This window comes from Nitrospira sp. CR1.1 (assembly GCA_014055465.1).
In the GTDB taxonomy this organism is placed as follows: domain Bacteria; phylum Nitrospirota; class Nitrospiria; order Nitrospirales; family Nitrospiraceae; genus Nitrospira_A.
This window is the reverse complement of the sequence record WIAF01000007.1, coordinates 1-115,343: the sequence shown is the minus strand read 5'-3', so window position 1 is coordinate 115,343 and position 115,343 is coordinate 1. Positions and strand designations below refer to the sequence as shown.

Sequence of the window (115,343 nt, the reverse complement as noted above, 5' to 3'; positions counted from 1 at the left end):
ATCAGGATCGCCGGTTGAAGCCGGAAATGTTTGCCCGACTCACGGTGGCAGGCCACACCATGCGCCCGAAGATTGTGATTCCCAAACAGGCGGTGTTGGAACGATCCGGGAGGCAATGGATTGTAGTGGAACTCGAACCAGGCCGATTTGAGGAACGCCCCGTGACCATCGACAGCGTGACGGACAATCAGGTGACGATTCGGGAGGGAGTCACGACGGGAGAACGCATCGTCCTCAGCCCAGCATCTCTCAACCACCTCGCTGCCAGCGACACCTCAGCCGGTGGGGCCTAGGACGAACAAGAGGCTGACGAGGAAGCCCTGCCTCTCCTATAACGCCGCGACGAGAATCCGCACCAAGCCCGACAAATCTTCGGTATCCACTCCCGCCACTGCCCGATTTGTCGTGTTGGTATACGAAGCTTCCAGTGAAAGGGTGGTCGGGTGTCCGTAAATCGGATTGAGATGGAACGCAAACATCCCCCGGCCCACAATACTCTCCGTTTCAATCAACCCGTCGCTCGACTTCGTGCTGGTGTATCCGCCTATCGCGCTCACCAGTAATCGCTGGCTTTGTTTGTACAGCAGGGACACGGACGCCATCGGCGTCTGAATCTTCGCGCCGGACCAGCTCTGCGTTTCCGAACGGTAGCTGAGCGTCGGAGCAAGGGTCAGGGTATTGAGCGGACGATAGGCCGCGACTAGGGTCTGGGCGAAGGCGGTGGATTGGGCGCCCCCCCGCATTTCATCATTCGTCAGGATATAACTCGATGAGAGCCTGGCATTCCAGGTCAGGCCCGTATAGGTCAAAGCCGCTTCCATGCTGTTACTCTGACTACGCTGAGGGGTCATTCCTGCAGGAATGAAACTGCTCGCCAGGGCGCTCCGAGCATAGGTCAGGCTGAGCTCAGGCCAAGCCGGCTTCGCCAACGCGATGCCGATACGGTTGACGTTCTGTTGAATGCGCGGCCGGTTCGGCTCCAGATCCACATTGTTCCAGGTCTGGCCAGAGGAACTGCGCAGCTTGGCAATTCCCAGCCCCCATTCAGCCCACATTTCCCGAACGGTCTGATCCGGCGAGTTGAAGAAGGCTTTGCCCGCCGATCGATAATTGATGCCGTATCGTACCGTACCGTTGGTGCCGGTCAGCGCCATGCGGACCATGCGTTTGGCGCCATCATCGCGTTGATCGATGCGTGAGGTGAGGCCGGCATCATTCGTCGCGTTGTTCGCCACTTCTCCTTCTGCCGTCAGCTGCCCCTTGATCCAGGTGGAACTGGCGCCAACGCCCTTTGTTTGAGGCCGTTCGGAATCAGGAACCAGATCCTTCAACCGGGTGGACGTCGACGGCGGCGCAAACGACGTCGCCTGAAAAGACGTATGCAAGACCGGAGAGGCGATCGAAAAAGGAATGGCGGCGCTACCCGATTCGCGCGCGGTGTCGCTGAATTGGATGCGTTGCAGCAGCAGGTCCGACTCGTGTGGGTCTGCAGCGAGCACCGTCAACGGGAGGGTCAGAACCAGGAGCAGCGCCCAGACCATCCGACCGGATATCATGACAGGCGGCTCGCCGGAGCTATCGCGTAACACAGCATGAAATCAAGTCTAGCACTCGAATTTCAGCTTCCGGCGCGATCTTGGCCCTGCACAAAAAACGTCGGCGCACTGTTCCAGCGTGAACACGTGCAGGACGCGGCCCATGAACGGAAATCAGCGGTAAGGACAAGCAGTTCTACGTGGAGGTGGGAAAACTCTCGGTCGTCTCGCGAATCGCCCTGTGCAAAATTGCCACCATCTTGGTGAGCTCACGAGGCGAGATGGAAAGGGGAGGGACGAGCGTCATGACGTTGCCGAGCGGCCGCAGCAACAATCCGCGGAGCCGGCACGCCTGCGCCACACGATGCCCGATGCGATCTTCGAGCGGATAGGGAGTTTTCGTCTCACGATCTTGCACCAATTCAATACCGACCATGAACCCGCATTGGCGAATGTCGCCCACATGCATCACATCGGCTATGGGCTTTAGGAGCCGGGCCAGCAGGCGAGACTTCTTCCGCACCTGCGCGAGGGTCTGTTCGCGCCGGAAGATGTCGAGATTGGCCAGGGCGACTGCGCAGCCTAAGGGATTTCCGGTGTAGCTATGGCCGTGAAAGAACGTCTTCCATTCCTCATACCGTCCCAGGAAGGCGCGATAGATGTCTTCCGTCGCCAGTGTCGCGGCGAGCGGCATATACCCGCCGGTCAACCCCTTGCTAATCGCCATCAGATCCGGAGTCACCCCCTCGTGCTGACAGGCGAACATCTTCCCGGTCCGTCCGAATCCGGTCGCCACTTCGTCGACGATGAGCAGTACGTTGTAGGCAGTGCAGATCTCGCGTATACGTGCTAGGTACCCTGGCGGGGCCACCATCATCCCGGCTGCCGCCTGTACCAACGGTTCAAGGATCACCCCGGCCAATTCGCGATGCCGGGTCTTCAGGAGAGTCTCGAGCGGATCGATGCAGGCCATGCCACAAGCCGGGTAGGTCAGGCCGAGCGGGCAACGGTAACAGTAGGGCGGCTCGACCTGATGCGTGGGAAAGAGGAGTGGCTTGAACCGCCCGTGGAAGAGTTCAATGTTGCCCACACTCACGGCGCCCACCGTGTCGCCGTGATAGGCCATCTTCAAATGGGCAAAGGACTGCTTCGGTCCCGCCGTTGGCTGGATTTGTTGCCAATATTGCACCGCCATCTTGAGCGCCACTTCGACCGCCGTCGAGCCGTTGTCGGAATAAAACACGCGGCGAAGGCCCTTCGGCGCAATCCGGATCAGTTCCCTCGCCAGGCGAATGGCCGGAGGATTGGAGAGCCCCAGGAATGTCGAGTGTGCGATCCGTCGGAGCTGCGCCGTGAGCGCGCGATCAAGATGCGGATGCCGATGCCCGTGCAGGTTGACCCAGATTGAGGAGGTGCCGTCGAGATACTTCCGACCCTCCGTATCGATAAGATAGGAGCCCTGGCCCTTCTCGATGATCAGCGGAGTTTCGGCTTCCCACTCCTGCATCTGCGTGAAGGGGTGCCAGAGATACGTGTGATCCCAGGCGGCCAGCGGAAGACGGGTGGATGTTCGTGTCATGGGATGACGGGGCGTGATACAACAACTGCGCGGCAGGAGCGCGTCTGATGCATGACTCGCGGCGCCGCGCGCGGATTATACCGGGAGGCGATTTCTTTGACAACGTTGGAGGGGGTCACTATAATGAGCCGATTTTGGGGAACATGAGCCAGGATTTGCAAAGTCTCATCCGAAATTTCTCGATCATCGCCCATATCGATCACGGTAAATCGACCCTCGCCGACCGGCTCCTCGACGCGACTGGCGCAGTCACCGCCCGGGAAGCGAAAGAGCAGATCCTCGATGCGATGGACCTGGAGCGTGAGCGTGGTATCACCATCAAAGCTCACGCCGTGGCCATCCGGTACAAGGCTCTGGACGGGAAGACCTATTTACTGCATTTGATCGATACGCCGGGGCACGTCGATTTCACGTACGAAGTGTCGCGCAGCCTTGCGGCCTGCGAGGGCTCGCTCCTGCTGGTTGACGCCACGCAGGGCGTGCAGGCGCAGACGATCGCCAACGTGAACCTGGCCATGGGCAGCCATCACACCATCATCCCGGTCATCAATAAGATCGACCTCGCCAGCGCCGACGTCGAAGGCACCAAGCAACAGATTTCCGACGTGCTGACATTGGATGCCACCGATGCCATGCTCGTGAGCGCGAAGGAGGGACTCGGCGTTCCGGAGGTGCTCGAAGCCATCGTCAAACGCATTCCCCCTCCGTCCGGCGATCCGGCTCGCCCGCTCAAGGCGCTCATTTTTGATTCCTGGTTCGACAACTACCAGGGAGTGATCGTGTTGACCCGCATCATCGACGGGTCCGTGCGCCCGGGTATGAAGATCAAGGTCATGTCGAACGACCGGTTGTTCGAAGTGACGGAAGTCGGGCAATTCACCCCGAAACGAACAAAGGGCACGCAGCTCCTGACGGGAGAGGTCGGGTATCTCTGCGCCAACATGAAGGAAGTGGCTGACGTCAAGATCGGCGATACGCTGACCGATGCCGCCCGCCCAACCGACCAGCCGTTCCCGGGCTACAAGGAAGTGAAGCCGCTGGTCTTTTGCGGCCTCTACTCGACGGACACCGCCCGCTACGAAGACCTGCGGGATGCCTTGCTGAAATTGCGGCTGAACGACTCGTCCTTCATTTACGAACCGGAAACCTCGCTGGCGCTCGGATTCGGATTCCGTTGCGGGTTCCTCGGCCTGCTCCATATGGAAATCATTCAGGAGCGGCTGGAGCGAGAATATGGGCTGACCCTGATCACGACGGCGCCGACCGTCATCTACCGGATCCTCACCACCAAAGGGGATGTCCTGGAACTAAATAACCCGGCGGAATTGCCCGAGCCGAGTTCAATCGCCTCATTCGAAGAACCATTCATTCTGGCCACACTGATTGCACCGGAACGGTACCTCGGGACGTTGTTGCAACTGTGCCAGGAACGGCGCGGCATTCAGCGGAGCATCCACTATTTGGACCCAACCCGCGTCGTCATCGCGTACGAATTGCCGCTCAATGAAGTGATTCTGGATTTTTACGACAAGCTCAAATCCAAGACCCAGGGCTATGCGTCGCTCGATTACGAACTGCTTGGGTATCGGGAATCCGAACTCGTGCGCCTGGACATTCTACTCAACGGCGAGCCGGTGGATGCGCTCTCGTTCATCACGCATAAAGAACGGGCCTATCAGCGCGGGCGCCAGGTCGCCGAAAAAATGAAAGAGCTCATTCCCAAACAGATGTTCGAAATCGCCATTCAAGCGGCCATCGGGAACAAGATCATTGCCCGCGAGACCATCGGCGCCATTAAGAAAAATGTCACGGCCAAGTGTTACGGCGGCGACATTTCCCGCAAGCGCAAACTGTGGGAGAAGCAGAAGGAAGGCAAAAAACGCATGAAGGCGGTGGGACGCGTGGAAGTGCCGCAAGAAGCATTTCTGGCCATCTTGAAGGTGGGCGAGGAATGAGCGTCGATCCCAATGCTCGTCCCGATGAGGTTCCCGCGACGAACGGCCCGACGACGCCGCCCACGCCCTCCGAACAGACGACCAGCGAACCACGCCTCGTCGTGGCCGACCAACCGGCCCACAAGTCGATTCTGCGCGAGTATGCGGAAGCCATCATCATTGCGATGTTGCTCGCATTCGCGATCCGCGTCTTCGTGGTCCAGGCCTTCAAGATTCCCTCCGGCTCGATGATTCCCACGCTGCTGGTCGGTGACCATATTCTGGTCAGCAAGTTATCCTACGGGCTGCAGTGGCCGACCGACTGCAAAATTCAGCCAGGCTTTCCACCAGTCACCTGCTATTCCTCGCGGACCGTGATCCCGTTCAGTTCGATCCAGCGTGGCGACATCATCGTGTTTCGATTTCCCGAGGATGAAGACAAGGACTTCATCAAACGTGTGATCGGACTGCCGGGCGACACCATACACGTGCGCAACAAGGTGGTACATATCAACGGGACGCCGTTCGAGGATCAGGCCTTTACTCAGCACACCGATCCGCCCGTCCATGACGGGCACATCAGTCCGCGGGACAACTTCGGCCCCGTCACGGTGCCGGAAGACGCGTACTTCGTCATGGGAGACAACCGGGATCACAGTCTCGACAGTCGGTTCTGGGGGTATGTGCGCACGGAGAAGGTGCGCGGCAAAGCCTTTCGCATTTACTGGTCGTGGAGCGGCCAAGGATCGTGGACAGAATGGGTACGATGGGAAAGGTTAGGAAAAGCCATCCAGTAGGGCGATTCGGGCATGCCGGACCGTCGAACGGACACGCGGGCGAGGATGCGTCGGTGGATCAGGCCGCCCTCAGCACGTACATCCAGCGCTTCCCGCAGGCCAGTGTGCTGGTCATCGGGGACTTGATCCTGGATCACTATGTGTGGGGACGGGTCAGCAGGATTTCTCCGGAGGCCCCCGTGCCGGTGGTCCACGTCGAATCGGAATCACTCAAGCTCGGCGGCGCGGCCAACGTCTTCAACAACATTCTGGCGCTGGGCGGTCAGGCGGACATCTGCGGGGTCATCGGGGCGGACGAAAGCGGGCGGCTGCTGTTGAAAGAATTGGGCGGACGGCGTCAAGGGCGCGGCGGGGTGATCATCGATCAGAGCCGGCCAACCACAAGGAAGTCGCGCGTCGTCGCGCATAACCAGCAAATCGTCCGCTACGACGTGGAGCGCCGCAACGAACTCTCCAGCCTCCTGCAGCGTCGTATCCTCCGATACGTCGAATCACGCCTGAAGGAACTCTCCTGCCTGGTGGTCTCCGACTATGCCAAGGGCGTGGTCACCGCGTCACTGATGACGGAGTTGACTCGTTTGGCAGGACAGCGCAAGATCCCCATTGTCGTCGATCCCAAGGTGGAACATTTCAGCTATTACAAGGGCGTGACCGTCGTCACCCCCAACCATCTCGAAGCCACCCAAGCGGCCGGCGTGCAAGGGGAGGACGACAAGACGATCAATAAAGCCGGCATGATCCTTCGCCAGCGACTGGGGTGCCAGACCGTGCTGGTGACCAGAGGCGAGCGGGGGATGAGTGTCTACCAGGGCCATGGCGACCACTGGCATATCCCCACGCGAGCCAGGCAGGTCTATGACGTCACAGGAGCCGGCGACACGGTAGTCGGCACCCTGGCGCTGGCGCTCTCGACCGGAGCCAGCATGCGCGAGGCGGCCGTGCTGGCCAATCAAGCGGCCGGGGTTGTGGTCGGCATGATCGGCACCGCCACGGTCACCGCCGCTCAATTGACGGATGCCTTGGGGCAAAGCTGAGGTGAAACGCTCGGTTACGGTGGTCATTCCAGCCCGGTACGGATCTTCGCGGTTTCCGGGCAAGCCCCTCGTCGAACTGATGGGCAAGCCGATGATCCAACATGTGTATGAGCAGGCGAAGGCCTGCCGCGTGGTGGATGATGTGGTGGTTGCCACGGACGACGACCGTATCAAGAGGGCAGTCGAGGGATTCGGAGGCCAGGTCCTCATGATGACCGAACCCTATCGCACCGGCACCGACCGCGTGGCGGCCGTCGCCGGCACCCGTGGCGGCGATTGTTACGTGGACCTGCAGGGGGATGAAGTTCTACTCCATCCCGATCTGATCACGGACCTGGTCGAACCGTTCCTGGGTAGCGACGCGCCAATGGGCACCCTCAAACGGCGGATCGACTCCGACCAGGACTTGCAGAATCCCGGAGTGGTCAAGGTCACGACCGACCGGGAGGGTAATGCCCTGTATTTTTCTCGAGCACCAATCCCGCTGGTTCGGGACGATCCAAAACGGTCGGCCGTGCCGGGATTACACTTCATTCATCTGGGTCTGTATATCTATACGCGCGAGACCCTCGCGCGCCTGGCGGCGTTACCGACCGGGATCCTGGAAGAGTCGGAAAAACTCGAACAGCTACGCGCACTGGAGAACGGGATCCGGATTCGCGTCTGGGAAACCGCGCAGAGGTCTTTGCGTATCGATAGCCCCGAGGACGTGCCCGTAGCCTTGGCACAACTTCGCGCCCATACGAACGGACCGGGGAGAACTCAACCATGACCACAAGCCGCATTCACAAAAAGGTGTCACGATGAGCAAGTTGATCTTTGTGACCGGGGGGGTCGTCTCGTCGCTCGGAAAAGGACTCGCTTCCGCGTCCATCGGCAATCTTCTGGAAAGCCGCGGGTTGAAGATCACCTTTCTGAAGCTCGATCCGTACATCAACGTCGACCCAGGCACCATGAATCCGTACCAGCATGGCGAAGTCTACGTCACGGAAGACGGGGCCGAGACCGATCTCGATCTGGGGCATTACGAACGCTACACTTCTCTCACGCTGACGCGCGAGAACAACTACACGACCGGCCGCATTTACCATTCCGTGATTTCGAAGGAGCGGCGCGGGGATTATCTCGGCGGAACGGTACAGGTCGTGCCGCATGTCACCGATGAGATCAAGCAGTGCATCATGCGGATCTCACAAGGCATGGACGTCACGATCGTCGAGATCGGCGGCACGGTCGGCGACATCGAAAGCCTGCCGTTTCTGGAAGCCATCCGGCAGATTCCCTACGATGTGGGCCGCGACAACGTCCTCTACGTGCATCTGACGCTGGTGCCGTATATCGGCGCCGCCGGTGAGCTCAAGACCAAACCGACCCAGCATTCCGTCAACAAGCTGCGCGAAATCGGTATTCAGCCGAACATTCTCTTGTGCCGCACTGATCGCTACCTTCCGCCGGAGCTCAAGGCCAAGATTGCCATGTTCTGCAACGTGGAGAAGGATGCGGTGATCACCGCCAAAGACGTCGAGACCATTTACGAAGTTCCCATCGTCTTTCGCAAGGAAGGGCTGGATGAACTCATCGTCCGCCAGCTCAAGTTGGAGACCGGTCCGCCCAACCTGCGCGAGTGGGACGCGATGGTGCAGAAGATCAAGCATCCCAAGCACGAAGTGTCCATCGCGCTGGTTGGTAAATATGCCGGGCTGAAGGAATGTTACAAGAGCCTGGCGGAAGCCCTGGTGCATGGCGGAATCGACCATGAAACCCGGGTCAACGTGACCTGGATCGAGTCCGAAGACGTGGAACGGCAGGGGACCGAGCGTATTCTGCGTGAGGCCGATGGCATCCTCATCCCGGGAGGATTCGGATCGCGAGGCATTGAGGGAAAGATCGTCACAATTCAGTATGCGCGAGAACATCAAATTCCGTTTCTCGGCCTCTGTCTGGGTATGCAATGCGCCACGATCGAGTTTGCGCGCAATGTCGCCGGGCTCACCGGCGCGAACAGTGCGGAGTTCGATGCGCAGTCGCCGCACCCGGTCATCCATCTCATGTCCGATCAGCAATCCGTCAACGACAAGGGCGGCACGATGCGCCTCGGCGCGTATGCCTGCACATTGGGAGAAGGCACCCTGGCGCAAAAAATGTACGGCCTCAGCGAAGTGCGCGAACGGCATCGCCATCGGTATGAATTCAACAACGCCTATCGCGAGCTATTGACGGCGAAAGGACTGATTCTGAGCGGCCTATCGCCTGACGGCCGGTTGGTCGAAATCGTTGAACTGCAGAACCATCCCTGGTTCCTGGCGACGCAGTTTCATCCGGAATACAAGTCACGGCCGCATCATCCGCATCCCTTGTTCAGCGGGTTTGTCGGGGCGGCACTACGCCGCAAATGCGGCCACTAAATGGGATGCTGAAACTGCCTTTCTGCGGCGTTCTCGACCCGACACAATCTTCGACGTAGCTCCGCTACGACTGCGGTTCTGTCTCGTCTGCGGCCTTGCTGAAAGATCAGTTTGAGCATCTCGGGAACAGCGGACACTCAACAGGCTTGAGAAACGCTTGATTCACTACCCTACGGCGAGAACAGCCTAGGTAGCGGGTTGGTAGCAACCTAACGCGCAGGATGCGTAAAATGGCCGTCCAGCAAGGCCGCAGCGAGCGAAACGGCGAATCGTACCCGTGCGGTACGGTGAGCCGCTGAGCGATGCGAGAACGCAGCTGGCGGGCTTTTTCCGCATTCTGCTAGGAGACTATGGCGCACGAAGTGAATTTAGGACAGTTTAAGATCGGGGCGGGGCATCGGCCGTTTTTGATCGCCGGACCGTGCGTGATTGAAAGCGAGCAACTCGCCATGGACACGGCGGGACGCATCGCGGAAATCACCAAGACGCTCGGCATGCCCTACGTATTTAAATCATCCTTCGATAAGGCCAATCGCACCTCCATCTCGTCTTTTCGCGGACCAGGGCTGGAGAAGGGTTTGGCCGTCCTTGCGAAGGTCAAGCACCAGATCGGCGTGCCGATTCTGACCGATGTCCATTCGGAGGAGCAGGCCACAGAGGCCGGCCGCGTGGTGGATATTCTCCAGATTCCCGCGTTTCTTTGTCGTCAGACCGACCTCCTGATTGCTGCGGCCAACACCGGCAAGGTCGTGAACATCAAGAAGGGGCAGTTCCTGTCGCCGCCGGAAATGGGCAACGCCATCAAGAAAGTGGAAGACGCCGGCAACCGCCGGATTATCCTGACGGAACGTGGCTCCTCGTTCGGCTACAACAATCTGGTCGTCGACATGCGCTCGTTTCCGATCATGCGCCGCTTCGGGTATCCAGTGGTCTTCGACGCGACCCATAGCGTGCAACTACCGGGTGGAGGCGGCACAAAATCCAGCGGCCAGCGTGAATTCGTCGAACCCCTCGCTTGCGCGGCGGCGGGAGCCGGCTGCGACGGATTCTTCATGGAGGTGCACCCCGATCCCGATTCCGCCCTGTCCGATGGACCAAACATGGTCCCGCTTCACGCGCTTCACTCACTCCTTGAACGGGTACTACGCATATGCGACGCAGCCGCCACACAGCCGGTCCGGTAACAGGCAAGACCAGACCATCCGCCGTGCATTCCGCCAAAGTCGATGCGAGCGTGCGCGAGGGGATTCGCGTACTCGATATCGAGGCGCGCGCGGTGCTCGATCTCAAGGCCCGTCTGGATGAGCGATTCGCCCGGGCCGTGACGCTGCTCTACGAGTGCCAGGGAAAAGTCGTCATTTCGGGCATGGGCAAATCCGGCCTCATCGGCCAGAAAATCGCGGCGACGCTAGCCAGCACCGGCACGCCCTCCTTCTTTTTACATCCGGCTGAAGGAGTCCATGGCGACCTGGGCATGCTCGCGCGGCGTGATGTGCTCATCGCCATTTCCAACAGCGGGGAGACGCAGGAAGTGCTCCAATTGCTGCCATTCGTCAAGCGGCTGAATGTGCCGGTCGTCGGTATGACGGGGAAGATGACCTCGACACTCGCGAAAAACAGCGATGTCACGCTGGATGTGTCCGTCGATGAAGAAGCCTGCCCGCTGGGCCTGGCCCCGACCGCCAGCACGACCGCCACCCTCGCGATGGGTGATGCCCTGGCCGTAGCCTTGCTGCAACAGCGCGGGTTTAAACACGACGATTTCGCGCAATTTCATCCCGGCGGCAGCCTCGGGCGGCGCCTGCTCGTGAAGGTGCGCGATCTCATGCAGCACGGCGACCATTTGCCGCGCGTGCGCGCCGACGTGTCGGGAGCGGATACGATCCTGGAGATGACCTCGAAGAAACTCGGTCTGACGACGGTGGTCAATGCGAAGGGGGCGCTGTACGGAATTGTGACCGATGGCGACTTACGGCGATTCATTCAAGCCGGGGGGGATTTCAGCCGCATCACGGCCGGTGACCTGGCCAGCCGCCATCCGAAGACCATCGGCCCGGACGAACTGGCCACGACCGCCGTCGCGCTGATGGAGCGTTTCTCCATCACGGCGCTGGTGGTCATCGAACCCCCGAATCGCCTGGCCGGGGTGGTGCACTTGCATGACCTGCTCAAACACGGCATTGTATAGGAGAGTCCTCAAGGATAACAGGCGGAAGAGACCATGGGAGAGAGCTGGAAAGAAGCTGGGCTAGTCCTGATGCGGTCGGCGGGGCGGGAAAGTAACGTCAATCTGCCGAATGTGCTGACGCTTGTCCGGATTCTGTTGATTCCGGTGTTCGTCATGTTGCTCATCGATCCCACGCCGGACCGTGCCTTGAGCGCGGCCATCGTGTTCGTCGTGGCTGCCGTGACGGATCTGCTGGACGGCTACGTGGCCAGGAAAACCGGCCAGATCACGAAGCTTGGACGCCTCCTGGATCCCATTGCCGACAAGCTGCTGGTGTTGTCTGCCTTAATTCTCCTGGTGCAAGTCGATCGCGTCAGCGCGCTGGCGGCCATTCTGATCATCGCGCGGGAAGTGGCCGTGACAGGATTGCGGGCGATCGCCGCGTCCGAAGGACTGATCATGTCAGCCGAAGTCACCGGCAAATACAAAATGGCGTTGCAGGTCATCGCTATCGTCCTTCTGGTGCTTGAGGGCACCGTCGTGGAGACCATCGGCAACCTGCATCTGGCTGGTATCGTCACCCTGTACCTCTCTCTGATCCTTGGCTATGTATCGGGCGCACAATATGTCTGGAGCTTCTGGCGTCAGGTGGGAGCAAAAGGCCTCTAGGTGGACAACCCGGCGGCAGTCACCCGGTAATGGACAGTCTCTGGCTCATCGGTCTCCTCATCCTCTTCGCCTATCTCCTCGGGTCGGTTCCGTTCGGGGTCGTCGTGTCACGACTGTTGGGCGCCGTTGATCCGCGAACCGCCGGTAGCAAGAATGTCGGCTTCACCAACGTCCTGCGGGTGAGCGGAAAAAAAGCGGGTGTCCTGACACTCCTCGGGGACATCGGAAAAGGCTGGCTGGCAGGGTGGGTGGGGACGATGGTCCTGCATGGGGAAACCGCCATTCTGTGGGTTGCCCTGGCTTCGATCATCGGCCATTTGCACTCGGTCTTTCTCGGGTTCAAGGGCGGAAAAGGCGTGGCCACGGCCTTGGGCGCAGCCTTGGGTGTTGCCCCTTGGATCGGACTGACACTGATGGCCCTGTGGATCGGCGCCGTCTTTCTGTGGAAGTATTCATCCGGAGGCGCGCTGTTCGCCTTCGGGATGTTTCCGGTCGTCGCGCTGTTCTTCCATCGGTCATGGACGTTTATCGGATTTGCCTGTGTCGTGAGTCTCTTGATCTGGATGAGACACAAGGACAATTTGATTCGTTTGTGGAGTGGCACGGAATCTCGAATCGGACAGACAAGTTAACATAATATATCTTATCAGACATTAACACGATGCTGTCTTTTGAGCTCTTAGCTCGCATCCGCAAAGAACTCTCACTGACCGGCAGCGCACTCTACGAGACGATTGTCGCGATAGCGGAACGCGTCAACCGCAAAGTCCATGTCTTACGCCTCCATGGCCAGGCCGCGACGATCCTGAGCCAGAGGCACGTTATTCATTGCCACATCGGACAACGCATCGCCGCCTTCGCGGCCAAACCAGTTGCCGGAGCGCATCCGGTGGCGCCGTCCGAATTGGCATCGTTGCAGGACGCGATCCGCTCCGCCTCCGACCGCATCAAGGGACAACAAGCCGCTTTGCAGCTGGTTGAACGTCAGATTCGCGAGCTCAAGGTCGAACTGGCTCATGAAGACCTACTGACCATGCAGCGTGACTTGGGTTTACGCGACGCGGGCATCGAACGCGTGGTGGTCGCCAGAGGCGCCCCGGTGATCGGCCATCCGATCGGCGAATTCGACTTGCCGGCCACAACTCACATCGTCGCGGTTTTTCGCGGACCGTTTCTCCTGCCTCTCTCCCATTCCATGACCCTGCGTCCCGATGACATCGTGATCCTTGTCGGACTTCGCCATGACTTGGCCCACTGGGTCCCGCATTTCCAACACCCGGCCGCATCCAAAACAGCCTGAGCCGTCCTGCCTTTCGCCGTTACGAGAAAATCTGGTATCCTGAGGCGTTGTCAGACTGTATAGGTATGGCCTTCGGAGCTTGCCTCACCATGAAAACACCGAACTCCATCTCGGCACTACTGCTTGTCGGACTTTGCCTTGCTGAATCGTTCGTTGGAATGCCCTTCACCACCGTTGCCGCCGCTGAGATCGCGTCCACTCCGCGAGCCGTGTCTCCCGGATTGCGCCTCCTCGAAGAACTGCAGACCGTCATTACAGACCTGGCAGAACAGGCCAAGCCGTCGGTCGTCAGCATCTTTCCGATCCCCGCCACCGGACGGTCGCGAGACGGGTCAGGAGAGCGCGTTCCCAGTTCGACCGGCTCCGGGTCCGGCGTCATCGTCGATGCCATGGGTCATATCATTACGAACAATCATGTGGTGGGCGAGGCCGCGGAGGTGGAGGTCCGCCTCTCAGATAAAACCAAATTATTTGCGCAGGTGATCGGCAAGGATCCCGATACCGATCTGGCGGTGCTGAAAGTCACGACCGACCATCCCCTCCCCGCGGCCCATTTCGGTGACTCGTCCGGCGTGAAAGTCGGCCAATGGGTGCTGGCCGTCGGGAATCCGTTCGGCCTAGACCGCACCGTGACGCTGGGCGTGGTCAGCGGCATCGGACGGGAAAATATCAATCTCTCCCGCTACGAAAATTTTATTCAGACTGATGCTTCGATCAACCCCGGCAACTCCGGCGGCCCGCTCTTCGATCTCAGAGGGGACATCATCGGCATCAATACCGCGATCATCAATTTTGCACAGGGTATCGGGTTCGCCATCCCGTCCAACATGGCCAAGCAGGTGATGACCCAGTTGATCGCCAAAGGCAAAGTCGTGCGAGCCTGGTTGGGCGTCGGGTTACAACCGCTGACGCCGGATCTGGCCAGTAAGTTCGGCGTGGAGGAGAACGAGGGCGTGCTGGTCAATGAAGTGTTCGAGCGGGATCCGGCGGCACTGGCCGGCATCAAGCCCGGCGATGTGATTACGAAGGTTGATGGCGCGCTCGTAGACACGCCGAATAAACTGTCTCGCCTGGTGGCCGCCTTGGACCCCGGTTCCACCACCCGCGTCGAAGTGGTGCGCGACGGGAAACGCATCAATCTCCAGGTGGCGCTGAGCGAGCGCCGGGATACGGTTGTTATGGCCTCGCTGCCCCAAAGCCGTACCGACTTGAAGTTGGGCATCGATGTGCAGGACTTAACGGCTGGTCTGGCCGAAAAGTTTCGACTGAATGAAAGCCGTGGCGTGCTGATCTCGAAAGTGGACGCAGGAAGTCTTGCCCAGGCCGAAGGGTTGCGGGAAGGCGATTTGATCAAAGAGGTCAACCGCGTCGACACCGGCACGGTCGGAGAATTTACCATCGCTGTCGCCAAGGTCAAACGCGGCGACACCATTCTCTTGCGCGTCTTACGCGAAGGACGGGCCTTTTACGTTGTGCTGAAACCAGCCGATCACTAGCCGCTCCGCGGAGTCGCAGCGGGGCATCGCGGAAGGCCGCTCGTCAATGGGCAACCACCCCATGACGCTCCGCTTTGCGCTCTTCGACGATGCGCGTAGCCAGCTCTCGGGGGACCTCTTCGTAGTGGGCAAATTCCATCACATAACTGCCTTGTCCTCCAGTCATCGAGTTTAACGAAGTGGCATAACTGACCAACTCTGCCTGGGGCACGAGCGCCTTCACGGTTTCCATATGGCCGCTGGCCTCCACCAGGACGATCCGTCCGCGCCTCGCGTTGAGATCGCCGAGTACCGTGCCGACGCCTTCAGCCGGAACCTCAACCTCCACGCTCATGAGCGGCTCCAGCAGAACCGGGTGTGCCGCTTCCATCGCCTTTTTGACGCCCATCGATCCGGCGATCTTAAAGGCCATTTCGGATGAATCGACCACATGGTATGAACCATCGTACACGGTCACCCGCACGTCAACGGCGGGATATCCTGCCAACGGGCCTTCATGGAGTGCCTCTACGACCCCCTTTTCGACGGCCGGCACGAAATTGCGCGGAATGGCGCCACCGACAATTTTATTCTGGAACTCAAATCCCTGGCCGCGGGGGAGCGGTCCGACTTCCACCCAGCAATCCCCATATTGCCCGTGTCCGCCGGTCTGTTTTTTATACTTCCCCTGCGCCTGCGCCACACTGCGAATCGTTTCGCGGTAGGGAATTTTCGGCGCATGCAGCGTCACTGCCGCGCCGTACTTACGGTGTAGTTTTTCCAGGGCGACGTCGATATGCAGTTGACCCATTCCGCTCAGCACCATTTCCTTGGTCTCCATGTGGCGATTGAATTCAAGGCTCGGATCTTCCTCGATCAACTTGTGCAACCCCACACTGACCTTTTCGATTTCAGAGTTGGACTTCGGCTCGATGGCGAAGGACATTACCGGTCGCCCGAGGTGAATCCCCGGCAATAGGATCGGTGCCTGCTCATCACACAGCGTATCGCCGGTCAGGCTGTCTTTCAGCTTCCCGATCGCCACGATATCGCCGGCCACCGCGCGAGACACAGGGGTGTACTTTTTCCCGAATATCGAAAACAGATGACCACCGCGTTCCCGTACCTGCCTAGTCGCATTGTACAGGCTGCTATCCGCCTGCAAGGTGCCTGAATAGAGCCGTACGTAGGACAGGCGCCCGACGAATGGATCAATGATGGTCTTGAACACCAGTCCCGAGAAGGGCGCCGTCGCCAGCGGCTCCCTCGCGACGGGCTGGGAGCCCTCAGTGAGACCGATCCCCTGCACCGGCGCGATGTGCGCCCGATCGACCGGTGACGGCATGAGCTGGAGCAGGCCCTGTAACAGTGTCTGCACGCCCAGGTTGCGCAGCGCCGATCCTCCAACCACCGGCACCAGGGCTCCTCGTTGGACACCGGCCCGTAATCCCTCCCGCAAGGCTGCTTCCGTCAATGTCCCGTCGGTGAGGTACCGTTCAAGCAAGACTTCGTCGCGTTCGGCCACCATTTCGATCAGGCGGCGCCGGGCCTGATCGATGCGGTCGCGCCACTCGGACGGAACCGGAGACGGATCTGCCTGCGGACGGTCCTGCCGTGCTGTCAGGACGCAGTCCTGAAGGAGATCCACAATGTCCCTCAACTCCGCGCCTTCTCCATTCGTGAGGATTAAGGGGACCGCTGGCATTTCCAGTTCTTTCGTCACCTGTTCGAGCATCGTCGCAAATATCGTCCCCTCCTTATCCAGATCATTTACGAAGACCATGCATGGAAGGCCGGCCGCCCGGATGAGCGACCAGAGGCGCTGCAGTTCGCTACGGACGCCTGTTGCCGCGTTCACCACCAGCACCACACCATCAGCGACGCGCAATGCCGACCGCACCTCGGCAATGAAACTGGGCGATCCCGGGGTATCGAGGAGATTGAGCACGGTGTCGTGGCACAGGCAGCGAACCACGCCGGTATGGACGGATGTTCGGTGCTGGATTTCTTCCGGTTCAAAATCGGAGACGGTAGTTCCGGCCTGGATAGAACCGGGAGAGGAAAGACTGCCTGCGCAGCAGGCTAACGCTTCGACTAATGAGGTTTTACCCGATCCCGCATTCGATACCACAGCCACATTCCTGATGGATTCGGCGAGGGGAACATTCATCATGACCTCCTCCGGTAGTCGGCGGCCGCTGGGGGCCTGGTTAGAGAAAGACTTGCGAGCGACACCTTCCTTTCTCGATCTGTGCCGTCTCCTCCTGCGGTGACAGGCGATGCGCGCACTGGGTCCAGCCGGTCATGTTTTCGGCGCCTCTGCGCCGAGCCATCCCTGGTCGGCGAAACTCACATACCGACCGTCGCCCACAATGAGGTGATCCAGCACCTGAATTCCCAGAAGCGCTCCCGCTGACACGAGCCTGGCCGTCAGCACACGATCTTCCTGGCTTGGCGTGGGGTCTCCGCTGGGATGGTTGTGAAGAAAAATCACTCCGGCGGCCGAGGCGCGCATGGCGGGGATAAACACTTCCCGCGGATGCACGATACTCAGCGTCAGGCTGCCTTCCGAAATCGTCACGTCGCGAATGACCTGATTCTTGGCATCCAGCAAGACCACAGCGAAAATCTCATGACGCAGATCCCGCAAGCCTGCGTGGTAATGCTTAAACAAATCCGCGCTCGAATTGATGCGCGTCCCGGTCGTCAATGGCGCAGAGACGGCCCGTTTGCCGACCTCCACCGCCGCCTTCAATTGCGCAGCTTTGGCCGGTCCTACCCCGGGAATGGCGCAGAGCTCTTCGGTGCTGCAATGCAAGAGCCCGAAAATACCCCCGACACGGCCGAGCACCTCCATGCCGACCTTGACGGCCGATGCGTCCTGCCGGCCCACGCGTAAAAGAATCGCCAGCAATTGCGCATCGGACAGGCTTTCTGCCCCCTCGCTGAGCAATCGTTCACGCGGCCGCTCAGTTTCCGGCCAATCCCCGATTCCACCCCCTGCTTTTTTGAAGGTCATGGCAGCTTTCTACGACAAAAAAATGTCAGCCTGCACTTTTTTGTGCCGGAGACTTGACGCCTGGCGCGTGTCATGTATGGCACTTTCCTCGTGTAACCTATTGAAATATAAACACTTGACATTTTGGTGCAGCTCTTGCTTGAGAGCAGACACAGCTGTAAACGTCAATACCCAGGAGGAAACAATGGAATGTCCGAAATGCAAAGGCATGATGATGTTGGAACGGTTCTCAGACTTCTTCCTCATTTTTTACGCCTGGAAATGCATCAACTGCGGAGCCATCATCGATAGAACCATTTCGGCCAATCGTAGAAAGAGCCTCGCGGCTCGCGACGCTCAGCCGGTGGCGACCCGCTAAACGCGGATCCCTCGCTCTGTTCTCCGTGTGATGTGGTGGTGTGACGGCCCGGGATGTGGCCACCTCCTCAGCCCGCTTGAACCGAGTCTTGGTGTCGCCCGATTATAGCGAGCCTCCTGTCACGCGTCAAAGCGCACGAACGCCTCCTCGACGTCTACAGCGCTCCCCGCCCCGCGGCGGGGAGAAGACCTTTCCGGCTTCCCGCCCCTCTCATCGCGTCCCATCACCTTGACCCCTTCAAAAACGCTGTGTTACATTCTCTCACTGCTTAGCCAGTGACGAATGGCTCTCACCTGAATACGATCATGCGTGTCATCGCTGGGCTTCATCGGGGCCGACGGTTGCTGGGTCCCAGGGGACAGGCTATCCGCCCGACCTCCGATCGAGTCAAAGAAGCGCTCTTTTCCATCCTTGGCGAACGCATCATGGGGGCGCGCGTGCTCGACCTCTATGCGGGGACCGGTTCGATCGGCATTGAGGCCTTGAGCCGCGGGGCGACGCATGTGACCTTTGTGGAAGCCAATCGCGACGCGTTACGCCTGGTCCAGTCCAACCTCCGGCAATGCGGGTTGGAACAGTCCTCCAACATCTGCGCCTGTCAGGTGAGTCAGTTTTTTCGCCGCGGCACCCAATGGTCAGGCCCCTACGACATTGTCTTCTGCGATCCACCCTATCAACTCACGCCTGAATTGATTGCCCTGGCAACAGAATGGCAATGGCACGCGGGCTGGCTGTCGGATGACGCCGTGGTCATCCTGGAACATGGACGGAAAGCGGACATTCCCTCCGTTCTGGGTCCGCTCTCGCAGGTGAAGCGCTACGACTACGGCGACACCGCACTGACCCGATTTCACGTCGCGCCGAAAGAAGTCCAACCGGCATGAAAACCGCCGTCTACCCCGGCACATTCGATCCGATCACGCATGGTCACAGTGATATCATCCGGCGCGGATTTCGGATGTTTTCGCGTGTCATCGTGGCCATCGCCCCCAATCCGGGCAAACATCCGCTGTTCAGCACGACAGAACGATTGGACATGGTGCGCCTCGTCACCAAGGATCTGCCAAACCTGGAGGTCACGACCTTCGAGGGACTGTTGGTGGATTTTGTGCGCGCCAGCGGCGCTCATGCTATTCTGCGGGGACTGCGCGCGATTTCTGATTTCGAACACGAATTTCAAATGGCACTGGTCAATCGAAAACTGGCGGAAACCGTCGAGACGGTGTTTCTCATGCCCAGTGAAGAATATTCCTATCTCTCTTCCACCATCATCAAGGATGTCGCCAGCCACGGCGGGTCGCTTCAAGACTTTCTGCACCCGGAAGTGGCGCGGAGGCTCCAAGAACGAATTCGGAGTTTCAAAGGATGAAACTGGCAGCCCGTGTCGGACGTATTGTGCCCTCTCCTACCCTGAGTATCACCGCCACCGCGAAAGCCATGGCGGCACAAGGCATCGATGTGATCGATTTTGCCTCCGGAGAACCGGACTTCGATACGCCGGAACCGGTGAAAGCCGCGGCCGAAGCCGCCATCCGCGCGGGCTTTACGAAGTATACGCCGTCGTCAGGTATCGACGAACTGCGTACCGCGATTGTCGAGAAGTTAAAAGACGAACAGGGACTTCAGTATGACAAGTCCCAGATTTTGGTGTCTTGCGGCGCTAAACATTCCCTCTACAACGTCGCGGAAGCGCTGTTGGAGGCGGGCGATGAACTGATTATCCCGGTCCCCTTCTGGGTGTCCTACCAAGATCAAACCCTGCTGAACGATGCCACGCCGGTGCTGCTTCAGACGCAGGAGCGGGATGGGTACACGATTTCGCAAGAGGCCCTGGAAGCCGTCATCACCCCGCGCACCAAAGCGATTATCGTCAACAGCCCGTGTAATCCTACCGGCGCCACGTACGACCGGGACACTCTGGAACGCATCGCTGCCGTCGCCTTGCGCCATGACCTCGTCATCATTTCAGACGAGATTTACGAGAAGGTGTTGTACGACGGTGTGCAGCACATCAGCATCGCCAGCCTGAGCCCCGAAGTTGCAGCACGCACGGTGGTGATTAACGGTGTCTCCAAGGCCTATGCCATGACCGGCTGGCGCATCGGCTATGCCGCTGGACCGAAGTCGTTATTGACGGCCATGGCCAATATCCAAAGTCAAAGCACCTCGAACCCCTGCTCCATTTCGCAAAAGGCTGCGGTGGCGGCGCTCCGTCTCGGGAACCCTTTCACGACCGTGATGGTGGCGGAATTCGATCGGCGGCGACGCCTCATGGTCGAGCGCCTCAACAAAATACCCGGCGTCACCTGTCGCATGCCAACCGGGGCATTCTATGCATTTCCGAATGTGAGCGGTCTGCTGGCCAAGAGCTGGAAGGATCAACCTATCGGCTCGGCGGCGAATCTGGCGACCTATTTACTGAATGAGGCGCAAGTGGCGTTGGTACCGGGCGAACCGTTTGGAAGCGATGTCCATATCCGGCTGTCGTATGCGACCTCTATGGAAGCCATCGAACGCGGATTGACGCGCATCGAAGCAGCCCTCCGCCGGCTGTCTTGATCACGCAAATCTCGGCACCGCAGCCACTTGACTGTGCATCACATGAGGTTATCAGGGAAAGGTTCCGTAGAGACCGCATCGAGCCATAGAACACCGAGCAACGCTGTACGACCAGAGGAGGAAGACCCGTGCCCATCTATGAGTATCAATGTGCCAGCTGCGCTCACCGGTTCGAGGTGAAGCAAAGCATCAAGGATGACCCCATCAAGGAATGTGTGCGGTGCGGGAAGGAAGTCACGAAACTGATTTCGCCCCCGGCAATTATGTTCAAGGGCAGTGGATGGTATATTACCGACTATTCGGACAAAATGAAGCCGGGAGGAAGCGATACGTCCGACAAGCCGGCGGCAACCGGCACGGAGAAAGCGGCCGCTCCAGCTTCGTCGGAAGGAGCAAGCTCCAGTCCTGCCGCGACCTCGACCCCTGCCGCGCCCACGCCTTCGGCCACAGCCAGTTCACCCTCATCACCCAGCACGAGCACATCCGGCGCCGGCGCATCCGGTTCTCAATCTTCCGCTTCATCCGCTAGTAAACCCTGACCGGGAACCCCGTTCCATCAGACAGGAGACCCACAACCGCCGGAGTCTTCGGACGGAGGCATGCGAAACGAGCCTGCCGGTATCGACCACTGCCTGCCGCAGGCTTATCGAACCTGGGCGGGTTTCGATTTCTTGATGGTCGAGGATTTCGCCGAGGATTTCGAGGTCGCCTTGGAGGTCGATTTGACCGGCTTCTTCGCGCTGGGTTTCGCGTTCGGCTTGACGACAGGAGGCTTTGCTTTCACGGCTCGTTCCCTGGCCGCAGTGATCGTACGCTCCAAATTCGCAATCATCGCCGACTTTTCTTTATTCACTCGTGTCAAATCCTCCACGCGAATTTGCAGTTCTTCCTTAGCTTTATTCGCTGCGTTGAGCTGATTCTGCAAGAGCGCCTTATCCGCCGCAGCTTGTTGGGCTTCGGAATGCAGTTGTTCGATTTGAGCCTGGAGAGCCGGCGGCCAAAAATCACACCCAGCCAGCACCATCAGACTGCTGAACCCGAGCATCGACAATCCCATCACCGCGCGGCGTGAACGAATGAGCATAAGTGGTCCTCCCGTGTGGGTGAATTATACCCACAACGAATTGCCAAATCATGATGAAAGTGTGTACCCCAGTGGCTCCAGGGCTGCGCGGATCCGGTCCGTCGACAGCACCCCCGCTCGCAGCACGCGCGGCTGGTCGCGCGCATCGACGATCGTCGACGCGGTGCCGCCCGGCGTGCGCCCGCCATCAAGAATCAGATCAAGGAGCGGCCCGAGCGTCTGCTGCACCGAGTCTGCATCGGCGAGAGCGGGTTCGGATGACCGGTTGGCACTGGTCCCGGTCAGAGGACCAGTCTGCATCAACAAGCGTTGCAGGATCGCCAGCGGCGACCATCGAACCCCAATCGTGCCGGTTCCCGCCGTCAGCAACGGGGACAAGCCGGTTGCGGCGGGCAACACGATGGTCAAGGGCCCCGGCCAAAACCGATCCATCAGCGCGGCCGCGGCCGGAGGAACCGATTCCACCAATGAAGACAATTGATCGCGCCCGCCGATGAGCACAAGAATGGGCTTGTCGTCGGGCCGGCCTTTGACGTCAATCAGTCGGCGCAACGCCCTTTCGTTGGTGGGTCGAACGGCTAAGCCATAATAGGTTTCGGTCGGCAGGGCGAGGAGCCCCTGCGCGGCCAACACACGGCGCACTTCCGGCAGGATGGTGTCGAAGGTTTTGTCGATGAAGGGAAGAACCAGAGCCATGTCACGGCCTGTCGCAATCGGGTTAAGACTGGCGCGGAAGGGCTCGGTGGGCGATGTCGGTGCGATAGTGGCGCCCCTGGAAGGTGATCGTCGGCACAGCCTGATAGACCTGCGCCCGCGCTTGAAGCAAGGACGGGGCCCAGGCCGCTACGGCCAACACGCGACCGCCCGCCGTCACGACCTGCCCGGCCTCCCGCTTGGTGCCGGCGTGAAATACTGCAATGGCTGACGTGCCGGACGGCGCAGGCAACCCCTGAATCGGAAACCCGGTTTGATAAGACCCGGGATATCCGGGCGAGGTCATGACCACACAGACGGCAGTGTCCTGCCGCCATTCAACCGGAAGCTGATCGAGGCGATGTTCAACGACGGCCTCCATCACGTCCACCAGGTCGGTCTTCAGCAATGGCAGCACCACTTCCGTTTCCGGATCCCCCATCCGCGCATTGAATTCCAACACGTAGGGCGTCCCGTTTACGATCATCAGGCCGGCGTACAGTACCCCTTGAAACGGGCACCCGAGACGGGCCATCGCATCAACCGTCGGTTGCAGCACCTCTCGCATGACCTGATCGCGAATCGCCGCCGTCGCAATGGGAGCCGGAGCATAGGCGCCCATGCCGCCGGTATTGGGTCCGGCATCACCGTCCCCGATACGTTTGTGATCCTGTGCGGGGATCATCGGCACGACAGTTTTCCCATCGGTGAACGCCATGATGGTCAGTTCTTCACCGTCGAGAAACTCTTCGATCAACACTCGTTGGCCGGCCTGGCCGAAGATAGACTTTTCCATGGCGTCACGCACCGCCTGCCTGGCTTCCTCGCGGGTCGTCGCCACGACCACCCCTTTGCCCTGCGCAAGGCCGTCCGCCTTCACCACAATAGGCACAGGCTGAGCATCCAGATAGGCCAGCGCCTGGTCCATCCGCTCGAAGCTGCTCGACACAGCCGTGGGAATCCCGCTGGCCGCCATGATGTCTTTCGAGAAACTTTTGCTGGATTCCAAGCGCGCCGCGGCCTTCGTTGGACCAAAGATTTTCAGCCGCGACTTCCTGAATTCATCGGCGATCCCGAGTGCAAGCGGCGCTTCCGGACCGACCACGGTGAGATCGATCTGCTCCTTCAGCGCAAAGGCCTTGATCCCGGCAATGTCGTCCGCCTTGATCGGGACGCAGGTCGCCAGGCCTTCGATTCCCGCATTTCCCGGCGCGCAAAAGATCTGCGGCTTCCGCGGACTCTGGGCAATCTTCCAGACCAGCGCATGTTCACGTCCACCACTGCCGACGACAAGAATCTTCACAGATCAACCGTTACTTGAATGAAGTACGCACACGGTTCGAATAGACTCGAGGAACCCGCCGGGAAGCTTCGAACTGGACCCACTCAGCCTGAACCATCGACGTTCCTGAGGGCGTTCAAACGGGCCTGCCAACAAGGCCGCAAACGAGAAAAAACCGCAGGCGTAGCCTCAGGGCTACGTTGAGGATTTTTTCGAATCGAGAACGTAGTCGGAAGCCCGTTTCAACGTCCCTCAATGGCGGAAGTGGCGCATACCCGTGAGAATCATCGCCATCCCATGCTCGTCCACTGCCTTGGTCACTTCCGCATCACGGATCGACCCGCCGGGCTGAATCACACAGGTAATACCGGCTTCCGCCGCCGCATCGATGCCGTCCCGGAACGGAAAAAATGCATCCGAGGCCATGATGCAGCCCTTCATGGACGACTGGGCTTTCATGGCCGCGAGCTTCACCGAATCCACCCGACTCATTTGCCCGGCGCCGATGCCGACGATTTCACCGGGACGGCCGTAAATGATGGCATTCGACTTCACATGTTTGCAGACTACCCAGGCAAATGCGCAGGCCGCATATTCCTGCTCGGTCGGTTTGCGCGAGGTCGGCACCGCCAAGGCTTTGATGTCCTTGATGACGCCCAGATCACGATCCTGCACGATTAATCCGCCGACCAATTTCTTGAGGTCATACCCTTCCGCCGTCGCCTTGCTAAGCGGGCCGACATCCAGAAGGCGAATGTCTTTCTTCCGCTTCAGTTCCGCCAGCGCATCGTCCGCAAAACCCGGCGCGATGACCACTTCGACAAACGTCGAGGTAATCTCCTTCGCCGCCGCCAGATCCACGGGACGATTAAACGCAATCACCCCGCCGAACGCCGACACAGGATCCGTCGCGCGCGCCTTGACGTAGGCCTCGACCGGCGTTGCACCCAACGCACAGCCGCAGGGATTGTTGTGTTTGATGATGGCCACCGCCGTCTGATCGAATTCCTTCACGAGCTCGAGCGCTGAGTTCGAATCGAGGAAATTGTTATAGGACATGGCCTTGCCGTGCAGAATTTTTCCGCGCGACACCGCCGGCTCCTTCGCGTGCATTTCCCGATAGAACGCGCCCTGTTGGTGCGGATTCTCCCCATAGCGAAGCGTCTCCACCCGCTCGAACTGCAGCGAGAGCACGGCGGGAAACTTCACCTCGCTCCCCTGCACCTGCTTTTCGAGATAGCCGGCGATCAGGCTGTCATAGCGCGCGGTGTGCTGAAACACTTTCATGGCCAGTTCACGGCGCAAGGCGGGCGTGACAGAACCGGCCTTGACGGCCTCCAACACGCGGGCATAATCGGTCGGATCGACGACGACGAGCACGTCTTCATGGTTCTTCGCGGCTGAGCGCAGCATCGACGGGCCGCCGATATCGATATTTTCGATGGCCTCTTCGAACGGACAATCGGGTTTGGCGATCGTTGCTTCGAACGGATAGAGATTCACCACAACCACATCGATGTTGCCGATGCCGTGTTGCTGCATCTGCTTGACGTGGCCGGGAACGCCCCGTCTCCCCAATAAGCCGCCGTGAATTTTCGGATGCAAGGTTTTCACGCGGCCATCGAGAATCTCCGGAGACCCCGTGTATGCGGCGACATCCGTCACGGCCACGCCCGCGTCACGCAAGGCTTTGGCTGTTCCGCCCGTGGATAGAATTTCCGCGCCGAGGGCTGCTAGCCCTTTGGCCATCTCGACCACTCCGGTCTTGTCAGAAACACTGATCAGTGCCCGCGCAATGCTGGCCATGATGAACTCCTTCAACTATGGATATCGTGTGGGTGGGATCACATTGGACGAAAAAACGCCGTGACAATAGCAGATGCCTCGACGCCACTGCAAGTTGATCGAGATCCACACCCGATTCATCGCAGCCTCCTCGCGCTCCGGTCAGTGATTCACACGCGGCTCGTCCTGGAGAATCCGGGCTAGCATGCGCCCTGGCGATGTGATACCCTTCGAAGATTGGCGATTGGGCACCCTGGCGTTGCGCAATCAAGGAAATCAAGTATCACTCGAAGTCTGTAACCAACACCATTCCTGTGGCGTAGGACGCCGCAGCGAAGCCCCGTCCCCGGGGCGATAAGGGCTGGCGCATGTCGCGCGGAATTATTTTTGGCGTAGGGCTATTTGCACTCACCTTGTTGGCGTTCATCTGTATCCCTCGACACCTGCCGGTCACGTCGTCGGCGACCGGCCACTCATCGTTCAGCGCTCATATTGAAAACGGGCACCTCACGCTCTCGGGCGCCATGGGAAGCGAAGAGGCAAAACTCGCGGCCGTCGCCCGCGCGCAGGAGCTCGCCAAACACCTCAAGTTGCGCGTCACGGACAATCTCGACATCCTTGAAGACGGCGGAGCCTCTGCGTGGGAAAGCGCCGTCCCGGCGCTGCTGACACAGGTCGCGGCGCTCCATCAACACCAGGCCACCCTCTCCGTTTCCGGCCAGACGGCGACGGTCACGGGCGCGGCCGCCAACGGCGACACCAAAACCAAACTCGTGCAGGAGATGACCTCGCTGCTCGGCGCCTCGATGCACGTCCAGGATCACGTCACTGTCGCCTCGTCAGGCCCCGTCTCCCCGTCATCCGCGCCGGCCCCTCCGCCTGCGCACGCCTCCCGTGCCAAGATCCAGGCAGGGTTGGATGACATCCTGCGCGGAGAACATATCGCCTTTGAAAGCAACAGCGCCGGGCTCACCTCCAAGGGACGAGCCGTTATCGATAAAGTCATTCCATCCCTCAAGCGCTCGCCCGAAGCGGTCATCGAAATCGGCGGTCATACCGATTCGTATGGCGACCCGGAGTATAACCTCCAACTCAGCCGAACACGAGCGGAGTCGGTTCGGCAATACCTGATTGATCATGGGGTCACCAATCGATTGACCGCCGTGGGATATGGAGCATCCCGCCCGTTGAGCCAGGACCGGACGCGCGCCGCGTCGAAAAAGAACCGGCGGATTGAATTTCGCGTGAAAGAGGAACGGTGATCGTATGGGAGCCTTAATTCTGCAAATGATCGGCTGCTTACTGGTGGCAACGACCATCGGTCTCATGATGGGGTGGCTGCTGCGCAGTTTCGCCACGTCGGAGAAACGTCAGCAGTTGTCCGAAATTGCCACCAGGCTCCGCGGCCGCGAACATGAATTGGACACGCTGAACCATGAATTAAAAGTGCGCACCTCGGCCGTCCAGATGTTGGAAGGGAAGATGATCGCCTCCGAAGCGGCGCTCAAAGACCTGACCGCCGATCTCGCGACGAAGGTCGACCAACTCTCCACGCTGCAGACCGAAGTCCGGGAGAAAGGGGTACACCTCCATGCGGCCGAACGTGAACGGGATACCCTCAGACGGGAACTCGAGGAAGCTGAAGCCAGGCTTGTGGCGCAGTCGGCGGGGTTCACCGAAATGCAGACGCAGATGGAAAATGCGGAAGACGTGTTGATCAGCCGGGACCAGGAGATCGCCACACTCAAGACCTGGGTCGAGCAACTGGCGCCGAAAGACGCCGAGATCGCCCGCCTACGGGCGCGCGCCGAAGAGCTGGAGCCATTCCGGGAGCACACCCGCCAGTTGGAGCGGGAACTCGAACAGGATCGCGCCCGGGCTTCCGCCGTCATCCAAGGGAAGGACCAGGAACTCGCCCGGCGCCAGACACAGCTCGATGAGAAAGAATCGGAACTCGCTCGCCTGCGGACACAGAATCAGGAGGACCTCGCGCGCTTCACCGAAACGGTGCACCAGCGGGATCAGGATATTCAACGCCTCCGCGCCACGATGGAAGAACTGGAGGTGTTCCGGGGTGAGGTAGAAAAAAAGGAGATCGCCCTCCGCGAGGCTGAAGAACGCCGGGTGATGGAGGTCAGTGAACGGGAGGAAGAAATCGCCGCGCTGCGCAAGCGGCTCGTCGAATACCGGGTCGCCCAGCGGCACCATGCGCAAGCCAAAGGGACCAGCCCCGCCGAACCTGTGTCGCACAGTTCCGCTACCGTCGCGCGCACCGCCGGAAAATCACGCGCCGCGCAGAAAGACGACCTCAAACAGATTCACGGGATCGGGCCGGTGATGGAGCGCGTCTTGAATCGCATGGGCATGTTTACCTTCCGGCAGATCGCCGAATGGAAGGATCAAGACGTCGAACATATGGCTTCGGAACTCGACACGTTCCCGGATCGCATCCGCCACGACAATTGGATCGCCGGCGCCAAGGAACAACATTTTCTGAAATACGGCGAAGAACTGTAGGACGATGCCCCTCAACGCCTCGCCGTTCCTTCTCGAGAATCCAGCCCGCTCGCCGGCGCATCGCCAAAACTCCTCCGCCTGAACAACGAGTCGTCTCTCGCCCCCCCTCGTCACCTTCCGCAGTTCGACCTGCCGATCATCGTTTACGTGACCGCGATGGCCGACGCCACGGCATAGGCGACTGACTTGTTGGCCACGTCTCCATGACTGGTGATGAGTCGATCCGTCGCAAGGTTATGCAGCATGCCGTTGGTCAGCTGATAGGAGCCAGTCGCCTCAAGCAGAGTCAGATCCACGGTGCGAGGGGTCTTCTGGGCCCCGTTGCGGCCGATGCCGCCGTACTTGTCATTCTTATCCCCGATCCCGGCGGCCACCTGGCCAGCCAGCAGGGACGCAATGGGATAGGCGAGACCGACGGCCTTGTCGTTTGCCGTGCAGGTGATAATCGTCGGGCCTGCTACCGCACGTGCGCTGACCACTCGATGAAAAAATCCGTTGTTCACGCCGTCCCACTTCTCCGCGAATCCGTAGTGAGAGAAGGCCGCTTGCAACAAGGAGAGCGTCCTCACGCGGAGGAGCGTGGCCTCGCTGGAACCGGCCACGGCGGCGGTCACGAGGCGCCCTCCGAAACTGTGGCCGATCAGATGCAACTTCATATTCGGCCGATCGACTTGAAGGGCGCGGAGGATCGGATTCACCCCGTTCGTTCCGACCAATCCCGCCCGCTCCTTCATCTGATAGTAGGTGGTATAGTTCAGCGCATTCCGCACGCCGGACCAGATCCCGCTGAAAAATTCCCCCAATCCAGCGGCGCCTCCGGAACCGATTCCCGCCGCCCCACCCGCATTCGCCGGTGGCCGCGCTACCGTGAACGACACGGGCTTGCGCAATTTGCCCAGCAGCTCGCCCGACGGCACCGTGAAAAAGGCCTCCGACCCGTCTTCTTGATCCGGGGCGCGCTTGTGAACCAGCGAGCGGACTTTGTCCACGAATTCCTTTTGGGCGGATGTACTATCCTCCAGTTTCGGCAGGAGTCGTTGCAGCTCGTCGAGCGTTCGGTCAGCCTGCGGTGAATCAAAGACGCCTTTGAGGCTGTCCAGCTTCGCCTTCATGGCCGCCATGCCGACCGCTGAACCGGCCCCGGCGGCGCCGCTCGGAATCAGCTCCTTCTCCTCAAACTTCTTCGAGGGCCACAACACGCCGAGGACCGCCCATTTCCGGTTCGCGAGGGTCGGGAGCGAACCGGCGTCGAGTAACGAGCGGAAGTTACGCAAAAACTCGGCGTAGAGCGCCTTGGCCTCCTCCATATTATTGTTCCAGCCATGCGAGATGACGATGAGATCGGTTGTGCCCTCGCGTTGGACATACTCCTGCAAGGCTGCGACATCGGCCTGATCATGGACGGCGGCGTCCTTGGTAAACTCCACGGGAAAATAAGCAAACCCTGATAACTGTTCCATGACGACCTCCCTCGATAACGGCTGTTGAAAAGATCTTCCGCCACCTCCACACGCACTGATGGAGAGGAGCTGGAAACGACGTCGAACGCAGTCGCAGGATGGTCAAACAGACTGTCCAGCGCGGCCGCAGCGAGGTCCGCAACGCGAGGAAGAATAAGCGTCACGTCTGCGAACGGGCGCGAGTCGGTGAGCACCGCTGGCGGACTTCTTCACCATCCGGCTAGATGGATTGAATCGCGCGCATGAGATCCACGAGCCCGGCTCCCTGAAAGTACCGTTCCCGACGGAGATCCGTCGCGGTCGAAACAAAGACTTCTTTGATCCGTTCCGGCTGCCCAATGAATTCTCGACGGACGGACAAGAACGCGGCGATGACACCCGACACATGCGGCGCGGCCATGCTCGTCCCGGAATGTTCCAGGTAGGTCACATCCTTCTCGATTTTTTCCTGAATGTCCTGCTCCATCCGCCCCGCCGCACAGGAGAGGATCTTCTCCCCCGGCGCAACCAGATCCGGCTTCAGGCGTCCGTCGCCCGTAGGCCCCTTCGATGAAAAATACGAGACCCCGTAGATATGCGGCATGTTGCGATGGGTCGACCCGACGGTGATCGCGAGGTCGGCATTCCCCGGATCGTTGATCGTCAGACCGATTCCGGCCGAGCGCAGTCCCGTAAAATCAGTGGAGAGGACGCCATATCCGGAGTTCCCGGCCGCCACCACCACGATGACGCCGGAGCGCACAAGACGGTTTACCTCCACGCAGAGTTGGCTTTGGCCACAGGCAAACCATTCGGGCTCGAATGGGTAGCCGACACTCAAGTTCACCCCATGAATGCGAATGTGCCGCCCGAAACTGTTGATGCGCTGAATGTGCCCGATCGCGGCAATGATGTTGCTCACGCTGCCTTCGCCGGCCTCGTTTAAGACCTTCAGGCTCACCAGCTTGCACCGCGAAGCCATCCCGGCAATGGATGGGGCCTTGATCTGCTCATAGACGACTTCCCGCTCCGCCTGATCCCCGTCAGGCTTGAGCGATCGGGAATAGGCAAGAATGTCAGGATGTGATTCGCCGGGGCGCAGCTTCGTATCGGCAGGAATCTCTCCGGCGATGATGCCGGCCACATGGGTACCATGCCCCATGCCATCCACCAACGCGGTCTTCGTCGGATCAACACCGTCCGTAAAATCGTAGTGCCACTCCTCGACCTGGCCGGCAAGATTCTGGTGTGCGCCGAAATGCGGATGGTCCCCTTTAATTCCGGAATCGACGACGGCCCAGACGATCTTGTCGCCCAACGCGGAGAAGGCCACTTTCGCCGCATCGGCTTTCACCGTGGTGACAGAGCTGGTGATGAACGCCTTCAGCTTGAAATCTTCCCAGATCTGGTAGATGGCCCGAGTCGTTCGTGGCTTGCCGTCCTTGCCGGGCACGTCGGGTTTGGCCTTCGCATCCAGCTCGACCAATTCGCGAATCACGCGCGCCTCAAGAGCGGCAAACACGTATTGCTCGTTGAACTCGCTCTTCTTGCGGTCGAGCCGTTGGCCGGCCTCCTTCCGTCCTGCTTGCGCGATCAGTTCCTCGATCGTCTTGAACACCCAGTCTCGCGCCGCCTCCCGGCCCTTGGGGTATTCCAGATTCAAATCAATGATCACCTCATAGATGCCCGGACGGCGGGAGGTGTCCGCCACTCGCGCCTTCGTTTCATAGTACAGTTTGTCGAGGAGCGGCAGGGCAATGACGGTCTTGATGAGATTCTTTGCCAACCGCTCTTCGTGCTCAGTCCCGAGAGCATCCCCGGGAGGATTGGGAGGGACAATGGGCCCGGTCGGTGCGGCTGATTCTGAGGATCGGTCCGGTACGGGAGCCGGATGCGGAGCCGCCTCGGATACCGTGTCAGAAGCCATCCGCTCAGGCGGCCGGCGTGTTTTTTTCTGCCCTGCCCTTGATGCGCTCGATTTCTTTTTGGCCATAGACTCCCTCACGAACAGAAAAACGCTGCCGCGCGCCGGGCACGGGATCCTTGAGGCGCCCCATCAAGCGGTGAGGCAGCAACGGTTGTACCGGAAGATGAGCGAGAAGTCATGTCCACGTTATTCGATCGATAGAAATACGTGTCATTGTTCTGAGCAAACTTCGAGGAGGGGCGCCGTATCTCCACGCATGCGTCATCGTATCGAAATCGATACGCGTCCTGGTGAGACAGGCGGTCAACCGGCAGGCATGTGTGTTGTTCACTCATCGACACTCGGACGTAGAAGGTACGGGCCATAGATCAAGGCGAACAAAAGATACGCGCCGCTCCAACAAGAGGCGGCAATACCCAGTACGAGAGTGGTCGGCAGGCCGGTGGCCGGTCCGAATACCCGCAGAATTGCTCCGCAGGTGACTAACACATACATGGCGACCGTTGGAGTGTCGGCGTGCCGTGAACGGCCGGTATGGCCGAGGCTCGCGCGGGTCATGATACCGAGCGTCATCACGCCCACCGCTCCTGTGGTTAACGCATGCACGGCATCTTCCTTCGGCAACCCGACGCCAAGCGCGGCGCAACCGAGCAGGAAAAGCGCCAGCGCGAGCCACCCATATCCCCAGTGCAGCACAAACACCAGCGGCTCTCGCCACGCGAGCCAGCCGTACCATCGCGACAGCCGAACCAGATTGACCACTCCGGCAAGGATGAGGACCGACCCGGCTATGGCCCCTTCCGGGAGCATCACCCAGATCGTCGAGGCCAACGCGACCAATCCTATCGCCGCCATATCGAGAGGAGAAAACGGCGCCGGTTGCTCCGGCCTTCTCGCCTGAACAAGAAACTCGCGTGTAAAATTCGGCGTCACACGGCCGCCGATGAACGCCAGCAGCGTCAGGTCCAGTCCCAGCGCCAGTCGTTCGGGAAGATCCGTTGCCATGCCGTTGAGAGCGAAGAGATGAAACAGCATGTTCGCGACCGCATAAAGACTGAGCAAGACGCCGATCGGCGCATGATTCCAGCTCTTTCCCCCCGCAATCTCGCGCCACAGCAATCCCGCCAACATCAAAAGATAGGCCGAATCGATAACGGCCGCCAGGCCCGGCGGAAACCAGGGCCGCGCCAGCACGATCCGGCCGGCGAACCACACCGCGAACAGCCCCATCAGAAGGCGTCCTTTGATGGCCGGACGGTCCGTCCAGTTGGGCAGGGCCGTCAGCACAAAACCGGTGATCACCGCAGGCAGAAATCCGAACAACATTTCGTGCACATGCCATTCGCGAGGCGCAGCCAGATTGGTTGAACCACCCCCGACCGCCAACATGACAACCCAGACAGGAACAGCCAGGCCCGCAAATACTGCGGCCCCCAGAAAAAACGGGCGGAATCCATACGAAAACACTGCCGCCCCCGGCGAGGTTCCGCGACCTTCGACTACATCACTCTTCACCACATGCCCTCACCCGTTCCTTTACCATCACGACACGTGCTTGCGCGACAGGACGCTTGCCGCAGAGCAACGGCTCGACTCCCATCCTGTGACTCAATCCGTCAATTGATCCATCAGCCACTCCATCGCATCCGATGACGCGAGCCAGGCTTCGGCAAACCCCGCAAAATAGCACGCCGCCTCATGCCGATCTCCAGGAGAGTAGTGTTCAGGCAACCGAGTCGGTGGTGTCCGTTTGCCGGTGAACAAGTCGGCCACGTGCGGATTGCCTCGCATCGCCGCCAGCAAAGCCCGCTTTGCCGCGGCCTGATCTCCCCGGCGAAGGTCGAGCAGAACCAGGCTCCAGAGAAACGCGGCGGATGCATCCTGCGGATACCGATGAAAGAGACCTGCTGCTCCCGCCTCATCCCCGACTGCAAGGTAGCGACTCAGCAACCCGTGACGAATGCCCTGGTTATCGTCGGGATTCAGCGCCAATAAGGCTTCGCAATGCGCGAGAGATTCTTCTCTCCGGCCGAGCGCCCAAAGGCACTCGGCCAATCCCTGACGCGCGCGCATGTACGGCCTGGTCTCAATCAGCCCCCAGAAGTGGCCCGCCTCTTGATCAAACACCGCCTCGCCCAGAGCGCGTCGCCCGGCATCGACGCCTTGCTGATACAACCGACAGGCTTCCTCTGCCGACCCGGCCGCAGATTCCGCCAGCACTGTGTAGGCATCCGCACAATCGGGACAGATCGCCAGCGCCTGCCGGGCCAGTGACGCCGCTTGCCGGTCGGTCGTTGCCTCCCACGCCCGATAAATCAATCCTTGAGCCTGTTCCAGCCTGCCGCGTTCTTTCAGCATACGACTCACAGGCGGCCGCGCGGCAGCCCGTTTCTGCTGCGTACCGGCACGCTGAGATCGCTTGTTCATACAACGGCACTCCTTCCACCAGGCCTGTCGGCCATCGCCGTCCTCAGAAGAGCGTGGCCAGATACTCCAGCAGGAACACCAGGCCGGTGCCGCCCGTCGGTAACGCGATCGCACCGAACAACGGATGCTGGGTAAACGGCAGAAAGGCGCCGTCCCGCGTCTGTTCGATCAGCTCCATCATCCGCTCGATTTGCTGTGGTTGACCCTGCTGAGATACCGGCGCACCGGACAGGCTCTTGAGCCGGCGTTTCAATTGCCGAACCGCTTCCCGTTTCGCCTCTTCGGCCGACCGGCGCAGTAGCACTCCGTTGCCGAAGGCATAGAGCGCGTTGAGGGTAAAGATCACGAGCAAACCGGCCGGAAAGTCCCAGCGGTCGAAGTAACTATGCCGCGCCACCGCCATCAGGAACACAATCACAAACGGATAGTAGATCATGGCGCTGATGACGGCCGTCCGTTTCGCAATGAACTGAATGCCCAGCCATTCGTGTACGTATGCCTGATCCACATCATACTTGGCGGCTTCCCTCGCGAGCAGCCGTTGCGGCCATTCGATCGTGGTCCCGATCATGATCGTAATCAGGCGACGGCACAGGCGTGTCGCGTCAACGACATAAAACATGAGCAGCGTCATGGCAACCACACTCACTCCGAGAATGATGTAGTTGAGCGTAAAACAGGCGTCTCCGCGACAGGGCATGACGGGAAAACCAAGCTGCAGCATCACCACGATGCCAAAGAGCCCATACACCACCACCTGCGGCGCCACGCGTAGGGCCCGCTCCTGCCACTCACCGAGCCATCGATACTCGCGCCACAGTTGCCGGACCTCCGCCTGACCGGACGGGTGCGGACGCCAATGATGGATGCTGATTATGGAATGGGACGGGCGGGGAACCGCAGTCTTGGGGCGGAGGAAACGAAATATCCGGATCAGGGCCGTATCGCTTTCCCACAGCCGCCACCACGAATGGGCAAAGAAGATGACGCACAGCACGAACGCGAGGAGCCGCAGACTCGCCGTGGGCCAGACACTGATCCCATCGGTGAAGGTAAACGGTTCGCCGCCTGTCCCATCCAGTCGGGCGCCGGCCAGCAATGCGACCACCATCACGCCCAACAGGGCCGGCATGGCCAGGAGACCAGCGAGCGCACGCCCCCGGCACAACGCCCAGATCTCGCTATTAATCAGGATCGCGCAGAGGAACATCAGCGCGGCGGCAGACAGCAGGAGGCCGATCGTGCGGGCCGACGGCAGCCGCAACCCGCCGGTCGACGGATCCACATCGGAACGAGGCAAATGAATACTGGGCGGCGCGCCAGCCGCAGGGATCGGATCAGGACTGAGATCCACGGCGCCATGCCGGCCGACTTCATACAGACGCGGCATGACCTCCCCGGAAAACATCGCGCCGGTGGACAGCTTCAACGCGGGCGTTTCGGCCACGGCTTCAAGAGCGCCCACCGCCCGCAGCACCGAAAAAAAAAGCGCAGTTTGATAACTGTCGCGGAACGGCGGAATGGGCGTCTGCAGCCGGGGATCGAGTTCGAGGCCGAAATGGGAAGCGACGACCAGATTGCGCGTCCACGGCAACTGGGAGGGATGAGTGAGCCTGGAATCCAGATCAGTGGTGAAAAACAGGGCATGGGGAAAATCTTTGCGCAACGCCTGCAAGAGCATAAGCTTGTCATACACGTCGCTCCCCAAGACCCCGATGGCCTTGAACTCGCCATCGGACGTGATTTCCTCCCGCTTCAACTGCTCAACGAGGCGCCGCAGATAGTCAAGCTGGCTCCGGCCGACCGGTGTCTCCGACACCACTGCCTCGGCGCCTCCCCCCTTGTCACCCGGTTTGCCCTTGGCGCCGCCCGCATCCTTTCCATTGTCCTTCGGCGGCAATTCACCGTCCAGGCCGGCGAGATACGAATAGCGATGCACCCACTCCGGGTATTGTTCATCATGGAGCGTATCGAGGTGCTGCGCCAACGTCAGAACAGGTTTCTCCGCTGCTTCGGCTTTCTTCTCTGCTGCTTCCGCCAATCTCCTGGCGACTGCCACGAACGTACGTGGCAACGATCGTCCATAAAGCGTGTCCCATTCGGAGATCAGCGCAATGTGGGGAGTCTTCGACGGCGTTGTCAGGTCTATCTTTCGACGCTGCAACTCAAGCACCAATTCGTTCGCCAGCGCGTCATCGGTGCCGATCGTTCTGATCAACGTCAGACCGGAGGCCGCAAACCGTTCTTCAACCGGCCTGTCCGTCTGCTGAATCGCACTCTCGCCTAGGAGCACCGGATCAGCCGCCGTGGCCCAGGAGGAATAGAATTCAGCGCCGCTCAACACAGGCCAAACGACCGGCTCGGGCGCCGCAGCAGAGGGTGCAACCGAGGCGCCTGCCACAAACCGTGGCTTAAGTTCCCCCAGCATGGCACTCAGCGAACCGGACGTGCGGGGACCCAACACGCGATAGGCCGAGGGGATCGCGTTCAACTGCTCGTTGAGATAGCGAACCAAGGTCGTCAGGGCGTGCAGCGGCTGGGAACCAAGATCCTGCTCTTTCAGCCACAGGACCAGAATGGCCGGCGCGTCATGCGGCCCCCGCTCATTCGGTTTAGATGCCTGATCCAATTGAGAGAGCCTGGGCCCGGGGACAAACCATTCGGCCGGGACAACCGTGGATACGCCTGCGCTCGATTTCCATTCAAAGTATCGGATAGATTCTCCGGACTCCGGCAGATACCCGGCCGCGCCCAGCGCCGACACCAGCGCATAGCGATCGCGCAGTCTCGATTCCACGCCGCTGGCATAGGGACTTCCGTCGACACACACCGGCATCAAGTGAAAGCGAAACAGCCCCTTGGTAACTTGAGCCCCATCCACCAGACCGGGCGAAGCATGGTGCCCGTGCCCCCCGTCGCCCTTATCGGCTTTCTCCTTCTGGATATGGCTCGCCACCGCTTCGAACGGGTCCTGCCAGAGCCGGGATTGGACACGATCACGAACGACCGAGGCAGATTTCTCCGCCTCCTTATCGATCGGCCGGGAAGTCTTGATAGGGCTCTGATAGATGATCAGGCTGCTCACCGCGGCCAGCAGCAAGGCCACCAGACCGGCCAGCGGCAGTTTCGGTTTCTCGTCTTTTGGTTCCGCCATTCGAACGACCTGTTCACTAACCGGATCGAGTCGCCGTTCCGGCCATCAAGCGTGACGCGCCGAAAATCGCTCTCTACGCAAAATCAACGATAGGCTAGACTTGAGGAAGGAAACTGTCAATGGAGAGAACGAGGAGAGGGTGATCGGGGAAGCCTCCAGCTGCGCGCCACCTTCTTACCCGCCCAACCCACTGGCGCGCCAAGACGCGCCATTTACCCAGGCGAGGGCCTTTTGAGGCTGCGCGTTGCGCGAGGTGCGCGCCGCGAAGAATAATGAGCGTCATGCTTGCGCACGCCGGCGAGGCGGTGTGCCGGCCGTGTCTTCGACGCTCCCTGTCCCCCCTCTTCCCCCTCCCCCTTGCGTTTGACTTCAACTTTTCCCCTCACTACAATCGGACCCCGTGGCATCACAATTCGTTCATCTCCATCTCCACACCCAATACAGCCTTCTCGACGGCGCCAATCAGATCGACCCCCTGATGCAACAGGTGAAGTCGTTCGGCCAACCAGCCGTCGCGATGACCGATCATGGCAACATGTTCGGGGCGGTGGAGTTTTACCGGAAGGCCAGGGAGGCCGGCGTCAAACCGATCATCGGCTGCGAAGCCTACATGGCGCCTGGCAGCCGGCTGGAGAAAAACTCACACCTCGCACACAACGACTACTACCATCTCATCCTGCTGGCCACAAACCTCAAGGGATACCAGAACCTTATTAAATTGGTGAGCAAAGCGTATCTTGAAGGGTTCTACTATAAACCAAGGATGGATAAGGAAATTTTGCAACAGCACCACGAAGGCTTAATCGGCCTGTCCGGTTGCCTGAGCGGTGAAGTTGCCTATCTCATCGGGCAGAAGGACCTGACGGGCGCGACCAAGGCGGCAGGCGAATATCGCGAGATTTTCGGCAAGGATAATTATTATCTCGAACTGCAAGCCAACGGGTTGGAACACCAGCGCATCGCCAACGACGGGCTGCTCGACATCCATAAAAAACTCGGTATTCCCCTCGCCGGCACCAACGACTGCCACTACCTCAAAAAAGAAGATTCGCGTCCGCACGACCTCATGCTCTGCTTGCAGACCGGGAAAACGATCAACGATCCCAACCGCATGAAGTTTGACACGGACCAGCTGTACGTGAAGTCCACCGAGCAGGCGATGGCCGAGTTCAAGGAAATGCCGACGGCCGTCTCCAACACGGTCAAGATCGCCGAGGCCTGCACCCTCGAACTGGCGCTCAATAAAACCTATCTGCCCCAGTTCAAAGTGCCGGAAGGGCTCACGCGCGAAACCTATGTCGAGCAGCTCGCAATGGAAGGGCTGGCGGCGCGCCTCAAGGAGCGCCCGAGCTCCATTCCCGAGATCGCCTATCAGGTCCGGCTGAAAGAAGAAATCGCGGTCATCTGCTCGATGGGATTCGCCGGCTATTTCCTCATCGTGTGGGACATCATCAAGTTTGCTCGCTCGCGCGGTATCCCCGTGGGACCGGGGCGCGGCTCTGCCGCCGGCAGCCTCGTCGCCTATGCCCTGCGCATCACCGACCTCGATCCCTTGGTCTACTCGCTCCTGTTCGAGCGATTCTTGAATCCCGAGCGCGTGTCCCTCCCCGACATCGACATGGACTTCTGCATGGATCGCCGGGACGAAGTCATCAACTACGTCATCCACAAATACGGCGAAGACCACGTCGCGCAAATCATTACCTTCGGAACCATGAAGGCCAAGGCGGCCATTCGCGATGTGGGCCGCGTCCTCGAGATGCCCTACGCGGAAGTGGACCGGATCGCCAAACTCGTGCCGGATGATTTGAAGATGACCCTCGACAAGGCGCTCGAGCAGGAACCGCGCCTCAAGGAACTCGTCGACAAAGATGTCAAGGTGAAGGAACTCATGTCGGTCGCGCAGTCGCTGGAAGGGCTGGCACGCCACGCCTCCACACACGCGGCCGGCATTGTCATCTCCGATCAGCCGCTCACGGAACATGTCCCGCTCTACAAAGGTCCCAAAGACGAAATCGTCACCCAATATTCCATGGGCGATGTCGAAAAAATCGGCCTGGTGAAATTCGACTTCCTTGGGTTGAAGACTTTGACGATGATTCAGCGGGCCGAGTCCCTCGTCAACCAGGGCCGCCCCGGCCAGCCGCCTCTCAAGGTTGAACAATTGCCTTTCGATGATCCGGCCACCTTCGCGCTGCTCTCGTCCGGCAAAACCACCGGGGTGTTCCAGTTGGAAAGTTCCGGGATGCGCGACCTGCTGATGGGCCTCAAGCCCGACCGGTTCGAGGACATCATCGCCATCATCGCGCTGTATCGTCCCGGTCCGATGGATCTGATTCCAGACTTCATCAAACGCAAACAGGGAAAAATTCCGATCGCCTACGAGATGCCTGAGCTCGAACCGATCCTGAAGGACACGTATGGCGTCATCGTCTACCAGGAACAGGTCATGGCCATCGCGAACACTGTGGCCGGGTTCTCGCTGGGGCAAGCGGACATTCTCCGTCGCGCCATGGGAAAAAAGAAGCCGGAGGAGATGGAAAAGCTCCGGGTCAAGTTCCTGGAAGGCGCGAAGCAGAAAAAAATCCCGGAGAAAAAAGCCGACAAACTGTACGAGCTGATTCAAAAGTTCGCCGGCTACGGGTTCAATAAGTCGCACGCGGCGGCCTACGCCGTGGTGTGCTACCACACGGCCTATCTGAAGGCACACTACCCGACGGAGTTCATGGCCGCCCTGATGACGACCGACATGGGCAACGCGGATAAGATCGTCGGCTACTTCACCGAATGCCGCGGGCTTGGTATTCCCGTGCTGCCGCCGGACGTGAATCAAAGCCAAAAGGATTTTGCCGTCGTCGACAAGAGTATCCGTTTCGGGCTCGCGGCGATCAAAAATGTCGGCGAAGGCGCCGTCGAGGCGGTCATCGAATCGCGCAACGAAGGCGGACCGTTCCGCTCGTTCTTCGATCTGTTCCGCCGCGTCGATCTCCGCAAGCTGAACAAACGGATGATGGAAGGGTTGATCAAGGCGGGAGCCTTCGACTCCATGGGCGGGCGGCGCTCGCAATATCTGGCCGTCCTCGATCAGGCGATGGACGAAGGGGTGAGCATTCAAAAGGAACGCGCGGTCGGCCAAACCAGCATCTTCGGCGACGAGATGCCGGGCCTGCCGCAAACGCTCGATGAACCGGCCTTGCCCGATGTGCCCGAGTGGAGCCAGGGTGAGTTGTTGAAGTATGAGCGCGAGTTGACCGGCTTCTACATCAGCGCGCATCCGCTGGCCCGCTACGAAGCCGCCATCCAACTCTTCTCCAACACGACGAGCATGCAGGTGGCCGATGTGCCGGACGGCCGCGAAGTGAAACTCTGCGGCATCATCACGGCGGTGAAATCCATGCTGACCAAAAAGGGCGATCGCATGGCCTACATCACCCTCGAGGATTTACACGGCGTGATAGAAGTGATAGCCTTCCCCGACCTCTATCGAGACCATGCCGAGATGATCGTGCCGGAACGGGTCGTGCGGTTGACAGGCACCGTGGATCGCGGAGACAAGGGCACCAAGTTGCGCGGGACCAAGATCGAACCGCTGGCCGAGCTCCAGAACAAGGGCATCTCGCGGGTGATGATTCGCCTGCATGATGGACCGATGGCTTCCACCAGGCTTCCGATGCTGCGTCAGGTGTTTCAGAAATACCCGGGTTCATCGACCGTCGCCCTGATCATGGCGCTCGGCGGCGCCATCGAAGCCCGGACGTCTCCCCTGCCCAATGTGAAGATCACTCCCAGCGAGCATTTCGTCGCCGATATTGAGGAAGTGCTGGGCAAAGGCGCCATCACTTTGGTAACCTAGGCGAACCTAGGCAACACCCTTAAGGGGGTTCAGCAGTATGAGAGACTACCTCGACTTTGAAAAACCGATCCGCGAACTCGAAGAGAAAATCGAGAAGCTGGCGTCCGCCGAGTCGCCCAAATCCGGGTCCCAGGACGAAATCCGCAAGCTCCGAACCAAACTCGCGCAGGTCGAGCACCAGCTCTACACCACACTGACCCCTTGGCAACGCACCCAGCTGGCCCGTCATCCCCAACGGCCCACCACCCTCGACTATATCAATGAACTCTCCCGCGAATTTCTCGAACTGCACGGCGATCGCACCTTCGGCGACGACCGCGCCATCGTCGGCGGATTCGCCCGCTTCAACGATCGATCGGTCATGATCATCGGGCACCAAAAGGGCAAGACGCTCAAGGAGCGTATGCAGCGGAACTTCGGCATGCCCAATCCGGAAGGCTACCGCAAAGCCCTACGGCTCATGCGCCTGGCCGAAAAATTCAACCGCCCCATCATCACCCTCATCGACACGCCGGGCGCCTATCCCGGCATCGGCGCGGAAGAACGTGGACAGGCCGAAGCAATTGCCCGTAACCTGTTCGTCATGTCACGGCTGACCGTTCCGATTATCTCCGTCGTCATCGGTGAAGGCGGTAGCGGCGGCGCCTTGGCGTTAGGCGTGAGCGACCGCATCCTCATGCTGGAGCATTCCGTCTACTCGGTCATTTCCCCGGAAGGGTGCGCGGCGATTCTGTATGACGATCCGACCAAGGTACCGGATGCGGCGGCCTCGCTACGAATGACCGCGCAAGACCTCGTCGGGCTCGGCATCGTGGACGAAGTCATTCCCGAGCCGCTTGGCGGCGCGCACCGCGAGCCACGGGCCATGTGTGACCGGGTAGCCAAGGCCCTGGCCAATCAGCTCTATGCGCTGGTTGAATTGCCGACCGATCAACTCATCGCCGAACGCGATCAGAAGTTCCGCAAGATCGGCGTGGTGAGCGGACTGGCGCCGGTCGCCACCTAGCGCATTCGATCGGCGTTCATCAGGAACGACGTCTGCCCGCTCTTTCCGGCGCCCGTCACCTCTGCATCTTCGTCCGTAAACCCGCACCCCTACACCCTTTCCGGATTTCTCGCGCCGATTGGTTTGACGGGCAACGACAGCCCTTCAACGACGGCCTGAACAAGAATCAGGTATTGGCGGCGATCAACGGGACCCTGCAATTTTAGGAAAAGATGGGAGCAACTCGCGTGCAGGGTGGTGCGTTTGCCCATCCTGCACCTTCGATGAGAACGGGGATCCTCAGTGTGCCATCGGAATCGTGGCGTCGGCGAGTAAGCCCAAGTTGGCGAACCGCTGTCCGATGACTGCCAGGATGTGTCTTCGAAGGCCGCTTCGATAGGGTTCCAGCGTAGGATCCTGAAGATAGCGATCCACCGTGCGCGGCAACTTCTTCCACCAGGTGCGTGCGGCTTCTCGCGCTTGCTGTGCACCCGTCTCTCCACCGGCCAGAATTGCCTTCAACTCCTTCTCGAAGAAGCCAACATGCACCTCTTCGTCTTCCAGGATGTCGGAGAGATCCGGCCTCATCGCGGCCAGCAACGTGGCGAATTCCAGGCCCAGCGCCTCATAACCGAACAACAACACAGCCAGCATTTCCCATTGCGAAGGCACCGTCGGCAAGGTTGCCGGCCGTTGAGACATCGTCCCGAGCATGCCTTCGAATTGCCGAAGGTGATCCTGTTCGTCCGTCTCATGCCGCTGGAGAAAGGTCTGCACATGGCGGGGAAGCTGTTGGGTTTGAGCGGCGCGTACGGCCCACAGGGCCATCGCTTCGGCGCGCAAGAACCGTTCAAGCAAGGCTCGCTCGCAGATCGCGGGCAGGGCCATCATCGTCGCGCTCACGGCTCCTCCGGCGGCGCGATCGGACCGGCCCATTCGCCCTTGGTCAGGCCGACTTCCTGAGACGCTCCATCCGGCCATTGAAAATATCCCACTTGGTCGATGAAGAGAATGAGCGGATCCAGGTCCTCTCCGAGCCCTCGCCACCAATACCAGCCGGCCTGCTTCGGCTTCTCGCTTGTCCAGATCAATCGTTGCATCGTCTCCCACTCTCCTCGATCTCGCGGGGCCACAGATTCGCACTCGGCGCGCAGGTCCCGTTTCTGCTACAGTCCGGTTCGCGCCTCATCGCAGCGCGCACCCTATCATGGACCGCTTACCAATAGAAGAGGCGATCCCCGCCCTCCGCGAGCGTCTAGCCACAGGACGATCGGTGCTTCTGACCGCGCAACCGGGTGCTGGAAAAACCACACGGGTGCCTCTGGCTCTACTCGACGAACCCTGGCTGGCCGGCCAGAAGCTGATCATGCTGGAGCCCCGCAGGCTCGCCGCGCGCGCCGCTGCGACCTATATGGCCGCGAGCCTCGGCGAGCCGGTAGGGCAAACTGTCGGCTATCGCATTCGGCACGAATCCAGGGTGAGCGCGGCCACCCGCATCGAAGTCGTCACTGAAGGCGTGCTCACGCGTCTCCTGCAGCACGATCCCTCGCTCGCCGGGTATGGGCTTGTGATCTTCGATGAATTTCACGAACGCAGTCTGCACGCCGATCTTGGATTGGCCTTCGCAAGGGAATCACAACGGCTCTTTCGCGAGGATCTGCGTCTCCTCGTGATGTCGGCCACCCTCGACTGCGCCGCCGTCACCGCGTTGTTGCCAGAAGCGACAACGATCTCCTGCGAAGGCCGGCTCTTTCCCGTCACAACGCAGTACCTCGACCGGCCGATCGACGAGCATCTTGAACCGGCGGTGGTACGAAGCATCCGGCAGGCACTGGCCTTGGAACCAGGCAGCCTGCTGGTGTTTCTTCCCGGAATGGCGGAGATCCGGCGCGTCGAGCGACAACTGCGCGAGAGCCGGCTGAACCCCGACATCATCATTGCGCCGCTGCACGGGGAACTGCCGCAAGATGAACAGGAGCAAGCCATTCGTCCCGCGCCCCCAGGTCGTCGCAAGATCGTCCTGGCGACCTCCATCGCCGAAACCAGCTTGACCATCGAAGGCGTGCGCGTCGTGATCGACGCCGGACTCATGCGGGTCCCCCGCTTTGATCCGCGCACCGGACTCACCAGGCTCGACACGATTCGCGTCACGCAAGACGCAGCCGACCAACGGCGCGGGCGAGCTGGACGGTTGGAGCCAGGCACCTGCTACCGTCTCTGGACCAACGCCGAACACCAGGCGTTGCTGCCGCGCCGTCCGCCGGAAATCCTCGAGGCAGACCTGGCCCCGCTCGCGTTGGATCTGGCGGAATGGGGCGTGCGCGATGCCACCGAACTCTCCTGGCTCGATCCGCCGCCTGCCGGGGCGCTGGCCCAGGCGCGTGACCTGCTCAGACAACTTGGCGCACTCGATGCGCAGGATGCGTTGACGGCACATGGACGCCGGCTGGCGCATGTCACGGTGCACCCGCGACTCGCCCACATGATGGTCGCCGCTGTGCCACTGGGACTCGGCTCCTTGGCCTGCGACCTCGCCGCGCTGCTCAGTGAGCGCGACATTTTGCAAGGCGGCCCCGGCTGGCGTAATGCCGATCTGCGGCTGCGTATCGAAGCGCTCCACGGCAACAAGGAACACCTCGCCGGGGCGACGATCAATCAGGCGGGCTGTGAACGGGTTCGACGGGCGTCGGACCAATGGCAACGGCAACTGCGATTGGGCTCACCATCCGGCAAAGACATCGACCAGATCGGCATCCTGCTGACATTCGCCTATCCGGATCGCGTGGCGCAACGACTCGCGGGAAGCGAAGGACGATACCGCCTGGCCAATGGGCGCGGCGCCGCGTTTCAAGGGCACCAGAGTCTGTCGCAGGACGAATACCTCGTCGTGGCGCAACTCGATGGCACGGGCGACTGGGCGCGCATCCTCGCTGCCGCACCGGTGCGGCTTCAAGACCTCGAGCGCTACTGCGCGGCGCAGATCTGTTCCGTCGACCTGCTGGAATGGGATGACAGGTCAGAATCGGTCCGCGCGCGTCGTCAACGCCGCTTCGGCCAGTTGATTCTGGAAGACCGTGCCGCTCACGAGCCGGATCAGGCTCAAGTCACGGCCGCGCTGCTCACTGGCCTCCGTCGCGCCGGACTCGCCGCCCTGCCCTGGACCAAAGAGCAGCAGCAGTGGCGGGCACGCGCAGCCTTTCTCCATCGCGTCGATCCCGCTTGGCCGGATCTCTCCAACGATTCGCTGACGAAAAACCTCGAACAGTGGCTGGGGCCGTTCCTGTCGGGGCTCACCAGCCTGGCGCAACTGCGCCGCATAGATCTGCAGGCTCCGCTCGACAGCCTGTTGACCTGGCAGCAACGCCAGGAGTTGCTTCGCCTCGCTCCAACGCACATCACGGTGCCGAGCGGATCGCACGTCCGGCTGGATTACGAGCATGGCGACTCACCGGTGCTCGCCGTACGCCTGCAGGAAATGTTCGGTTGTCAGGAGACGCCAAGGATCGCCGGAGGAACAGTGCCCATCATGGTACATTTGCTCTCGCCGGCCGGTAGGCCTGTGCAAGTCACCAAGGACCTGGCGAGTTTCTGGCGATCGGCCTATCAGGACGTGAAAAAGGAATTGCGCGGGCGCTACCCGCGCCACCATTGGCCCGACGATCCGCTGACTGCCCAACCGACCAACCGGACCAAGCGACGCACGTAGAAATCCAGGGAGAGCCGGTCGCACAGGCCTCGCCTCTCCGCTTGCGAATCGTCAGCAATTCGCGCATGCTACGCGACACGCACAGCAGTCCGTCGCCTAACGAGCCTCGCATGGATCATTTCGCCATCATTACCGCTTTCGGACAAGACCGTCCCGGCATCGTCGCCCTCATGGCCGACAGCCTCTATCAACTGGGCTGCAATATAGAAGACAGCTGCATGACCAGGCTCCGCGGCGAGTTCACCATGATGCTCATGGTCCGCCTGCCGCAGGGACTCGACGCAGAAGCACTAGGCAATCGACTGATGGCCTCGACGCGATCGTTGGATCTTGCCGTTTTGTGCAGAGCGCTTCCCGATCAAGCCGCGCTTCGTCGGCACATACCGGAGGTACCGACCTTCATGCTGTCGGTGTACGGCGCGGACCATCCTGGAATCGTGGCGCAGGTTGCGCGCACCGTGGCGGACCAAGGCGGCAACATCACCGACATGAATACCCGCGTCATCGGCTCGGGCGAGGTCCCCGTCTATGTCATGGTGCTGGAAATTCAACTACCGCAAGACCGGCAGGCGGATCCGCTCAAGCACGCGCTGGAAGCGCTCAAACCGCTGTTGGGTGTCGATCTCACGTTCCGCCCGCTCGACAGTGTGACGTTCTGATCGTGGCGATCCGTCCGGTCCTCCACTATCCCCACCCGACGTTGAAGACCGAAAGCGCCGTCTGCCTGCCCTCCGATCCGGCAACGCAGGCCGTTGTGCAAGACTTGCTCGATACCCTCGCTGCTTCTCCCGGAGTCGCCCTTGCTGCCCCGCAAATCGGCTATGCCTTGCGGGTGATCGTCGTGGATGTGTCGCGTAAAAAGGGCGAGACGGGACATGGGTTGATTGTGATGATCAACCCGGTGATGCTCGTATTGGAAGGACCGAAGATTCTGCGTGAAGGTTGCTTGAGCGTGCCGGACTATACCGGCAACGTGCTACGGCATGAACAGGCGGTAGTGGAAGGTCTGGCGCCGGACGGCAGGAGCGTGACACTCACTACGTCGGGATTCGAGGCGCTGGCGTTTCAACACGAGGTGGACCACCTGAACGGCCTGCTGTTTCTCGACCGCATTCAGTCGCTCAGCACGGACCTCTTTCGGCGGAAGACGCAGGGGTGAGCGAACGCCGTCCGGTCTTGCCTGCGAAGATTACCTGCTCGGCCGCCAGCCTTTAAGGCGAGCCGCAATGGCGTCACGCTGATCGGGCGTCAGCATGGCCGCCAGGACATCGCGCCGCATTTTGGCGCGCCCGCTGTCCTGCCGACTGGCGAGGGAATACCAGAAGAACGCTTCCAGCGTATCCTGAGTCACGCCCTGCCCCTGTTCGTACAACATCCCCATGTCCCGCTGCGCTAGCGCATGCCCTTGATCTGCCGCCCGTTGCAGCCAGCGCACCGCCTGGGCCTCATCGGTGGTGCCCAGGTTTCCGGTGAGCAAGGCCTGGCCTAACATCCATTGCGCATTTGCGTCCCCCTCGCCGGCCAGGGCCTGCAGTTGATATTCGGACGCGGGATCGGCCTGAACGAACGACGCCCAGCCGCAGAGCAGCGCTGTGACAGCCGTCAGCATGACCGCCCACCGTCTCCCTACCGTCATAGAGATTCCCTGTCACAAGCCTCTGAAGTCGGCGCGGCTCGCCTCAACGGCGCGCCTCGACACCTTCTTGCAGGCGATCTTCAACTCCGCCTCGCCGCCACTGCCGGGCGTGACCCGCAACCATTCACGTGTCGACTATCCCGACTGCATCGGGAGCCCCTTCCCCATTTGGTTTGCATTATATTGGTTTGCAAGGGGCGGCTCTTGTGGCCCTCGCACTGGAGTACAATCGACCGTGACGATGCTCCCGCGCCTGGTTCGTTGCACCATCGGTTCGCCAAACCGCCGCCATCATACCATCGCAGGCGCATGACATGCAGCCGTCCCCGCACCTTCTCTTTCATTGCGCGCCGGTGTAGAGTCAGGCCATGCTCGGAAAAAAGCCAGGCAAACGGAGAGCCGCGCCTCTCGCGGTTCGCCAAAAACCTCCTGCCGATCAGGGCAATGCGCAGCGCGTCACGCTGGACCGTCTCCTCTCGAAACTCGGCATCGCCAGCCGGAGCCGGGCGCAGGCATGGATCAAGGCCGGACGCGTCCGTATCAACCAACGCCTCGTGCGCCGGCCCGAGACCTGGGTGGCCTGGCCCGGTGATGTCGTCACACTCGATGAGCACCCGCTGCAGGAAGGCACTCCACGGTTCATCCTCTTTCATAAACCCAAAGGCTTGGTCACGACGCATGCTGACGAGAAAGGCCGGCGCACGATTTTTGACGTGCTGCCTCCGGAATTCACACGTCTGCATGCGGTCGGACGCTTAGACCAAGCCACCAGCGGCCTTCTCCTGCTCACCAGCGACACTGCGATCTCCAGCTTTTTGACAGACCCGAAGCAGCGGGTGCCGCGGCGCTATCTGGTGACCGTGCGCGGCGAGGTCACGGATGAAACGGCGCAGGCGGCCATCGATGGCCATGACGATCAGGGCGAGCGCTTGCACTGCGCGATGCTGGAGATTCAAAAACGCTCCGGGCGGGAATCGCATATGTCCGTGACGTTGACCGAGGGAAAGAACCGGGAAATCCGGCGCCTGTTCAAGGCGCTGGGCCATGAAGTCACTAGGCTTCGCCGCATTCAATACGGTCCCTTCGCGCTCGGCGCTCTCCAGCCTGGCGCCTGGCGCGAGCTTCCGATCGCGGATGCCAAGGCCCTGATTGATCAGGGTTTACCCTGAGTCGAACGCTCTCCGCTTTTCCGGCGTACTGTGTTTGCTCATCCGGTGAAAGAACTTGCCAACCACCGGTGCTGTGCTAAGGTCAAGACAGCAGGCGAAGCGTTCGGGCACACAGTCCACATCGTACTGAACACCCCACTCCGCTCTCGACCTCCAGGACATTTCACCACCATCGCTCCCGACCAGGGAAGGGCCGGCTCGAACTGAACGCCGGTCTGCAGACAGGAGATCAGGATCATGAAGGAGATCATGAAGCGATTCGCCACCGGCCTCACCACCTTGGCCTGTGCCGCCGCCTTGCTTGCGCCGGCGCTGACCTATGCCAGCGGCTCCGACAAGGCCCCGCTGGAAATCAAGGTGCGCGTGAGCGAAAAGGGATTCTTCGATGAGAAGGGCAAGCCCTATGGCGGAAAGCGGATGTTACAGATCCCCAAAGACACGATGGTAAAGATCACCTTCGTCTTCGGCGAAGACCTGACCAGCCTGGCCGCCGGTGACACGCACCAGATTGCCGTGCGGGCCGAAGACGGTTGGAAGCAGGAAACCAGCCCGCTCTGGATGATGAACCGGGAATCGACAATCAGCTTTCTCGCCGGCGAGAAGGGACGGATGCACTATCGCGCCTATTGCATTCTCGACTGCATCGGCATGGAGCACTTGACGAATCTGTTCATCCAGGTCGTCTAGCCAACCTGGTTCGCCGCCATCCAGCGAGACAATGCTGACATGAACGCGCCCGGCGGACTGGCGCCATACGCCGGGCGTTCCATTGCTGAGCAAGCAGTATTTGGAAGACCTTACCCCGTCTGCTAATAACCCCGACCGGTGCTCCCTCCGCCCCCGCCCATCCGGCTCAGCGGCAGCGCGTCATAACGAGTCTTCAGATCGGGATGTGCGGCCAAATACGCGTCGACGGCTTCTTTGTCAGCAAAGATTTCTTTGCTGCGCACGCGATATTCCTCCAATGACAGGCCGCGCTTTGATAACAGCTCGCTGAGCTTGCCATTGATATCATCGCCCATTTCCTTCATTTTCTCCGGCGACGGCCGTTGCCCCGATCCGTATGATTCTCCGCCCTTGAAATAGTTCGTCATCATTTCACCGATCTCGATACGGGCATTGACGAATTTCTCCACATCGGCGGGTTCCGTCGCAAGGCCGGATCCAGACCATAACAACAGGCCCAATGAAACCCCGATGAGATACCGCGATACATGCATGGTCATAATGTCCCCTCTGAGTGAATAGAACAAGGTGAACTGTCTTCCGGCATCATACCATCCGGGCCGGATGCTGCGCACGGGCAGCGCATCACGGGGCTCCCTGCGCGTCTACTGCGGCAACCTCTTCAAGAAATCCCCGAGCACGGCGCGGAACCGAGCCGGATCTTCCGCCATCATAAAATGGCCCGTATCGAACGCCACGACCTGCGAGCCGGAAATCTGCGCCTGGATGTCCTTCGCAATGGCCGGCGTCGCCACATCATCCTTCGACCCGACCAGGATCAAGGTCGGCGCCCGGATGCCGGTCAATTGGCCGCGCACCGAAAATTGCGACATGGACGTGAGCGCCTCGCGGATCACCGTGCCGTTCCAGGTGGAAATGCGGTCGAGCAGCGGCTGATACGTCTTCGCCTGCGCGCCGGCGGGAAAACTCTCCACAATCATATTCTTCGAGACCTCGCGATAGTCGCGGGGCGCGCCGATCGAGGAAATATCCTTGTCCAGAATCATCGGCCCGTCGGTCGTCGAGACCAGCACCAAGGCCCGTACGCGTTCCGGATGATCCAGAGCCAGCTGCTGGAGAATCATGCCGCCCATCGAGACGCCCACCCACACCGCCTTCTGGATCTGGAGCACATCGGCCAATTTGATCAAATCGCGGGAAAAATTGGGGATGGAAAAACCCGTCACCGGCTTTTCCGAATCGCCGTACCCGCGCAGGTCCACTGCGATACCGCGAAACTCCGGAGAATAGGCGCCCACGTATTGGGGAAAGATATTGCTGGTCGTGACCACGCCGTGCACGAAAATAATCGGATCACCGGTCCCCGCTTCCAGAACGCTGAGATGCAGGCCGTCGAGATCAACCATATGGCGTTGGAACGGCTGGTCGGGAGGAATGACATCGGCAAGTTGTGGCGGATGGGCGCCGCTGTTGGTGCGGACCGGAGGAGCCGACCCGGCGCACCCGACGACCCCAATCAGTCCCAGCGCGAGAAGCATTGTAGAAACCGGCATGCAGCTCCCCTTTCTAAACAGGCTGACGGCGATCGGTCTAGCGTAAGCTGTCAGGCACACAGATTCAATGCCGGAATCAGGGCAAAGGCAGACGGGGTCCAGGGATTCCGCTAGTCCTGATTTCCGATAACAGGCGGTAGAACTGGAGACAGAGCAGTTGATGACTCTTCATGTGACGAGGAGGCCACCATGAACGCAGCCGACACAGCACCCGGTTCGTCGCATCCAACAGCAGCGGCTTCTGGAGGACAACAAGGGCTCTGGCCCCTGTCGGTCCGCGAGTTCATGAAGCTCCCCGTGTCGGGACTGCGTTCGACCGGGACACGTATCCGGTTCACGCGCGTGCCGCCTGCCGGTCAGGCGGCATACGGCGCGAGAAAGGATTGATGAGGTGTACGATGTTGATCGATGAGAGTTTTCTAACAGATGACGAACGCAAAGCCGCTGAGGCCGCATTCCGTGGCCTCCCCCTGAACTCCCAGTGGTCCAAGGGGGCGCAGAGAATCTACATCGGCATCGTAGCAGTCACCCGCGGCCGGGCCGTCGTCACCGATCAGGACCGGGAGGAGGCAGTCGGGACAATCTGAGCGTAGCTACCCGTTGCCGTTGCGAGCCTCCGTAGCATTGACCCGCAAGAGGTCAGCCGGTGGCGGCCCGCGCTGCGGGAACAGCGTACAACTCTGTCAGAGGAATCTAGCCCGCCTGATTCATGACGGTGTGTCGTGAATAGCGCGGGCTCACTTGCGTCAAGGGATCGGATGGTTCCGGAAGCACGTCATCCCGAAACGCGTCCTCATCTTTACTTTTTACTGGGATGGTGGCAACCTGATCTTATCGTGATTTCTCAACTGGCGCGGTGGATCCCCATCCGGGTTGAGAGGTGGAGCGAGATGTTTGCTTCAGCTCCCTGCGCACCGCTCATGAAACGTTCACCATCCGCCACTGTCTCCTCCTGTCACCATCAGACCCAGCTGTCTCAGGCCAAACTCCGGGGTTCTGAAAAAGGCCCGGCAGTAGAGAAACGTCCGTTCTTCCCCCCTGATCCACCACGCGCCTAGCGAGAGAGAGATGTTTAATCCGCCCAACTTCACGCTCTCCGAACTGACAGATACCCTCACCACCCTCCGGAAAATTGGCGCAGATGCGGCCAGCATGGAGGAGGTTGCAGGACAAATGGTGCGATTCCTGTATGACCATTTTCTGATGAAAGGCACGTCCCAACGATCCTGTGCACTCGTGCGGCTGTTCGTCACTCAACCATTCGGCGGATTGAATTCAGAGTTGCAGAACCGCGCGCGACAGATGCTCGGGAATATTGAGGAATCCCCTACGCATAAGTGCCTCGTCTTGTTAGGGACCGTGGGACAAGAACCGGCGTGGAACTCCAGGCACCTGTCGAGCGGCCACCAGGTCATTCCGCTGCCCAGCGAACAGGTCCTCACCAGTATTCCCATGATCTCGCAGCTCATCCACCAGCTTGGAATCGACGTCAATTGTGTGATCAAACCGACGCCGACTATGCTGCTCGCAGCTGAGCAACAAGCATACAACGTCTTTTATGTCCCGGAGGCGGTAGGAAGCCCCTACATCCCAGCGCAGAACACTTTTGTCATTCCATTCGGCATCAAATCTGTGCTGGGGTTCGGAGGATTACTCCCGTCAGGGGAGCTCTTTGCCATCATTCTATTCAGTAGAAATCACATCCCTGAGGAAACGGCGCAGCTCTTTAAGCCATTCGCGCTGGCCGCAAAGGCGAGCCTCCTTCCCTTCGATACCCCCGACATGATTTTTTCCAACCCCCGTCGTTCGGCGCAGCTTCAGCGATCGCAAGCCGCCCCGACGGCAGACCAACTCCGCTCTCAAGCGCTGGTGCTCAACCAATTGATGGATGTGTACGAGCGCACCGTTCGTGATCAGTCATCGCGCCTCGACAAAGCCTTGTTCGATGCCCAAGCCGCCACGCAAGCCAAATCGGCCTTCCTGGCCGTCATGAGCCATGAAATCCGCACGCCCATGAACGGCATTATCGGGATGACCGGGTTGCTGCTCGATACGGAGTTAACGGATGAACAACGCGAGTATGCCGAGATCGTGCGCCGGTCCAGCGATGCGCTTCTCGACATCATCAATGACATCCTGGATTTCTCTAAATTCGAAGCGGGCAGGTTGACCCTGGAGTCGATTGATTTCGATTTACGGGCGATGGTCGAGGAGGCGTTGGACCTCTTTGCCGAGCCGGCGCAGAGCAAGGGGTTGGAGATCGGGTACCTGCTTCATGCGGACGTGCCCACGGCGCTGCGGGGAGACCCGGGCCGGCTGCGACAGATCCTTGTGAATTTGACCGCCAATGCGATCAAGTTTACCCAGCAGGGAGAAGTGATCATCCTCGTCACCCACGGAGCGGAGACCGACCAGCAGGTCACGATTGAATTCGCGGTATCGGATACGGGAATCGGCATATCTCCTGAGGTCCAGGAGATGCTGTTCAAACCGTTCTCTCAAGCGGATACATCAACAACACGAAAATTTGGCGGCACGGGGCTGGGGCTGGCCATTTGTAAGCAGCTCGTGGAACAGATGGGCGGGGTGATCGGAGTCGAAAGTATGCCCGGCCAGGGATGCACATTCCGGTTCACGGTGCAGATGGCCAAACAGCCGGCCCAGCTTCAAGAGCCGCCGGCGGTGAAAGGGTCGCTCCCGGGACGACGAGTCTGCATTGTTGACGACAACGCCACCAATCGACGCATCCTGGAGCATCATGCTCAGCAATGGGGTCTCCGGAGCGTCAGCGCTTCTGACGGTCATCAGGCGCTGACGCTTCTGAGGCAGGCTGCAGCCGGCGGAGAGCCGTTTGATGTCGCGATCCTCGACCTCCTCATGCCCGAGATGGACGGTTTCGAACTGGCGCGCGCGATTTCCGCGGATCCGGACCTGGCCGCGACACGTCTTATTCTCCTGACATCGGTCGGCATGCGCGGGCAGGCGGGGCTGGCGAAAGAGGCTGGAATCGCCGCCTATCTCACGAAACCCGTGCACCGTGCGCATCTCTATGATTGTTTGTCCCGCATGATTGAGATGCCGGCCAAACCTGCTCCCGGCAGTGCCGACGGTGACATCCGACAACGGTCCCACGACGTCTTATTGACCCGGCATGTGCTGAAGGAACTGGAAGTGGCGGAAAAAATACGAATCCTGGTCGCCGAGGATAATATCGTGAATCAAAAGGTCGCAGTTTGCCAATTGGAAAAACTCGGATATCGGGCCGACGTGGTTGCGAATGGACTCGAGGCGGTCGAGGCTGTATCCCGAATCAACTATGCGCTGATCCTGATGGATTGCCAAATGCCGGAGATGGACGGGTTTGAGGCAACGGCGGCGATTCGGAAAGAAGAACGGGACCAGAAACGCCCACGTGTCCCCATCGTTGCCCTCACCGCAAACGCCATGCAGGAGGATCAGCAAAAATGCCTGGATGCCGACATGGACGACTACCTGAGTAAGCCCATAAAAAAAGAAAGCCTCATGATGACCATTAACAAATGGGCGTCACAGAGCCGCGGCACACAACGTCAGAAGGACGATCACAGTGCCTGAGGACGACGCTCTCTTTCCCCGGCGCTCTCTGCCGGAGTGGCGCCGAGCTCTTTCCAGGCCGGATATGTCGTCGAGGGGCCTCAGGCGCCTGGACGGTCATCCAGACATTCGTTGACGTGGCTGCCTGCACTCGTGGATATGCGCCGTTCATTCACGGCCCTTCGTCATACTTGCGAGCATTGCCGTATGACGTTTCGACCGGATACTTCGCGTTGTTTTTCTCCAGCTTCGAGCGCACCGCGTCATTCACATCCAGGCCAAGGTCGTGGCAGAGATAGGACAGGAGCATCACCACATCGGCGATTTCGTCCGTGACACGTTCCCGTGACGGACTGTCGAGCAACCGCGCCACTTCCTCGTGAGACTTCCATTGAAAGACTTCCAGGAGTTCGCTCGCCTCGACTGCAATGGCGGCAGCGAGTTCCTTCGGTGTGTGGAACTGCTCCCAGTTGCGCTTCCGCCGAAATTCCAGCACCGCCGCCATGACCTCAGCATTCAACATGGCTCACGCTCCTTCCAAGAGTGTGCATCAAGCTCGCCTCCGGCTGTTCAATACCGTCGCGCGCTCCTGTTCATCGGCCAGCGGCACGGAGACGCTGCGCCGTTGCCGGGCAGTGTGCGACCTCGCCCCGGATGATTGCAAGCAATCCCTCCCGGTCAGGCCTCTCCGGTGATGCATCGCAGTCCCATGATTGAAATCGCGCGGTGAGTGGCGTAGAGAATTGGCACGGGAGGTCCGATCATGAACCGATGGCTGTTGTGCGCCGTATCTCTGCCGCTGGTACTGACTGCGTCTGTCTCTGCCCAGAGCCCTTGTTCGGATTGTTTCTACGCCGCTGAAGAGGAGGTGCGCAAATGCCTCGATAATGCCATCAGCGCGGGCGATAGAAATAGCTGCCTGGAAAACCGGCGGGTGCGCCTCAAGGCCTGCAGCGACAATCAATGTCAGGCGGTCAGGGAGGAAACGGCAACCACGGAGGCCCACTCGCCATCCGGCCGGCCCGGCCTCGCCCCCTACACGCCCACGGAAGGTGAATGGCTGGCTCTGATTACGAGAGCCGGCCTGCGCCGCGAGGCCAGCGCTGACCGTCCCTATTCGCTCGACATCGTCCTCGCCGATCCGCAGACGCTTCACATCGTCGTTCGGCATGCATCCACGATGGACCGGGAGCAGGTGAGGAAAGCCATCGAATCCGCCAGGGAAGCGATCAGGAGCACGGCCAAAAGTTACGGCTGGGACACGTGGGTCAAGATCCGGGAAACGGTCGAAATGTCTGCGGCGAAGAAATGAGCGCCTTCATGAGGCAAAACTATTCCGACTCTTTATTTCATGATCAGCATGATTTGCGCCGGCGTGAGAAGCGCGCCTGGTTGATGGCGTCCCAGCCAGGCCAGCGCCTCCGGCCCCGACAGCCTCAAAACCGACCGTGCCAGCAACGTCGCAAATAATGCCGTGCGTCCGAGCCCGGCGGAACAATGGATCAGCAGGTTGCGCCCCTGCGCGGCCTGTTCGCGCGCCTGCCTGAGCACGCCGGGCAGGCGGCCATCGGCGGGCACGCCGTAGTTGGGAATCGGCAGCGGAAGCACCGTCAGCCCTTCGGCTTGATAGATTGCGAGCAGATCCCGCCCTGTTTTTTCCCGGCATTCATCCGGCTCGGCCAACAACACCACCCCATGAATCGCGGCGGCTCTGAACTCCGGCAACAAGGTCCCGTCAGGATCATACAGGCCGAACGGCATCGCGCTGCCGTAGATCCGGCCGGGCAGATTGAGCGGGTATGGCGTCAGCACCGTTCCGCTCTTTTGCTCTGGTGATGAGTTACCTGGCATGATGTTCAGTCCAGTGTGTCCAATCCGCGAGAGTGGCCTTCGTCATCGCCTTCGCCGCTTTCCGTAGCCAGGCGGATTTCCTCGCAGCCAGGTCGCGTTGGACCGCTTTGATGTGTGGCTGGTCCCCGAGATGCACATTCGCCGTCTCCCAGCCCATCGCATACAGCAACTTGCCCTCGTCCCGTTTCCTCGGCAGCGCCGTCACTTCAATCCGGGAGCAGTAGGGCGACAGCCGCCGGAGCAGCCACTGGCCCTCCATCCGCACAAACGGATCGCGGCAACGCACGGACTGCTCCAACATCGATGGATACAGCAGCGCGCCGCTCCCCTTCTGCCCTTGAGCCCAGAGACCGGCAGCAGCGATCAGCCGCTTCGCCTCCCGGGCCACCTTCCCGCCGCGCCACTCGGCAAGCGCCACAAATCGCGGGCGCCCCAGGCTGCCGAGACCCGAGCGCCGCCGCCTGAGACTATAGGCGAGACCCGCCTCCGGCATCACCTGCTCGAGCGCGTCCGTCACCTCGTGAGGGACCGTGTCTTGGACCATCGGCAGCGCCGCCATCTTTTTCCAGAATTTCACCGGATCGCGCAGCGAGTTCGTCGCGATCTCACGCAACCAGGCATGCTGTTCCGACAACACAAACGGCTTCCCGCCTGCCCGCAGGCCTTCGACGTAGCCGGTCAGCACCGCCTCGCAGGCCTCACCCAACTTGACGGCAAGATGCTCAGCCCGACCGGCAAGCCTGGCGCTCACGACCAAGCGCACCAGGTCGCTCTGGTAGGGAACAACGCAGGCCTCGTCGAAATCGTTGATGCCCCAAATCAGACGCCCTTCGCTATCGCGCCACGTGCCGAAATTTTCGACATGCAGATCGGCGACCGCCCGCAGCGCCGGCGCCCCGGCCAGACCGGCACAGACTTCCGGCCAAACCTGCATCCACCGGTAGCAGGTAGCCCGGAGAAAAGAGAACGCGCTCTGCGTCATCAGGGTATGCTTCACACGCAGATCCGCCGGCACAACCGGCACCTGCCGCGCCGACCATCGCTCATACTCGTGCGTCGCCTGGAGAATGTTCATGGGGAATCAGGTTGGTGACGCTAAGGGATCATGTCGGGCAGCTGATCGCACGGTGTGCGGAGAACCTCTACCAAGTCACCGGCACAGGCGCGTTGGATCACACGGCTGTGAACGCGCCTGTGGAGGGAGAGGCGCCCGATGTGTCCCGTGAAAATATCAGGCCTCCGTGGGTGACTCCGGATTCCATGGAACAGGTGCAGGTGAAGGCAGCCATACGTTCTGGGCGATCGGCGCCTGCCAGCGTGTCTCACCTCTTCCGTCTTGCTAAAATCCCAGCGCCTTTTCCAGATCTTCCTGGCCCTTTTTAAATTGTTGTCTGCCCGCCGCTTCCTTCTTTTTGGTCACGGCCTCCAGTTCCGCGGCTTTTTTCTTCAGGGCTTCGCTTTCGGCTTTGTTCGCCAGCTCCTCTTTTTCCTCCGCCAACGAAGCGGCTTGCGCGGTCTTGATGGCGCTGTCGGATACCATAGTCCAGTTCAACCGATAACCGGGACGCTTGAAGGCCAGCTCTTGATAGACCACCACGTAGCGGGTGGGATAGCTGCGCTGACCGATCTGCCGTTCCTCCAGCACGTACACGGTCGGAGCGCCGTAGAGATTCGGCTGGTAGGTATCGAAGTACATCCTCCCCATGCCTCCTTGCGTCGATAACGAACCTATCCGTTGTATGTATTCGAGATAGGCTTGCATGTCTTTCGGATCCGGGGCCTTTTCCTGTTCCACCTGCGTCCGTTGCCATTCATTGAGCGCTTCTTCTTCATCCCGCAACTGATAGCGATACTGCTCCTTGAACTGGTCCAGTGTATACGGCCCCTTCTTGGCCTTCGGTTTGTAGAACTGCGCCGGGTCGCCCTTGCCCCTTGCCACATAGGAGAGACGCCCCTTCATCGCATCGCTGGAGTCGAAGACGTACACACTGTCTGGCATCAGCGGGAGCGATAATTTCCCGGCATCGGCCGGCTTTTCCACCTCGCGGCCCGTGCGTATCGGCATGATGCGCTCCTTCAGAGAGTCCAACGCCTTGCCTTTCCCGCGCGTGATCATGTGCGACACCGCATGGCGGACATCCGGGACGGGATCGTTGGTGAGCGGAATGAGTAAGTCCACGTCCTGATCCTGCGGCCCGATCATCCCGATGGCATCCGCAGCCGCGATCCGGAGTTCGACCTCGTCGCTCCTGAACAGGCGGACGATATCCGGCAGATGCTTCCGATCGGCCGAGGACCCCAGCGTCAGCAGGTCATCCTTGACGATGTCGACGAACTGCGGCCGGAGCGTGTCACAGTTCGATGCTTTGGCCGGTTTCCCGACACAGCCTCCGAGGAACTGATCCACCACATCATCTTTGGGAGTCGCGCCCGCGGTCGCAACCGGTAAGAGCGGGCAGAGGGAAAGCAGCGACAGCGTGAACAGGCGCATCATGGTCGATACGGATTGTGATTGACCTCGGTTCATGAAGAGTCCTCCTGAGTCTTGCCCGGCGCCGTTAATTCGGGCTGAAGCTGCCGCCTGTGTTGAACCCTCCCGGGTCATAGGCTGAATTCTGGTACGCCTCGCCGGATTTCCTAACGTGCTTGCTCGCATCAGCCTGCCGTTGCAGGTGTGCCTTGATGCCACTGACCAGCCTGTCGATGCTGACGGCTAATTGGGGGCAATCCTGCTTGATCTTCTGCAGCTTCTCGATTGACGCCTCGTTGCTGGGCATTGCCGCACTGCGAGACTGCCCCCACAGGTCATTGCCCACCGCTTGGCACAGTTGACTACTCGACACGGCCTCGCTGCCGGTTGGAAACGACATCGCAAGCACGCACAGCCCCATGCCCCACAGCGCCCGATGTACGCCTGCCATAATCCCCCCTGTATCGTTTCGTCGTAATGCAGTATAACGAGGCCCATGAACCTTCCACCCCCTCGCCACTGGCATCTCTGCTTCCTGCTCTGCGCTTGCACCGTGGCGGCCTACTGGTCCGGCTTCGGTGGAGATTTTCACTACGATGACACGGTCGCGATTCTCGAAAATCCCCATCTCGATGGATGGCGGCACTTCTTCGGGCACCTCGATCACATGGTCCGCCCCGTGTTATACGCCACGTTCCTCTTCGACCGTTCGCAGTATGGAGCCGATCCGTCCGGCTACCACCTCCTGAATCTCCTGCTACACCTCGGGTCAGGATTGCTGATCTTCCGCATCCTCACCAGCGCGGTATCGGATGAGCGCTCCTCGGTCCCGTTCTGGGCCTCCCTGTTCTTCCTCATCCACCCCATCGCCACGGAAACGGTCACCTACATCTCGGGACGGGCCTCCGGCTTGATGTCGTGCTTCTACCTCGGCTCGCTGTTGCTCTACATCAGGGCAACGGAAGGTTCCGGGCCAAGGAGGTTCGGCCGGGCTCCTTTTATAGGCTCGATAGTCCTCTTCCTGCTGGCGATCGGTTCCAAGGAAACAGCGGGCACCTTTCCGGTCGTGCTGCTGCTCTGGGACCATGTGATCCGCCGGAAGCATGGCGACGAACTACGCACTGCCGTCCTCCGTGACCATCTGCCGTTCTGGATTGTTCTGCTGCTCGCTGCCGGCTGGGCGATGCTGCACCCGCGCTATTCGGCGCTGGCGCAGTTCAGCATTCACCTCCGCCCCTGGCTGGTCAATTTGCTAAGCGAGCTGCACGCCACGGTCTATGCGCTGCTGCTGTACTTCACGCCCTGGAGTCAAAACTTCGATCATGATCTCCCGCTCTTCCATTCTCCGGCGCAATGGCCGCTGCCCCTCGATAGCCTGTTCCTCTCGGCCATGGCGGCTAGCGCGTTCATCGCCCGCCGACGTTTTCCGCTGATTGCGTTCGGTCTTGCCTGGTTTTTCCTGCAGCTTCTTCCGACCAGCCTCATTCCACGCAATGACCTGCTCAGCGAACGCAACCTGTATCTGGCCTCGCCGGGATTGCTGATCGCGCTCGTCTCACTCGGCTCTCACGCCGAGCAACGGCTCACGATCGCCTGTTCCCGCCCCGCTGTCGTCCGGACCGTTTCCCTGGGTCTTGCCTCAGCGCTGGCCTTGCTCCTCGCCCTCTTCACCCACCAGCGAAATGACCTCTACCGGGACCAGCTTTCGCTCTGGGCGGATGCGGTCCTGAAATCTCCGAACAAGGCCAGGCCGCACAACAACCTGGGACGAGCCTATGCGCTGCAGGACGAGTGGGACCGGGCCATCGACGAATTTCGACTGGCAGCCAGACTCGATCCCAATTTCATCGTCGCGCAGCAGAATCTCCGCGACGCCTATCTCCATCGCGCCGGACGGCGATAGCGCTTGCGCCTCACGCAGTCAACCACTCCCGTCCTGCAGGAGCTCATGGCCATACCGAAGCAGGCTGGTGGCCTGCGTCCATTGGTCTGTCAGGTTCAATCCCACCAACAACAACCGGCGCCCGTCCTTGAACATGCTCGCGACGAGGCAGCGGCCCGCCTTGCTCGTGTAGCCGGTCTTGACGCCGTTGACATCCGGATCGGCCAGCAATTCGTTCGTGCTGTGCAGGGAGAGTTGTCTGGACCCGTCCACGGTGGCGATGTCCCGCACGACCGTCCTGACCATCATGGAAAAGACCGGCTGCCGGAGCGCCTGTTCGGTGAGCGTCGCCAGGTCCGCCGCGGTGGAATAGTGTCCCGGCGCGTCGAAGCCGCAGGGATTCGCAAACCGGGTGTCTTTCAAATCCAGTTTCCGCGCCCGCTCGTTCATGAGGGCGACGAACCGCTTGTCGTCGCCCCCGATATGCCAGGCCACCGCTTCGCACGCATCGTTCGCGCTGGCCACCAGCATGGCCGTGATCAGATCACGGAGAAGAAATTGTTCCCCGGGACGGAAATGGTAGATGGACGGGTGCGTAATCGCGCGCGGATGGATCGTCACCACGTCCTGGAGCGGCGCGGCGTCCAGGGCGATCAGCGCGGTCATGATCTTGGTGAGGCTCGCGGGAGCCAGGCGACGGGTGGAGTGTTTTTCCAATAAGACGCGCCCGGATGTCAGATCGATCAGGTACAAGGCTGACGCCCTGACGGCCGGCCGATCCGGCCGGGGAACCACTCCCTTCTCCATTGCGCGGAGGGGCGCCGGCAAAACGACGGCGGCCAGCATCACGGCAAGGAACAGTGATCCGCCCACCAGCCACCTCTTCATGTTGCAGTCAGCCTATCGGCCGAACAAGCCCTTCATGAATTCGTTGGCCTTCTGCATATCCGACCGCTCGTCCCCGGAAGGTTCCGGTTCCTGCGGCGCTGGCGGCGGCATGACTTGCGGCCGCGCCTGGCCCCTTCCCATATTGGGCCTGCCCATGCCTTCTGCACCCATATCCGGCCGGCCCGCCGGTTGCCCCATGCCGGGACGTCCTCTCCCGGGCGCGCCCATCATGCCCATCATTCCGCCCATGTCGAGCTTGGTGAATCCTTCCGGGATCTCGAACAGTGCGGGGTCCTGCCGGCCGATCGCAAGGTTGCTAAGTTCGATGAGCATCCGCTTTTTGTCGTTGCCTTCTTTGTACAGCAGATCCTGTTTGACGTTGATGCCCTCTCTCGTCCGCCACGAGAATCCGCCGAATTTCTTGCCGTCCGTGCTGGTCGCGATGGTCTTGTACTTCGTCACCTTCATGCCGTTCAGCGTGTCTTCTCCCACAACCGTGTCCTCGTAGGTCCATTGCGACGGATCGTTTTCCTGCCCCTGAGCCTGCCCCCCGCTCAGGGAATACTCCATATACATGTGTTCCGACGGCATCAACATCCACAGGACCTTGCTGTCATACCGGAAGATCTGCACAGCCCCCTCGCCTGCGCCAGTCAGTTCCTTGCGCTCCTTCGTCGGCGTGACGTAAACGTGCTGCTGGATGGTGCCTTCCTCCGTTTGCATGGTCGAATCAGCCGAGTACTCGGCCTGGGGGCGGGTCGGTTGCGCCGCAGAGGCAAACCCTCCGGCCAGGACCGTCGCAAGGGCGAGGATCAGGGGCATCACGTGGGACATGGCAAACTCCTTTGTGTCTGGAACGTTGGCTCGCATATCGTCTGTCAGCCGTGATCTGGCTTCATGTTGCGCCATGCCGCTATGGGAAATTATGCGGAAGATTAGTCCTGTCCGGGTCACAAGTAAAGGGGGGGGAATTGCAGGGAAACGCCTTGCGGAAAGGGATCGGGAAGCGGTGATTTTGTCTCGGAGCAGCAGATGCCCGGGGCGGCATCAGTCCTGACCGAATGTGCGGTCCAACGACTTCAGGCTCTTCGTCGTTCGGAGCGCTTTGGCATCGAGCTGCGCGCGACGGAGAATCCAGCGAGGCGCATACCGGCGTTCTTCATCCGGACGATTCATGAGCAGCGTCGCGCAGAGAATCCCCTTTCTCAGCCACCAGACACTGAGCTGTTTTTTCTTCATCTCCCCGCGATACACGACTTGATCATGGCCCTGCGCATCACCCCAATATTCGTACGACAGGTCGAACTCATCGGAAAAGAAATAGGGCACGTGGATGAAGGGCTGGAATTTGTCCATCATGTTCCGCATGGCCACCCGCCCCTGCTCCACCGCATTGTCCCAATGTTCGATCCTCATGCGGCGCCGGAATATCCGGTCCGGATAGTTGGCAATATCCCCCGCCGCCCACACGCTGTCCACGCTGGTCTCAAGGTACTCGTTGACCCGGATCCCGTCGTCATCATGCACAAGCGGCGTGTCTGTGAAGAGATCCACGGTCGGCGTCACGCCGATCCCCGCCACGACGAGATCCGCCGGAAGACGCCCGCCGGAAGCCAACAGGACTTGCCCGCTGCCTTTCTCTCGCGAAAAACCGACAACTTTTTGATGCTTCACGAAACGGATGCCATGACCCAAAAACTGCTTCTCGAAAAACGCCGACACCTCCGGCGTAAACACACGTTCCCAGACGCGATCCCCGGGAAACACCATCGTGGTCGGCATGCCTTGCCCGGTGAGGACGGAGGCCACTTCCATCCCGATAAAGCCGGACCCGATGACCACAGCCTGCTTGCCCTTTGTGATGAGCTGGCGGATGTGCTGCGAGTCCGGCAATTGCCGGAGGTAACAGATCCATGGCTGGTCGGCGCCCGGTACCGTGAACTTCCGCACCGAGGACCCGGTGGCGATCAACAATTTCTCGAAACCGATGGTCTGGCGGGAGGGACCATGCAGCAGACGGCGTCTGAAGTCCACCTTCTGCACGCGAAAGTCCCGAAACAGGGTGATACCCTGTTTCTGATAGAACCGGGCATCGGAGATGAGAATCTCGTCGGGTTTCTTTTTGCCGGCGAGAAATTCCTTCGACAAAGGCGGACGCTCATAGGAAGGAATATGCTCCGCTGAGACAATCGCCAGTTGCCCCTTGCCGCCGCCCTGCGACACAAATTCTTTCGCCGCATACCCGGTCCCCACACCGCCGCCCAAAATGACCATGGGAAAAGACTTCATAGTACCCTTCCTCCTCCATTACTAGGATGGATGATGTGAGCTCCAGCTTACACAAAGGGGGGAGCGTACAACAGGGGGAAATACAGGAAAGAGCACCCAAGACAAAGCCCAACCATCCTGCCGTTTCTTGAAGACTGCGTGCAGACACGATAAAAAAAGCTCCGTCCCCTTTCGAAGGCGGAGCGTCCAGCATTCACAATGACAGCCTCAGCCTGCGTGGTTGGTGTCAGACAGTTTCTTCACTAACGCCGACATTTCTTCCAGCTTCCGCGTCCCGGCGGACAAGTCATTTTCCAGCCGCTCGATCATGTCGAGGCAGGTCTTCACCGTGTCAACGAGTTGAGCCTGCGTCATTGTGGGCAGTTTTTCTTCCAATTCCTGTCGCTTCATATGATTGTGACTCCTTGCCAAACCCTCATCGTTCGAGCTTTTTTTTGATGGCCGCCAGGTTCTCAGGAGTTGATCGCACCCGTAGCGTGAGCCCTTCGGCATCATAGGCTTCGGACAAGATGCGCATCTTGGCGCGGATCTCCGCGACGACGCTTTGAGCCGTAAACGGAATCCGCAATTCCTCGTCAAGCATATCGCTCTCAAAATACCCCATGATGCGCTCACGGAGCGCCTGCAGATCGTCCTTGTTTCTCGTGGACAGCACAATGGCGTCGGGATATTCCGCCTTCAGGGCTCCGAGCTCATCCGGCCCGAGACGGTCTCGTTTATTCAACACCAACAGGCTGGGCACATCCGTGGCGCCGACTTCAGCCAACACCTTTCGGGTGACGTCGAGTTGGGAGCGAAAGGACGGATCCGAGGCATCGACGACAAACAGCAAAAGCGAGGCACTGGCCGCTTCATCCAGTGTCGACTTGAACGACGCCACCAGGTCATGCGGGAGTTTCTTGATGAAGCCCACCGTATCGGACAGGAGGACCTTCGGACGCGTCTCCGGATACAAGGGCCGGATCGTGGTATCGAGCGTGGCGAACAGCTTGTCGGCCACGAGCACCTCGCTGCCCGTCATCGCCCGCATGAGCGAGGATTTTCCGGCATTCGTGTAGCCCACGAGCGCGACCGTCAATTCGTGTTCCCGCCTGGCGCGGCGCGTCCGATGCTCGTCCCCGATCGCGGCCAATTCCGCCCGGAGTTCTTTCGTGCGATCGCGAATTCTGCGCTTATCGAGTTCCAGACTCGTTTCCCCGGCCCCCTTGCCACCAACGCCCCCGCCTTGCCGCTCGCTGCCGCCGCCGGTTTCCCGCAAACGCGGCGCAAGATAATTGAGTCGCGCGATCTCTACCTGCAGGCGGGCCGCTCTGGTTCGCGCATGCCGGCTGAAAATCTCGATGATGACCCCGGTACGATCGAGCACCGGCACGCCGGCGGCACGTTCAAGGTTTTTTAATTGGGACGGCGACAGATCACAATCCACGATAACGATCTGCGCTTGTTCGCGGGGGCTGGGAGCAGCCTCGATGGTGTCGTCCGATTCGTCGTCGTCTGATTCTTTCTCGACGTCTGAATCATCCGCCTCGTCCTTCGCCGCCGCCTTGTCCTTGGGCCGACCAAATGCCGATTCGATTTTCCCGGACCCACCGGTCCACAGCGCCAGTTCGGCGAGTTTGCCCTCCCCCAGAACCGCCGCATATCGATCGGAACTCCGCTTTTGCGTCACACGGCCCACAACAGTGTATCCGAGGGTCGTCACCAGACGGGTGAGCTCTTGCAGCGAACTGTCCACCTCCTCCGCAGTGACGCGGGGGGTGCGGATCGCCACAAGCACGGCATTCGATTGTGCGGGCTTCGACATCGCAGGCCTTTCCTTGCGCACAGTTTCGTGAGGGAGGGCATTGTAACAGGAAACGTCTGGTTCAGGTCAGCTCCCATTGGGCCAAGCGACCGGGGATACTGCCCCATACCCCACACTTAGCAGGTCAGGGACGCATTCAGGACTCTGCTTCATCATCAGCGGCCTGGCGGGGAATGGAAGGTCGAAGCCGGCAGGTCTACGCCTGATCAAAGGGTTCCACGATGAGCGGCTTCAAGGCGAATGGAACGGTCATCGCTCGTCAAGGTTGAATACACAGTATCGGGTGATCTACAAAGTTGAAGAACAGCGCGTACTGGTCGTGATCATGGACGTAACAGCCCACGATTATCGGAGGCAATGATGAAAACCAAAAACGTTCGCCCGGCAAAAGCGCGAGTGGTGGTCTCGGTAGGAGAGTCCGTTCGGATTGTCCGAGAACTGCAAGGGCTGACGCAAAGCGAGCTGGCTCGAAGGACCAAGATTTCACAGTCCACAATTTCGGCCATTGAAAACGACACCATCAATCTTGGCGTCGAACGGGCCAAAACTCTGGCGCGGGTCCTCCAGTGCCATCCAGCCGTCCTGGTCTTTCCCGGCTGGGACGTGGCGAAGCAGTCCGCCGCATAGCCCCCTGATCGGCAGTATTCGGCTCCACCCCTAGCTGACAATGATTCTTGGCACCATTTCACTTCTTTAGGCAAGCTACCGTCTGCGTAGGTTCCGAGTTGCCTTGCCTACAAATAAATCTACCTTCTTCGAAAATAAAGGAGCACCAGGAACAGTGAAGGGGCCGTAAAGATATTCGGCCTGCACAGATTTGACCGCACCGTGCGACAGACGAGCAACAAAATGGGTCAAGTCTCTCGCATTCTGCTCGTGCTTCTCATCAAGTGTTTTGTCCGTCACAAACTCATGAATCAACAAGACTGCCCTATCCAGGCCCATTTCCTCTGCCTTACGCAGGTGCTCCTGCCGTAGCAGTGAGTAGTTGATAGCGAATATGCTTCAACGACGGCTCGTTGCTTAGGCGTGGACCCAATAAAGCTACAGCCAATTGCTGGATACGAGTGACACCGTTCGACCGGCTATTCTGCAGGTAGCGCTCAAGAGCCGAAGCCAACGCATCTGGAACAGTCTCACTAAACGGCTCATCGGCCTTCGCCTCGACCGCGGCCAGGAATTGTCCGAATGCATACTTAGCATAAACAACAAGGTCGGTATTCCGTGGCTCACCGGCGAAGCTGTCAAAAGAAAGCTTGGCTTCAGGCTCAGCCACCCACTCGTGCACACCTGAAAATGCAACGTTAGAGGCCAACGTCTTCTGAACTTCGCTAGGAAGCTCTGAACCATTCAGCCCCAACCAAGCGTGCGCAACCTCTTTAGCGCTCCGATCAGCAACCCATTGATCTTGACTCTTGGGGCCAGCGCGAAGCTCCCAGGTCCTTCAAGCTGAGTATTTCTATGCCGTTTTTCTTAATAGCCATACTGAAAGCACTTACTTTCTACCAATTATGGTCTAGCCTAGATCTGCGGCTGATAGAGATATTTCTGAAACCCCGCGAAGACCCGCCCGATCTCTTCTGGTTTCCCTAGATCCGCCACGGCGTCGGCAATGGCATTGTGGTACTTCAGTTTGAGCAGCGGCGACAGCTTGTCCTGAGCGAGTTCGTCCACCCCAACCTTTACATACTGCCCCAGGACGAAGTCGAGGAACCCTTGTTGCTTGCCGGTGAAGTGTGTCCGGATTTTCACCTTGGCCCTGGCGGCCCGCTCCTCGCGGGTCAGCGGAGCCATCGCATAAGCCACATGGGCCAGCACATCGAACAGGTCGCTGTTTTCCGCATCGATGACGCGTTGCATCTCCGCCATCTGCTCGGCGCCGAAGCCCTTCTCGGCCAGACCCTGCAACAACCTGACACGCGTATCCGGTACGCTCCAAATCGCACGGAGTTCCTCCTCATTGCGAAAAAACTCCGGCAGTTTGCCGAAGAGCAATTCCAAAAATTGCTGCGCCGACATGGGGGTTCCGTCCGGATGCCAGAAGGTCGTGACCATCATGTGTTGGATTGTACGTTCCTTGCCGTCGGCCAGTTTGACCTTCGCCTTCTTTTTACATTGACAGGGCCTCTGCCCACAGACTGGACAAGGGCTGGGCGCACAGAGGCACGGACGCTGGCCACAGACCACACAGGTTTGCGGTGGGCGCCTTTCACAGCTGCAGGGCCTGGCGCCGCACCTCCTGCACACCCCAGGCTCCAACGGTTCCCCGTCCCACTCGGGATCGCTGAAGTGGTGATGTGCCTTCACGAAATCGTAGATCGTGAAGTAGTCCTTCCCGTCATAGAGTCGCGTCCCTCGTCCGATGATTTGCTTGAACTCGATCATCGAATTGACCGGCCGCATCAGCACGATATTCCGGATGTTCCTGGCGTCCACCCCGGTCGAAAGCTTCTGCGAGGTCGTCAGGATAGTCGGAATGGTCTTTTCATTGTCTTGGAAGTCGCGCAGGTGCTGTTCCCCGAGTTCCCCGTCGTTAGCCGTCACCCGCTGGCAATAGTTCGGGTCCGTGCTCGTCTTCAACTGGTTGATGAGGTCGCGCACGGCCAGAGCATGATCCTGCGTGGCGCAGAACACCAGTGTCTTCTCTCGCTGATCGATCGCGTCCATGAAGATCTCGACCCGCTTCTTTTCGCGCTCTTTGATCTCGATGATCTTATTGAAATCCGCTTCCATGTAACGCTTGCCGTACTGAACTTCGCCTTCCATCACCCTGTCGTCCGACGTGTAAACATAGTCGTCGAGTGTCGTCGAGATCTGTTTCACCCTGAATGGCGTGAGGAAGCCGTCGTTGATGCCGTCCTTCAACGAATAGACGTAGACCGGCTCTCCGAAATAGCGATAGGTGTCCACGTTATCTTTGCGCTTGGGTGTGGCGGTCAGGCCGAGCTGCACGGCGGGAGTAAAATACTCCAAGATGTCACGCCAGTTGCTTTCATCGTTGGCCCCGCCGCGATGGCATTCGTCGATGACGATGAAGTCGAAGAAGTCAGGCGGGTACTCGCCGAAATAGGGGGTGTCCCCTGGCCCGCTCATGAAGGTCTGGAAGATCGTAAAGAACAGGCTCCCGTTCTTCGGCACTCTGCCCTTCTTGCGAATGTCGTCCGGAGCGATCCGTACCAGCGCGTCTTCCGGAAACGCGGAGAAGGCGTTGTAGGCCTGATCGGCAAGGATGTTGCGGTCGGCCAGAAACAGTATGCGCGGACGGCGCGAGGGCTCGCGGCTGAGGTTCCAGCGGCTGTGAAAGAGCTTCCACGCGATCTGAAATGCAATGAACGTCTTCCCAGTGCCCGTCGCCAGCGTCAACAACACACGCGGCTTACCGGCGGCGATCACCGTCATCACGCGCTCAACGGCAATGTCCTGATAGTAGCGGCTGGTATGCGAGCCACCCCTGTCTTCGAACGGCACTGCGGCGAACCGGTCGCGCCAGACGTTCTGCTTGGCGAATGTGCGCGTCCAGAGTTCCTCCGGGCTGGGATAGCTCGGCCACTCACCTTCCTTCCCCGTCTCCATATCGATGCCGTAGAGGCCCTGGCCGTTGGTGGCATAGGTGAAACGAACGGCGAGTTTCCCGGCATACTGTTTCGCCTGTGCCACGCCTTCCGTCAGCGCTTCATCCCAGGCCTTAGCCTCGATCACAGCCAGTTTGGTATTGCGATAGACGAGCACATAATCGGCGATCAACGGTTTTGCGCGCCGCCCAAGGCCTTCGATACGGCCGAGCGTGATGGGAAACTCGCGTAGCACACGGCTCCCCTCCACGACGCCCCACCCCGCCGCCTTCAGCGCGGGATCGACGTGTTCGGCTCTGGTTTCGGCTTCGTTCATGACACGCCTTCGTTGCCGCCGCTAATCGCTTGGAAGATTTTCAACTTCAAGGCTTCGTCGTCTTCATCTCCACGGAGCACAGCGGCAATCCAATCCCCGAGCAATTCCTTTGAGATGTTACCTGCGGCAACGTGATAACTGATGTTTTCAGACTCCCGAATGAAGGCGTTGACGCTGCGCAGATAGCCATTCCAAAGCAACATCTGGGCGCATAGAGAAATGGCGATGCGCTTATTGCCATCCTCAAAGCAATGGAATTTGCAGGCGCAGAAAAATAAGTGTGTGAGCTTTTCGTCAAACGTCGGATAGTAATCGTCGTTCTGAATGTGCTGAAGCACCGCGTCCAGTTTGCCGAGGTCAAGCTGGCCCAATAAACCGCCGCCGCTGACTTCCACGGTTTTTCCGTGAACCTCAATCGCTTGCTCTAAACTCAAATACACCCAGGCCATTATTCTCGCTCTTTGAGCCGCTTCATCACATCTTTGGCTTCTTCCAGGCGCTCGGCTAACTCCTTACTCTTCTCGCCAAGAAACCGCTCAAACTCATCACGCTGGAGGGGGGTGACATACTCCTGCAGCTGAAGATGCAGGGCATCTCGAAACGCAAGGTCACGACTGGCCATTTTATTGCGCGCTTTCTCAACCAATGGTTTCCAATGCGCTTGTTTTTCAAACGCCACAAACAAACCATCCACTTCCCACGAGGTCAACCTGCGCCCCTTGGATCTGAAATCTTGTACCAGGACATCCGCAAACCCGGCTTCGTAGGCAGCAATTAAATCCAGCACTTCCGAATAAAACGTGTCCCGAACATTGGCGCGCTTATCCAATCGCAGCACACGTCGATAGGCCTGTGCCTTCTCGCGGAAAATGCTGACGTATATTTTGTCTGTATAGAGAGCGTATTTGAAATTGCCCATATCGACGCAATCCTTCAGTGCGTCTGTAAACTGCTTGCGATAGTTCTCTTCAATGAAGGCCGATTGAATAAAATCTTCGTCGCGCTGATTAATATATTTCGTGCCACCGCCAGTACGCCGGTTGATCGTGTCAATGACGATGTCCAGAATGGCCTTGCGCAACAGACCGGCACGCTCGGATTCCGTCATCAACATGGCCAGATTAAGAAAGGCACGAAAATCAAGGACGCCCAGCTGCGGAGCCTTCGAGATGTTCCCGAAATCTGTTTCGGGAACATCCAGCCCCTGGATAGCCAACTTCAATGTTTTCAACCGGTTACCCTTCACTACCTCATACCCGTTTCGAGCCAATTCTTCGGCATTGCGTTCCAAATAATTTTCTACAGTGCGTAGAGAGACTTCGAAAAATGCCGAGACCTGCTCTTTCAGCACCACCGTCTTGCCTTCAAACGGAATGCCCCGGATACCTGCCGCCTTCTCAATCTCAGCAAGTGCATAGGGATTGTTCAGAATATTCTGCCGATCAACCGCCGAATTGGTGAGGTCTTTGGCCATAGCAATGTCCTAGAGTTGCCCTGTGAAGGCCTGGTGCAGTAGCGACTGCTTCAACTCGCCCAGCTCGGCAAGCTTTTGTCGGTAGATGGATTCGAGGCGTTGGGTTTCGGCGGCGAGAGAGTCGAGTTGGGCAACAACTCGGTGTTGTTCACGTATTGGTGGAACAACGATCGGAAGCGTTCGGACAGCCTCGTTACTGATCTTCTTCATCGTTGGATTTGCACCTTGTGCTCGCCCTGAAATTTCCTTCCGAAGAGCTGATGTTCGCATCTGGTAGTAGAGGAATTCCGTGACGGCTTTTGCTGGGTCGGGATTCATCCGCATGATCAAGTCGGGATAGATGGTCGGCTTTTCAATCCCAGACGCGATGGCGACGTGCCCTACCAACTCCGGTGTGTTACTCCGTGTGATCAGAAAGTCGCCATTCCGAACCCAGTATCGCGCTCTCGAATCCGTTACAGCTGAGGTGAATTTGATTTTCTCCGGCCTGAAGACAAAGCCCGTGACGGCGGAAAGGGTGAGAACCGGCGTACCCGAATCTGCATGATTAGCAGCAGGGGGCGACCACCCATTCTGAGGCTGCACCCCTAAAACCTCTTCGAGTCGCTTCTCCTCCCACCCCTTCCCCCGCTGAGTGAACACAAATTGCAGGTGGCTTTCGAAGAGGGCGCGGGCGTTGTGGAGGTTCTTTTCGGCGTTGGCCGTGGCGGTGGCGAAGCCGTCAAACGCTTGGTCGAGGATGCCGACGATCCGCTGCTGTTCGGGGAACGGGGGGATGCTGATCTTGACGCTTTGGAGCTTTTGAATCGTGAGCGTATCGACTGTGGCACCGTTGCCTTGGTCGAGTTGATCAAAGAAGGACGGTGACTTCAGCCAAAGATTAACAAACTCACTGCTCACATCGGAAGTTCGTTTCATCCAAAGAACGCTTGCGTCCTTGAAATAGAATCGGTCGCTACTCCGAACGACGTGCGAGTTCCCGATGGTTCCAATAGCGGTAATAACGATGTCGTCAGCTTTCGGGACCCCGTATTCCTTCGAGAGCTCAGCAAAGTGGTCCTCTGTGATGAACAATTCGTTGTCAACAAATCCATCGGCAGCCAATCGAGTGACTTCGCGCCCTCGATAGAAGGGCACTCCGCTCGTCTTCCATTGGGATTTTAGAACGCGCTTGCTTGAGCCGACTTGGTAAAGCTCGCACAGCATCCTTGTCTGCCACCCCTTCTTCATTTCAGCAGCGCCCTGATATTCTTCAGCACTTCCTCGCTTTCGACATCTAGCGCCGCAATCTCCTCCATGATCTCCTGCGGGCTGCGATGCGTGACGACTTCGCCGCCGTTCGGATTCTTCACCGAGAGATCGAACGTCGCCTGATCAATTGTTTTCGCATCCACGGTCCAGGATTTGGGCGAATCGGCTGTGGTTTTCTGCAGCTTCACGAACTCTTTGAGGTCATCGTCATTGAGAGGGTTAGTCTTGCCGAGGCTGCGGCCCGGGTCGAGCTGGTAGTACCAGATCTTTCTCGTGGGCGCGCCCTTTTCGAAGAACACCACCACGGTCTTTACGCCCGCGCCCTGGAAGGTGCCGCCGGGACAATCCAGAATTGTGTGGAGGTTGCAGCTTTCCAGCAGCAGCTTGCGGAGGCTCACCGAGGCATTGTCGGTGTTGGAGAGAAACGTGTTCTTGATGACCACGCCGCCGCGTCCACCCGCCCTGAGCATCTTGATGAAGTGCTGGAGAAAGAGAAACGCCGTCTCGCCGGTGCGGATGGGAAAGTTCTGCTGCACTTCCTTCCGCTCCTTGCCCCCGAAGGGCGGGTTGGCCAATACCACATCAAAACGGTCTTTTTCCTGAATGTCGGCGAGGTTTTCCGTAAGCGTGTTCGTGTGAATGATGTTCGGCGCCTCAATGCCGTGCAGGATCATGTTCATGATCGCGATCACGTAGGCGAGCTTGTCCTTTTCCTTTGCGTAGAAAGTCCGTTCTTGAAGAGTTCTGGCCTCGTTCGTGGTGAGATGAGGCTTAGCCTTGAGGTACTCGAAGGCCTCACATAAAAAACCCGCTGAACCAACCGCACCGTCGTAGATCCGCTCGCCTATTCGTGGTTTGACTACCTGTATGATAGCGCGGATAAGCGGTCGTGGTGTGTAATACGAGCCCCCGTCGCGCCCGGCGTTGCCCATATTGCGAATTTTTTCCTCGTACAAGTAACTGAGCTCGTGCTTCTCTTTCTGTGAGAGGAATCGCAGGTCATCAATAATCTCGACGATTTCCCTGAGGTTGTAACCGCTGTTGATTTCATTTTTTGTTTCGCTAAAAATTTCGCCAATCTTGTATTCGATAGTATTCGGCCCACTAGCCTTCTGTCTAAATCCGCGCAGGTTGGGGAATAATTTCTCATTAACAAAGTCGCGGAGATCGTCGCCAGTGAGGGCTTTATTGTGGTCAAGCTTGCCGTCTTGCCCCTTCGGCGCGGCCCAGGCTTCCCAGCGATACGGCTGGTCGAGGATAAAGGTATATTTCTTTCCCTGTAATTCGGCCTCCATCGCCCGGTCCTGCTCTAACGCGTCCAGATATTTCAGGAACAGCAACCAAGAAGCTTGCTCCGTGTACTTTAAGACGCCGCCACCTTCTCTACGGAGCACATCGTCGATACTTCTGAACGCTTGTTCAAACATGAAACTGTGCTCCGGCAAAGTCATCTACCAAGTGTGCCCCCTCCAGGAAACGTGCAGGGTTTGGATCAAACGGCAATCCCCATTGCGAAATCCGCGGGTGGGAGAATACCCTGTTCTTCTATCAAAATCACGCATTTGCGCACGATTTTTCGGCCCTGGTCTCTACGTGAATCGCTTCTCGTAAAGCTGCCAGGTTGCGTGCGGCGCGAAGCGCGAAGGGGTCAACGCATCTCGTTCGAACCCTTCACCGCCCCCGTCCCTCTCCCACCATCCAACGGCGCAAACGGCACGGTGGGATTGAATTCATTGATCGGGTTCAACGGATTCTCCGGCCGATACCGATTCACCGGATTGAAGGGATTGTTGGGATTGAACTGGTTGATCGGATTGGCGGGGTTCCCGGGATCGAACCGGTTGATCGGATTAAAGGGGTTCGCCGGATCGTAGGCATTGATGGGATTGAGCGGGTTGCCTGGCTGATACTGGTTGATGGGGTTGAAGATGTTGAAGTCGCGCTGGTACTTCTCGTCGAAGCCCGGCTCCGCCACGGCTACCTCGGTCATCGCCACCAGAAAGACTACTCCGGCAAGCGCTGCGTTTCGCATGATGGCCTCCTTTGTGTCTGTGTACACCCTGCGGGCAGCATACTCCACGACTGTGACAGATGGGGTCACTCTCGGGCGTGAAACGTGAGACGTAAAACATACAGAGTCATCTGGAAGCGCAGGAAATCTCAAGTGTTGAGGGTTGAGTAATGAGGTATGAGTGAATGCAGAGCCGCAGTTGGGATCGGACGGCCTGAGAAGATTCAACGGCTATGATTGAAAGTGGGAAGACCCGGTGAGGAACCTCAGCCTTTCGGTGCGCGCTTGAGCTTTGGCTTGACCAACTGCTGGATTTGTTTTTTTGAGGGCTGGAAGATCCCGTTCCACTCCCGCCCAGACTTCTGCCAGATCGATCCCCAGATAGTCATGCACTAAGACATGTCGCATTGTGATGATCTGCGGCCATGGAACTTGCGAGTAGGTTTTGCGAAAGGCAGGAGTGAGCTTGCTCACAGCTTCGCCGATAATTGAATGTGCTGGTGTGGGCTAGTTCATCCTCCTCGAAGAGGCGACGCCCACGCTTCGCATACCGCTCTGTGTTCTTGATCGCGTCAAGAATGTCCTGCAGGCGGTCTCGGTCATCCCTCATAACGCGATCGCATCTTTCAACACCTCTTTGCGAACCACGCGTCGAAGCCCGCGTTCGGAGGCCACGTCGACCAACCGTCTCAACAATCGCTCCAGGTCGAGGATCAGCGCTGCATGATCAAGCAGGCTTCGACCGTCTTCCATTTCGACCAGAAAATCGACGTCGCTGTCTCGCCGCGCGGTCCCTCGGCCCGCTGATCCAAAGACACGAACCTTGCGCGCGCCATGGCGCGCGGCAATGTCGAGAATTTTATTTCTCTTAGCGTGAACCAGTTCGCGAAGGATCATGGCAATCCCGATTGGCTCATCTCTCGTGAGCCCGATTCAGCGTCAACGGATGAGGCAACAGTGTCTTGCCAGCAGCATACCGATTCACCCGCGATCTGCCAAGCGGACAGCATACCAAGTGACATGTGGCAGGAATAGACGCACGAATGGTCGACGGCCTAGGCCGCTCTGGATGCCGCTTTCTCCAGTAGCTCGTGGATCAACGTTTGATAGGGCTTCTTCTGTTTCGCTGCCATCTTTCGGAGCTGATTCAACAGTTTCGGCGAGAGCCTGATGGCAATGAGTTGCTTCGCCATGCCGCTTGCCGGCCTGCCCACTCGTCGCATTCTTTTCAGTTGGTCATCCGTAGCTTCTGGGATGTCTGAAAAATCGATTTCAGAATCCGGCATATGCTTGACGTTCCTTGCGACTCGCCTGCCGTGCGCTAATGATACGGATCGTTTCTTTTTCATGATCCACCCTCCGTACTGTGTACACAACGAATAAGACACGGCCTGATACGGACTGTCCAATACGTTGTCGCCTTGATTCCTGGGCTGAATGATCTGGATCATCGCCGTCTAAGGCGTCCGAATCATCAAATACCGACGCTGCCTCCTCGAACGGAACGCCGTGCTTCTCGAAATTCGCGATAGCCTTCGTGATATCCCAGGTAAACACTTTCATGTATATACATGAATCACGGTGATTCACTCAAGCCTACGACTTCGCGGGTCACCTTCGTGGAAACTTGCCAGGAGCGAGCACCGTCTCGATCCTCACGTCCACCTTCAGCTCCCCCGAAATGGTTCCATTCCCGCTGCGATCTCTTGCGTATGTCCCATTACAGGAGTACCCTCTTCACTGCTCATCCGCCCTTTTCTCGCCAAGGAGGCCGACTATGAGACGCGTCCGACTCCTCACCTGTCTTTCGCTCCTGTTCCTCTCCTGTACGTCGCTGGCCTCGGCTGAACTGCTGGCCCTGCTCAACTATGAGAGCAAGCCGAACCAGCCGGCGCGCCGCGAAGGGATCGCCATCATGGAAATCGATCCCGAATCTCCGGATTTCGGGAAGATCCTGATGGACATTCCGCTGCCGCCGGACCTCGTCGCGCACCATATCTTCTTCAACCGCGACCGGACCAAGGCCTACATCACCGCGCTGAACAAGAGCGTGCTGCATACGATAGATCTAACGCGCTTCCCTTATCGTCTGCGCGCCATCGACGTGCCGGAATGCCAGATGCTCGAAGACCTGGTCGTGTCGGAAGACAACCGCACCTGGTTCCTCACCTGCATGGGATCGAGCACGGTGATCATGGGTGATGCGGCCACAGACCGGCCGGCCAAGGTCGTGCGCTCGGGCGACGGCGCCCCGGTCTCAGTGCGATACCCGCACGGGATTGCGATCCACAATGGGATCAACCGCGTGTTGATTACGAGCACCGTCAAGCCGGACATGTCCGAGGCGGGTGATTCCGTCACCGTGATCGAGGCCAACACCGGCGCGGTGCTCTCGACGCATCGCGTGTCGTCGAAACCGGCTCCTTCGAAATCCGCGCCGGTCGAGGTGATGTTTTCGCCGAACACGACACCGCCGGTGGTCCACATCACGAACATGATGGAAGGCACGCTCTGGGCCGGGGTGTGGGACCCCACCACGTCCTCATTCTCTTTTCACGAGATCGACGACTTCGGCCCGCGACAACAGGGCATGCCGCTGGAAATGTTGTACAACGCCAAGGGCGACCGCCTGTTCGTCACCACGGCGAAGCCGGGCTTTGTTAATGTGTATGACAACAGCGATCCGCGCCATCCGAAGTTCCTGCAGGCCATTCCCGCCGCCAACGGCGCGCACCATTCCCTGCTGTCACCCGATGAACATTATCTGTTCGTGCAGAACAGCCTGCTCAACCTCGAGGGCATGAGCGACGGCTCCGTCACGGTGATCGATTTGCGCAAAGGCGGCGCGGTGGTGGGCAGTATCGACACGCTGAAATCGCAGGGGTTCAATCCCAACTGCATCATGCTGCTGCCGAATCATTTTCGCGGGGAGTCCTTACGCGCCGATACGCGGCCGTGAGAGTACGAGGAAGCGGCCGCATCGTGAACGGTGAACGAGATAGCCCGCACTATTCATTGCGCTTCGTCACGAACGCGTGGAATCGCGTTGCGAGACGAGCACGCGCAACCGCGAGGTGCCGAGGCGTACTCATTGCCGTACGTCGAGGGGCCTTTCGGCGAGCATGGTCGCCGAAAGGCTTGTCGCAGCAGCGAATCCGCGGTTGCAATAGAAGCGTTCGTGAATAGTGCGGGCTAGGAGAGCGGAGACCCGGACCGCCTGACGGTCTCGGGTTGGTATCGCGCCACGCCTGGTTCAGCGGCAGGCTTCGACAGGCCCGCATCCAGCAGAATCGCCACGAGCATGTCGCTCATGACGTTCACGCCGGAGCGCGCGCGAGCGACAATCCAATCCACCGTCATGATGAGGGGAATGGCGGCGGCGATGATGCTGTCCGGCAGGCCGGCGGCCGAGAGCACAAGCGGCAACACGATCAGCCCTGCTTCCGGAATACCCGCCACGCCGGCCCCGGCAATGATCGAGGCCGCCACGATCAGGAATTGACTCGTCAACGACAGGTCATACCCCAGGGCCTGGGCGAGAAACAGCGCGGCCATCGCCTCGTAGAGGGTGATGCCATCGTTGTTGAGGTTCGTGCCGACACAGGCCGCGAGACGCGCCGATTGCGCGGAGACCTTCATGCGGTGGAGGCATTGAAGCGTGACCGGCACGGTCGCCAGGCTGCTGTTGCACGACATGGCCGTCATGATGGCATCGGCCCCCTCTCCCAGATAGACCTTTGGCGATTTTTTTCCCACGAACCAGGCGACCAGCGGGTAATAGATGAGGGCGTGGATGGTCAGCCCCGCGAGCATCGCCACGAGAAAAATCCAGAGCGCGGAGAAGACCCCCACGCCGGACTTGCCCACCACCTGCGCCACCACGCCGAACACCGCCAGCGGCACCAGGTGAATGATCCAGCCGAGAATACGCACCAGCCATTCGTACACCCGTTCCACCCCGCGCACCACGGCGTGATCCTCCGCGCCGGTCCTGGCCGCCTTGATGTGCAGGCGGCGCAGACCCGTTCCTAAGACCAGCGCCAATAGCACGACGCCGATGATATTGTTGGTAGAAAAGGGCGAGAGAATCGTGCGGGGGATATAGGCGGCGAGATCTTCAATCGGTGTTTGCGAGGTCGCCACTTTGGCCGGAAGCGTGGACCCCGGCACAAGCTGCAGCAGTTGATCGACGCGGCCTTGCCAGGACAGGCCCGGTTGCCAGGTGTTCATGATCACCAGGCCGATGGTCATGGCCACAGACACGTTGACCACACAGATGACCAGCAGCCTGGTGCCCTGGCTGAGCGGCAGACTGGTTCGGATAAGCGCATCGAGAATCGCAAAGAAGATCAGCGGAATGGCGAGCGTCTTGAGCAACTGCACGACAACCATGCCGAGCTTGCCCAACTGCGAGTTCGTGACGCCGCCCAGGTAAGGCTCCTGGCCGAAGATCACCCCGAGCAGACCGCCGAAGATCACGGCGATAAGCACCTGGGTATAGAGGGGCATCGGGAGGCAGTTGGATGTGGCGCTGGTCTTAGTCATACAGAACCGAACTCCGGAGCTTACCCCGTTTCACGGTCGGAATGCACCATGTGGGGTGTGGACGGTGAGACGGGAACGTGAAGAGGTCGAAACGCCGGAGAGGCGAATGACTATACAACTGACAGTTCGCTCAGTAACATAATTGATCCTCTCCGCCGAGCGGCCCGCTCATAGCGAGCATCTGCTGTGACCAGAACCGTGTCCGGCAATGTCAATGCCACCGCGTGATACAACGTGTCGAACACGTGATGATTCAGCGCTCGTGCCAGCTCACACGCGGTCAGGTACACGTTCGGTCCATTCTCTATCGGTAGGTCCATGGCATAGAGGTCGGAAACGTCAACAGCAGCTGTCTCCGGACTGAGTCGAACCAACACGGCCGCGGTTTCAGCCAGCCAGTGCACCGGTTGAAAGATCTTCACCCGGCCGCTCCTCAACCCATCGAGCAGCATCAACGCCTGTTCGACATCGGCCTCGTCCTCGCGTTGAGGCAATAGCCATTTCACAACCACACTGGCATCAACGACGACCCGTGTCATGGCCGACCGCTCTCCCGAGCCTGTCGAATAGCGCGTGCGGCTACTGGTCGTTTGGTTCGTCGCCGACTTAAGAGAGAGTCGATCGCATCACTCCGGCGTTTCAACATGAGCTGTTCCTCAACCGCCTGAGCCATGAGATCGGCAATCACCCGGCTTTTATTCTGACCCGCAAATGCCCTGTCGAATCTCTTCTTCACATCCTCCGGGACACTAAAATTCACCGTCGCCACAGCAGCCTCCTATTCGCAACAGTTAATGAACTCTTCAACATACGCATTGTCTGGCGAGGTACCTGAGAAGTCAAGGCATGACGTCAATCACCAGTGCGCAGCTGCTCGACGACGAATGGTTCACAGGAGCAGTGCGGGCCGGAGATTCAGAGAAAATTGAAAAGATGATCTACGCAGGCTATGCCTGACTGATGCGGCGGGCTTCGTCGACCACCGCCTGATGCAGACTCTCCGGCTTGAGGACTTTCACGCCGCTCCCGAAGCTGAGCACCCAGCCGACCAACTCACGCGTATCGGCGACGGAGAGGGTCATACGCAGGCCGCCGCCTCGCACCCGTTTCGTGCCCTGCGTGGCATGCCAGACCCGATCCTTCACCCAGGCCGCCGTGGCCTTGTCGAATTCCAACTCCACCTCGATGCGCGGCCCACGCATGACCGTGAGCGCGTCCTGCACGAAGGCATCCAGATCGAAATGCAGCGGCATCTGATAGGGATGGTCGGTCGGCGTGACGGACTTGATCCGCTCCACGGCAAACATGCGCGGCTCGCGACGCAGGTGACAATAGGCAATGAGATAGAGACCGCCCGAGGCGTACCAAAGCCGATACGGATCCACCTCGCGTCTGGTCGTGCGGCCGCGCGACACAGAGTCGTACCGGATCTGCACGGTGGTGGCGTTGGTGATGGCGCGGGTGAGCCGGTCGATGGTTTCGCGATGTTGGCGATAATGCTTATGCGGACCGAGTCCGACGCTGAATGTGCCGTCGAGCTGTTGCACCAGGGCCACTCCTTGCGGCGGAAGCGCAGCGGCGGCCTTGCCCAGGGCGGATTGGAGCGAGGTATGGAGTTCGGTGCCTTCCAGGGGGGAAATGAGGCGACGACTGAACGTGAGGGCCATCAATTCCGACGGCGAGAACCGCAGGCCGGGAACATTTCGAAATCCTTCCAGGAGCCGCCAGCAGGTGTGCCCATTGATGCGCTCAGTCACGAGGGGATACCCGGCTTCTTCCAACGCGGCGAGATCGCGTCTGAGGGTGCGGGGATGGCGGGTGGAACCGGGCGCCAGTGACTCCGCCAACTGCTCCAGCGTGAGGCCATGCCGCGAGGCCTCCAACTGCTTCAACACCACTAAGAGACGCACGGCTTGATCGTTACGCGCCATCGCCACCCCACTCCCGGCCCGGTCGATTGCGGCGCCAGTCTACCAGGATGATTCAACGGAGAGAAGAGCGGTGGCGGGGCGAACCGTACCTCGCGAAACGTCTCTCGGAGGGGACCGAGCAGACATTCTTCCCCGACCGAAACGTTTCACCTTGTACGTTTCACGCTTCACAGCTCTCGAGGTCGCGCCCGCTCAGGTGGGAATGTCGGTTGTCCCATCGTAGGAGGCGCGGGATTGATGCGCGATTTTCAACGTGTCGCCGTCTTTCACCATCGAGTCGAGCGAGCCCACCTTGCGATTGACGGTCACGAGCAATTCGCCGCGCACCACGAACGGGGCCAGCGCATCCATCAACTCCGCATTGGCCTCGATCAACATCTTGATGGCCGTCGGCCCTTCCACTTCGACGTCCAACTCCGGCTCGGTCACACGCTGTAGCAGGGTCGGCCCGAGAATCAACACTTTGACCATTGTCGATGACTCCTCCTGTTCAATCTTTGCTGCGTGAAACGTGAGACGTAAAAGGTGAAACGATATTCGGAGCGTTTCACCTTTGAACTTTCGCGTTTCTCATCTGACCTTTCACGTTTCACGTTTTACATTTTCCGGCCTGACGTTTCACCTTTCACGCCTCACGTCTCCCGGCCTGCCCGCGCGTGGCAATGCAGACAATCCTGCCGCTTGGGATGCTGCGCCGGCAAGGGGCGAACGCCTTGGGGGGTATGACAGGTCGTACACTGACTCTCCACCGTGATCGCCTGATGCGCGCTGTTGGACGGCACCTTTGGATTGCGGTCACGCGGCGACGGGAGCAAGGCCACGCCGCCAACGACGAGCAGCGCCAGCACCACAAAAATCAAATCCACTTTGCGAAAGGTCATCGGCCGGCTCCTGGTCGTCTTTCTGTCTATTGCGCGCCTGTTCGTTGATGCGCACCCGCCTCATACGCGTCGTTCAACACCTGCGCCACATGTTTGACCGCCGCGCGCCCGCGCAGACCGTTGTTGAGTTGGATCATGCAGGCCGGGCAACTGGTGGCCACCGTGTCCGCGCCACTCTGTTCGATGTTCCGGCGCTTCCGGTCGAACACCTTCTGTGAGGTGTCGTAGTCCTTCACGAGGTAGGTGCCGGCCCCGCCGGCGCAGCGATCGGCATCGGTCATCTCCACATAGTCCGCACCCGGCACCTGCTGGAGAAGCTGGCGCGGCTCCTTCGTGACACCGGCCGCTCGCAGGTGACAGGATGAATGGTACGTCACCCGGCGCGCAGGACCTTCCACCGCTCCCATCGGAGGATGTTCCGCGGAGCGCGCCACGAACTCCGTGATGTGGACAACCTTCTTCGCCAGCGCGTCCGCCGCCTGCCGTTCCGGCTCTGCCTCAAAGAATTTCTTGTATTCCTTGAGCATGAGAGTGCAAGAGGCGCAACCCGTGACGACCTGATCATACCCCGCGAGCGACTGTAAATTGAATCGCGCGTTGTCCTTCACCAGGTCTACATGGCCGTACGTTTCAATCGGCGTCCCGGAGCAGCGCTGCGGTGGAAGCTCAGGATTCACTTTATGTTTCCGCAAAACACCAATCACCGCATCTCCTACCCCGTCATCAAAATAGTTGGCCGCACAACCGTGGAAGTAGGCGACGCGCGGACCGGCTGCGGCCGGATTCGGTTGAGTGAGCTCAGGATACCGGTCGCGCAAATGCCGGGGAGCCAACTTGGGAAGCACCATGTCGGCCGGCAGTTTGGCGGTTGGCGCAATGCGCTTCAACAGTGGCGCTGCCAGCCGTTCGAGCAGGGCACGTGGGCCGGGACGATCCCAGAGGCGTTGCGTGTTCGCCAAAACTTTGAGTATCGCTTCAAATATCGGCAATCTCGCCTGAAGCGCAAACAACCAGCGGCTTCCTTGATTGGGCTGTTCGGCGCGCCGCTGGAGGATCAACTCTGAAACATCCACGCCGGCCGGACAAATCGTGCGGCAGGATTTGCAATTCAGGCAGGCCTCCACCACCCGCTTCGAATTGAGATAGGAATAGTCTTTCGCCGTGACGATTTCGTACCAGCCGCGTGAGCTCATGTCTTCCGACTGAAACACATCGTAGACCGGGCAGACGGAGTTACACTTCGCGCAGGTCGCGCAGGACTTGGACAGCCGCTGGTAGTCGATATGGTCGGTGAACGGCGCGTCGCTGATCTTAATGCCGGGGTTCATGACGTTCGCGGGATCAATCGTGCGCTTGACCTCCACGAACAATTGATAGAGTTCCTCGCCGAACATCTTGCGCACATACTCGGCACGGACGCGTCCGTCACCATGCTCGCCGCAAATCGACCCGCCAAAGCGCGACAAGACGGTTTGATGGATCTCATGGTAGGCCTGCACCATCTTGCCGAAATCCTGCCGGTCGTTTACGTCGAGGAGCGGAGTGATGTGGGCATTGCCGTTGCCAATATGGCCAAAGATCGCCACCGGCACATGCTGGCCCTCGAAGAACGTTTCGAGGTAGCGGATCAGTTCGCTGATGCGTTCGGCGCGCACCACCACGTCGTCGACGAAATTGATCGGCTTCTTGCGTGGATCGAACCGGTAGAGCGTGGGATAGAGAGCCTTCCTGGCTTTCCAGAGCTGGTCCCGCTGCTCCTTGTCGTAGGCGATGGTGAGGTCGCCACAGAGCTGATACCGGCGGCAGATTGCGGCCATGCGGTCGGCGCGGTCGCGCAAGCCGGCCTCGCCGTCGCTGCTGTCGAGCTCGGCAAGCAGAGTGGCGGCGGCCTCGGCGGGAATGCCGTGCGCGGCCCGGCCGATCAGGTTCAACGTGTTGGCGTCCATCACCTCCAGTGCGCTCGGACGGAGGCTCAGCAGATGCGGCACCGCCTCCCCGACTTCCTCCAGACGGCGAAAATGAATCAAGGCAGTGAGCGTGCCTTGGGGCTTCGGCACGAGCCGGAGCTTCGCCTCGCTGACGACGCCCAACGTGCCTTCGCTGCCGACGAATAGTTTGGGGAGATCGAACAGGCCCTGGCTCAGCCCGTCGGCCAACCCGAACAGGTTGTACCCGCAACTGTTCTTGCTGACAGTCGGCTTCTTGCTGTCGATCAAGGCCCGTTGCCGCTGCACGAGGTCGAGGATCGGCTTGAGTGTGGGATGAGCGGTCAATAGCTGTGCGAGCGCCGGATCGTCCAATCTCATCGGCGCGGCAGAAAGCCACGCCCCCGACGGCAGACACACGCGCAGCGCCTGCACATTGTCTTTCACCGAGCCATAGATCAGCGTGTGAGGGCCGGAGGAATTGTTGGCGACCATGCCGCCGAGTTTGCACATGTCGCCGCTGGATGGATCAGGACCGAACAACCAATTGCGCCGCCCCAGCTGCTTATTCAGCTCCGCCAGCACGATGCCCGGCTGCACCCGCGCCCACCGTTCCTCCTCGTTGAGTTCGAGGATACGGTTCAACTTGGACACATCGAGGATGATGCCTGAGCCGACCGCCGAGCCGGTGAGATTGGTTCCGGCGGCACGCGGCGTGAGGGGAATGCCCCGTTCCACGGCAAAGCAGACGACCGCGTCGATATCGGCCTCGTGCTCCGCCAGCACGACGGCCTTCGGCGTCATGCGATAGATACTGGCATCGACGGCATAGGCCGTCAGGGTGGGTACATCGTCTTGGACCTTCGCATGTCCAAGGAGGCGCCGAAGGTCGTTGGCGACAGCGGATGAGGTGTTGGGAAGAATGAGGGTCATGCTCGTGTATACACTGCCGCATTCTAGCAGGATACGGAAAACGTCCGCCAGCGGCGTTCTCGTGGCACTCAGCGGGTCATCGTCCGGCGCGAGTACGGTTCACTCCTTCGCTTGCTGCGGGTGACTGCCACATCGACACAGCCCAGGAGTGAATGGGAGCGTGGTGCGCAACAATCGAGTTTTTTCCGCAGCCTGCTCGTTGCTCGGATGCTGGGAGGACAAGCCGGTTGTTGCCTGCCGCGTGATCCGCTAAGATGTGGCTCAGTCCGGCGAGGCCTTCATGTCTGCCCCTACCCTGTACATCTCCCGCCTGCTCCCGGATCCGGTGATGACCGCCGCCAGGCGGCAGTTCCAGCTGCTGAACGATCCTCGCGATGCTTCGCCCTCTTGGGACAGCGTGAAAACAGGCCTGCGTGAGGCGGAGGCCGCGATCTGCACGCTGACCGATCGCGTGGATGCCTCCATGCTGGCCGAGGCGACCCGTCTCAAAGTTCTGGCGAATTATGCCGTGGGCTACAACAACATCGACCTCGCCGCCGCGAAGACCCGCGGCATTGTGGTGACCAACACGCCGGATGTGTTGACCGACTCCACGGCGGATCTGACTTGGGCTCTGCTCCTAGCGGTGGCGCGGCGAGTGGCGGAGGGAGACGCCTACGTACGATCGGGGGACTGGTCCGGCTGGGCGCCGACGCAGATGCTGGGAGCGGATGTGTCGGGCAAAACCTTGGGCATCATCGGCATGGGTCGCATCGGACAGGCCGTGGCGCAACGGGCAACCGGCTTCAACATGCGCATCCGTTATACCTCGCGCACTCCCGCGACCCTCGAAGGGTTGCCGTCTCACTGGGAATCTCGCGCGCTCCCCGATCTGTTACAGGAAGCCGATTTTGTGAGCCTGCATGTGCCGCTGACCCCCGCCACCCATCACCTGATCGGCGCGCGCCGGCTGGCGCTGATGAAACCGACGGCGTTCCTGATCAATACCTCACGGGGACCGGTCGTCGAGGAATCTGCGCTGGTCGATGCCCTGCTGCAACGCCGGTTGGCCGGCGCGGGACTCGACGTGTTCGAACAGGAACCGGCCTTTCATCCAAGCCTGCGCGAACTCAGGCAGGTCGTGCTCCTGCCCCATTTGGGTTCTGCCACGCTGGCGACGAGAGTCCGGATGGGGATGATCTGTCTGGAAAATATTGCGGCGGTGTTGTCCGGAAGGCCGGCGCCCAATCAGGTCCACCCCGCGTAACGACGTCACCACGCAGTGGCGATCAGGGCTGGCGAACGACGGTGACGGACCGGCCTAGTGGCCGGCGATCGGGAGAGGACTCGCCGGAGCGGACGCGGGAAGTTCCGGATGAACGGCCCCGTTGGTCACCTGCAGCCGCAGCGCGTCAACCCGGCGAGGCACGTCATGGAAGGACGGAATGGATTGATACATGCTCAGCGCCCGATCGTGAGCACCTGTCACTTCGTAGAGTAACGCCAGTTCGTATCGGACCAATTGCGCGTTGCCTCCCCGGCAGCGCGAGTCAGAGATCAGCTTCTCCAGCAACTGAATCGCGTGATCTGCGCGGCTCTGTTCCTTGCAGCAGAGCGCCATCATCAGGCAGGAATCCACGAAGAACCCTGAATCCTTCATCGACAGCAGAAACTCTTCCTTCGCTTCTTCGCAGAGCCCCATGTCTTTGTAGGCCATGCCCAGGGCGTAACGGGTTTCCGCATCCGCCGTCTCCATAGCGGGAGCGGGCGGCGGCGCGGGCGATGGAACCTGCGGTGGCTCGGCCGCGACGACAGGGGAGATTTCGAGGACGGGCGCGGAAGGAGGCACGGGTGGCGGCACGGCTTGCACGACAACCGGTTCCGCCACCGGAGGCCGCACGGCCGGAGCCTCGACCGGAGGCGCCGATGGATCCACGAGTCTAAAGGGAGCGTCCGCCACCGGCTCGATGGCCATGACCTCAGGCACCGATACCGGTTCAGGCGTCGGCATTTCGGAAACCTCCGCCATCGGCGCGACGGCTTCCGATTCGGGCATCGACCCGGCATTGGGATCGAACGAGGGCGCGAGCTTCCGGGCAATCGGGCTGCCGGGGGCCAGCGCCTGCACTTTTTCAAAGAGCTCGGCCGGCAGCGTCGGCATGCCCGGCTCAGGATGCTCCAACAAAATCTCGACGGCCCGGCCGAAATGCTGCGCGGCCGTCGCGGGGTCATCCTTTTCCTGGTAGAGCTCGCCCAGCAATTCCAGCATGGGAACGGAGGCCGGTTCGACTTTGAGATAGTCGGCTATCAACAATTCTGCCATGCCATAGTCTTGCGCGCGAAGAGCCGCACCGGCAAGAAAGCGGTACTCCCCCAAGGCGACAACGAGATTGCCCTGCAAGAGATGCATCCTGGCGAGCAATTGGCAAATCTCAGGATTGCCAGGCTCGCGGCTCAGCAGCTGAGTCAACATGGCCTCGGCTCCGGCGTACTGCCCTTCTTCGATCCGGCGGGTCGCTTCGGCCATGAGATCGCTCGCATCGCCTGGCTTGGCTGCCGTGGCGGCTGGTTTGCCAGGGCGGGCGGCACTGGGCGGCACCGCGCCGCCCGTTTCGATCATGGAGGTGATTTCTTTGGCCTCGGCATTTTCCGGATCGAGGCGAAGAACGGCCGTATACATTGCTTTGGCTTGATCGTACTGTTGCGCGGCCGATTGCTCGCGCCCAAGCTGCAAGTACATCCGCGCCGCCTCATCAACGAGCCCTTCCTGCACGCAGAGCTCTGCCACGCGCAACTGGGCGTCCAGGTTTGAGGGGTCTTGCGCAACGATCTTGCGATAGATCTCCAGCGCTTCTTTGTTCCGGCCGTCCTTGACGTAATGCTTACCGAGGGTGAGGTAGTCCTGAACGGCGCTGCTCAGCAAGCCTCGTTCGGCGTTCAAATCACCAAGGTGCCGATAGATTTCGACCCGTGCGGGATCGACCTTAAGAATCTTCTTGTAGGCGGCAATGGCCTTGAGGACCGAGCCTTCGGAGCGAAATGCCGTGGCCGCCTGCTGAAAGGCCGTGACGGCGTCTGCGGTGGCATTGCGTTTGAGCTGAAGATCGCCGATGGAATTAAAGATGGTGCCGTCGGCAGGCGTGTCGGTGGTCAGCTTCCGCCATTCGGCGATGGCGGCATCGTACTGCCCCTTGGAAGCAAAGAGCTGCGCGTTCTGAAGCACTGTTCGGCGGTCGACAGCCAAGAAGAGCCCTCACCCGGCGTTGAGAGTCCACGCTAACAGTCAACCTATGTATTGTCAAACAAATGGATAAAAGAGAGACACCGCAAACGCGGCGCCCAGAGCGGCGGTTCGACGAAGAAACCGGCGGCCCCTCGATGCAGCTGAGGGGCCGCGGATTATGACAGATGCAACCGGTTAGGAAGCCGGCGCGAGATCCTTCAACACGTTCGCCGCCTGCGGTCCCTTGGCGCCCTGAACGATGTCGAACTCCACGTTCTCGCCCTCTTTCAAGGTCTTGAATCCATCGCCCTGCAGCGCAGAGTAATGCACGAAGACGTCGTCTCCGCCATCAAGCCGGATAAATCCGAATCCTTTACGATCGTTGAACCACTTGACGGTGCCCTTAGTTTTCATACGGTCCTCCTGTTCTCAACGCACGGACATAAAGAGCGCATCAGCTCGTCGGCTGAGTCGCATGGCATGGAATGATGACGATAAAAAAGGAAGAAACAACAGCGACGAGCGCGGCAGCTCTTGCGGAGGCGTTCAGACAACATTCAACCCGAACCATCTTGACCTGCTGAAAAGTGCGCAGCGATGTACCATGGGGTGAAATGCTTGTCAAGCGGATCTTTTGGCCCTGGCCGTTCTGATCTGTTTACAACCCACGCAGACTCTTCTATAGTGCAGCAACCAATTCTCCGATGTGGGACCCCGGCCGCTCTCGTGCTGCACACCATCCTCGATCGCTACATCTTCCGCGAATTGCTTTCGCCCTTTTGCATCAGCCTGGGAGCCCTGTGCTTCGTGATGCTCACGAAGGAACTGCTCCGCCTGGTGGAGCTGCTCGTCACGAAGGGCATCGGCTTTCTTTCGGTCTTGAAGGTCTTCGCCCACTTACTCCCCTCGTTCCTCGTGCTGACGCTGCCCATCGCCGGCATCATTGCCTCTATTACAGCCTTCGGGCGGCTGTCGCTGGATAAAGAACTGGTGGCGATGCGCGCCGCCGGTTTCAGCCTGTTGCGGCTGTCCCAATCGGTGTTTCTCTTCGCGGCACTCGTCTGCGGCCTCACGCTCATGATGGCGCAATACGGCCAGCCGTGGAGCAATGTGAATCTGAAAAAAGTGGCGTTGAATCTCCTGCGCGACGAACTGGTGCTGGAACTGGACCGCGGGGTCTTCAACGAAGCCATCCCCAAAATGGTGATTTACGTGCCCGATGCTCAGGAGGGGCAGGACAACCGCGGCATTTTCGTGGCGGATGAACGCAACCCGGCCGATCCCCGCATCATCGTGGCGCAGCAGTACCAGGTGATGACCGATTCCGCGAGCAGCCAGGTCGCGCTGCGACTCATGAACGGCGTCATCCACAGCCGTCCTCAAAACCCCGTGGAGTACCAGAAGATTTCCTTTGCGGCTTACGATCTCAAATTGAGCATCAACGCAAGCCTCTACGGCGCCGAAGAGCGCACGCCGATGGAGGTGATTCGCGCGAAACTGGAAAGTTCCAACTGGACGGATACCAACGCCTTGCGGCGGCTCATGGAATACTATAAAGACCTGGCGTTTCCCGCCGCGTCGCTGGTGTTCTGCATTCTGGGAGTGCCGGTCGGGATTGTGTCGAAACGCTCCGGCAGCATCGGCGGGTTTGCCGTCGGGGTGCTCGTCGTGATCGCTTACTACGTGATCAATGTCGCCTGCGAGTTTCTGGTGACCACGCTCTGGATCTCCCCGTTCGCCGGCGCCTGGCTACCGAATGTCATCTTCACGATCGTCACGATTCTGTGGTTCTACCGTGTGAGCCGGCAATAGCCCTATGAGTATTCTCTTCCGATACATGCTGCGCGAGTATGTGAAGATTTTCGGCATGTGCTTTTCCGGGCTGATGACGATTTATCTCGTCATCGATTTTTTTGAAAAGGTCCGCCGCTTCCTGCGGTATGACGCCCACGCCCTCGATGTGCTGGCCTACTTCGTGTTGAAAATGCCGGCCATCTCCTATCAGATCGCTCCACTGGCGGTCTTGATGGCAACCCTCTTGACCATCGGCCTGCTCTCACGCAGCCATGAAATCACGGCCATGCGCAGTTGCGGCATCAGTCTGTACTGGATCACCTCGCCGTTTATTTTTCTCGGAACGGTGTTGGCGCTCGTGCTGTTCCTGTTCAGTTCCACCGTGATTCCCCTGGCGCTGGCCAAGGCCGAACACATCAAAACGACGCAGATCGAGAAACGCGTCACGCCGGTCTCGCTGAAGGCCGCCCAGCCGTGGGTGAGCCTCGGCGGCCAGACCCTGATGAACATCGACACGATCGATCCCGGAGGCGCGGTGTTGCGCAACATCCGGCTGTATCGATTGAGCCCGGCGTTTCAATTGGAGGAGATCGCGGAGGCGAAGCGCGCGGTGTATTCTTCCCAAGGCTGGGCTCTGCACGAGGGCATGACACGCGCCTTCCGTGAAGACGGCACGGTCTCGGTGAGCAGCTTTCAGACGCAACCGCTGGCGCTGCCCCACATTCCCGATGACTTTACCACCTGGGCCGAACTGGATTCTGAAACGATGACCCTGCGCGAGATTCGCGCCTATGTCGATCGCTTGCATCTAGGCGGCACCATGCTCCCCCGGTTGCTCACAGATTACTACGGCCGGATCGCCTTTCCCTGCGTCACGCTGATCATGGTGATCGTCGGCATCGCGTTGAGCCTTCGCCGCACGGGTGTCCGCGGAAGCGGCATGGCCATGGGCATCGGACAAGCCATGGCGGTCGGGTTCTTCTATTGGTCCACGCACTCCGTTGCCATTGCGCTGGGGCGCGGCGGTGCGCTGTCTCCGATGCTGGCCGGATGGATGGCGAATATGGTGTTCCTGACGTTCGGTTTGTATCTGCTCATGAAGGTGCGCTACTGAAAGGACGCTGAAATTGTCCGCCGGCGGCGTTCTGGCATTGATCAAGCCCCAGCCTGTACGGTGGTTTCGCCACTGTCCATACGGAGCTCTCGACTGGGTGCATGCGCACAGCATTGACTGTGACGCCCCCGTGCGGTAAGTAGACAGGCCGCACACAGCACCATCACGCAGCAGCGAAAGGGTTCTATGTCGACGAGGGTCGTCATCACGGGTCTGGGAGTCGTCTCCCCCATCGGCATCGGAGTGCCGCAGTTCTGGAAGGCAGCGCTGGAAGGCCGGTCAGGAATTTCCGCCATTCCCTCCTTCGATCCGTTTCCACTTGAGGGCTATCGGTCGCGCATCGCAGGGCGCATCGTCGACTTCTCGCCTGACCACTATCTCCCCGCCGGTCAGGGGGATCGTGTGGATCGGTATGCCCAATTCGCGCTCGTCGCCGCCAAGGAGGCGCTGGCTGACGCCGACTTCAAGATGGAACGTGAAGACCCGCACCGGGTTGGCGTCATCGTCGGAGCCGGCATGGGCGGGATGGTGATGGGCGAGCGCGAGATCACGCAACTCTATGAACAGAAACGCCCGCACCGGGTGCATCCGAATTTTATTCCGGTCATCACGTTGAATTCCGCCTCCGGGATCGTGGCCATGGCCTATGGGGCAAAAGGTCCGAACCTCACGATTTCAACTGCCTGTTCGTCGAGCGCCCATGCTCTGGGACAAGCCATGCACGCCATTCGCGCCGGCACGGCGGACGCCGTGATCGTGGTCGGCGCGGATGCCAGCATTACACCTCTGGTCTTTGCGGGATTTTGCTCGCTTCGGGCCCTCTCCACGAAGTATAACGAGGCCCCGGAGAAAGCCTCACGTCCCTTCGACCGCGGACGGGATGGGTTCGTGATGGGAGAAGGCGCCGGCGCGCTGATCCTCGAATCGCTGGCTCACGCCAAGAAACGCAAGGCCCGGATGTACGCGGAAGTGGCCGGGTATGCCGCCACGAGCGAGGCCCATCACATGGTCATTCCCCGCGAGGACGGGGAGGAAGTCGCCACGACCATGCGGCTGGCGTTGAAAGATGCGGGCGTGACGCCGGCGCAGGTGGATTACATCAACGCTCACGCCACGTCGACGTCGGTCGGCGACGCGGTGGAGGTGAAGGCCATTCGCCTGGTGTTTAAGTCACGCGCGGATAAACTCGCCATCAACGCGACCAAGTCGCTGGTGGGCCATACCCTGGGCGCAGCCGGATCACTCGCCGGTATCGTGTCGGCGCTCACGCTCACCAGCGGGCAGGTTCACCCCACGCTGAACCTGGATGATCCCGACCCGGCTTGCGCCCTGGCGGGCCTCTCCAAGGAGCAGCAACCGCGCAACGCGAAGGTGGCCCTGATCAACGCATTTGGATTCGGCAGCAACAATGCTGCGGTCGTTTTAAAAACTGTCTCCTCCTGACCCCTGTCCGGCAACGGCAGCGGGCGGCGGGCGACTGACCAGGAAGGAACGAAGGAACCCGGGCATGGCCAACACTATAGATGTTTCCGGCAAGATCATCCGGGCGCTGGCGGAGTATCTGAAGCGGGATGCGGCCTCCATCAAGCCGACGCATCACCTGCGGGAAGATCTTGGCTTGGATTCGATGGCGGTTATTGAAATGTTGTATCGAATTGAAGAGGTGTTCAATCTGCAGATTCCTGACCAGGATCTGGTCGGCCTCACGACCGTCGGCCATGTCATCACCTACGTGGAAGGGCGGGTCGCGCCGGCCCCGGCCAAAGCCGCAACGAAACATTCGGCTGCGAAACGTTCGACCAAGAGCAAGAAAGCCTAACAGGATGAGCACGGCACCCAGGCGCACCCCGCTGACACTCCGGGAACTCCACGAGTATGTGAAAGGCGAACTGATCGGGTCCCCGGATGCAACCGTCACCGCCGTGGCCAGCCTGGAGCAGGCCGGGCCGGGCGATCTGGCCTTTGTGACATCCGAGCGACATCTCAAGTCTCCACAGCAGGCGACCATCGGCGCCCTGCTCGTCGGACGACGCATTGCGGACTGCCCCTCCCCGCAAATCGTGGTGGACAACCCCGCGTACGCGTTCGCGCGGGCGGCGCAGCAGTTTTTTGCGCGAGCGAGCCGGGTGCGCGGAGTTGCGGAGGGCATCACGCGCGGGGACGGCGTGGCGATCGGCGCCGATGTCTCGATTTGGCCCGGCGTAACCTTGGGCGATCGCGTGACCATTGGCGCGCGGGTGACCCTCTATCCCGGTGTCTTCATCGGGGACGACAGCGTCATCGGCGATGAGAGCCTCCTCTACCCTAACGTGGTCGTCCGGGAAGGATGCCGGCTCGGCGCGCGCGTCATTGTCCACAGCGGGACGGTGATCGGCAGCGACGGCTTCGGGTATGTCCAATACCAGGGCCGCCATCAGAAGATCCCTCAGCTGGGCGGCGTCCTCATCGAAGACGATGTGGAACTGGGCGCCAACGTCTCCGTGGATCGCGCGACGTTTGGTGATACCGTCATCAAGCGCGGCTCTAAGATCGACAACCTCGTGCAAATTGCGCACAACGTGGTCGTCGGCGAACACAATATTTTGGTCGCGCAGGTCGGTATTGCCGGAAGCACCACGCTGGGACGCTACGTGATGGTGGGTGGGCAAGCAGGTTTGGCCGATCATTTGCAGATCGGCGACCAGGTGATGATCGCGGCGAAATCCGGCGTGACCAGAAGCTTGGAGCCGAATCAGATCGTCTCCGGCGCGCCCGTCATGCCGCACACCACCTTTCTAAAGGCCCAGGCGGTCATTCCTCAACTGCCTGAACTCCGCCAACGGGTCCGCGAGTTGGAGGAGCGCCTCGCGAAACTAGAGCAAGCCGCGACACCTGCCGCTAAAATCCGCAAGCCGCGCCGCAAGTAGCTGACTCACCGATATCGTCAGGATTTCAGCAGCGTCTTCCAGAAGAACAACTTGGCCCAAAAGAATCCGGCCCAAGGCAGGAAATAGGCCGCGATCGGATGCACCGCGCCGTACACCACGGCAATGGTCGATCCGAACAAGAGCAAGGCTAGACCAGCCATGTACGCAACCGGAGCCCAGGGGGACCCACTGGACGATTTCTGACTTTTCCCGCTCTCCCGTTTCAGTTTCCCGCTCTTCGTGAGCGCAGGCTGCCGCATGCGGTCGGCAAACACTTCGGGACGGTTGGCCAGAATCCACCGATGATAGGTGGTCTGCAGCCACCCCAGCACCCCTCCCAACAGCAACAATCCGGAGCTTTGCAAAAAAGTTGCCCACGAATAGGTGTCGGTTCCAAGCAGCTGATAGCCTAATCCACCGACTCCGCCAAGCATAGAGATCAGACCGAGAATACCGGCCGGAAATAACATGTACGCTTTGATATAGGCCGTCGCGCGCGCGTCGTGACTTTCCTGCTGTTTCGCTGAGACGAGTTTTGGCATGGCCGTGATGGTCGTACAATCCTCACCCCAACCGCAAGAGAAATTGTACTGGCTTGAAGTGATAGGTTCGGTCCCTAACGTCCCCTGTGAACGCGGTCATCCCGCCTGTCCACAAGAACTGTGGACGGACTGTGCGCAACCATGTGGATGGAACGCGTTTAGGCGGACTGCGAGGGGGCGCCGGTCAATTGCCCAAGGATTAAGCGCGAGGAAGCACGATGGTCAGAGGGAATGAAGGTGGGGTCTGTGTGGGAAAACCCGGCTAGGCCATGGGCAGAATATCAAAAATGGCGGCCCGCTCCACCCGCCCGACATCCACCCATTGCTGGGCCAGCGGAATGAGCGTCGCCAACCGCTCTTCCAGGGCAGCCAACCGCTCGCGAATGGCGGCGGGCTTGTGTTGTGCGGTTACGCGAAGAAATGTCCGGAGGCCTTGGAGGAAGACGCTGATATTCGATGCGGACACCCGTTCAGATGCCTCGAACAGCACATCGATTTCATCAAAAATGGGCTCCAACGCCTGGGGAGGCAACACGCGTTCTTCGCTCGCGCGTGCGATACGGCCAAGCGTCGCGATGACCGACGGAACCCGGGCCTGCATATGGCCGAGAAACCGTTCATCCAAGTCATCCAGTTCCTGCAGCAGACGGCCGATGGTCCGCGCGTCCACTACAGCAACGCCCTCCGCCGCCTCGCGTTCGGCTCGCTGAATGACCGTCTCCAATACATCGCGCACCGGTTCCAGCGAACGGCCGCGCGCCACATGCAATTGCCGCAAGGCTTCGAGTATGGAAGACGCGGGCACGGGACGTGGAGAACCAGTCGTCGGCAACGCCGTCTCAGGGACAATCCCCATAGAAACCTGGGACTCCTGAGATTCCGGTTGCCCGGGTTCCTCAACGGCCATCGGCACGCGCTCAGCGGAATCGTCGACTGTCTCCGGATGCTGTTCGACCGGCCGAAGCGCCTGTACCGTCTTGCCAATCTCCAGCAAGCCCTCTCGAAGCGACGCCACGTGATGCGCCGCCACAGCCCGTTCGTGTCTGGCTGCCGCCTGCAGGAGCGGAAATAACCTGGTCGCCATCTCCTCCACAGCCGTCAATCCGACCGTGGACGCGGAACGCGCAAGATTGTTGACGCTCTGCCATAAAATCGTAGCCAATTGCGCGCGACGAGCCTGCTCACTGGTGGTGTCCAGCCGCTCCAACGCCGTTTGAATCTGATGAAGCCATTCCCGGGCTTCCAAGACGAACAGGCCCAAAATTTCCCGGCGTACAGGAATGATTGGCTCAGCCGCCGCTGTTTCCGCCGGTACCGGGACGGGCCCCGGTGCTGCGGCAGGCTGGTCCACGGCAGCCTGGATGACTCCGGCAATGGCATCAAGGCTTTCCAGCAAGGCCGCAAATTGGTCCGAGACGTTTGTCGGCGCAGAGGGCGCTGTCGTGGCAGGTTCAACAGAATCGAAGGTGACACGTTCCAAAGCCGGCGGCTCAACGGTCTCAACCACCGACACATGGGGCAGCAGGCTCAAATCAAGCATGCGCGGGGGGTCAGAAGCCGATGCGTCCTCTGCGCCCGTGATACGCAATACCGGGCGCGATGGATAGCGCGCGGTAATACGGACCACCACCCCTTCTTCTCCGCTACTGAGCCGCACCCTCGTGCCAAGCGGATACACCGATAATTGTTCGACCAACGCTTTCATGATTTCCCGCGGGAACGCGGTACGTTCCGTGGTGAGCAACTCGCGCACGGCTTCGTGAGGCAGCAGCCGCCGACGATAGGGACGCGGGCTGACCAGCGCATCGAAGATATCCACCAAGCCGATAATCTGGGCCAGCTCGTTGATCTCTCGGCCTTTCAAGCGATGGGGATATCCCTGCCCTTTTCCTCGCTCATGCGCTTGCAGCACCACTTCCGCCAGCCAGGCATAATCCGGCCCCGCACGGCGGATGACCTCGGAACCGAGACGAGGATGTTGTTCGACCAGTGTGCGTTCTTCGGCTGTCAGGCGGCCGGTTTTGGTGAGGAGCTGCTGCGGTACAGCAAAAATTCCGATGTCGTGCAGCAACCCGGCTAAGGCGAGCCGGTGCAATTCGACTCCGTAGTATCCGAGGCCGATCCCCACTTTCGTAGCCAGGATTCCGACATTGATGAGATTCGTCACGAGCGGAGGTCCGCTAGGACTGGACAGCGCTTCAACGACCAACTGCTCGCTTCCTTGTAACGATTCGACGATGGCCTCTGCGAGATGCGTCAGCTCGACGAGGTCCAGGGGTTCCTGTCGTTGGACGGAGGCAGCCAGCTTCGCGAGTATCTCCTCTGCCTGCCGGTAGTGAGTCTGTTCCATTCCCGTTCTCTTCAGCCCCCATTGTCCGGCGAGTCTGTGGACGTATCCCGACGTCGGGATCAGCGATCGCTCCGGTCATACTCCTCTGAATTCATGGTCATTGCGACGTCGCGCAGAGGCGAGCGCCATCCATGATTCGACCGGGGGTCTGTGAAGGTCTGCACCGGCCTGCCGGTCGGCGTGGTGGACGGCCTCAGGCCGATGGGGCGAGCCGGCTCATCATCTCCAACTCTTTTTGTCCGTCCGCAATCCACTCTTCGACCATGCTGGCAACCGCCAGGATGCGCGTCTCGACCGATTGGAGCCGATGAGCCGCAACGTCAATGCGGCGCTGGACGACCAGGGTGAGAAAATTCTGAAGGCCGGTCAGGAACGTCACGAGCGGCGTGGCATGGGTCTGTTTGGCGATATCCTGGAGGCGTGCAACCATCTGCATCGGGGCGTCGAATCCGGCGTCGGAGGCAAGGATCGCAAGTCCGCCGGCTCGGAGCCGGCTCAGATGCAGCGCAACGCCGGGCAAGTCCTGTCGCAGCGAGCCCAGATATTGAGCGTCCGTGCTCTGAATCGTCACCAGAAGTTCCTGAAACTTCGCGGCCTGGATCTGGCCGGCGCCTTGCCTCGCCTCATGCTCCAACCGTTGCATAACTACCGGAATGAGACTGCGGGCCATGCCCACCTGCGCCACCAGTTCATCCTGCAGCTGGTGCAGTGCATTCAACAGGGTGAGAAAATCAAGAACCGTTTCCGGCGCCGGCGCCGCTTCCTGCGTTGGCAAGAGGTCGAGCGTGATTCCAGTATCCACCCTGACAGACTCGATGACGATACGAAAAAGTTCCCGGATCGTGTTGAAGTCCTGTTTCGTCGCCGTGGTCCGGTCTTTGATCGTCTCGATGAACGGAAGGAGTGCAAACGTGGCGCGTTCGACATCGGGCAGGCTCACCGTGGCCGCGGAGCCGCCAAGACTGGTAATGCCTCGCACGACCGCATCGATCAATTGGGAGTGCCGGTCCGAATCCGGCAGGCTCTCGAGTTCAACCAGGGCCGCGTGGATCTGGACGAGCCACTCCTGCGCCTCCTGCCCGAACAGCTCGATGAGTTCTTTCTGAAAATCGTCCTGGGTTTGCTCTGATTCCGTCGACACAGCGGCATCCTGCCCATGGCACATGCACTCGACCGACATCGGACGAGTGGCGGCCTTTTAGCGTTTTGCGTTCCCAAGTTGGGAGGCGAGTCCCGCGATTTCACCCAGCTTCCTCGCCAGGTCTTCGAATCGTCGCGTCGACTGTTCGGCCATCAACTCGGCATCAGCCACCCGTTTGGTCAGCTGCATGGAGTGGTCCCGTTCGGCGCTCAGCTCCTGCTCTAATTCCTGCCCACGTTCAGCTTTCTCTTCCATCTGCTTGTATTGCGCCAGAAGGGCAGCCGCGGCGTCACGCTCAGCCGTGAGAGTCGCATCGAGTTCGGCAACCTGAGCGCGAACCTTCTCGCCCGCCTCTTCCAGTGCCGGCACCATGGCCGCACTTTTTTCCAATTGCGCGCGTTCGTTCCGCAGAGCCATTGCCTCCTCCCTCTCGCGCGCCAGGACTCGCTCGAGTTCCTTCATGCGGCCTTCGACATGCTCGAGGTTGGTAATCTGGCTGACCAGTTGGTTGGCCGCCTCCCGCTCAGCTTCGAGATGGGCCTCCAATTCCACAATACGCGCCCCCAGACGAGCGCCCTCGGAGACCTGCTGCGCCAGCTGCTCGGCACGGTGCCGCTCTTCGAGCAAGGCGGCTTCGACCTCGTTCAGCCGGTGCGCCTGCCTCGACAGGTCTTCCAACTGTCGGGTCATCGAATCCCGGTGGGCGCGCTCTTCTGAAAGGTGGCTTTCAAGCGCCTGCGTTCGCGAAGATAATTCAGCGATCTGCTCGCGTTGTTCCGACATCATCAACTGATTCTGTTGACGCTCGCCCTGGCTGTGCCTGCGTTCAGATCCCAGCTGCTCCTCAAGTTCGGTGATCCTGGCATCCCGTTCGGCCAGAATCGACTGGTATTGATTGTCCGCCTGCACCAGAGGACTCGGCTCATTGGCCCGATTGGAGGGAATGACCTCAGCGGGACCTGCCTGATTCCTCACCTGCTCCGCCGACGCCGCCGATGGCAGGTCCATAGCCATCGCAACGGGTTCAACCGGTTGCTTGCACTCCGGCTGTGCCGATGGACCGGGGGAGAGCTCTTCCTGCATGGGCGAGACCGGCGCAGGCGCGACTTCCGCTATGACCGGCGGTTCTGCCATCGGGATATGAATCGGTTCCGAAACCGGCGCAGGTTTGTGCGGACGCTTGGTGAGCAAATCCAGCACGCGATCCTTCAGGGAGGATCCCTGAAACGGCTTTTTCAGCACGCCATCGGCCTTGCAGGTTTCGGCCTGTCTGGATACTTCATCGTTGACAATACCGCTGATCAGCAGCACGGGAAGATCGGCCAGATTGGCCTGCCCGCGGATGAATGCGCAGACTTCGTAGCCGCTCTTGTCGGGCATGATGACGTCGGAGACGATCAGATCCGGACGGTCCTTTGCCAACATCGCCAGAGCTTCCGATCCGTTCGCCGCGAGCGTGACACCCATTCCGGCCTCAGTCAAAAGTCGTTCAGCCACCTTGCGAACCGCAATGCTGTCATCGGCAATCAAAATCTTTGGCATGTCATTCCCCTACTCGCTATCGGATGCATCAGGCTGAACGCCTTGATGCGACCCCTAAGGTTGCCAGGTTGATAAGAGGCAGCTGTTCGTCGCCTGCGACGCACGATCCGGCCATGTCTGGATCGAGGCCGCTTTGATACCGTATCTCTGAGCGCGGCACCACGTGCAGTGATGGCACCTGTGAGTCGATGCAGATTGCGAGAGGACCATCAACATGTTTGACGATCAGACACAGCGATTCCTCTTCGCGCACCGTACGATCGAATTTGGCCGCAAGATCAAACACCGGAAGACACGACTCCTCATAGCGGACCAACGACGTCACAAATGGCGTATCACTGGGAACCGGCGTGGCGCCAGGCCAGGGCAACACCCCGCCGATCTCTTCAGTCCTGGCAGCCAACCGTTGCCCGGCGACTGAAAACACCACCAGATTTTCCACCCGCGCGTGGGTCGTGCCTCGTCCCGTCTCGTGTGACTGCCTGCGTAACTGAGCTCGTAGCATGATGACCTTTGAGAATTAGCTCACTTGGCCCGTTGACATCGACACCGCCTCATCCGTGGCAGCCGCCGGCAGATGAAGTCGTGACTCCCTTTCTCCCGGCTTGCGCTCCAAAAAGCGGATCGCAAAGATCTCCAACGCCTGCGGCCTGAGGGGAAGCTCCAGCGCCCAAAAGGGATTGGCAATCAGCGCGACGGACGACGTGTCGACAAAAAATCCCAGCCATCGCTCTCGTTCCTGGCCCCGGAACTGAGGGGGTAACGGATGGATCAGCTCCCGCTCGACGTCCAGCAGCCCGACCACTTTATCCACCGCGAATGACCGCGACTGTTCTTCATTGCCATACAAAATGAACCTGGTATCGAGGGAAAGACCTTGGGAGACGATCTTGAGTCGAGCGGCCAAATCAGTTCGGTTGTAGGGCACGCCCGCCCATGTGATGAGCCCGTCAGGGCCGGCCGAGGCAGGCGTTACGATGCCGCGAACCCACTGCGCGGGAAGTGCAACGGAGGAGCGACCGATCAGCGTGACAAGAAACCTGACAGCGTGCCCGCCCGATATGGTGACTGCCCGTTGTCCGCGAAGACCCATAGACGTCCTTCATTCTGCCAGCAACGGCAGGAGTCGGCAAAACCTTCTTATATTTCAGCCCGCGCTCCGGGAGCGGTCCATTTGCGCACTTCCTGAATCAACGCCCGTTCCTCGACCGGTTTGGCAATGTAGCCGGATGCGCCGACACTGACGGCCATTTGACGATGCTTCTCGCCCGCCCGCGTCGTCATCACGAGGATCGGGGTCGCATGAGTCTGGGGTCTTGCCCGAAGGGCTTGAATGACTTCGTAGCCGTTCAACTTGGGCATTTCGAGATCGGTGATAATCAGTTGGTAGGCTTGCACCATCGCCTTGCGACACCCCTCTTCGCCGTCCGTCGCTGTTTCCACGATATACCCCGCAGCTTCGAGCATGCGGCCCACGAACTTTCTGATGCTGAGGGAGTCGTCGATCAACAAGAGGGGTAACGGCGAGCGGGAATCCTGTCTCGCATCACGGTTCCCTGTCGCGTCCTCGTTCGACGGCACGGCGGGAGCCTGCGCAATCGACACGCTCTCATAATACTCGCGCGTGGTCAGGCGACTGACATCCAGCACCAACACCACACGTCCCTCGGGATCGATCGTGGCCCCACCGAACACGGACCGCTCATACGGCTTCAGTCCGCCCAGCGACTTAATGACAATTTCCTGCCGGCCCAGCAATTCGTCCACCGCGCAGCCAAGTGCGCCGGTTGACGTTCGCACGATCACCACGGGGGAGGCGTCATCCGTCATCCCAGCCTCGCGTCGAATGAGGCTTCCGAGCGGATAGATTTCGATGGCTTCGTCGCCGATCTGCACAACGCGACGATCGCCCATATGCTGAATCGTCGACGCGGTCGACATCGTGACTTCGCGCACACTCGGGAGAGGGATCGCATACCGTTCTTTTCCGACCCGCACAAGCAAAGCGGTTGCGATCAACAGGGTGAGGGGCAAATGCATCGTAAACTTGGTGCCCTGCCCGCGCACCGATTCCACCTCGATATGGCCATTCATCGTTTCAATGACGCGCTTGACCACATCCATGCCGACTCCGCGTCCCGCTTGCTCACCGATGGCATCAGCGGTAGAGAATCCGGGCAGGAAGATGAACTTGATGACTTCGCTCTCGGGAAGGGTTTCAGCGACATCCTGCCTGACAAGTCCCAGCTTGACCGCCTTCGCTTTGATCTTTGCGATGTCGAGCCCCGCGCCGTCGTCTTCGACTTCGATCAGCACCGAGTTGCCCCGATGCGCAGCGTGCAGGTACACGGTACCTGCCTCCGGCTTGCCTTGAACCCGGCGGACCGACGCCGGCTCGATGCCGTGATAGACGGCATTCCTGACCAAATGCACCAGCGGGTCCACCAAACGCTCGACCACGCCGGTATCGATTTCTGTATGTTCTCCGGAGGTGACCAGATTCACCTCTTTCCCTGTGGCCCTGGCCATTTCGCGAGCCGCACGACGGAACCGGGTAAACGGAGTGCCGATCGGCACCATGCGCGCGCGGGCAATTTCATCGCGCATGCCGAGCGTCAACTGTTGCAACGATCCCATATCGTCCTGGGCGCGGCGGATCGATCCGGACAACTGCGACATAGATTCGCTGATGTCCGCGGTCACCTCGCTGATCCGGCGGGCCAGAATATTGAAGTCATCGTACTTATCGAATTCCAGACTGCCGAAGTCGCTGACACCGGGAAACGCCTGAGGCGCTGATTCCCCCTGGGACAGGGGAGAGGGCTGAAAGGAGAAGGTATGCTTGTCTTCAAATGTCCGCACCGCATCAGTCAGGCGATTTTTATTGGCCAACACCTGGGTGGCCAGCTGTTCCAGCGTGCGTAACCGCTGTTCGAGACGCCCGCGATCGATGACCAATTCGCCGACCAGGTTGAGCAGACGTTCCAAGCGATCACGGCTGACCCGGATCACCTCCCGCTCTTCTCCGGATTTTCCTTCGCCGGCATTGATCGACTCCGCAGTCTCGGCTTCATTCAAATCGGAGGGAACGACCGCTTCAGGCACGGATGGAACGGCAGAGTCCATGCCCCCTGTCGGCGAGGCTTCTCCCAACCCTTTCAATTCCTGGAGCGACGCTGCGAACCGCTGTCTCGTCCGGCTGAATACTGACGGGTCGCGCCGCATCAGAGCGCGAATGACGTCTATTGCGCGCAAGAGCACATCCGTATGACCGAGGAGAAACGTCACACGGCCTTCACGCACCGCGCCCATGAAATCTTCGATATGGTGCGTCAGATCGCCGATGGATTGGAACCCGACGGTATAGGCCGACCCCTTTAACGTATGAGCTGTGCGAAACAATTGATGGATGATATCCGGGTTGGCCGCATCCTTATCGACTCGCAACAAGTCAGTCTCAAGATTGTCCAGGTACTCCTGTGCCTCGGGAGCGAAATAGGAAATGACTTCGGCATCCAACTGAGGAATCAAATAGGCTTCCGACAATTGGAGGGAGTGATTGTGCTCGGCCGCCTGGGCAATCGGCTCAGCCGCCACGACCGCAGGAGGAGCCACTTCCCGAACGGAGGCGCGTGTGTCCGGCACGGACGCCGTAGCGGAATCTTCGGCTTGGGAGATGCCATGCTCCAGTTCACGAAGCATGGTCATAATGCAGGGCACGTCCTGCCGCAGCCGAGCCAACTGCTGCGCGTCTCGAGCCATCAGCGAACGCATCACGTCCACCGCATGCCGGATCGTGGCGATCCACTGAGGCGTGATGACGGCCGTGCCTTCGCGAACCGCTATCAGACAGTTTTCGATGGGCAAGGCCACATCACCCACGACCTGAAATCCGACCGTATAAGCTGAACCCTTGAGTGTATGGGCGACACGATACAGTTGATGAATGGTCTCCACATCCGACACGTCGATGTCCAAACGCTGGAGGAGCGTGTGAATCGTATTGAGATAGTCTTCGGCTTCAGGAGCAAAGTACGAAAGGACTTCTTCATCCATCACGGGCAGAAGGTATTCGTCAGGCGGCTCCGTCGATGTGTTCGGGGACTGTGTTGACCCGGTCTCTGGAGACGCTGCCGGCAGGAATTGCGCGCACCGTTGAACGAACCCGTCCACGAGAGAGGCATCTTCGCCTTCCCCGCGCCCAATCCGCGCCACCTGATGGCGGAAGGATGCGACGATGTCCCGGATCACATCAAAGGCGACCGGCCATTGCTCCGGAGATATCTCCTGCACATGTTCAAGCGTCTCCTCGAGTAACGCGCCAAGTTGGCCCAGACCCGGAAAACCGTACAACAGCGCCGCGCCTTTTAATTTATGGCCGATGGCGTGGAAGTCGGCCACGTCGGCCGGTTCGGGACGCGCCTTCCCTTCCAGGTGTAATGCCTTCCAGAACCGTTCCATATCGTCACCGGCTTCGGCCACGAAAATGTCCAGTAGCTGGTCGCGATCAAAATCAGCGCTCATGGCCCTGCTTCATAATCCGAGCGGGGGAATGGTCACCGCTCTCCTGGAATTCGGCTACACCAGCTTGAACTGCGCGACTGAGGAGTTGAGGCCTTCGGCCAGCTTGGCCATATCCTCGATCGTGAGTCGCGTGGAATCGGTTTGTTTCTGCGTCGCCACGGCGCCGCCCGTGAACTCCTTAATCGCGCGACCGACTTTTTCAGTCGATGAGGTCTGGTCCGAGGCCGCGCTGGCGATATTCTGGGCCAGTTCGGAAGACCGTTTCGCAATATCTGAAATTTCGGCGAACACGTCACCGGTGCGGAGGGCCGACGCAGATCCGGCTTCCACGGCCTGCGTTTCATGCTCCATCGCGACAACCGCATCCTGCGTTTCCGTTTGAATCACTTTGACGAGGTCCGCAATTTCACGCGTGGCTTGCGTGGAACTTTCCGCCAACTTTCTGACCTGGTCGGCGACGACGGCGAATCGCGCACCGGCCTCACCGGCGCCCGCCGCCTCAATGGCGGCGTTGAGCGCGAGGAGGTTCGTCTGGTTAGCGATATCACGAATGGTCGACACGATCTGGGAAATTTCCAACGAACGGTCGCCGAGGCCCTTCACCTGCTTGGACATGCGTTGCACCGCGGAACGAATGCTTTGCATATCGCGCACCGTTTCCTGCACCGCGACGTTTCCGCGTTCAGTCGCGGACAACACTTGCTTGGCGGAATCCGACGAGGCTCCGGCCGTGGTGGCGACCTGGCGCATACCGGCGGCCAGCTGTTCGACCGCGCCCAGCGTCCGCACGGATTCTTCCGCCTGCGTGCGGGCCGTTCCGGACATCTGTCCGGCAGAATCCCGGAGCGTACCGGCCGACTTGTTCACGCGGTCGGCGGCTTCGCGCACCTGTTTCAACAATTGTCCGAATCGCGCGATCATGAGGTTAAAACCGTCGGCCAGGTTTCCGAACATGTCGGCCGTCACCTCGCCTCGACGAGTCAGGTCTCCTTTACCCACTTCCGACACGAGCACGAGAAATTGCATGAGGCGCTTCTGCATCAGGTCTCGCTCTTCCTCCGTCGATACGAGAGCCGTAATACGATCGAGCATGGAGTTAAACGCCGTCGCCATCTGCCCGAGCTCATCGTGTGATCCGATTTTCGCGCGCGCCTGCAGGTTGCCGCCGGCGGCCTGTGTGGCGACACTGGCAATGTGCGAAATGTTTCGCGACAGGAAGGTCGCCAGGAGATATCCGACGAACAATCCCAGCGCCACGGCCACCAGACCACCGGCCACGAGAATAAAGGTACCGCTGGCTGCCAGGGATTGGGCGTCGTCGTTCAGATCCTTTGCCACCGCTTCAATGCTGATGATCTGCTCGTTGTGGCGCTTCACCGCGTTTTCGAATGGAGGCGTCAGGTTGACGGTCAAGGCCAGGACACCGAGGGCCCGCATTTGCTCGGCCTGTGCCGCGGACAGGGTATTGCGATCGAAGCTATCCGCCATGGCGCTGAGCGCGCCATCCGCTTCCTGGAAATACTTTTTGAGCGCCGGCTCAAACAGCGTGAGGTCTTTTATTTCGTCGCGGCCTGATCGGGACACCCGCAAGTTGGTGCTCTTATAGTTAGTCACGGCTTTCTCGATCTCGGCTTTCAACGGGGGGAGTTTCGTGATCTCCTGGGCGAAGTCGCTTTGTTTGGTGGCAGACGCGACGTCCAGCAAGATCTGGTGATGCTTGGTGAGCGCCGTTCCCATCTGAGCGAAATCGGCGAGCGGCACTGTGTAGCCCGCGTACACGGTTTGCGACTGGGCACTGAGCTGGCGCAGCGTGAATACGCCGACGCTGGCCATGATCAAGATGATGAAACTCACCAGGCCAAAACTGAGCAGCAGCTTCGATCGTGTGTTCATGTCCTGGAATCGATTCGTGACGCCTTGCCCGATCATGGTGCGCTCCTCCTTGTTACTGCGTTCTCAACGTTCGATTCCCGGTCGCACAATCCCTCGTCGCGCGGGCCTACGAACCGCCATCACTCTGTCCCTTACACAACCGGCCATGCGGCACTCCCCCCGTCCACCTGCGCAAAGACCTGCGGTACTTCCAGGACGCCTCCCAGACGGTGGTCCAGACGGAGGACTGCCGACACACAGGGTCGCGCGCCAGCCGGACCCGCTTGCATGGCCGGCAGCAGATGCTCGCGGGAAACCGTATGAATTTCCGGAACGTGATCGACCAGCACACCTACCTGTCTGGCGCCGTGACGTATCACCACCGCAATCGGCAGCGGCCTGGTAGTCACCGACAAGCCGAGGCTCCCGCGCAAATCAACCAGCGTAATCACCGTGCCCCGGAGGTTGGTCACTCCCGTCAGATAGCTGGGCATGCTGGGCACGGCCGTCACGGATTCCACCTCGAACACTTCACTGACATGGTGTAGATTGATGGCGAAGAGCTCTCCTCCCAGCGTCAACACGCACATGCGCAGCGCGCCTTCGGTCGGTGCGGCGGAAGGCCTCGATGAACCGGAGGATCCCTGGGCCGGAGAGGCAGCGGAAGGCTGAGACTGGATGAGTGGAACGTCGCTCATGAGTTAGTTCAATGCCCGTTTCACGGCTGCCACCAATTCTTCGGCCTTGAACGGCTTCACCACATACCCGTTCGCGCCCTGTTGCTGCCCCCAGAACTTATCGCTTTCCTGTCCCTTGGACGTGCACAGCACGATCGGAATGCCTTTGAACCGGTCATCGCCCTTCAAGTCGCGGCACGCTTGGAATCCGTTGCGCCCGGGCATGACGACGTCCAGCACGATCAGATCCGGCTTATCCAACGCCAACTTGTCTTCGAGTTTATCGGTATTCGGATAAGACACCACCGTATGATTGGCAGACTTGAGATACCCTTCGATCAACTGCAGTTCGGCGTACGAATCATCGACCACAACAATTTTGCTCATGAATCCATCCCCCCTTCAAAGCGGATACCCGTGTGCGACTGGCATATGTCGAGTTCGCCGTCGCGCCTACTTCATAGGAATGACAATGCTGATGGCGCCAGCTAGATCACCCTCATGCCAGCCCTCTTTCTTGGCGCCGGTGACATCGCGCTCGCCTTTCGGATTTCCATGACAGCTGAGACACGTGGTCGCAGCATATTCCGGATCCATCATGCGCAGCACCGGTCTCCCGTCCAATATGGTGGCCTTGCTATATGGCTGTCCTTTCGGATGGCGCGTGTCCGCAAAAATCCGTAACACTTCGGACTCGAACTCATCCGGCCGGTTTCCGGGAAACCGATAGTCAATGCTGGTCAGCTTCACGCGAATACCGGTCTTGCGGTAGAAGCGTTCGCCCGATTTGCGCGCGAACACGGCGGGAATAATGCCTTTGAAGCCGACGCCCTGCTTGTTGATCACGGGCTGCGCCTCGTCGATCACTTCTTTCTCCGATTCCACCATGGCGAGGAACAACGGCGCTTGCGGAACAGTGGCGGGGCGGCTCAGATCAATCTTGGTCGCCTTGCGAAACCGGTCGATAACCTGGTTGGCGACATAGTCCCCGGTGAATCCCTTGTCCCCTTTACTGGCATCATTGATCGTGACCTGGTTTTCGGATAGAACACCGCGTCCGACCTGCACCAATTTAATAAGTAACTCCGCCGTTTCCACCTCGGTATTGGCCGATGCCGGAACGGGCAGCCCCACACAGGCCGCCGTCAGGACAGCCACCACCATTGCGCTGATTCCATGATTTCCCATGCCCCCTCCTCCTGCCGATCTCAATGTCGCTCCTGAGGAATTCGATCGCTCCCACTGCGCCAAACCTCTGTCAAAGATAGCGCAAAATCAGTCATTGACAATTTTTGGCCTGATGACGGTTTCGTCAGCCCCTGCAGCCCCGGCCTGCCTCGTGCACGTTCGGTGCCAAACAAAACAATTACTTAGAATTCCCCGAATGAGCGGAGGCGTCTGAAATGAAGTCGGCGATTTTGCGGATGATTAGATGTGGACGATCAACTATACCCACTATGGTCAGGGAGTCTGAGCAGGGACCTCAATTGTTCAAGATTTTCATCGAAGCGCCAAAGTTTGGTCGCTTGACGGTGGAAGCGTCAAACTGACATGGGAGCCGACGGCAGCGGAGAGTTCGAAGATGACGCCCGATTGGGCTACCGGAGCCATGCCAGAAGAGGAGCGAGATCAAGGTGCCGGCCGACGTGATCCGCCCAGCGGTCCATCGCGTTGAGCCGTGTCTCATTCACGCGTTGGGAGTCTTCAAGGGGAACCGCCGATAACCCCTTGCGGCTGCGCAGCCGGTTCAACCAGGCCCGGCGAAAAGACGGCTGATCGAAGAGGCCATGGACATAGGTCCCCCACACCAACCCATCATGGCGCACCGCGCCATCCTGAAATTCCTCTGCGCGAGGAATTTCTCTACCGTGATCCTTCAGCCCGCCTCGCTTTTCCAGAAGCTGGAAGCAAGGCTGAAGCCCGCCGCGATCAGTTCTGCCCATGTGAATGAGATACCCCCGGACAGGCAATGTGGTTGATCCGTCAATATGCAGCGCCTGCGCCTCGACCTGCTCCGTAATCTTGTCCCGCGCCAGGACGGTAGTGACCGGCAACAATCCCAAACCGGTTCCCTGGCCGCCGGTCTCCACTCCGTCGGGATCGGCGATCCATTGGCCCAGCATCTGATACCCGCCGCAGATGCCAACCACTTCCCCTCCACGTTGCACATGATCATGCAACAGGCGCTCAAAGCCCTTCTCCCGGAGGTACCCCAGATCCGACAGCGTCGTCTTCGAGCCGGGAATGACCATCACGTCAGCTCCGGCTGCCTCCCCGGGGCTTGCGACATACCGCAACGCCACATCGGTTTCTTCAGCAAGCGCGTTGAAATCGGTGAAGTTGCTCATGTGCGGCACGAGCAGCACGGCAATGTTGGCACGATCAGCTGCGAAGGAAACTCGTCCACCGGCGCCAGCATCAAGGCTATCTTCCTGATCCAATGTGAGATCGCGAAGGTACGGCAGGACTCCAAGGACGGGTATCCCCGTCCGTTCGGTGAGAAAACGGACGCCGTCGTCGAAGAGCGCCCTATCCCCGCGAAACTTGTTGATCACGATCCCGCAAACGCGGGCACGTTCCTCCGGCGCAATCAGGTCGAGGGTCCCGATGATTTGAGCGAAGACGCCTCCGCGGTCGATATCCCCCACCAGCACCACGTGAGCATCAGCCAGTTCCACCATGGGCCAGTTCACGAGATCGCGATCGCGCAAATTCACTTCAGCGGCGCTGCCGGCCCCCTCGATCACGATCACCTCATACTGTCCAGCGAGCCGTTCGTAGCTCTCCCGCACCGCGCGCAGTAATTCCGAGTCGCGTCCGCGTGTGAAGTACGCCCGGGCATCCAATGTCGCGAAGACTCTCCCCTGCACCACCACTTGCGATCGGGCGTTGGATTCCGGTTTGAGCAAGATCGGATTCATGTCGACATGGGGAGCAATCCCGCAAGCCTCGGCTTGCAACGCCTGCGCACGCCCGATCTCCCCGCCCTCCGGTGTGACGAATGAGTTAAGGGACATGTTCTGTGCCTTGAAGGGGGCCACGCGCATTCCGGCGCGATGCAGGAGCCGGCAGAGGCCGGCCGTGACCATGCTTTTCCCGACATCGGAGCCGGTTCCAAGAATCGCAATGGCTTTGGCGCGGGAAGGATGGTTCATAGGAATGAGGACGTTCAGATACGAGCCCTATCGACCCACTGTGCCGCCAAGGTCAAGCCCTGGAGGAGACATTCAGCCACGACCCGGCCGATCATGGATCCGATCTCCGTATGCGTTCCCGCATACGGATGCCAGGGACCCTTTCCTCGTATGGCGGAAGCGACAACCACGGCATCCGTCCCCGTACCGGTCGCACCGGCGAGACCGGTACAGCTGGGAATGGCATGATCCCGCAACACGGCGGTTTTGCTCTCCGTCGCCACCTGCACCGCGCCGACCATGGCAGAGACTGCCAGACACCCATTCGTGACCAGAATGAGATTAATCGTTCCTGCCGCCGCGCCGCCCGGTTTGTCTTGTACACGCCGCACAGGCTCCCCCGCCCGCACGGCATTGGTGACCCCCACGGTGGCAAAACCCTCCACCCAGATTCCATCGCCCTCCTCTCGATGAGCCACCAGCTGCGTCATGGGGACTGCCGTCATGAGACCGACACAGTCGGTGTCTACTCCGAGCATTTCCGCAAGCCGCCTCAGAGAATGGGATGGATGCTCCCAGTTTCCTCCTGCGCCTGATCCTGGCGGATTCGAAGGAACCTGATGATTCAGGATGTATCTGGCCGTTCGAAGCCCTCCTCCTCGCGGAGCAGAGGACAACACGCGCATGCGTGCGCCAAGATCCACAATGAGCGTGTCGGAAACAACCCGATGCCGAACAGAGAATCGGTCTGCACGAACCCCGGTCATGCTCGGATGTTCCCGATGATGTCCGACAGGGATTGGAGCAGTCGATCATTGTCAAGGCGCGACCGAACGGCGACCCGTATCGAACGATCATTCAGTCCCGGCACCTGCGAGCAATCTCGAACCAAGAGCCCTTGCCGCCGAAACGCCGATACCACGCGCGCAGACTTCAATCTTGCCGGCAATTCCAGGAGCAGGAAGTTGGCCGCGGAGGGAAAAATCGAACAGCCGGGCAATCGCTCCAGTCCTTTCGCGAACCGCGCCCGCTCTTGCTCCATGAACCGGAGACTCCGCCAGTTGTGCCGCCAGTCATGTAATGCGATCCGGGCAGCTCGCTGAGCGAGCATATTCACCGACCAGGGAGGCTGATGAGCGCCCAATTGCTTGATGACCTTGGGATTCCCGACCGCATAGCCCACACGAAGGCCTGGCAATCCGTAAAACTTAGTAAAACTCCGCAACACGACGGTCCGCGCCGGAAGGCCTTCCGGCAGTATCGAGGCCTGCTCGCAATATTCGGCAAAGGTTTCATCTACGAGGCACCATTGTCCAAGGCGAGCCGCCCGACGAGCCAGCTTCCTGACCATGGCGGCATCGCACACTTGCCCGGTCGGGCTGTTGGGATTACACAGCATCACCGCATCAGGAGACAGGCTGTTTCCTTTGTTCGAAGACGCATCCAGAGCGGTCAAGACCTGTTCAAGCGGAGGCCGGTATCCGTCTGCACGCGCGGCCATGACGCTGCTGATCTGCCCCCCGACCCTGGCCATGGCGGTCGAATATTCGGAGAAGGTCGGGCCAATGACCAGAAGATGTCTAATCTGTAAGGCCTCGGGAAGCAGGTGGATCAATTCGGTCGACCCATTACCGACCAGAAACTCTTCCGGCGTACGGTCCCAAAACCTCGCCAGCGCCTCCCGCAGATCCCAACAGGTCGAATCCGGGTAATGGCGCAGCAGTTCACCCGTTTGACTGATCGCCCGCCAGGCCGCAGGGGATGGTCCCAGGGGATTGATGCTGGCGCTGAAATCCAGCAGATGCCGGACATCTCGCCCCGATTCACGAGCCGCCGCGTAGACATCCCCGCCGTGAGCCGGGCGCTTCATGATACCCATAGGGAGAGCAGGGCGAAGAACAGACCCAGCCCATAGGTGACAACCATGATGCGAGACGCTTGGCGGATATGCTCCGGACTTATCTCTGCGGCCCCCTCACCGATGAGCGGAGCCTCGTGAGGCACGCCATCATAATAATTTCTTCCACCAAGTCGCACGCCCAAAGCGCCGGCCATGGCGGCTTCCGGCCTTCCGCTGTTCGGACTGGGATGTTTGTCGCCGTCTCGATGGAGCATGTACCAACTTTCGTGGATACGATGCCACTGGCCGGTCGAAAGGCCTGCAGCCAGCGCGATGAACCCGCCGGCCAATCGCGCCGGTACCCAGTTCATCACATCATCGAGTCTGGCTGAGGCCCAGCCGAAATGTTCATAGCGTTCATCGCGATGACCGATCATGGAATCGAGTGTGTTGACCGCCTTATACGCCAGCGCAAGCGGTGCCCCGCCCAGGGACAGATACACCAATGGCGCGATGATTCCGTCGGAGGTGCTTTCGGCGATGGTTTCCACCGCGGCTCGGGCAATTTCAGGCTCTGTCAAGGTCGCACTGTCACGGCCGACAATCATCGCCACGGCTTCACGGGCGCCAGACAGATTACCTGCAGTCAACTCGCGGAGCACCGCGTGAACGTGGTCAAACAGATCGCGCCCGGCCAGCGTCGTATACGCCAATCCGATGCCGACCACCTGCCCAAGCAGAGGAGCGACCTCCATCACCTGCGCAATCACCCACGTTGCAGCGGCGTACACTGCGGCAGGTAGGCCCAGCGCCAAACAGCTCCCCGCAATCTGAAGGGCCTGCTCGCTCCGGCAGACGGCGCGGACATGATGATCAACCCAGGCGATGACCGCTCCCATCCCCCTCACCGGATGGGGCAACCAGCGGGGATCCCCTGCCGCGGCATCAAGCACCGCAGCGAGCGCTAATTCCACCCCGGTCATCGGGCCATCCCCAACGCCGGAATCAACAAGAGGAAGAGGATCTCGATCACTTCGTTCGTGGCCCCGAGAACATCCCCCGTCACGCCTCCCAGCAACGTGAGACACCGTTGCCTAATCAGGGCCAGCAACAGAATCCCCATGCCCATCGTCGCAACCGCAACACTTCCGCCCAATGCTATCGTCAAGGCGACGGCCAACACGAGGCTTGAGAGCAAGACAGGCGGCCAGGATAAATGGGTGAGAAACGATGCCGCCAGTCCGCCGTCGCGTCGGGCTGAAGGAGAGGCCCACGCCAGACTGACCATCGCCCAGCGACCCAGTGCCGGCATGCACAGCAACACCGGCAGCCGCAGCGCGGCAGGCAGCGCGAGCAACCCGGCATACCGCAGCAATAAAGAAAGAAACAGGGCCGCCGCGCCGAACGCCCCGACTCGCGGATCGCGCATGATCCGCAGACGGTCCTCAACGGTTCGGCCGCCGGCTATTCCATCCACTGTGTCCGCCAGGCCATCCTGATGCAACCCTCGCGTCAGCAGCACGACCAGGACGATCAATAACGCATTGCTGACCTCCGCTGCCAGCCACGAACGCAAGCCAACGTCGGCCAACACCGTCAGACCGCCGATCAGGAGGCCGACAGTGGAATACCAGGCCATCGATGCCGCCAACTCATGACCCGTCGGCGCATGGTCATGTCGGCTGATCGGGATCGCCGTCAGGAAATGCCAGGCGAACACAAACGGTCTCGTCATGGCGGCAATTTCAGTCACGTTGCGAGACACCGGCTTCATCGAACGTCGCCATCTCGGTGAGAATCTTGATCGAGGCCTGCACCAGCCCCATTCCGAGACAAGCCCCCGTGCCTTCGCCCAAACGGAGATCAAGATCGAGCAGAGGTTGGAGATGTAACGACTCCAAGATCGCCTGATGCCCTCGTTCAACCGATCGATGCGAGGCGATCAGGTACTCGCGGCATAGCGGCTGTATGCCCACGGCAATCAATGCGGCGGCGCCGGCAATAAATCCATCCAATACCACGGGCACTCGTGCCGCCGCCGCGCCAAGCATGAGGCCGGCCAGCCCGGCGATTTCGAGTCCACCCACCTTGGCCACCACGTCGAGCGCATCAGCCCGATCGGGGCGATGCCTATCCAGCGCCTGCTGAATGACCGACACCTTGCGAGCCTGTCCGGCTTCATCGATGCCGGTACCGCGCCCGGTCACTTCAGCGACCGGGCGACCGGTCATGACCGCCGCAATCGCCGCGCTCGGAGTCGTGTTACCAATCCCCATTTCGCCCGTGCCGATGAGCCCGATGCCTTCTTGCGCAGCCTCGGTAGCCAAATCTATTCCAACCTGCAATGCCTGTCGTGCCTGTGCCAGGGTCATGGCCGGTTCACGCAACAGATTGTTCGTCCCATTCATGATCTTCTTCTGAATGAGGCCCGGCACGGACTCAAAGTCATAGGCCACCCCGATATCCACCACCCGGACCTCGACGCCACTATGCCGCGCCAACACATTCACCCCGGCGCCGCCCCGAAGGAAATTCAGGACCATTTGAGGTGTGACTTCAGGCGGATAGGCGCTCACGCCTTCCATCGCCACCCCATGATCCGCCGCAAAGGTATAGACGACTCCACGCGGGAGATTAGGCTTCACGTCACCCGTGATCATGGCGTACTGAACGGCCATCTCCTCCAGCCGTCCCAGACTGCCAAGCGGCTTGGTCAATCGATCAAGCCGCGCCTGAGCTTGCTTCCCGCTATCACGATTCACCGGTTGAATCAGGCCCACCACCTCATCGAGCGTCATGGTCTCTCCCTATCCTATTTGAGCCTGAGCGACTGGCCGCACATGACAACATAGACCTCGTCAGCCGAGGCGGCTACCTGCTGATTGACCCGCCCCGCGACATCGCGGAAAGCGCGCGCGCTGCGGCTGGCCGGCACCAGGCTAAAACCCAGTTCATTGCTCACCAGCACGACACGCGCCGGAATGCGGCGAATGGCCTGCAAGACCTCATCGACCCGGTCAGTCATATCCACGCCGGCGAGACGGCGCCCGCAGACATTGCTCAGCCAGAGCGTCAGACAATCGACGACAATGGTGCGATAGCCGTGGCCTTCAGATCGAAACCAGGCGGCCAGATCACGCGGCACCTCAGCCGTCACCCAATCGGCGGACCGTGTCGCACGGTGCCGCGCAATACGCGCCTGCATTTCCGTATCCAGTCCTTGCCCTGTCGCGACAAAGGCCTTGGGTGTTCGGCTGCCTGCCCGCTCCAGCGCCGCTTGACTCTTCCCTGAAGCCGCTCCACCCACGACCAGAATAAGACGTGACCGTGATCGCCGCGGCTGCTTCGTCGATTTACTTGGAGGAGGCATCGGATTCACGCTGCCACAAAAACTCCGGCTCACCCTGCGTTTTGGCTACCCAGCGCGCCATGACAAACAGCGCATCACTTAAGCGGTTCAGATACTTGTTGAGCTCGGCCGACACGTCTTCTTCCCGGCTGAGCCGGATGCAGTCGCGCTCGGCCCGGCGACAGATCGTACGCGCTTGATGCAGCGTGGCCGAAACTTTTCCCCCGCCCGGCAGAATAAATTCCTTGAGCGGGGCCAGGTCCTCCTGACAGCGATCGATCATCTGCTCGAGCCGGGTCACATCGCTGCCCGTGACCTTCGGCATGTTCGGAAACGTCTGGCCTGGCGCGGTGGCGAGCAAACTCCCGACATCAAACAACTTATTCTGAATCCAGCGCAGGTCCGCCTCGAGTTGCGCGGAAGCGGGGGACGCGCTCCCACCCTCGGCATTCATCGCCCGTACTAATCCTACGGACGCATTCAGTTCATCGACGGCGCCATAGGCTTCAACCCGCAGGCAGTCCTTCCATACCTGCTGCCCCCCTGCGAGTCTTGTGCGGCCCGCGTCGCCGGTTCTCGTATAGACCTTGGTGATTCGCATCCCCGCCTTCACTCCTTCCCTCGCACTCTATTTCCCCATGTCTCATAGTGCACCAGTTCCTGCACGGGAAGTCTGGCGCGCCAGCCCGCAGTTTCAAGATCTGGCTTTGTCGCAAACTCTGATACGTAGCCGAGACAGAGGTAGGCCAGCACCTTAACCGACCTCGGAATGTCGAGCACCTGCTTTAATGCGGTATGACTCAAGATGCTCACCCAGCCGACCCCGATCCCTTCGACCCGCGCCGCCAACCACAGGTTCTGAATGGCGCAACAGGTACTATACAGATCCGTATCCCGCACCGTCGAACGGCCGAGGACGTGAGGACCGCCTCGTTGCCGACTGCACGTCACACAGAGATTCACCGATGATTCCTCGATACCCTCGAGCTTGAGAGTTCGATACAGGTCCGCGCGTGGCTTCTTGTAGCGCAA

General features: G+C 59.9%; 106 protein-coding genes and 2 pseudogenes (1 of these 108 running past the window's edge). 40 read left to right on the top strand and 68 right to left on the bottom strand.

The window, feature by feature from the left end; translation table 11 throughout:
* Positions 1–293 carry the final stretch of an efflux RND transporter periplasmic adaptor subunit gene (locus GDA65_13495; GenBank protein MBA5863704.1) on the top strand. The gene continues 856 nt to the left of window position 1, outside the view, so 293 of the gene's 1,149 nt are visible here — the last part of the coding sequence; its start codon lies beyond the left edge, outside the window; the stop codon is at positions 291–293.
* A gap of 36 nt (positions 294–329) precedes the next feature.
* Here GDA65_13495 and GDA65_13490 read toward each other — a convergent pair whose 3' ends face one another.
* On the bottom strand, positions 330–1,556 hold the full coding sequence (locus GDA65_13490) for a hypothetical protein (protein MBA5863703.1): 1,227 nt from the start codon (positions 1,554–1,556) through the stop codon (positions 330–332).
* A 175-nt stretch (positions 1,557–1,731) separates the two neighbouring features.
* Positions 1,732–3,114: an adenosylmethionine--8-amino-7-oxononanoate transaminase gene (gene bioA, locus GDA65_13485; GenBank protein MBA5863702.1), complete on the bottom strand. Its 1,383-nt coding sequence runs from the start codon at positions 3,112–3,114 to the stop codon at positions 1,732–1,734.
* A gap of 143 nt (positions 3,115–3,257) precedes the next feature.
* On the opposite strand from bioA, the gene lepA reads away from it, so the two are divergent.
* The 11 genes from lepA to GDA65_13430 all read left to right on the top strand — a co-directional run bounded on the left by lepA (position 3,258) and on the right by GDA65_13430 (position 14,916).
* On the top strand, positions 3,258–5,069 hold the full coding sequence (lepA, locus tag GDA65_13480; protein MBA5863701.1) for an elongation factor 4: 1,812 nt from the start codon (positions 3,258–3,260) through the stop codon (positions 5,067–5,069).
* Positions 5,066–5,845, top strand: a complete 780-nt coding sequence (lepB, locus tag GDA65_13475) for a signal peptidase I (protein MBA5863700.1) — start codon at positions 5,066–5,068, stop codon at positions 5,843–5,845. Before lepA ends, lepB begins: the two co-directional genes overlap by 4 nt.
* Positions 5,815–6,879, top strand: coding sequence for a D-glycero-beta-D-manno-heptose-7-phosphate kinase (gene rfaE1, locus GDA65_13470; GenBank protein ID MBA5863699.1), 1,065 nt, complete (start codon positions 5,815–5,817; stop codon positions 6,877–6,879). The genes lepB and rfaE1 overlap by 31 nt, the downstream gene beginning before the upstream one ends.
* Positions 6,860–7,651: a 3-deoxy-manno-octulosonate cytidylyltransferase gene (kdsB, locus tag GDA65_13465; GenBank protein ID MBA5863698.1), complete on the top strand. Its 792-nt coding sequence runs from the start codon at positions 6,860–6,862 to the stop codon at positions 7,649–7,651. The genes rfaE1 and kdsB overlap by 20 nt, the downstream gene beginning before the upstream one ends.
* Before the next feature lie 31 nt (positions 7,652–7,682).
* On the top strand, positions 7,683–9,284 hold the full coding sequence (locus GDA65_13460) for a CTP synthase (protein ID MBA5863697.1): 1,602 nt from the start codon (positions 7,683–7,685) through the stop codon (positions 9,282–9,284).
* 350 nt (positions 9,285–9,634) lie between these two features.
* On the top strand, positions 9,635–10,468 hold the full coding sequence (kdsA, locus tag GDA65_13455) for a 3-deoxy-8-phosphooctulonate synthase (GenBank protein ID MBA5863696.1): 834 nt from the start codon (positions 9,635–9,637) through the stop codon (positions 10,466–10,468).
* 23 nt (positions 10,469–10,491) lie between these two features.
* A complete protein-coding gene (locus GDA65_13450; protein ID MBA5863695.1) occupies positions 10,492–11,472 on the top strand; it encodes a KpsF/GutQ family sugar-phosphate isomerase in 981 nt (326 codons plus the stop codon).
* A gap of 33 nt (positions 11,473–11,505) precedes the next feature.
* Positions 11,506–12,120 carry a CDP-diacylglycerol--glycerol-3-phosphate 3-phosphatidyltransferase gene (gene pgsA, locus GDA65_13445; protein ID MBA5863694.1) on the top strand — a complete coding sequence of 205 codons (615 nt, stop codon included), beginning with the start codon at positions 11,506–11,508 and terminating at the stop codon, positions 12,118–12,120.
* Between the two features lie 29 nt (positions 12,121–12,149).
* Positions 12,150–12,752 carry a glycerol-3-phosphate 1-O-acyltransferase PlsY gene (gene plsY / locus GDA65_13440; GenBank protein MBA5863693.1) on the top strand — a complete coding sequence of 201 codons (603 nt, stop codon included), beginning with the start codon at positions 12,150–12,152 and terminating at the stop codon, positions 12,750–12,752.
* 29 nt (positions 12,753–12,781) lie between these two features.
* Positions 12,782–13,420 carry a hypothetical protein gene (locus GDA65_13435; GenBank protein MBA5863692.1) on the top strand — a complete coding sequence of 213 codons (639 nt, stop codon included), beginning with the start codon at positions 12,782–12,784 and terminating at the stop codon, positions 13,418–13,420.
* Positions 13,421–13,509: 89 nt separating this feature from the next.
* A complete protein-coding gene (locus GDA65_13430; GenBank protein MBA5863691.1) occupies positions 13,510–14,916 on the top strand; it encodes a Do family serine endopeptidase in 1,407 nt (468 codons plus the stop codon).
* Positions 14,917–14,959: 43 nt separating this feature from the next.
* Here the strand turns inward: GDA65_13430 and GDA65_13425 are convergent, their stop codons facing one another.
* Entirely contained in the window at positions 14,960–17,065 is a 2,106-nt protein-coding gene (locus tag GDA65_13425) for an elongation factor G (GenBank protein ID MBA5863690.1), read from the bottom strand.
* A 132-nt stretch (positions 17,066–17,197) separates the two neighbouring features.
* Complete coding sequence (gene radC, locus GDA65_13420; GenBank protein MBA5863689.1) at positions 17,198–17,914, bottom strand: DNA repair protein RadC; 717 nt, start codon at positions 17,912–17,914, stop codon at positions 17,198–17,200.
* Positions 17,915–18,577: 663 nt separating this feature from the next.
* Here radC and rsmD point away from each other — a divergent pair.
* From rsmD to GDA65_13400, 4 genes are all read left to right on the top strand, one after another.
* Positions 18,578–19,156 (top strand): 16S rRNA (guanine(966)-N(2))-methyltransferase RsmD, encoded by a 579-nt coding sequence (rsmD, locus tag GDA65_13415; protein ID MBA5863688.1) that lies wholly within the window; start codon positions 18,578–18,580, stop codon positions 19,154–19,156.
* On the top strand, positions 19,153–19,641 hold the full coding sequence (gene coaD, locus GDA65_13410; protein ID MBA5863687.1) for a pantetheine-phosphate adenylyltransferase: 489 nt from the start codon (positions 19,153–19,155) through the stop codon (positions 19,639–19,641). Before rsmD ends, coaD begins: the two co-directional genes overlap by 4 nt.
* Entirely contained in the window at positions 19,638–20,831 is a 1,194-nt protein-coding gene (locus GDA65_13405; GenBank protein MBA5863686.1) for an aminotransferase class I/II-fold pyridoxal phosphate-dependent enzyme, read from the top strand. The genes coaD and GDA65_13405 overlap by 4 nt, the downstream gene beginning before the upstream one ends.
* Positions 20,832–20,959: 128 nt before the next feature.
* Positions 20,960–21,370: a hypothetical protein gene (locus GDA65_13400; protein MBA5863685.1), complete on the top strand. Its 411-nt coding sequence runs from the start codon at positions 20,960–20,962 to the stop codon at positions 21,368–21,370.
* Between the two features lie 104 nt (positions 21,371–21,474).
* Here the strand turns inward: GDA65_13400 and GDA65_13395 are convergent, their stop codons facing one another.
* The 4 genes from GDA65_13395 to purH all read right to left on the bottom strand — a co-directional run bounded on the left by GDA65_13395 (position 21,475) and on the right by purH (position 25,696).
* The gene (locus GDA65_13395) at positions 21,475–21,915 is read right to left on the bottom strand and encodes a hypothetical protein (GenBank protein MBA5863684.1); all 441 of its coding nucleotides are present in this window, start codon (positions 21,913–21,915) and stop codon (positions 21,475–21,477) included.
* 48 nt (positions 21,916–21,963) lie between these two features.
* Entirely contained in the window at positions 21,964–22,611 is a 648-nt protein-coding gene (locus GDA65_13390) for a threonylcarbamoyl-AMP synthase (GenBank protein ID MBA5863683.1), read from the bottom strand.
* Positions 22,612–22,633: 22 nt separating this feature from the next.
* Positions 22,634–23,911, bottom strand: a complete 1,278-nt coding sequence (gene purD, locus GDA65_13385; protein ID MBA5863682.1) for a phosphoribosylamine--glycine ligase — start codon at positions 23,909–23,911, stop codon at positions 22,634–22,636.
* 231 nt (positions 23,912–24,142) lie between these two features.
* Positions 24,143–25,696: a bifunctional phosphoribosylaminoimidazolecarboxamide formyltransferase/IMP cyclohydrolase gene (gene purH / locus GDA65_13380; GenBank protein ID MBA5863681.1), complete on the bottom strand. Its 1,554-nt coding sequence runs from the start codon at positions 25,694–25,696 to the stop codon at positions 24,143–24,145.
* Between the two features lie 347 nt (positions 25,697–26,043).
* Here purH and GDA65_13375 point away from each other — a divergent pair, with 347 nt between their 5' ends.
* Together GDA65_13375 and GDA65_13370 are read left to right on the top strand one after the other, a co-directional pair.
* On the top strand, positions 26,044–26,937 hold the full coding sequence (locus GDA65_13375) for an OmpA family protein (protein MBA5863680.1): 894 nt from the start codon (positions 26,044–26,046) through the stop codon (positions 26,935–26,937).
* Positions 26,938–26,941: 4 nt separating this feature from the next.
* Positions 26,942–28,192, top strand: a complete 1,251-nt coding sequence (locus tag GDA65_13370) for a hypothetical protein (protein MBA5863679.1) — start codon at positions 26,942–26,944, stop codon at positions 28,190–28,192.
* 143 nt (positions 28,193–28,335) lie between these two features.
* Here GDA65_13370 and GDA65_13365 read toward each other — a convergent pair whose 3' ends face one another.
* The 5 genes from GDA65_13365 to GDA65_13345 form a co-directional block, all read right to left on the bottom strand.
* Positions 28,336–29,652 carry a hypothetical protein gene (locus tag GDA65_13365; protein ID MBA5863678.1) on the bottom strand — a complete coding sequence of 439 codons (1,317 nt, stop codon included), beginning with the start codon at positions 29,650–29,652 and terminating at the stop codon, positions 28,336–28,338.
* Between the two features lie 220 nt (positions 29,653–29,872).
* Positions 29,873–31,624, bottom strand: coding sequence for a S8 family serine peptidase (locus GDA65_13360; GenBank protein ID MBA5863677.1), 1,752 nt, complete (start codon positions 31,622–31,624; stop codon positions 29,873–29,875).
* Between the two features lie 261 nt (positions 31,625–31,885).
* Positions 31,886–33,076: an NnrS family protein gene (locus GDA65_13355; GenBank protein ID MBA5863676.1), complete on the bottom strand. Its 1,191-nt coding sequence runs from the start codon at positions 33,074–33,076 to the stop codon at positions 31,886–31,888.
* 90 nt (positions 33,077–33,166) lie between these two features.
* Complete coding sequence (locus GDA65_13350) at positions 33,167–33,985, bottom strand: hypothetical protein (protein MBA5863675.1); 819 nt, start codon at positions 33,983–33,985, stop codon at positions 33,167–33,169.
* Between the two features lie 43 nt (positions 33,986–34,028).
* Positions 34,029–37,139, bottom strand: a complete 3,111-nt coding sequence (locus GDA65_13345; protein MBA5863674.1) for a hypothetical protein — start codon at positions 37,137–37,139, stop codon at positions 34,029–34,031.
* Positions 37,140–37,539: 400 nt separating this feature from the next.
* On the opposite strand from GDA65_13345, the gene GDA65_13340 reads away from it, so the two are divergent.
* Positions 37,540–40,992 carry a DNA polymerase III subunit alpha gene (locus tag GDA65_13340; protein ID MBA5863673.1) on the top strand — a complete coding sequence of 1,151 codons (3,453 nt, stop codon included), beginning with the start codon at positions 37,540–37,542 and terminating at the stop codon, positions 40,990–40,992.
* Positions 40,993–41,029: 37 nt separating this feature from the next.
* Complete coding sequence (locus GDA65_13335) at positions 41,030–41,998, top strand: acetyl-CoA carboxylase carboxyltransferase subunit alpha (protein ID MBA5863672.1); 969 nt, start codon at positions 41,030–41,032, stop codon at positions 41,996–41,998.
* Positions 41,999–42,277: 279 nt separating this feature from the next.
* Here GDA65_13335 and GDA65_13330 read toward each other — a convergent pair whose 3' ends face one another.
* Both GDA65_13330 and GDA65_13325 read right to left on the bottom strand, forming a co-directional pair.
* The gene (locus tag GDA65_13330) at positions 42,278–42,880 is read right to left on the bottom strand and encodes a hypothetical protein (GenBank protein MBA5863671.1); all 603 of its coding nucleotides are present in this window, start codon (positions 42,878–42,880) and stop codon (positions 42,278–42,280) included.
* The gene (locus GDA65_13325; GenBank protein ID MBA5863670.1) at positions 42,877–43,077 is read right to left on the bottom strand and encodes a hypothetical protein; all 201 of its coding nucleotides are present in this window, start codon (positions 43,075–43,077) and stop codon (positions 42,877–42,879) included. The genes GDA65_13330 and GDA65_13325 overlap by 4 nt, the downstream gene beginning before the upstream one ends.
* Before the next feature lie 107 nt (positions 43,078–43,184).
* Between GDA65_13325 and hrpB the strand changes: the two genes are divergently transcribed.
* The 3 genes from hrpB (at position 43,185) to def (ending at position 46,842) form a co-directional block, all read left to right on the top strand.
* Complete coding sequence (hrpB, locus tag GDA65_13320; GenBank protein MBA5863669.1) at positions 43,185–45,683, top strand: ATP-dependent helicase HrpB; 2,499 nt, start codon at positions 43,185–43,187, stop codon at positions 45,681–45,683.
* A 65-nt stretch (positions 45,684–45,748) separates the two neighbouring features.
* Complete coding sequence (locus tag GDA65_13315) at positions 45,749–46,342, top strand: ACT domain-containing protein (protein ID MBA5863668.1); 594 nt, start codon at positions 45,749–45,751, stop codon at positions 46,340–46,342.
* A gap of 2 nt (positions 46,343–46,344) precedes the next feature.
* On the top strand, positions 46,345–46,842 hold the full coding sequence (gene def, locus GDA65_13310; GenBank protein MBA5863667.1) for a peptide deformylase: 498 nt from the start codon (positions 46,345–46,347) through the stop codon (positions 46,840–46,842).
* 30 nt (positions 46,843–46,872) lie between these two features.
* Here the strand turns inward: def and GDA65_13305 are convergent, their stop codons facing one another.
* A complete protein-coding gene (locus GDA65_13305; protein MBA5863666.1) occupies positions 46,873–47,319 on the bottom strand; it encodes a hypothetical protein in 447 nt (148 codons plus the stop codon).
* A gap of 368 nt (positions 47,320–47,687) precedes the next feature.
* Between GDA65_13305 and GDA65_13300 the strand changes: the two genes are divergently transcribed.
* Entirely contained in the window at positions 47,688–48,488 is an 801-nt protein-coding gene (locus tag GDA65_13300; GenBank protein ID MBA5863665.1) for a pseudouridine synthase, read from the top strand.
* A 237-nt stretch (positions 48,489–48,725) separates the two neighbouring features.
* Positions 48,726–49,175 (top strand): hypothetical protein, encoded by a 450-nt coding sequence (locus tag GDA65_13295; protein ID MBA5863664.1) that lies wholly within the window; start codon positions 48,726–48,728, stop codon positions 49,173–49,175.
* A gap of 122 nt (positions 49,176–49,297) precedes the next feature.
* Here the strand turns inward: GDA65_13295 and GDA65_13290 are convergent, their stop codons facing one another.
* Positions 49,298–49,714, bottom strand: a complete 417-nt coding sequence (locus GDA65_13290; protein MBA5863663.1) for a hypothetical protein — start codon at positions 49,712–49,714, stop codon at positions 49,298–49,300.
* Between the two features lie 105 nt (positions 49,715–49,819).
* The gene (locus tag GDA65_13285) at positions 49,820–50,728 is read right to left on the bottom strand and encodes an alpha/beta fold hydrolase (GenBank protein MBA5863662.1); all 909 of its coding nucleotides are present in this window, start codon (positions 50,726–50,728) and stop codon (positions 49,820–49,822) included.
* 189 nt (positions 50,729–50,917) lie between these two features.
* Here GDA65_13285 and GDA65_13280 point away from each other — a divergent pair, with 189 nt between their 5' ends.
* The 3 genes from GDA65_13280 (at position 50,918) to GDA65_13270 (ending at position 54,322) form a co-directional block, all read left to right on the top strand.
* Positions 50,918–51,115 (top strand): hypothetical protein, encoded by a 198-nt coding sequence (locus GDA65_13280; GenBank protein MBA5863661.1) that lies wholly within the window; start codon positions 50,918–50,920, stop codon positions 51,113–51,115.
* 11 nt (positions 51,116–51,126) lie between these two features.
* A complete protein-coding gene (locus tag GDA65_13275) occupies positions 51,127–51,315 on the top strand; it encodes a hypothetical protein (GenBank protein MBA5863660.1) in 189 nt (62 codons plus the stop codon).
* Positions 51,316–51,796: 481 nt separating this feature from the next.
* The gene (locus tag GDA65_13270; protein ID MBA5863659.1) at positions 51,797–54,322 is read left to right on the top strand and encodes a response regulator; all 2,526 of its coding nucleotides are present in this window, start codon (positions 51,797–51,799) and stop codon (positions 54,320–54,322) included.
* A 151-nt stretch (positions 54,323–54,473) separates the two neighbouring features.
* On the opposite strand, the gene GDA65_13265 is transcribed toward GDA65_13270, so the two are convergent.
* Positions 54,474–54,824, bottom strand: coding sequence for a nucleotide pyrophosphohydrolase (locus GDA65_13265; protein ID MBA5863658.1), 351 nt, complete (start codon positions 54,822–54,824; stop codon positions 54,474–54,476).
* A gap of 240 nt (positions 54,825–55,064) precedes the next feature.
* Between GDA65_13265 and GDA65_13260 the strand changes: the two genes are divergently transcribed.
* On the top strand, positions 55,065–55,613 hold the full coding sequence (locus GDA65_13260) for a hypothetical protein (GenBank protein MBA5863657.1): 549 nt from the start codon (positions 55,065–55,067) through the stop codon (positions 55,611–55,613).
* Positions 55,614–55,645: 32 nt separating this feature from the next.
* Here GDA65_13260 and GDA65_13255 read toward each other — a convergent pair whose 3' ends face one another.
* From GDA65_13255 to GDA65_13240, 4 genes are all read right to left on the bottom strand, one after another.
* On the bottom strand, positions 55,646–56,152 hold the full coding sequence (locus GDA65_13255) for a hypothetical protein (GenBank protein MBA5863656.1): 507 nt from the start codon (positions 56,150–56,152) through the stop codon (positions 55,646–55,648).
* On the bottom strand, positions 56,142–57,227 hold the full coding sequence (locus GDA65_13250; GenBank protein MBA5863655.1) for a DUF2252 domain-containing protein: 1,086 nt from the start codon (positions 57,225–57,227) through the stop codon (positions 56,142–56,144). The genes GDA65_13255 and GDA65_13250 overlap by 11 nt, the downstream gene beginning before the upstream one ends.
* 264 nt (positions 57,228–57,491) lie before the next feature.
* Positions 57,492–58,679, bottom strand: a complete 1,188-nt coding sequence (locus GDA65_13245; protein ID MBA5863654.1) for a hypothetical protein — start codon at positions 58,677–58,679, stop codon at positions 57,492–57,494.
* 31 nt (positions 58,680–58,710) lie between these two features.
* The gene (locus GDA65_13240; protein MBA5863653.1) at positions 58,711–59,073 is read right to left on the bottom strand and encodes a hypothetical protein; all 363 of its coding nucleotides are present in this window, start codon (positions 59,071–59,073) and stop codon (positions 58,711–58,713) included.
* 45 nt (positions 59,074–59,118) lie between these two features.
* On the opposite strand from GDA65_13240, the gene GDA65_13235 reads away from it, so the two are divergent.
* Complete coding sequence (locus GDA65_13235) at positions 59,119–60,525, top strand: tetratricopeptide repeat protein (protein MBA5863652.1); 1,407 nt, start codon at positions 59,119–59,121, stop codon at positions 60,523–60,525.
* Positions 60,526–60,543: 18 nt separating this feature from the next.
* On the opposite strand, the gene GDA65_13230 is transcribed toward GDA65_13235, so the two are convergent.
* The 5 genes from GDA65_13230 to hflX form a co-directional block, all read right to left on the bottom strand.
* On the bottom strand, positions 60,544–61,392 hold the full coding sequence (locus tag GDA65_13230; protein MBA5863651.1) for a D-alanyl-D-alanine carboxypeptidase: 849 nt from the start codon (positions 61,390–61,392) through the stop codon (positions 60,544–60,546).
* Between the two features lie 12 nt (positions 61,393–61,404).
* Positions 61,405–62,226 (bottom strand): hypothetical protein, encoded by an 822-nt coding sequence (locus GDA65_13225; protein ID MBA5863650.1) that lies wholly within the window; start codon positions 62,224–62,226, stop codon positions 61,405–61,407.
* A 213-nt stretch (positions 62,227–62,439) separates the two neighbouring features.
* Entirely contained in the window at positions 62,440–63,681 is a 1,242-nt protein-coding gene (locus GDA65_13220) for an NAD(P)/FAD-dependent oxidoreductase (GenBank protein MBA5863649.1), read from the bottom strand.
* 207 nt (positions 63,682–63,888) lie between these two features.
* Positions 63,889–64,071, bottom strand: a complete 183-nt coding sequence (locus GDA65_13215; protein ID MBA5863648.1) for a hypothetical protein — start codon at positions 64,069–64,071, stop codon at positions 63,889–63,891.
* A 25-nt stretch (positions 64,072–64,096) separates the two neighbouring features.
* Positions 64,097–65,485, bottom strand: a complete 1,389-nt coding sequence (hflX, locus tag GDA65_13210) for a GTPase HflX (protein ID MBA5863647.1) — start codon at positions 65,483–65,485, stop codon at positions 64,097–64,099.
* 187 nt (positions 65,486–65,672) lie between these two features.
* On the opposite strand from hflX, the pseudogene GDA65_13205 reads away from it, so the two are divergent.
* Both GDA65_13205 and GDA65_13200 read left to right on the top strand, forming a co-directional pair.
* Positions 65,673–65,846, top strand: a pseudogene (locus tag GDA65_13205) (type II toxin-antitoxin system mRNA interferase toxin, RelE/StbE family).
* On the top strand, positions 65,843–66,112 hold the full coding sequence (locus tag GDA65_13200; GenBank protein ID MBA5863646.1) for a helix-turn-helix domain-containing protein: 270 nt from the start codon (positions 65,843–65,845) through the stop codon (positions 66,110–66,112). The pseudogene GDA65_13205 and the gene GDA65_13200 overlap by 4 nt, the downstream one beginning before the upstream one ends.
* 328 nt (positions 66,113–66,440) lie before the next feature.
* Here GDA65_13200 and GDA65_13195 read toward each other — a convergent pair whose 3' ends face one another.
* The 6 genes from GDA65_13195 to GDA65_13170 all read right to left on the bottom strand — a co-directional run bounded on the left by GDA65_13195 (position 66,441) and on the right by GDA65_13170 (position 73,525).
* Positions 66,441–66,761: a hypothetical protein gene (locus GDA65_13195; protein MBA5863645.1), complete on the bottom strand. Its 321-nt coding sequence runs from the start codon at positions 66,759–66,761 to the stop codon at positions 66,441–66,443.
* 245 nt (positions 66,762–67,006) lie between these two features.
* Positions 67,007–69,373: a DEAD/DEAH box helicase gene (locus GDA65_13190; GenBank protein MBA5863644.1), complete on the bottom strand. Its 2,367-nt coding sequence runs from the start codon at positions 69,371–69,373 to the stop codon at positions 67,007–67,009.
* On the bottom strand, positions 69,370–69,822 hold the full coding sequence (locus tag GDA65_13185; protein MBA5863643.1) for a type II toxin-antitoxin system death-on-curing family toxin: 453 nt from the start codon (positions 69,820–69,822) through the stop codon (positions 69,370–69,372). Before GDA65_13185 ends, GDA65_13190 begins: the two co-directional genes overlap by 4 nt.
* On the bottom strand, positions 69,822–70,847 hold the full coding sequence (locus GDA65_13180) for a DNA-binding protein (GenBank protein ID MBA5863642.1): 1,026 nt from the start codon (positions 70,845–70,847) through the stop codon (positions 69,822–69,824). Before GDA65_13180 ends, GDA65_13185 begins: the two co-directional genes overlap by 1 nt.
* A 9-nt stretch (positions 70,848–70,856) precedes the next feature.
* The gene (locus tag GDA65_13175; GenBank protein MBA5863641.1) at positions 70,857–72,077 is read right to left on the bottom strand and encodes a hypothetical protein; all 1,221 of its coding nucleotides are present in this window, start codon (positions 72,075–72,077) and stop codon (positions 70,857–70,859) included.
* A complete protein-coding gene (locus GDA65_13170) occupies positions 72,074–73,525 on the bottom strand; it encodes an N-6 DNA methylase (protein MBA5863640.1) in 1,452 nt (483 codons plus the stop codon). Before GDA65_13170 ends, GDA65_13175 begins: the two co-directional genes overlap by 4 nt.
* A 228-nt stretch (positions 73,526–73,753) precedes the next feature.
* On the opposite strand from GDA65_13170, the gene GDA65_13165 reads away from it, so the two are divergent.
* Positions 73,754–73,972: a hypothetical protein gene (locus tag GDA65_13165; protein MBA5863639.1), complete on the top strand. Its 219-nt coding sequence runs from the start codon at positions 73,754–73,756 to the stop codon at positions 73,970–73,972.
* Positions 73,973–74,340: 368 nt separating this feature from the next.
* On the opposite strand, the pseudogene GDA65_13160 reads toward GDA65_13165, so the two are convergent.
* The 4 genes and pseudogenes from GDA65_13160 to GDA65_13145 form a co-directional block, all read right to left on the bottom strand.
* A pseudogene (locus GDA65_13160) lies at positions 74,341–74,719 on the bottom strand (DUF86 domain-containing protein).
* Entirely contained in the window at positions 74,716–75,006 is a 291-nt protein-coding gene (locus GDA65_13155) for a DNA polymerase subunit beta (protein ID MBA5863638.1), read from the bottom strand. Before GDA65_13155 ends, GDA65_13160 begins: the two are co-directional and overlap by 4 nt.
* A gap of 158 nt (positions 75,007–75,164) precedes the next feature.
* Entirely contained in the window at positions 75,165–75,458 is a 294-nt protein-coding gene (locus tag GDA65_13150; GenBank protein ID MBA5863637.1) for a hypothetical protein, read from the bottom strand.
* Positions 75,382–75,672, bottom strand: coding sequence for a BrnT family toxin (locus GDA65_13145; protein ID MBA5863636.1), 291 nt, complete (start codon positions 75,670–75,672; stop codon positions 75,382–75,384). The genes GDA65_13150 and GDA65_13145 overlap by 77 nt, the downstream gene beginning before the upstream one ends.
* A 214-nt stretch (positions 75,673–75,886) precedes the next feature.
* On the opposite strand from GDA65_13145, the gene GDA65_13140 reads away from it, so the two are divergent.
* Positions 75,887–77,068 (top strand): YncE family protein, encoded by a 1,182-nt coding sequence (locus GDA65_13140; GenBank protein ID MBA5863635.1) that lies wholly within the window; start codon positions 75,887–75,889, stop codon positions 77,066–77,068.
* A 233-nt stretch (positions 77,069–77,301) separates the two neighbouring features.
* Here the strand turns inward: GDA65_13140 and GDA65_13135 are convergent, their stop codons facing one another.
* From GDA65_13135 to GDA65_13105, 7 genes are all read right to left on the bottom strand, one after another.
* Positions 77,302–78,654, bottom strand: coding sequence for a cation:dicarboxylase symporter family transporter (locus tag GDA65_13135; GenBank protein MBA5863634.1), 1,353 nt, complete (start codon positions 78,652–78,654; stop codon positions 77,302–77,304).
* 110 nt (positions 78,655–78,764) lie between these two features.
* Positions 78,765–79,193, bottom strand: a complete 429-nt coding sequence (locus GDA65_13130) for a PIN domain-containing protein (GenBank protein ID MBA5863633.1) — start codon at positions 79,191–79,193, stop codon at positions 78,765–78,767.
* Positions 79,190–79,423: a hypothetical protein gene (locus tag GDA65_13125; protein ID MBA5863632.1), complete on the bottom strand. Its 234-nt coding sequence runs from the start codon at positions 79,421–79,423 to the stop codon at positions 79,190–79,192. The genes GDA65_13130 and GDA65_13125 overlap by 4 nt, the downstream gene beginning before the upstream one ends.
* 178 nt (positions 79,424–79,601) lie before the next feature.
* A complete protein-coding gene (locus GDA65_13120) occupies positions 79,602–80,585 on the bottom strand; it encodes a WYL domain-containing protein (GenBank protein MBA5863631.1) in 984 nt (327 codons plus the stop codon).
* 192 nt (positions 80,586–80,777) lie between these two features.
* Entirely contained in the window at positions 80,778–81,056 is a 279-nt protein-coding gene (locus GDA65_13115; protein ID MBA5863630.1) for a hypothetical protein, read from the bottom strand.
* Between the two features lie 161 nt (positions 81,057–81,217).
* On the bottom strand, positions 81,218–81,466 hold the full coding sequence (locus GDA65_13110) for a hypothetical protein (protein MBA5863629.1): 249 nt from the start codon (positions 81,464–81,466) through the stop codon (positions 81,218–81,220).
* Positions 81,467–81,492: 26 nt separating this feature from the next.
* Positions 81,493–84,324, bottom strand: coding sequence for an FAD-binding protein (locus tag GDA65_13105; GenBank protein MBA5863628.1), 2,832 nt, complete (start codon positions 84,322–84,324; stop codon positions 81,493–81,495).
* Between the two features lie 280 nt (positions 84,325–84,604).
* On the opposite strand from GDA65_13105, the gene GDA65_13100 reads away from it, so the two are divergent.
* Entirely contained in the window at positions 84,605–85,570 is a 966-nt protein-coding gene (locus tag GDA65_13100; protein ID MBA5863627.1) for a D-glycerate dehydrogenase, read from the top strand.
* Positions 85,571–85,624: 54 nt separating this feature from the next.
* Here GDA65_13100 and GDA65_13095 read toward each other — a convergent pair whose 3' ends face one another.
* The 3 genes from GDA65_13095 to GDA65_13085 are packed head-to-tail and all read right to left on the bottom strand — an operon-like array spanning position 85,625 to position 87,940.
* Entirely contained in the window at positions 85,625–87,547 is a 1,923-nt protein-coding gene (locus GDA65_13095; GenBank protein ID MBA5863626.1) for a tetratricopeptide repeat protein, read from the bottom strand.
* Positions 87,548–87,601: 54 nt separating this feature from the next.
* Positions 87,602–87,706 (bottom strand): twin-arginine translocation signal domain-containing protein, encoded by a 105-nt coding sequence (locus GDA65_13090; protein ID MBA5863625.1) that lies wholly within the window; start codon positions 87,704–87,706, stop codon positions 87,602–87,604.
* 15 nt (positions 87,707–87,721) lie between these two features.
* Complete coding sequence (locus GDA65_13085) at positions 87,722–87,940, bottom strand: cold-shock protein (protein ID MBA5863624.1); 219 nt, start codon at positions 87,938–87,940, stop codon at positions 87,722–87,724.
* A gap of 183 nt (positions 87,941–88,123) precedes the next feature.
* On the opposite strand from GDA65_13085, the gene GDA65_13080 reads away from it, so the two are divergent.
* The 5 genes from GDA65_13080 to lpxD all read left to right on the top strand — a co-directional run bounded on the left by GDA65_13080 (position 88,124) and on the right by lpxD (position 93,340).
* Complete coding sequence (locus tag GDA65_13080; protein MBA5863623.1) at positions 88,124–89,338, top strand: LptF/LptG family permease; 1,215 nt, start codon at positions 88,124–88,126, stop codon at positions 89,336–89,338.
* Between the two features lie 4 nt (positions 89,339–89,342).
* A complete protein-coding gene (gene lptG / locus GDA65_13075; protein MBA5863622.1) occupies positions 89,343–90,434 on the top strand; it encodes an LPS export ABC transporter permease LptG in 1,092 nt (363 codons plus the stop codon).
* Between the two features lie 186 nt (positions 90,435–90,620).
* Entirely contained in the window at positions 90,621–91,877 is a 1,257-nt protein-coding gene (fabF, locus tag GDA65_13070; protein MBA5863621.1) for a beta-ketoacyl-ACP synthase II, read from the top strand.
* A gap of 64 nt (positions 91,878–91,941) precedes the next feature.
* Positions 91,942–92,253, top strand: a complete 312-nt coding sequence (locus GDA65_13065) for an acyl carrier protein (protein ID MBA5863620.1) — start codon at positions 91,942–91,944, stop codon at positions 92,251–92,253.
* Positions 92,153–93,340, top strand: coding sequence for a UDP-3-O-(3-hydroxymyristoyl)glucosamine N-acyltransferase (gene lpxD / locus GDA65_13060; protein ID MBA5863619.1), 1,188 nt, complete (start codon positions 92,153–92,155; stop codon positions 93,338–93,340). Before GDA65_13065 ends, lpxD begins: the two co-directional genes overlap by 101 nt.
* A 17-nt stretch (positions 93,341–93,357) precedes the next feature.
* Here the strand turns inward: lpxD and GDA65_13055 are convergent, their stop codons facing one another.
* From GDA65_13055 to bluB, 20 genes are all read right to left on the bottom strand, one after another.
* Positions 93,358–93,882: a hypothetical protein gene (locus tag GDA65_13055; protein MBA5863618.1), complete on the bottom strand. Its 525-nt coding sequence runs from the start codon at positions 93,880–93,882 to the stop codon at positions 93,358–93,360.
* A 262-nt stretch (positions 93,883–94,144) separates the two neighbouring features.
* Complete coding sequence (locus tag GDA65_13050; GenBank protein ID MBA5863617.1) at positions 94,145–96,232, bottom strand: HD domain-containing protein; 2,088 nt, start codon at positions 96,230–96,232, stop codon at positions 94,145–94,147.
* A 193-nt stretch (positions 96,233–96,425) separates the two neighbouring features.
* Positions 96,426–97,373 carry a hypothetical protein gene (locus tag GDA65_13045; GenBank protein ID MBA5863616.1) on the bottom strand — a complete coding sequence of 316 codons (948 nt, stop codon included), beginning with the start codon at positions 97,371–97,373 and terminating at the stop codon, positions 96,426–96,428.
* Between the two features lie 57 nt (positions 97,374–97,430).
* The gene (locus GDA65_13040; GenBank protein ID MBA5863615.1) at positions 97,431–98,915 is read right to left on the bottom strand and encodes a response regulator; all 1,485 of its coding nucleotides are present in this window, start codon (positions 98,913–98,915) and stop codon (positions 97,431–97,433) included.
* Positions 98,916–98,943: 28 nt separating this feature from the next.
* The gene (locus GDA65_13035) at positions 98,944–99,420 is read right to left on the bottom strand and encodes a hypothetical protein (protein ID MBA5863614.1); all 477 of its coding nucleotides are present in this window, start codon (positions 99,418–99,420) and stop codon (positions 98,944–98,946) included.
* A 15-nt stretch (positions 99,421–99,435) separates the two neighbouring features.
* A complete protein-coding gene (locus tag GDA65_13030) occupies positions 99,436–100,008 on the bottom strand; it encodes a hypothetical protein (GenBank protein MBA5863613.1) in 573 nt (190 codons plus the stop codon).
* Positions 100,009–100,055: 47 nt separating this feature from the next.
* The gene (locus GDA65_13025) at positions 100,056–103,439 is read right to left on the bottom strand and encodes a response regulator (GenBank protein ID MBA5863612.1); all 3,384 of its coding nucleotides are present in this window, start codon (positions 103,437–103,439) and stop codon (positions 100,056–100,058) included.
* A gap of 54 nt (positions 103,440–103,493) precedes the next feature.
* A complete protein-coding gene (locus GDA65_13020; GenBank protein MBA5863611.1) occupies positions 103,494–105,368 on the bottom strand; it encodes a HAMP domain-containing protein in 1,875 nt (624 codons plus the stop codon).
* Positions 105,369–105,463: 95 nt separating this feature from the next.
* Positions 105,464–106,009 (bottom strand): hypothetical protein, encoded by a 546-nt coding sequence (locus GDA65_13015; protein MBA5863610.1) that lies wholly within the window; start codon positions 106,007–106,009, stop codon positions 105,464–105,466.
* Between the two features lie 3 nt (positions 106,010–106,012).
* Entirely contained in the window at positions 106,013–106,375 is a 363-nt protein-coding gene (locus GDA65_13010; GenBank protein MBA5863609.1) for a response regulator, read from the bottom strand.
* A 66-nt stretch (positions 106,376–106,441) separates the two neighbouring features.
* A complete protein-coding gene (locus GDA65_13005) occupies positions 106,442–107,176 on the bottom strand; it encodes a DUF3365 domain-containing protein (GenBank protein MBA5863608.1) in 735 nt (244 codons plus the stop codon).
* 410 nt (positions 107,177–107,586) lie between these two features.
* Positions 107,587–109,143: a cobyric acid synthase gene (locus GDA65_13000; protein ID MBA5863607.1), complete on the bottom strand. Its 1,557-nt coding sequence runs from the start codon at positions 109,141–109,143 to the stop codon at positions 107,587–107,589.
* Between the two features lie 14 nt (positions 109,144–109,157).
* Positions 109,158–109,889: a hypothetical protein gene (locus tag GDA65_12995; protein ID MBA5863606.1), complete on the bottom strand. Its 732-nt coding sequence runs from the start codon at positions 109,887–109,889 to the stop codon at positions 109,158–109,160.
* On the bottom strand, positions 109,886–111,001 hold the full coding sequence (locus GDA65_12990; GenBank protein ID MBA5863605.1) for a threonine-phosphate decarboxylase: 1,116 nt from the start codon (positions 110,999–111,001) through the stop codon (positions 109,886–109,888). The genes GDA65_12995 and GDA65_12990 overlap by 4 nt, the downstream gene beginning before the upstream one ends.
* Entirely contained in the window at positions 110,989–111,945 is a 957-nt protein-coding gene (cobD, locus tag GDA65_12985; GenBank protein ID MBA5863604.1) for a cobalamin biosynthesis protein CobD, read from the bottom strand. Before cobD ends, GDA65_12990 begins: the two co-directional genes overlap by 13 nt.
* Positions 111,942–112,736: an adenosylcobinamide-GDP ribazoletransferase gene (locus GDA65_12980; protein MBA5863603.1), complete on the bottom strand. Its 795-nt coding sequence runs from the start codon at positions 112,734–112,736 to the stop codon at positions 111,942–111,944. The genes cobD and GDA65_12980 overlap by 4 nt, the downstream gene beginning before the upstream one ends.
* Positions 112,708–113,760: a nicotinate-nucleotide--dimethylbenzimidazole phosphoribosyltransferase gene (gene cobT, locus GDA65_12975; GenBank protein ID MBA5863602.1), complete on the bottom strand. Its 1,053-nt coding sequence runs from the start codon at positions 113,758–113,760 to the stop codon at positions 112,708–112,710. Before cobT ends, GDA65_12980 begins: the two co-directional genes overlap by 29 nt.
* 14 nt (positions 113,761–113,774) lie before the next feature.
* Positions 113,775–114,332 carry a bifunctional adenosylcobinamide kinase/adenosylcobinamide-phosphate guanylyltransferase gene (gene cobU / locus GDA65_12970; GenBank protein MBA5863601.1) on the bottom strand — a complete coding sequence of 186 codons (558 nt, stop codon included), beginning with the start codon at positions 114,330–114,332 and terminating at the stop codon, positions 113,775–113,777.
* Positions 114,316–114,912, bottom strand: coding sequence for a cob(I)yrinic acid a,c-diamide adenosyltransferase (locus GDA65_12965; GenBank protein ID MBA5863600.1), 597 nt, complete (start codon positions 114,910–114,912; stop codon positions 114,316–114,318). Before GDA65_12965 ends, cobU begins: the two co-directional genes overlap by 17 nt.
* Positions 114,913–114,920: 8 nt before the next feature.
* Positions 114,921–115,343, bottom strand: a 423-nt coding sequence (bluB, locus tag GDA65_12960; protein ID MBA5863599.1) for a 5,6-dimethylbenzimidazole synthase, incomplete at its 5' end; no start/stop codon positions are given.

Bases quoted from the DNA above. Each gene is read 5' to 3' on its own strand.
- GDA65_13490 (MBA5863703.1), bottom strand. From the start codon at position 1,556: ATGATATCCGGTCGGATGGTCTGGGCGCTGCTCCTGGTTCTGACCCTC.
- bioA (MBA5863702.1), bottom strand. From the start codon at position 3,114: ATGACACGAACATCCACCCGTCTTCCGCTGGCCGCCTGGGATCACACG.
- lepA (MBA5863701.1), top strand. From the start codon at position 3,258: ATGAGCCAGGATTTGCAAAGTCTCATCCGAAATTTCTCGATCATCGCC.
- lepB (MBA5863700.1), top strand. From the start codon at position 5,066: ATGAGCGTCGATCCCAATGCTCGTCCCGATGAGGTTCCCGCGACGAAC.
- rfaE1 (MBA5863699.1), top strand. From the start codon at position 5,815: ATGGGAAAGGTTAGGAAAAGCCATCCAGTAGGGCGATTCGGGCATGCC.
- kdsB (MBA5863698.1), top strand. From the start codon at position 6,860: ATGCCTTGGGGCAAAGCTGAGGTGAAACGCTCGGTTACGGTGGTCATT.
- GDA65_13460 (MBA5863697.1), top strand. From the start codon at position 7,683: ATGAGCAAGTTGATCTTTGTGACCGGGGGGGTCGTCTCGTCGCTCGGA.
- kdsA (MBA5863696.1), top strand. From the start codon at position 9,635: ATGGCGCACGAAGTGAATTTAGGACAGTTTAAGATCGGGGCGGGGCAT.
- pgsA (MBA5863694.1), top strand. From the start codon at position 11,506: ATGGGAGAGAGCTGGAAAGAAGCTGGGCTAGTCCTGATGCGGTCGGCG.
- plsY (MBA5863693.1), top strand. From the start codon at position 12,150: ATGGACAGTCTCTGGCTCATCGGTCTCCTCATCCTCTTCGCCTATCTC.
- GDA65_13435 (MBA5863692.1), top strand. From the start codon at position 12,782: ATGCTGTCTTTTGAGCTCTTAGCTCGCATCCGCAAAGAACTCTCACTG.
- GDA65_13430 (MBA5863691.1), top strand. From the start codon at position 13,510: ATGAAAACACCGAACTCCATCTCGGCACTACTGCTTGTCGGACTTTGC.
- GDA65_13425 (MBA5863690.1), bottom strand. From the start codon at position 17,065: ATGAATGTTCCCCTCGCCGAATCCATCAGGAATGTGGCTGTGGTATCG.
- radC (MBA5863689.1), bottom strand. From the start codon at position 17,914: ATGACCTTCAAAAAAGCAGGGGGTGGAATCGGGGATTGGCCGGAAACT.
- rsmD (MBA5863688.1), top strand. From the start codon at position 18,578: ATGCGTGTCATCGCTGGGCTTCATCGGGGCCGACGGTTGCTGGGTCCC.
- coaD (MBA5863687.1), top strand. From the start codon at position 19,153: ATGAAAACCGCCGTCTACCCCGGCACATTCGATCCGATCACGCATGGT.
- GDA65_13405 (MBA5863686.1), top strand. From the start codon at position 19,638: ATGAAACTGGCAGCCCGTGTCGGACGTATTGTGCCCTCTCCTACCCTG.
- GDA65_13395 (MBA5863684.1), bottom strand. From the start codon at position 21,915: ATGCTCATTCGTTCACGCCGCGCGGTGATGGGATTGTCGATGCTCGGG.
- GDA65_13390 (MBA5863683.1), bottom strand. From the start codon at position 22,611: ATGGCTCTGGTTCTTCCCTTCATCGACAAAACCTTCGACACCATCCTG.
- purH (MBA5863681.1), bottom strand. From the start codon at position 25,696: ATGGCCAGCATTGCGCGGGCACTGATCAGTGTTTCTGACAAGACCGGA.
- GDA65_13375 (MBA5863680.1), top strand. From the start codon at position 26,044: ATGTCGCGCGGAATTATTTTTGGCGTAGGGCTATTTGCACTCACCTTG.
- GDA65_13370 (MBA5863679.1), top strand. From the start codon at position 26,942: ATGGGAGCCTTAATTCTGCAAATGATCGGCTGCTTACTGGTGGCAACG.
- GDA65_13365 (MBA5863678.1), bottom strand. From the start codon at position 29,652: ATGGAACAGTTATCAGGGTTTGCTTATTTTCCCGTGGAGTTTACCAAG.
- GDA65_13360 (MBA5863677.1), bottom strand. From the start codon at position 31,624: ATGGCCAAAAAGAAATCGAGCGCATCAAGGGCAGGGCAGAAAAAAACA.
- GDA65_13350 (MBA5863675.1), bottom strand. From the start codon at position 33,985: ATGAACAAGCGATCTCAGCGTGCCGGTACGCAGCAGAAACGGGCTGCC.
- GDA65_13345 (MBA5863674.1), bottom strand. From the start codon at position 37,139: ATGGCGGAACCAAAAGACGAGAAACCGAAACTGCCGCTGGCCGGTCTG.
- GDA65_13335 (MBA5863672.1), top strand. From the start codon at position 41,030: ATGAGAGACTACCTCGACTTTGAAAAACCGATCCGCGAACTCGAAGAG.
- GDA65_13325 (MBA5863670.1), bottom strand. From the start codon at position 43,077: ATGCAACGATTGATCTGGACAAGCGAGAAGCCGAAGCAGGCCGGCTGG.
- hrpB (MBA5863669.1), top strand. From the start codon at position 43,185: ATGGACCGCTTACCAATAGAAGAGGCGATCCCCGCCCTCCGCGAGCGT.
- GDA65_13315 (MBA5863668.1), top strand. From the start codon at position 45,749: ATGCTACGCGACACGCACAGCAGTCCGTCGCCTAACGAGCCTCGCATG.
- GDA65_13305 (MBA5863666.1), bottom strand. From the start codon at position 47,319: ATGACGGTAGGGAGACGGTGGGCGGTCATGCTGACGGCTGTCACAGCG.
- GDA65_13300 (MBA5863665.1), top strand. From the start codon at position 47,688: ATGCTCGGAAAAAAGCCAGGCAAACGGAGAGCCGCGCCTCTCGCGGTT.
- GDA65_13295 (MBA5863664.1), top strand. From the start codon at position 48,726: ATGAAGGAGATCATGAAGCGATTCGCCACCGGCCTCACCACCTTGGCC.
- GDA65_13290 (MBA5863663.1), bottom strand. From the start codon at position 49,714: ATGACCATGCATGTATCGCGGTATCTCATCGGGGTTTCATTGGGCCTG.
- GDA65_13285 (MBA5863662.1), bottom strand. From the start codon at position 50,728: ATGCCGGTTTCTACAATGCTTCTCGCGCTGGGACTGATTGGGGTCGTC.
- GDA65_13280 (MBA5863661.1), top strand. From the start codon at position 50,918: ATGAACGCAGCCGACACAGCACCCGGTTCGTCGCATCCAACAGCAGCG.
- GDA65_13275 (MBA5863660.1), top strand. From the start codon at position 51,127: ATGTTGATCGATGAGAGTTTTCTAACAGATGACGAACGCAAAGCCGCT.
- GDA65_13270 (MBA5863659.1), top strand. From the start codon at position 51,797: ATGTTTAATCCGCCCAACTTCACGCTCTCCGAACTGACAGATACCCTC.
- GDA65_13265 (MBA5863658.1), bottom strand. From the start codon at position 54,824: ATGTTGAATGCTGAGGTCATGGCGGCGGTGCTGGAATTTCGGCGGAAG.
- GDA65_13260 (MBA5863657.1), top strand. From the start codon at position 55,065: ATGAACCGATGGCTGTTGTGCGCCGTATCTCTGCCGCTGGTACTGACT.
- GDA65_13255 (MBA5863656.1), bottom strand. From the start codon at position 56,152: ATGCCAGGTAACTCATCACCAGAGCAAAAGAGCGGAACGGTGCTGACG.
- GDA65_13250 (MBA5863655.1), bottom strand. From the start codon at position 57,227: ATGAACATTCTCCAGGCGACGCACGAGTATGAGCGATGGTCGGCGCGG.
- GDA65_13245 (MBA5863654.1), bottom strand. From the start codon at position 58,679: ATGAACCGAGGTCAATCACAATCCGTATCGACCATGATGCGCCTGTTC.
- GDA65_13240 (MBA5863653.1), bottom strand. From the start codon at position 59,073: ATGGCAGGCGTACATCGGGCGCTGTGGGGCATGGGGCTGTGCGTGCTT.
- GDA65_13235 (MBA5863652.1), top strand. From the start codon at position 59,119: ATGAACCTTCCACCCCCTCGCCACTGGCATCTCTGCTTCCTGCTCTGC.
- GDA65_13230 (MBA5863651.1), bottom strand. From the start codon at position 61,392: ATGAAGAGGTGGCTGGTGGGCGGATCACTGTTCCTTGCCGTGATGCTG.
- GDA65_13225 (MBA5863650.1), bottom strand. From the start codon at position 62,226: ATGTCCCACGTGATGCCCCTGATCCTCGCCCTTGCGACGGTCCTGGCC.
- GDA65_13220 (MBA5863649.1), bottom strand. From the start codon at position 63,681: ATGAAGTCTTTTCCCATGGTCATTTTGGGCGGCGGTGTGGGGACCGGG.
- GDA65_13215 (MBA5863648.1), bottom strand. From the start codon at position 64,071: ATGAAGCGACAGGAATTGGAAGAAAAACTGCCCACAATGACGCAGGCT.
- hflX (MBA5863647.1), bottom strand. From the start codon at position 65,485: ATGTCGAAGCCCGCACAATCGAATGCCGTGCTTGTGGCGATCCGCACC.
- GDA65_13200 (MBA5863646.1), top strand. From the start codon at position 65,843: ATGATGAAAACCAAAAACGTTCGCCCGGCAAAAGCGCGAGTGGTGGTC.
- GDA65_13190 (MBA5863644.1), bottom strand. From the start codon at position 69,373: ATGAACGAAGCCGAAACCAGAGCCGAACACGTCGATCCCGCGCTGAAG.
- GDA65_13185 (MBA5863643.1), bottom strand. From the start codon at position 69,822: ATGGCCTGGGTGTATTTGAGTTTAGAGCAAGCGATTGAGGTTCACGGA.
- GDA65_13180 (MBA5863642.1), bottom strand. From the start codon at position 70,847: ATGGCCAAAGACCTCACCAATTCGGCGGTTGATCGGCAGAATATTCTG.
- GDA65_13175 (MBA5863641.1), bottom strand. From the start codon at position 72,077: ATGAAGAAGGGGTGGCAGACAAGGATGCTGTGCGAGCTTTACCAAGTC.
- GDA65_13170 (MBA5863640.1), bottom strand. From the start codon at position 73,525: ATGTTTGAACAAGCGTTCAGAAGTATCGACGATGTGCTCCGTAGAGAA.
- GDA65_13155 (MBA5863638.1), bottom strand. From the start codon at position 75,006: ATGATCCTTCGCGAACTGGTTCACGCTAAGAGAAATAAAATTCTCGAC.
- GDA65_13150 (MBA5863637.1), bottom strand. From the start codon at position 75,458: ATGAAAAAGAAACGATCCGTATCATTAGCGCACGGCAGGCGAGTCGCA.
- GDA65_13145 (MBA5863636.1), bottom strand. From the start codon at position 75,672: ATGAAAGTGTTTACCTGGGATATCACGAAGGCTATCGCGAATTTCGAG.
- GDA65_13140 (MBA5863635.1), top strand. From the start codon at position 75,887: ATGAGACGCGTCCGACTCCTCACCTGTCTTTCGCTCCTGTTCCTCTCC.
- GDA65_13135 (MBA5863634.1), bottom strand. From the start codon at position 78,654: ATGACTAAGACCAGCGCCACATCCAACTGCCTCCCGATGCCCCTCTAT.
- GDA65_13130 (MBA5863633.1), bottom strand. From the start codon at position 79,193: ATGACACGGGTCGTCGTTGATGCCAGTGTGGTTGTGAAATGGCTATTG.
- GDA65_13120 (MBA5863631.1), bottom strand. From the start codon at position 80,585: ATGGCGCGTAACGATCAAGCCGTGCGTCTCTTAGTGGTGTTGAAGCAG.
- GDA65_13115 (MBA5863630.1), bottom strand. From the start codon at position 81,056: ATGGTCAAAGTGTTGATTCTCGGGCCGACCCTGCTACAGCGTGTGACC.
- GDA65_13110 (MBA5863629.1), bottom strand. From the start codon at position 81,466: ATGACCTTTCGCAAAGTGGATTTGATTTTTGTGGTGCTGGCGCTGCTC.
- GDA65_13105 (MBA5863628.1), bottom strand. From the start codon at position 84,324: ATGACCCTCATTCTTCCCAACACCTCATCCGCTGTCGCCAACGACCTT.
- GDA65_13100 (MBA5863627.1), top strand. From the start codon at position 84,605: ATGTCTGCCCCTACCCTGTACATCTCCCGCCTGCTCCCGGATCCGGTG.
- GDA65_13085 (MBA5863624.1), bottom strand. From the start codon at position 87,940: ATGAAAACTAAGGGCACCGTCAAGTGGTTCAACGATCGTAAAGGATTC.
- GDA65_13080 (MBA5863623.1), top strand. From the start codon at position 88,124: ATGTACCATGGGGTGAAATGCTTGTCAAGCGGATCTTTTGGCCCTGGC.
- lptG (MBA5863622.1), top strand. From the start codon at position 89,343: ATGAGTATTCTCTTCCGATACATGCTGCGCGAGTATGTGAAGATTTTC.
- fabF (MBA5863621.1), top strand. From the start codon at position 90,621: ATGTCGACGAGGGTCGTCATCACGGGTCTGGGAGTCGTCTCCCCCATC.
- GDA65_13065 (MBA5863620.1), top strand. From the start codon at position 91,942: ATGGCCAACACTATAGATGTTTCCGGCAAGATCATCCGGGCGCTGGCG.
- lpxD (MBA5863619.1), top strand. From the start codon at position 92,153: ATGTCATCACCTACGTGGAAGGGCGGGTCGCGCCGGCCCCGGCCAAAG.
- GDA65_13055 (MBA5863618.1), bottom strand. From the start codon at position 93,882: ATGCCAAAACTCGTCTCAGCGAAACAGCAGGAAAGTCACGACGCGCGC.
- GDA65_13050 (MBA5863617.1), bottom strand. From the start codon at position 96,232: ATGGAACAGACTCACTACCGGCAGGCAGAGGAGATACTCGCGAAGCTG.
- GDA65_13040 (MBA5863615.1), bottom strand. From the start codon at position 98,915: ATGCCAAAGATTTTGATTGCCGATGACAGCATTGCGGTTCGCAAGGTG.
- GDA65_13035 (MBA5863614.1), bottom strand. From the start codon at position 99,420: ATGCTACGAGCTCAGTTACGCAGGCAGTCACACGAGACGGGACGAGGC.
- GDA65_13030 (MBA5863613.1), bottom strand. From the start codon at position 100,008: ATGGGTCTTCGCGGACAACGGGCAGTCACCATATCGGGCGGGCACGCT.
- GDA65_13025 (MBA5863612.1), bottom strand. From the start codon at position 103,439: ATGAGCGCTGATTTTGATCGCGACCAGCTACTGGACATTTTCGTGGCC.
- GDA65_13020 (MBA5863611.1), bottom strand. From the start codon at position 105,368: ATGATCGGGCAAGGCGTCACGAATCGATTCCAGGACATGAACACACGA.
- GDA65_13015 (MBA5863610.1), bottom strand. From the start codon at position 106,009: ATGAGCGACGTTCCACTCATCCAGTCTCAGCCTTCCGCTGCCTCTCCG.
- GDA65_13010 (MBA5863609.1), bottom strand. From the start codon at position 106,375: ATGAGCAAAATTGTTGTGGTCGATGATTCGTACGCCGAACTGCAGTTG.
- GDA65_13005 (MBA5863608.1), bottom strand. From the start codon at position 107,176: ATGGGAAATCATGGAATCAGCGCAATGGTGGTGGCTGTCCTGACGGCG.
- GDA65_13000 (MBA5863607.1), bottom strand. From the start codon at position 109,143: ATGAACCATCCTTCCCGCGCCAAAGCCATTGCGATTCTTGGAACCGGC.
- GDA65_12995 (MBA5863606.1), bottom strand. From the start codon at position 109,889: ATGACCGGGGTTCGTGCAGACCGATTCTCTGTTCGGCATCGGGTTGTT.
- GDA65_12990 (MBA5863605.1), bottom strand. From the start codon at position 111,001: ATGGGTATCATGAAGCGCCCGGCTCACGGCGGGGATGTCTACGCGGCG.
- cobD (MBA5863604.1), bottom strand. From the start codon at position 111,945: ATGACCGGGGTGGAATTAGCGCTCGCTGCGGTGCTTGATGCCGCGGCA.
- GDA65_12980 (MBA5863603.1), bottom strand. From the start codon at position 112,736: ATGAAGCCGGTGTCTCGCAACGTGACTGAAATTGCCGCCATGACGAGA.
- cobT (MBA5863602.1), bottom strand. From the start codon at position 113,760: ATGACGCTCGATGAGGTGGTGGGCCTGATTCAACCGGTGAATCGTGAT.
- cobU (MBA5863601.1), bottom strand. From the start codon at position 114,332: ATGCCTCCTCCAAGTAAATCGACGAAGCAGCCGCGGCGATCACGGTCA.
- GDA65_12965 (MBA5863600.1), bottom strand. From the start codon at position 114,912: ATGCGAATCACCAAGGTCTATACGAGAACCGGCGACGCGGGCCGCACA.